Here is a 115,343-nt window from a genome sequence, read left to right on the forward strand (position 1 = left end):
ATGATCGTACTAAGGAAATGGTGTTAAGAGCACGCAAACGTTGCGATGTGACACACATGAAAGACCCGAAAATCACCCAAGAGTGGTATGAATCTTTATATCAGGAACAAGGTACTCACATCATGCAAGGGATCATCAGTAATATTCTCGGCAATCCTCTCGACTAAATATTTAAATGCTTTCCCCCTCTATAGGGGGATTTTTTTAACCCATAAAAAAAGTGCATATTTCGATTTAAATATGCACTCGATGCTATAAAACACACTTAAAACTTATAAGACAGTGCAAAACGGTTTTGTAAGAAATTTTTGTCATAGCGTGGTGATGTTTGGATACCTGCAAAATTGCTGACACTAAAACCTTTTAAAGCTCCCGTAAAATTATAAATACCAAACAACATATATTCAGATTGATTTCGACTCGCGACATTTTCCGACTCTTTTAAGTCCATAAATGAGTAACGAGCGCCTGCTATCAACTGATCTGTTAATTTACCTTCTAAAGACAACATCAATGCATTACCTGCACCTAAATCTTGAGTGCTGGTGAAAAATGGCTGAGCAAAAAGTTCACCTGAAGAGGTTTTAGCTGCATAGGGTGTTAATAATGCCCCATTCAAATAACTGCCCTGATCTGGTTTTATATAGTTATACGCGACTTTTAGACTGGCGCTAGGCATTACTTTAAACGCAGCCTGCACACCGAAAATTTGGCTATTAACCTCTCCTGCAAGTGCTTTTCCCTGATCTTTACCCGAAATATATTGGATTGAAAATTCAGGACTATAATTAAGTTTTGGAATTGCCAAATCAGCTTGGGTATAAATTAGACGAGTATAGTCGTCATAATTTTGATACCAAAATTGCGTTTTTAAACTTTTATCATTGGCTAAATTAAAGCGTTTACCTGCACCAACCGACCAAACCCCATTGGTTTCAACATTTGAATTTTGACGAGAAGTTTTGTTGAACTCATCCTCGCCATAACTTTTATATTTATTTACTTTAGTGAAACGTAAGAAATCATAATTATTGCCAATCTGTACATCAGCGGCCTGATATAAAAACATTAATACACGACGGTCAGCATAATCGCCCATAAAAGGTAAATTTAGCCGTTGGTTACCAATCGTCACTCTAGCCAAATCGTTTTTCCAGCTTACATAAGCTTCTGCTAGACCATCCCTATCTTCTTGTAATTCTGGCACTTCATCATTTTCATTTTTATCATCCAGTCGGCGCTGTATGTCATATCCCACAGCTGCCTGTATGCCATAAAAAGGAGCTGTTTCATATTTAATATACCCACCAATGACGGTCGTATCCTGATTTAAATTATTCACAAAATAGCCATTATTAAGTGAGTAATATGCAGATTTAACTACCCCATGAATACTGCCGCATGCAAATGCTGCACCTATACGGTCAATTGAATCATTACTCGTCTGACAATCCTGCTTTAGATTAAATAGGCCATTCAGACTGGTATCAGCAGCCCATACCGGCACAGTAGCAGCCATGCTCAGCATAAGTAATGCCGATTTTAATTTAAAATTTCTCATAGAATTCCCCTGTAAGATTTAGTTTAAAAGTCGCTTATGGTCTTTCAAAAGACCTGTTTTTAACCTTTTTAAAGTCAAAATCCCCCTAACCTATTCATCATTGAATAAGCGACCTTTGAATTTTTGCGAATGAAAATGCGGTTAAATTAGAATGTCTAATCCCTAACCGGTGTCGATCAATGCCCTGAATTTATGGGCGTAGTTGCAACATCAACAGACTTTTTGCTAAACGGTAAGTGGTTAAAAATAATATTGAGCAAAATGGCAGTGATACAGGCAGAACTAATACCTGAATGTAATAGGGTTTTTACCCATGTCGGAAATTGCGCATAAAACTCTTGGTTTACAATTGGAATCATGCCGATTGTGAGTGAAGTAGCCACAATAATCAGATTTTTATGATCGTTATAATCTACTTTGGCTAGAGTTCGTATTCCACTGGCAGCAACAGTACCGAATAATACAATGCCTGCGCCACCTAAAACCGGCATCGGAATTGATGCAACAAAGCGGCCAATAACAGGTAATAAGCCCAAGATAATTAAAATTCCACCAGCCGTTGCCACCACAAAACGGCTTTTAATGCCTGTAATTGCAACCAGACCTACATTTTGAGCAAAGGCGGTTTGCATGAATGAACCAAAGATTGGGGAAATTGCACTCGATAGCATATCTGCACGTAGACCATCACCTATGCGTTTTGAATCAACTTTAGTTCCAACGATTTCACCAATCGCAATAATATCAGCCGTGGTTTCAGTCATGATTACCAAAGTAACAATTACCATGGAAAGAATGGCAGAAAATTCAAATACAGGAGAACCAAAATGGAAGAAACTTGGAAAAGCAAAAATAGGACCCGTACTTACGCTTGAGAAGTCAGTAAAGCCTGCAATATAGGCAATTACTGTACCCAAAACGATTGCTGCAAGAATCGCAAGGCGGCGCAGAATCTGATTTTGCAACATACTAAAAATAATCACAATCGCTAGCGTAATTACCGCCAAACCAGTATTAGTCGGATCTCCCCAGTTTTCAGCTTTCGGGTTTCCCCCCATAATCCAGCGGATCGCAACAGGTGTGAGCGAAATACCAATCATGGTAATGACGCATCCTGTAACCACAGGTGGAAAGAAGCGGATAATTTTTGCAAAGAATGGTGTAATCAACAAACCAATTAGAGATGCGACAATCACCGCACCAAACGCAGATGGCAAACCACCACCGGTACTCACAATTGCTAAAATAGTGGCAACCCCAGCAAAAGACACCCCTTGCACAATCGGTAGTTTTGCACCGAAATATTTAAAACCAATGGTTTGTATAACTGTAGCGAGGCCTCCCACAAATAAGGCAGCAGCCACTAACAAGCCAATCTCTGAAGCATCTAGACCAGCAGCTGCACCAATAATCAATGGCGGTGCAATAATTCCACCGTACATGGTCAACACATGCTGCAAACCATATAAGATGTTTTTATTCATCCCTAAATATTGATGTTCTGCTGAGATATGTGGATCTCGTTCTGGATTTATATTGTCTTGATGCATGGGTTAGTTCCTCAAATTAAATTCATGATGTCCATATTGCTTGGGTTGATTTAGCTGCCACGATATGTTGAATATGAAAAAGGACTGATCAATAGAGGCACGTGATAGTGCTGGTGAATATCATTGACTTTAAAATCAATACAGACTCTCGGGTAAAAGCTATTGGTATTTAGGGCCTTAAAATAATCCGCCACTTCAAAAACCAATTGATAATGACCACGAATAAATGAGTCGAGATTGAATGCTTGAATACGTCCATCTGCATCAGTGAACTGTTCATCGATTAAAATATATCCATGGCTCGTTTCCTCAAATAACTTCACCAATACTTGAGTTGCTGGCTGGCCGAGTGATGCATTTAAAATATGTGTGCTGATACCCGCCATTATTGAATCTCCTGATTTAAGCGAAGAAGTGCAATTTCACTTAGTTGCTGCCTCACTTCGGTTTGCTCTTGCTCCACTGTGTTTACTAAACGACGTTGTAACTCAGACAAAATCTGTTGGCCGGAACGTCCTGCGGCACGAATCAGAAAAATATGTCCAAATTTGTACTCGTAATCTAAATTGCCCTGATATAGAGCTAGTTGTAATACAGCATCTGTTTCTATTTGTGCTTGTTCACGTTGGGAGAATTGCTGTTCTTTTCCGGACAAAACTGCCGCTGCTTTTTTCTCCCCAATACGTGGATGCTTAGCCAACGCTTCAGAAATTTCCGACCATTGCCAAGTAGCAGCTTGCTCATCTGCTGCCTGATAAAGCTGTTCTTTAGAGGAATAAGGACGTTTCTGGATCAATTCAGAAACCCAAGTTGGGATATGCGCACAGGCTTGTAAGACCAGCCGAGCCTGGCTAGAAGCTAATTGATTAAAAGTTTCGAGTTGCATATCCGCTCCAATTTAATGCATTGTCTGACTGGTCTGACCAGATACATTGAATTAAGCAACAAATATGCCAGTTTAAATGAGATAGGCTTTCTAATAGTTCCACATTCAATCGGTTTAAAACTACTTCAGGCTTATTTAAATGCAAATAAAAGAAATAAAATTCTTTCAAAATAACTTTATGTAGACTTTTGAACAGTATCCTTAGAGATAGAAAACAAAAAATAAAAAAGAGACCAGTTTGTGGTCTCTTTTTTAATTGATTAGATAGCTGCTTTAGTCATTTCACCATTCACCAATCTTAAAATCTGCAATGGATTGCTGTCTTTTAAAGCTTCTGGCAATAAGCTTTGTGGATAGTTTTGGTAACACACAGGTCTCAAGTAACGGTCAATTGCCAAAGTTCCAACCGATGTTCCTCGGGCATCTGAAGTGGCTGGGTATGGCCCACCGTGTACCATGGCATCACAAACTTCAACACCGGTTGGGTAGCCATTTATGAGTAATCGTCCAGCTTTCTCTTCTAACACCGGAACCACATCTGCAAACTCTGTTAAATCTGTTTCATCAGCAATTAACGTCGCAGTCAGCTGACCATTCATGCTTTGTAATGCCCGAATGAGTTGGGCTTTATCTGCCACTTCAATGATGACTGTGGTTGGCCCAAAGATTTCTTCTTGCAGAAGTTGGTCGCCGGCCAGTAACAACTCAACATCCGCTTTAAAAAGTTGAGGTTGTGCCTGATTGCCTTGCTGGGTTTGGCCTGCCAAATGTTCAATGCCTTGATGCTGGGTTAAGTGCTCAAGACCAGCGGTATAGCTTTTTAATGTTCCGGCATTCAGCATAGTTTCTGCAGGTTTGCCACCCATAATTTCGGTTAGGTTGCTAATAAGCTGAGTAAACTCGGCTGATTTAATACCTAAAATTAAACCCGGATTGGTACAGAACTGACCACAGCCTAAAACAACTGAATCTGCCAAATCCTGTGCAATCTTTTCACAACGGTTTTTTAAGGCTTCTGGCAACATCAGCATCGGGTTAATGCTGCTCATTTCAGCAAACACCGGAATCGGTTGTGGACGGGCTGCCGCCATATCACATAAAGCGCGACCACCACGAAGTGATCCCGTAAAACCTACAGCTTGTATTAAAGGATGTTTCACTAAAGGTTCACCTACGCCATTACCATAGATCATGTTAAATACGCCTTTAGGCATATTTGATTTTTCTACGGCACGCTCAATAGCCTGAGCTACAAAGTCTGCTGCGGCCATATGTCCGCTATGCGCTTTCACAACTACAGAGCAACCTGCTGCCAGTGCCGAAGCAGTGTCACCACCTGCAGTTGAGAATGCTAAAGGAAAGTTACTTGCCCCAAAGACTGCCACAGGACCAACACCGATTTTAATCTGGCGCAAATCTGGGCGAGGTAAAGGCTGACGCTCAGGTAAAGCGGTATCAATACGGGCACCTAAAAAATCACCACGGCGTAACACTTTGGCAAACAGGCGCATTTGTCCACTGGTACGGCCACGTTCACCTTGTAAACGTGCCAGCGGTAAAGCCGTTTCCTGTGATACGATTTCAAGAAAATCTGTACCTAGAGCATCGAGCTCATCGGCAATATTTTCTAAAAAGGTAGCACGCTGTTCAGGTGAAGTATGGCGGTAAGTCTTAAAAGCTTGGCTTGCTGCATCACAAGCCTGATTGATTTCCTGTTCGGTTGCATGGTGAAACTCATAAGGCAGATTTTCGCCAGTTGTTGCATTGACACTTTTTAGTAAAGTGGAACTTTGTGCGCTGCGTAAACCGACAATAAAGTTGTGTCCGATAACCATTTTATATTCCTTAGAGTGTGATAACTGAACCGATCGGTAGCTCTGGTTGTGTATGGGCAAGCTTATTTTTGAGTGGAAGTCCAAATTCTTTCATCTCTATTTCAAACTCATCGTTGACTTGTGCCTGAATACCATCAGCAAAAGACAAAGTGGCTGTACCGAAATAGTGAATATGAACATCCCCTGCTTTTAAGAATTGTTGATACTTAAAGTGGTGATATTCCAGATTTGCTAAGCTATGGCACATATTGTCTTCACCCGACAAAAACTCTTTTTCCCAAATGATTTGTCCATCACGGCGCAAGCGGCTGGTTCCCACTAAATGTTTCGGTAATTCGCCTGTCCGTAAAGCTGGACCAAAACTACAAAAACGTAATTTTGAATGCGCAAGATATAAATAATTACGACGTTCCATCACGTGATCAGAATATTCATTGCCCAGCGCAAACCCGATTCGATAAGGCTTTAAGTCTTCTCCAATCACATAGAGGCCTGCAATTTCAGGTTCTTCGCCGCCGTCTTCGGCAAATGGTGGTAAAGGTAATTCAGCTCCCGGCCTTACCACAATTGAACCGTCGCCTTTATAAAACCATTCCGGTTGTGCACCGATCTGACCTTGTGCTGGACGGCCCTTTTGAAGGCCCCATTGAAATATCCGCATGGTGTCGGTCACCGAGCTGTCATCGCTTAAATTTTGTTGATGCATTTTGTCGCGTGCAGATGCAGAACCTAAATGGGTTAAGCCTGTACCCGAAACTAGACAGTGTGTTGGGTCTGGATGGTCTAAAGGCGGCAGTACCTTTAAGTCAGCTAATAAAGATGAATAATCATAGGTCTCCGCTTCAAACCCTAACGCCTCAACTTGTTGCTCCAATGAAACTTTATTGCAGATTGCTAAAAGTGCTAAATCACGAACCGATTGAATATCTTTAACCGGATATGCCATGTTGCCTTCTACTTTGGCAACAGCACGTTGATTTGCACGATTTTCAAATTGAATAATTTGCATGTTTTATTCCTTACAAAGGCTTTTGAATATTCACTGTTTGTGTTTTTTGACGTTCTAGCTTGGTATAGACGATGTAAGTCAAAATCAGACCAAAAAGCATGACGATAGATAAGAAATACAAACCAGCAGCCATATTTCCTGTGTATTCTTTTAAAAGTCCGATGCCAAATGGCCCGACATAGCCACCTAAATTTCCAACAGAGTTAATTAAGGCGATACCAGCCGCTGCACTTGCACCCGTTAAGAAACGACCCGGTAATGTCCAAAACACGGCAGTCGATGAAAATAGACAGAACGCAACTACAGCCAAAGCTGCCAACTGCATGACTGGAGAATTTAGCCAAGCACTTAAAAACATTGCACAAGCACCTAGTGCATACAGAAAACTTAAGTGTCCGTAACGATCGTTCAGGCGGTCAGTACTACGCGGAATAATGAGGAGTCCAATAATTCCAAAAACGTAGGGAATGCTAGATAAGAAGCCAATTTGAAGATCAGTACCACCTCCAAATTGCTTAATAATAGAAGGCAACCAGAGATTTAAACCATAAATACTTAAAGTTACTGGTAAATAGTAGAGTGCTAATAAAAGTACGCGTTTGTCTTTTAAGGCATGCAGTGGATTGGCATGTCGAGTTTGATCGTATTCGGCTTCATCTTTAACAAGTTCATTTTTAAGCCATTGTTTTTGTTCAATGCTTAACCATTTCACTTTATCAATGTTATCGGGCAGCCACAGGAATGTCGGTAGAGCTAATAAAACTGCAGGTAAGCCGACTGCAATGAATAACCATTGCCAACCATGTAAGTTTGCGATGCCATCCATTCCAAGTAATAGACCAGCTAAAGGCCCAGCAATCATCATGGCAATTGGTTGTGAAAGTACAAACATTCCCATAATTTTTCCGCGATGCCGCACGGGATACCACTGCGTAATTAGGTATAAAACACCCGGGAAAAAACCCGCTTCTGCTACACCAAGCAAAAACCGTAACAGATAAAAACTTTTAGGGCCTTGAATAAGCGCCATGGCCATGGTGATTAAACCCCATGTTAATAAAATGCGGGTAAACCATTTACGAGCACCAAATTTGTCTAAAAGCAAATTACTTGGAACTTCAAAAAGAAAATATCCAATAAAAAATAAGCCAGCTCCTAGACCATAGGCTGCATCACCAATTCCTACATCTGCACCCATATGCAAATGAGCAAACCCAACAGCGGCTCGATCAATGTATGCCACCAGATATAGTATGACTAATGCAGGTATCAGCTTAAACGTGACCGTCCGTATTACATCCTTTTCGAAATCCATGTTCGACTCCATTTCCTATTATTTACTTATAGAGCATCTTGCTCGTAAATTATCCTTTCAATTTAAAATATAGTAATACTATTTAAATTTCAAACCTTTTAAAAATAAAATTTATGGTGTATTTTTAAATTAATTAATTCTAATAGTAATACTATATAGGGAAATTTGTATGAATAACAAACAAGTTCTTCGTTCGGCTGCCTGGTTTGGTACAACGGATAAAAATGGCTTTATGTATCGCAGCTGGATGAAGAACCAAGGAATTCCAGATCATGAGTTTCAAGGCAAGCCCATTATTGGAATTTGTAATACGTGGTCTGAACTCACCCCATGTAATGCGCATTTTCGAAAAATTGCCGAGCATGTAAAAAAAGGGATTTTAGAAGCGGGCGGCTACCCTGTTGAATTTCCTGTGTTTTCAAATGGTGAGTCTAATTTACGTCCTACCGCCATGTTTACACGCAACTTGGCCAGTATGGATGTTGAAGAAGCTATTCGTGGTAACCCTATTGACGGTGTGGTGTTACTGACAGGTTGTGACAAAACCACCCCTGCATTATTAATGGGTGCTGCAAGTTGTGATATTCCTGCCATTGTAGTGACTGGCGGACCAATGCTGAATGGTAAGCACAAAGGTAAAGACATTGGTGCAGGTACCATCGTTTGGCAAATGCATGAAGAACTCAAAGCAGGCAAAATTGATTTAAATGAATTTTTATCTGCCGAGTCTGGTATGTCACGCTCGGCTGGTACGTGTAATACCATGGGCACAGCTTCTACAATGGCGTGTATGGCTGAAGCCTTAGGCACTTCTTTACCACACAATGCGGCGATTCCAGCGGTAGATTCTCGCCGTTATGTGTTGGCTCATCTTTCTGGTATGCGTATTGTTGATATGGTTCATGAAGATTTACGCCTTTCTAAAATCTTAACCAAAGAAGCTTTCGAAAATGCCATTAAAATCAATGCAGCTATTGGTGGTTCAACCAATGCCGTAATTCATTTAAAAGCAATTGCCGGACGTATTGGGGTTGATTTACAACTCGATGACTGGAACCGTGTCGGCCGTGGCATGCCAACCATTGTCGACTTACAGCCTTCGGGTCGTTTTTTAATGGAAGAATTTTATTATAGCGGCGGCTTACCAGCCGTAATCCGTCGAATGGGCGAAGCTAATCTCTTACCACATCCACATGCTTTAACCGTAAATGGTCAAGCCATTTGGGAAAATTGCCAGCAATCACCTATTTATAACGATGAAGTGATTCGGGAAATAGACAATCCAATTCGACAAGATGGCGGCATGTGTATTTTACGCGGTAATTTAGCCCCTAAAGGTGCGGTGCTTAAACCGTCTGCCGCAACACCAGAACTGATGGAACACCGTGGTCGTGCAGTCGTATTTGAAAACTTTGATGATTATAAAGCCCGCATTAATGACCCAGACCTTGATGTCGATGAAACTTGTATTCTTGTGATGAAAAATGCTGGGCCTAAAGGCTACCCGGGCATGGCTGAGGTTGGCAATATGGGATTGCCTCCAAAGGTTTTAGCTAAAGGCATTACTGACATGGTTCGTATTTCCGACGCACGTATGAGTGGAACTGCGTATGGCACGGTCGTTTTACATGTTGCCCCTGAAGCTATGGCGGGTGGGCCTTTGGCCGTAGTTCAAAATGGTGACTTTATCGAACTTGATGCCTATGCTGGGAAACTTCACCTAGAAGTGAGTGATGAAGAACTTAAGCAACGTCTTGAGAATTTAGCACCTCCAGCTCCGCCAAGTTTTATTGGTGGCTACCGCAAACTCTATGTAGAACATGTTTTACAAGCAGACGAAGGTTGTGATTTTGATTTCTTAGTCGGTTGCCGAGGCTCGGAAGTTCCACGTCATTCTCATTAATATTTATTCTTGAAAAAGATGATCTTGTTAAAACACAAGGTCATCTATACCATAGGATATTCAACATGTCGTAATAGTGAAATATGAGTAAAGCTGACTATAAAAATCCTATTCCAAGCAAAAGCCAACATGCATTAATTGTTCAACAATTGGGATTAAAAATTGTTTCTGGAGAAATTTCAGAAAATGAAAAACTCCCAAGTGAAGTTGATTTATGTGAGGAATATAAAGTCAGCCGCCCTGTCTTTCGCGAAGCAATCCGTGTTTTAAACGCGAAAGGCTTAACTTACTCAAGACCAAAAATCGGAACTGTGGTGAGACCTAAAGAAGAATGGCATTTGCTCGATCCTGATGTATTGTTTTGGTTGATTCAAACCACGCCTGAACATGAGTTTTTTAAAACCCTTTCTACCGTACGACGCGTTTTGGAACCTGAGCTTGCTTATATTGCGGCAAGTACGGCAACTGATGAAGATATTGAACGTATTAAACATGCCTATGATGGGATGGAAAAAGCGACAACAGTTGAAGAATTTATCGAGCCAGATATTCAATTTCACTTGGCAATTGCCAAAGCAACGCATAACGACTTATTGGCTTATATGTCGAAAATGCTGGTTTTACCTTTACAACAATCAATTCAAGTCACCAGTCTACGTCCAAATTTACAAGGCCATTCACTACCTAGACATAAAGCAATTTTAACTGCGATTGAAAATAAAGATCCGCTTTCTGCTCGCCATGCTTCACTGGTTCAGTTAGATGATACTAAAATGGCATATGATTTAATTAAAAAATAATTTTTATATATTAAATATTTAGCCTGATCACTCAAAACAGAGTAATCAGGCTTTTTTATTTATAAATTAGAACACCTTTTTAACTGAGACAGTAAATGTCGAGTCAATCGGATTTGAAACAGGTGCGTCTGCCTCACCATTGCTATACTTTTTATAATAAGCATTTTTATCCCATGCCTTGGTATAGGCTAATCCTGTACTCCAACCATCACCTAAATCTTTAATGAGTTCGGCTTTAACATCCTGAAAGTTCGACTCTGAAAAGTTTTTGATTCTTTCATAGCCATAGTGAGCACCAAGAGTCCAAGTGTCACTGATAGGCTGGGTAAAGTTAAGATCTAAATAACTTGATCCTCTCGACCTTTTACCAGCAGGTCCCCCCATGGTTTTAGAGTTATAACCAGCATAATCTGGTGTGTAAGTCACAAAGTATTTAAGGCTTAAAGGACCATAGCCAATTTGAGGTACGATCTCACCATAGTTATAACTGCTACTCCCCGTTTCTGGTGTACTTTTCGCACCTGGGTAGTAGTAGTAAAAAACCGACATCCCAATTGAAAATTTATCGATTGTTTTTAAATAACCTGTATAAAAATCCCATTCAACCGAGGCATCTCGCAGATAGTTAGAGCTGACACTTGATGCCCAAGTCCCTACAAAAAAACCATTAGGATTGGCATAATCCAATCCACCTTGTAAGGCTGGTTTACCCCATGTTTGTTGGAAACCACGTGAAATATATTGACTAGCAAAAGTAACATTTGCGCTATATGGAGAGGTTTTTTCTTGTTCTTTTAATTGTTCTGCATGTACAACGTTAGTAGACATAATAAGTGAAACTAAACCTAAAATTTTTCTCATTCAATAATTCCTTTTACATATTACCTATAGGTTTAAAGTTTTAAAATAACATGATAATTCAATTTAAAACGTATTAAAAAGTTATAAATTTAGATTTCTCGACACTTCTTCTTGGCTATAGATCTCTTCAATACAATCTAAAATTTTAGGAATATAAGAACTTTGGTCCATGTTACGCATGGATAGAGAAATGGGACTATAAGCCTCTAAATCTAAGATATTTAAATAAGTTAGATTCTTCATTCCAATATCACAGGCACTTTCTGGAATAATACATATACCCTCGCCCGATGCCACCAAACCAAGCGCCATGTGAATTTCTCGTACTTCAGTCAGCTTCGCTGGTATTAAACCTAACTTGGTAAATAAAGCTTGAATAGTGGTCGAAAAATTAGGCTTAGGTGTCGTTGGGTAAGAAAAAATCGTCTCATTGATAATTTGAGATAAGTAAATTCCTGAATCTTGAAATTCACTTAAGGGATGTTTTTTATGAATCGCGAGTTTTAATTTTTCTTTTCTGAGTAAAAGTCTCTTAATGGCTGGATCACTAATGGGTAAGCGACCAAAACCTAAATCGATTTTACCTAACTTTAAAGCCTCAACCTGATCTCTTGTGCCACATTCAATAAGCTCGACATGAATGTCAGGATTCTTTTGTCTAAATAGATAAATGACCTGTGGTAAACGCCCATACAGAAGTGAACTGACATAGCCAACTTTCACAATGTTCTCTACCAACTTCATTTTTTTAGCCATCGAAGCAGCTTGAGCGGTATGCGTTAAAATTTGAACGGCATGTTGGTAAAAAAACAGCCCTGCTTCTGTCACTTTTAATGGACGTGACCCTTTCACAAACAAATCAATGCCTAATTCTTCTTCTAGTTTTTTGATTTGACGCGTGAGTGGTGGCTGGGCAATAAAAAGCTTTTCAGCCGCTTTAGTCAGACTTTGTTCTTCCACAACGGTAACAAAATAACGTAGATGTCTTAATTCCATTAATATACCTTTTTAGTATCTTAAAATACCGTTCTATATCTATTTTAGGCTATTACATTCTTCTATGGTATGTAAACAAGTTCGTAATAGTTGAAACTTCATGTATAGAACCATAGAAACCATACTTGTGGATATTCCAACTATCCGTCCTCACCAGTTGTCTGTGACTACCATGCGTACTCAGACTTTGGTGCTCGTTAAAATTACGACCACGGATGGTATTGTCGGTTGGGGTGAAGCGACCACCATTGGTGGACTGAACTATGGTGAAGAAAGTCCTGAAAGTGTCAAAGCCAATATTGATACTTACTTTGCACCATTACTCGCATCAGTTAAAGATTTAAATGTGGCTCAAACACTAAAACTGATTCGTAAGAATATTAATGGTAACCGTTTCGCGAAATGTGCCATTCAGACCGCTCTACTTGATATTCAGGCAAAACGTTTAGGCGTGCCGTTAAGTGAAGTTTTAGGTGGCCGTCTGCGTAATAGTTTACCTGTACTTTGGACGCTCGCGTCTGGTGACACAGAAAAAGATATTGCTGAAGCTCGAAAAATGATTGAGTTGAAACGTCATAACACGTTCAAACTCAAAATCGGTGCACGCCATTTGCAACACGATGTTGATCATGTGATTGCAATTAAAAAAGCACTAGGTGCAGATATTAGTGTACGTGTTGACGTAAATCGTGCATGGTCAGAGCTGGAATGTATTCAAGGTATTCAACAACTGCAAGATGGCGGGATTGATTTAATTGAACAGCCATGCGCGATTCAAAATACTGAAGCACTTGCTCGCTTAACACGTCGTTTTGATGTCGCAATCATGGCAGATGAAGCGTTAACGGGTCCTGACAGTGCATACCGGATTGCAAAAAGTCATGGTGCAGATGTATTTGCCGTGAAAATTGAACAATCAGGCGGTCTGATCGAGGCATGTGAAGTTGCCAAGATTGCAGGTTTGGCTGGAATCGATCTTTATGGCGGCACTATGCTTGAAGGCCCTGTAGGTAGCATTGCTTCTGCTCATGCATTTGCAACCTTTGAAACATTAGCGTTTGGTACTGAATTATTTGGTCCGTTATTGCTTACCGAAGAAATTTTGAAAGAACCGCTACGTTACGAAAACTTTGAATTGCACTTGCCAACGGCTCCAGGCTTAGGCATTGAAATTGATGAAGAGAAAGTCGAGAAGTTACGTCGTTAAGGCAATAGGATAAGGAGTTTCCCATGTTATTTCATGTACGTATGGATGTGCATATCCCACTTGATATGCCAGCCGACAAAGCAAATGAAATTAAGGCCATTGAAAAGGCTTATTCGCAAGATTTACAACGCCAAGGTAAATGGCGTCACATCTGGCGAGTTACAGGCCAGTATTCAAACATCAGTATTTTTGATGTTGAGAGCAATGAAGAGTTGCACAATATTTTACAGGGATTACCTCTTTATCCTTACATGAACATCGAAGTGATGGCACTTAATCGTCACCCTTCATCTGTTCGTGATGATGATTCGTAATCTAAGAAAATAGTTTGAGTGTGTGGTCTGAAGCACATTCAAAAAGTGAATATATTTATTCAGAAGGTAACAAGGAACGTGGCGGCACTTATTCGCTAGCAAAACAACATGCCCGCAGCGCTGCCACCCAAAACCGTATTGCATACTTAAGGAGTTTTAGTATGAACCGTCAACAAATTGATGCGCTTGTAAAACAAATGAATGTCGACACAGCTAAAGGCGAAGTCGATGCACGTGTTCAGCAGATTGTAGTGCGCCTTCTCGGGGATTTATTTCAAGCGATCGAAGACTTAGACATCCAACCTTCAGAAGTATGGAAAGGTTTGGAATATTTCACAGACGCAGGTCAAGCAAACGAACTTGGTCTTTTGGCAGCTGGCTTAGGTTTAGAGCACTATCTTGATTTACGTGCAGATGAAGCCGATGCAAAAGCTGGCGTTACGGGTGGCACACCTCGTACCATTGAAGGCCCACTTTATGTAGCGGGCGCGCCTGAAACCGTTGGTTTTGCTCGTATGGATGATGGCACTGAGTCTGGCAAAATTGATACCTTAATTATTGAAGGTACCGTAACTGATACTGATGGCAATATCATTGAAAATGCTAAAGTTGAAGTATGGCATGCCAACAGTTTGGGTAACTATTCATTCTTTGATAAGTCTCAATCTGACTTTAACTTACGCCGTAGTATTTTGACTGATGCTAATGGTAAATATGTTGCATTAACGACGATGCCTGTTGGGTATGGTTGCCCTCCTGAAGGTACAACTCAGGCCCTTCTAAACAAGTTAGGCCGTCATGGTAACCGTCCATCTCACGTTCACTACTTCGTTTCAGCACCAGGTTTCCGCAAGCTTACAACTCAATTCAACATTGAGGGTGATGAGTACTTATGGGACGACTTTGCCTTCGCAACTCGTGATGGCTTAGTGGCAACAGCAGTTGATGTATCTGATCCAGCTGAAATCCAACGCCGTGGTTTAGATCACGCTTTCAAACACATCACATTTAACATCGAACTTGTTAAAGATGCCGCTGCTGCTCCGTCAACTGAAGTTGAACGTCGTCGTGCTAGTGCTTAATTGAAAGTGTATGTGAGTTAAAAGTTCGCTTTTGACTCACAAAATTTATTCCATTTATTACTACCATTAAGAATTTAAATAAATTTTTAGCGGTAGTAATAACATCACGTTACCTCATGCTCTAAGGTTTCTCACATGATTGACAAAAGTAAGTCCTCTCTTAGCGAGGTACTATCGCAGATTAAAGATGGTGCAACCATTCTGATTGGTGGTTTTGGTACCGCAGGACAACCCGCTGAACTCATTGACGGACTAATTGAACTGGGTATTAAAGACCTGACTATTGTGAGTAATAACGCCGGTAATGGCGATTATGGCCTGGCTAAACTGCTTAAAGCTGGTTCGGTTAAAAAAGTAATCTGTTCTTTCCCACGTCAGTCAGACTCTTATGTTTTTGATGAACTTTACCGTGCTGGAAAGGTTGAGCTTGAAGTGGTACCGCAAGGTAATCTGGCTTGTCGTATTCAAGCTGCTGGTATGGGCCTAGGCGCTGTATTTACTCCAACAGGCTTTGGAACACTTTTAGCTGAAGGCAAAGAAACCCGTCAGATCGATGGTAAAGATTACGTACTTGAATATCCGATTAAAGCTGACTTTGCCTTGATTAAAGCCTACAAGGGCGACCGTTGGGGCAATCTGGTTTACCGTAAATCTGCACGTAACTTTGGCCCAATTATGGCCATGGCTGCGGATGTCACCATTGTTCAGGTGTCTGAAGTGGTTGAGCTAGGTGGCTTAGATCCAGAGCACATCATCACCCCAGGTATTTTTGTACAGCACGTTGTACAAGTACAGCCCGCGCAGTAAGCAATAAGGAGAAATAACATGAGCTACCAGAAACTCAGCCGTGACCAGATTGCAAAACGTGTGGCACAAGATATTCCAGATGGCGCCTATGTGAACTTGGGTATTGGTTTACCAACCAAGATTGCAAGCTACTTACCTGACGACAAAGATATTTTCCTTCATTCTGAAAATGGCCTATTGGCTTTTGGTCCACCGCCAGCAGCAGGTGAAGAAGACCCGGAACTGATTAATGCGGGTAAAGAGTTTGTAACCATGCTTGAAGGCGGCAGCTTTTTCCACCATGGCGACTCATTTGCGATGATGCGTGGTGGTCACCTTGATATTGCCGTACTCGGTGCATTTCAGGTTGCTGCGAATGGTGATTTGGCGAACTGGCACACGGGTGCACCAGATGCGATTCCAGCGGTAGGTGGTGCGATGGATTTAGCTGTAGGTGCTAAAAAAGTATTTATCACCACAGACCATGTGACCAAGCAAGGTGAGCCGAAGATTGTGGCTGAGCTGAGCTATCCGGTTACGGGTAAACACTGTGTTGACCGTATTTACACCGATCTTTGTGTGATTGACGTGACTAAAGATGGTTTAAAGGTGATTGAGAAAGTGGAAGGTCTTAGCTTTGATGAGTTACAGGCTTTAACGGGTGCAACTTTGATTGATGCGACTCAAGGGTAAGATTTAAACAGCCCCAAATTACGAGTTAAAGCAAAAGTTTTTTGTATAAGTAATGCCTTACTTTTTAAAGATAAAAAGTAACAAAAATCTTTTGTTACTCAGACACAACATCCCTGTTGTGCTGAGCAACGAGGCGGCATCCATGTCGCCACCGCGAAACACAGAATGGAACTCCTTGAATACTGTTCTTGCTTATTAATTTGGTTTTTACCGTAATTCGCTATTGTGACAGGCGACATGGATGTCGCCCGTTGGACAGGGAGGCATGGAAGCCTCCTCTGTTCAACAAAGGTTTTTGGTTACTTTTTTAAAAAAGTGACAAGAATTAGCTACTGGCATTTGACTCAACACGATAAGACTCTGTCATGACTACTTTTAACTTAGTAACCATGATGATCGCCAGCAAACTCTGGAAAAGTCTAACGATGTGGCAATGACAGCAATAGATTTCAAAATGGAAATGTAAGAATGAAAAACGCTTATATCATCGATGCCATCCGTACTCCATTCGGCCGTTATGCTGGTGGTCTTGCTCCTGTTCGTGCCGATGACCTTGGCGCTGTGCCGATTAAAGCCCTCATGCAACGCAACCCCAATGTAGATTGGGAACAGGTCGATGATGTGATCTATGGTTGTGCGAACCAAGCCGGTGAAGATAACCGTAACGTGGGCCGTATGTCAGCTTTACTTGCAGGTTTACCGTATCAGGTGCCAGCAACCACCATTAACCGTTTGTGTGGTTCATCACTCGATGCCATTGCCATTGCTGCCCGTGCCATTAAAGCAGGTGAAGCAAACTTGGTGATTGCAGGTGGTGTAGAAAGCATGAGCCGTGCACCTTATGTGATGGGTAAGTCTGACAGTGCTTTTGGCCGTAGCCAGAAGATTGAAGACACCACCATGGGATGGCGTTTCATTAACCCTAAACTTAAAGAATTGTATGGTGTAGACACCATGCCCCAGACTGCCGAAAACGTCGCTGAACAGTTTAACGTGAATCGTGCAGATCAGGACCAGTTTGCCTTGGTGAGCCAACAACGCACCGCAAGCGCGCAAGCCAAAGGCTTTTTTTCTAAAGAAATCGTGGCAGTTGAAATCCCTCAGCGTAAGGGTGATGCTGTTGTGATTGATACTGATGAACATCCTCGTGCATCAACCACCCTTGAAGCTTTAAGCAAACTTAAACCTGTTGTTAAAGCAGATGGTTCTGTGACTGCAGGTAATGCTTCAGGCATTAACGATGGTGCTGCGGCTCTACTGATTGCTTCTGATGAGGCAGTTCAAGCTTACAACCTCAAACCGCGTGCCAAGATCATTGCTTCAACAGCAGTCGGTGTAGAACCACGCATTATGGGTTTTGCTCCGGCACCAGCCATTAAAAAACTACTGAAACAAGCCAACCTGACTTTAGAGCAGATGGATGTGATTGAGCTTAACGAAGCTTTTGCTGCTCAGGCTTTGGCCGTGACCCGTGATTTAGGTTTAGCAGATGATTCTGACAAGGTAAATCCAAACGGTGGTGCAATTGCATTAGGCCATCCACTTGGTGCATCAGGTGCACGCTTAGTGACTACAGCCCTAAACCAGCTTGAGCAAACAGGTGGTCGTTACGCTATGTGTTCAATGTGTATTGGTGTAGGCCAAGGCATTGCTTTGATTATTGAACGTGTTGAAGCACTTTAAGGAGAAACAAATGCCATCTTTTCAAGCTGCCGATGCACAAATTAACTATCAAACTTTTGGCGAGCCGTCGTCCCCTGCTCTGGTGTTTTCCAATTCTTTGGGCACCAATTATGGTATGTGGCAAAAACAGTTTAATGAGTTAAAAGATCAATTTTTTGTGATCTGTTATGACACACGTGGTCACGGTTCATCATCTACGCCTGACGGTCCATATACTGTAGAGCAATTAGGTGAAGATGTTGTCCGTTTACTGGATCATCTAAATATTAGCAAAGCTGCTTTTTGTGGAATTTCTATGGGTGGTTTAACAGGTCAATGGCTTGCGATTCACTACCCTGACCGTTTTAGTCATGTAGTTGTGGCAAATACTGCCGCTAAAATTGGACAAGAACAGGCATGGCTTGACCGTGCAAAATTAGTACGTGAGCAAGGTTTACAACCGATCGCAGCTACAGCAGCTTCGCGATGGTTTACAGATCCCTTTATCCAAAGTCATGCTTCAATCGTCAACAACCTGTGTAACGACTTAAGTGCTGGCAGCGCAATGGGTTATGCCAATTGTTGTGAGGCTTTGGCTAAAGCGGATGTCCGTGAGCAGTTAAAAGACATCAAAATTCCTGTATTAGTCGTTGCTGGAACTCAAGACCCTGTAACAACCGTTGCAGATGGTGAATTTATGCAGCAACGCATTCCACAATCAAAACTTGCAGAAATAGATGCTTCTCATATTTCCAATGTAGAACAATCAGAAGCTTTTAATAAAATCCTAAAAGATTTTTTAGTGAGCTAATTTTAAGTTTAAGAATTAAAAAAATGGCCTTTATAGGCCATTTTTTATATCTCGCAGAATCTTAAAACTTAGTACCGAATCATGACCGATTTTAATTCGGTGTAATCTTCAATAAATGCATCTGAAAACTCTCTGCCAATTCCTGAAGCTTTTACCCCGCCAAATGGAACTGATGGATCTAAGAACGTATGCATATTGACCCACAAGGTGCCTACTTCAATCTTAGGAATTAAACGTAAAGCTTTAGATAAGTCATTTGTCCAGATACTTGCGGTTAAACCAAAGCGCGACTGATTCATCAGTTGAACGAGTTCTTCATCAGTTTCGAATGGCATTACCCCAACCACTGGACCAAAAGTTTCCTCTGAAAATAAAGGATCATCCGTATTTTTAAAGGAAATTAAAGTCGGTTGTACAAAATATCCTGTCTGATCTAGAGCCTCCCCCCCTGCAATAATCTGGTTGTTAGCTTTAGCCATATCTAAATAATGTTTCACTTTATGAAAGTGTGGCTGATTAGAGAGTGGACCAAACATACTTCCCTCGTCCATAGCCGATCCAATTTTAAAACTAGAGAGTGCTTTAGAGAGTTTCTCGACAAGTTCATCATATTTTGTATGGTGTACAAAAAACCGCTCTGGCGATGCGCAAACTTGGCCTTGATGTACAAAAGTTGCTTGCAACAAAGTTGGTAAAATCTCATCAATATTTGCATCGGCCAAAACGGCTATTGCATTTTTACCGCCCAGCTCTAGACTTACCCGAGTTAAATCACTGCTCATCGCAAGTTTACCAATCGCAATACCTGTGGGCACTGAACCTGTAAAAGAGACTTTCTTAACGAGTGGTGATTCAATTAAATATTGTCCTGTATCGCCTTTACCTGTAACCACATTAATCACACCAGCTGGAATACCGGCCTCAATGGCAAGTTCGGCTAACCGTAATAAAGACAAACTGGCAAACTCACTTGGCTTAAGCACAATGGTACAGCCAGTTGTTAAAGCTGAGCCAATTTTCCAAACACCAATCATTAGTGAAAAATTCCAAGGCACAATCCCTGCAACCACACCAATCGGTTGTCTTAAAGTAAAGGCCGTATATTTTTCACCTTGCATAGACGGAATAGAGGGCTGCATGGTTTGACCATTAATTTTGGTTGCCCAACCAGCAAAATATCTCAAGAAAATAACGGATTGTACGACCTCAAGATGACGGGAAATATTGATAAGTTTTCCAGTAGACAACGATTCGAGCTGTGCAAGTTCTTCACTATGTTGCTCAATTAAATCTGCTAGCTTGTTCAGTTTAATGCCACGCTCATACGGCGTAGTTTCAGCCCAAGCATTTTGAAAAGCATGTTCAGCACTTTTCACCGCACTATCTACATCTTGTTGACTACCAATACTAATTTGAGCAACAACTTGTTCAGTCGATGGATTCACAATATCCACTTTATCCAAAAGCTCAGCAGCAACTAACTTTCCATCAATAAAATGTCCATGTTGACGTGCCATAAATTGCTGCACGTTTTGTAAAATCTGAACTTCACTCATTTTTATTTCTCTCAATTCATTTAAAAGGATCTATTAATAGATGTATTGCAAAATTAACTGCGCATAGACATTGGTTTTGTCATCGTAGTTTTGTGTACCACCACTATGGATATCGTGTTTCGGTTTATAGAGTCCCACTAAAGGAATAACATTGAGTTTTTTATTGACTGACCAGACTGAAAAGACATCCAGCTCATGTCCATCCACATTGCTTAAAGACTTATTTACTGTTTTAAACTTATAGGCCAAAGCACCCAACATAAAATTTTCTTGCAAGTTCATCATGTAAGAAACTTGATGAATATCTGCATTTTTATTGAATGGCCCAGCATAATTTCCGGCAACTTCACCTTGAAACCATGTGCCAAAGCCGACCGTATTTCCATAAAACATAGGGTCGTATTGGTCTGAAAAATGGCTAAAACGATAGCCTAATGAGGGCGTATATTTTGAAGATAAAAAGTTATAGTTCAGCGCTAAATAGCCAGCATTTTCTTTGCCATCTTTTTTATCTTGCACCACAAACTCAGTTTTGAGCTGTAATTCTGGTAAAGGTTGATAATTCAAACGTAAAGCATAGTTTTTAAGATCTTTGCGCCCTGAAACGTGTTCAGCATCATCAAGGTCTAATACATTTAAATAGGTGAACCCAACGCCCTTATCTTTAAGCTGATACATCAGATCAGTCACAAAGAGTTCAGGTGAAAATTGTGCTTTATTGTCGGACTTTAAATAAGCCAGTTTTAAGGTTGTGTTCTCTTGCGGTTTGTATTGAAGCAAACTTGTAAAATCAAAGCTTCGACGAGCTGCCAGATAATATGCCCCGCCACGGTCTAATGTACCATCCGCAGGCGCTTTACCGAGATTTAATGCATCACCTGCAATGAAGAACCCGTCACCAATCATGATATTTTGCCGACCAATACTTAAATCATAGGTGGTCAACTCATCTTTATTGGTACCGTCTTTAAAACCAATGATCCATTCATTCACATCCGTTTTACGTTCTTTGCCATTACTATTTTGGCCAGCGTCGCCATCACCAAATGTTGCCGAGCTAATACCGCTCAAGCTTGCATAGAGCTGATTGTTTTTAAAGGTATATTGCCCTTTAGCACCATATTTAAGATGACCTTCTTGCCAATTGACTCTTTCATCATCTAGGTTTTCGCCGTTATAGCTTTTACCGCTACTAAAAGCCCCAAAAGTTGCTTCAAAAGTTGGCTTAATTTCAAGCTCACCAGCATGCACAGTTGAAAAAAATGAGACAAAGAGAGTCCCTCTCACAACCTGAGAAAATAAATTTTTCATTGAGAAATTCCTTTTTTGCGAACTGCCTAACCGTGCTCAAGTGTGGGTAACCGATTCGTTACCCACTCTAGATCATGCACCCATTTAGTGATGGTCGTGCTGTGTGTTTTGCTCTTCTTCACCCAAGTTTAAAGTCGGGGTACTGTCAAAGAAGTTCCAAGGTTTGATGAGTGTATTCACCCATTCTGTTGGCATGATTGGCCACTCTTCAGCACGTGCCACATGGGTTGTTCCTGTTGTCATCCACACTACAAGGTCTTTATTTTCAATATTTTCATTGTTGCCAATGAATTGTCCTAACCCTGTGTCATGAGTTGAACGGTTTGAATATTTCCCTTCTGGATAGCGTTCGTCTGGGTTGTACTGAGTCACCCAAATTTGCTTATCCATAAAGTTCAAACGTTTAAATAACCATTCATCTTTAGAGAAATTGGCTCCTTTTGCCACAGGGTGTGTTCCACCTGCAAACGGAATGAGTTGGTAAGAAACCGGATTACCTAATTTATTTTCCTTATTGAAATTCGTGAGTAAACGAATGGTGGATGGATCAAATTTTTCAGCTGCATTTTGCTCATTCGTAATGACTTTACTGTCAATTTGCATTGAACTTGTACGAACACCGCCTTTGTCGTTGGCTTTCACTACAGGGTCCATATGCATAAAGCTGTTGTTTTCACCATCGACATCCATGTCTAAGCGGAAATTATAGATGTGCTGATGCGTTGTACCCACAATATTATGATCAATTAAAGTTCCATATTTGGTGTCTTCTTTGGCAGTACTGTCATGCATGGTGCGTGATTTAACGCCTTTAACAGCTTCAATACCTGTTGCACCCGCATTAATCCCAATTACACCATTTTGGGCAAATACCCAGTCAAACATGTAATCGTAGTTTCCAACCGTACTAATCCAGCGAATGACAAGTTCACGGCGGGCTTCACTCGCATCTTGGTTACCAAAAATTTCGTGATGTTTATATTCAGGCCCAGCATAACGTTCAAATACAGCAATGGCATTTGGAATCACTTGTGGCTGGCCTTTATAGTCTGCAATCACGGCATCAAGTAAAACAGCGTTGTCAGGTGCATCTGTTCCAGGAAGAATAGATGAGGTAAGTGTTCCCATACCATATTCGCCAGAGTCTAAATAGGATTTGAAGTACCATCCAATATCAGGGTCACCATATGGAACTACCATTCCACCCAAGTTCCCTTCATACATAACTTTACGCTTAACGCCTTTATCTTTATAGGTCACCGTTGAAAGCTGTAAGCCAACACGAGAATCTAAGGCCACATGCAAACACCAATTCCCCCAATGTATGGTTTGGCCAGTAATGCTAAAGTTCTTACCCTCAGGTTCAGTAATATTGAGTGGTTTTAGCTTACTTGCTACGGGCTTATTCGACATATAAGGTCGATTTGCCATCGGTACAGGAATGATTGTGCCTTCTTCAATCTTGATAATTTTTTCTTTATCTAAATCCACTACAGCAACTAAATTTTCAATTGGATGCGCCCAATAATTACCATCGCCTACATCGAGGTAAGCGACGACTTTTAATATATTGAGTTGTTTGTCCAGACCATCTTTACCGCCAAAATATCCAACCGTCAGCGGTGTAGCAATCACTTTCTTCACATCGGTAATGCCGCGTTTCCGTAAAGCTTCCTGATATTCTTTACTCGTTTCAATTACACGCTGTACGGCTTCAAAATTATCGAGCAACACCATTCCATGAGTGTCTTTAAGTACATTCCATTTGGTGACTTGTTGAGTGTTAAGGTTAACTTCACCTTCAATCGCTTGACTCCCCTTTAATAAAATAAATGAGGCAATACGATCTTCTTTAAATTCTTTGTGATTAATAAAGTAATCCCAGACTTTGGCTTTTTCAGGTTCTTTAAGCTTTAACTCGGCAAAACGCATATTTTTATAGGCGTATTTCGAGCGATTAATCACATCAAAGGTCTTTTTAATTTCGTCAGAGTTTAGGCTATTGAGCGGGTGAAACGTATTTTCAATTTTAAAAGTTTGATCTAAACCAGACTGGAATACTTCATTAAAAAAGTCTTTTCCAATAACAGGCTTACCATCTTTGATTAGTAAAGGCACGCTGAGCTTGAAAGGTTTGCCGTTCACCAAAACCTGATCTGAATTGGGTTTAGCTCGAACCACCATAGAACCTTTGGTGATCATATAAGTATTGGTAAAATCATCTTTGACAACTTTAGCGCCTTGCTCACTCATGTTTTGATAAAGTGAGACCATTTCGGCCTTGCCACCATGCGCAAACGCTTGAGTATTGAGTCCCCAAAAGCTTGCAGCGATTGATAAGTTAAGTGCCAGTATTTTTTGTATGTCATTCAATAATCGTTGTTTACGCATTGGTTTCATCCTTTTGGTCTATCCCTGAACTATCTGAATCAGACAGTTAAAATGCACTTTCCTGTGAGTGAAATTAATTAGATTAACTTAATAGTTTTATGATTATTAAGCTTATCTAGCCTGCTCTAATGAATTTAATTTCAACACAGTTACATAGGGCTAGCTTGTTCAAGAATGACGTCGAACTTGTCTAAAAATGACATTGAGAGATGAAAGTTTTAAACCGAGATACCCTCTCTAAATTCTTTAGGAGAAATACCATAAGTCTTTTTAAAGATCTTTGAGAAATGCGCCCCATCCCAAAAACCCCATTTCAAGGCAATTTGGGTAATTGAGCTTTGTTTATTTCTTTTATCAAGCAAATCTGCTTTGACTTTTTCTAGGCGTTTGAGCTGTATATATTTGTTAATCGATAATTTTTCTTGAAGAAATAGACGGTAAAGATGACGTAGAGATACCCCAATATGCTCTGCAATTAATTTAGGTGTTAAATCGGGTTTTGCTAAGTTTTCTATAATATAACGCTCAGCTTTTTCCATGAGGTTATTTGAGCTATTAATATTTTTATAATTAATTGTCGGTTTGATTAAGGCAATCAATGCATCTTCAAAAGCATTACCATCTTCAGTTGCGTACCAAAGTTTGATGTTTTCAGCAGACATATTTTTCAAAATATTCTTGAGTAAAAAACCACTCATATTTTGCGTAATCAGTTTTCCAAAATATTCGGTACTAATATTTTCTTTCAGTAATTTTTCACGCGACAGATGGACTGAAATCTGACTTACTAAACCTTGCGGATACATTGAAATGGTTTCGACTGGGTCGACCAACACAATATCTCCTTCATTTAGGCTAAGAGTTTCATTTTTATACTCGAGCAGCATTTTTCCCGAATACTGCAAAATCAAAAAACAAAAGCGATTATTCACTCGATCAATTTCATCGGCTTTCCGGACAATCTTATTGGCATTGTTTTTGATAAAAGCTATTTCGGTATCACCCAATAAAAAGCACTGAACTTCACCAATGAATAAATTACGGGTTCCGTCAAAATCGGTTTCAAAATTGCCGCACACACTTTTAATATGGTGCGTCCATGTGAGTAATGCATCGCTTACATATTGGTTCATCCCTTACCTCTCTATACATGTGCCACCGTTCAAGATTTTGCGTTTGTGGTGGTGCACTGTCTTGGCTTATTTGCAATCTTGTTTTATTAATAAACAAATTGTGTGCCAAAAATTCCTTATCCTTGGAATTGTTTTGATGATAGTCAGCTAGATGTAAAGAAGCTGATAAATCAATTCAATTTATCAGCTTAATGGGACTTATGCTACTCCTGCAAAATCTCGCAGCATGGTAATAAAAATATTCTTTTGTTCCTCAGAATACTTTTTAAACACCTCATTTTGGTGGCTATCAGCAATATCAAACAAATACTGTGCCGTTTGTTTACCCTTTTCCGTTAGTGCATATAAATTATCATGATCAACCAATAATCCTTCAAATTTTAGAATTTCAGCCGACCGTTCAACTTCTTGCATTGGCATAGCAATATCACGCGGTAAATCTTCCTTACTTGAAGCAGTACCACTGGCTAAAACGAGCAAAAGACGTGATTCACTGGTACGGAACCCTGAAGCCATTTGCTTAGGAATATAGTCGGTTTGATAAGCTTTAAAAGCACGACTCATCAAATAGCAAACATTATTATATAAGTGCCCATAATGTGTTTGGTCTACGCCGTTCTGTCCAGTTTGCTTAACTTGAAGACTTGGATGCGGCATGACACAAGAATATGCGCCTTGATGGTAAACCAGCGGGCTTCGACCTTGGTCATGGAAACGAACCACTTTACCAACAATAATCCAGTGGTCACCACCCTCAATCACTTGATAGCGTTCGCACTCAAACACCGCAGAACAATTTTCTAAAATAGGTGCGCGTCCTGCACCAAGTTGAAAATTGGTGTCGGCAAATTTATCAATATTGCGTCTCGAAAACTTATTAGATAGCTCAATTTGCGTACCCGATAAAATATTGACTGCAAAATGTGTCGCGTCTTCAAATACTGAAAAACTTGAAGACTTTTTATCAATGCTCCACAAAATAAGTGGTGGGTCGAGTGACACCGAGTTAAAACTATTTGCGGTTACACCGACTTTCTCACCTTGTGCATTTTGTGCAGTAACAATGGTAACGCCTGTTGCAAAATTTCCTAATGCTCGTCGGAACTGTAGTGGATCGACCGTAAACTCATCTATTTGTTGTAATACATTCATCATCTTTCTCCTAAACCTTCTCTTACATCCATATAAATCGCGAGAGCATTAGATATCTAAAACTAGTCTCGGTGTTTTAGAGCGTGAACAGCACACCAATATTTGCTCATTGCTGGCCTTTTCTTCATCAGTAAAATAAACATCTCGATGGTCAGGTTCACCTTCAATTACATCGCACATGCAGGTTCCGCATACGCCTTGCTCGCAAGACATTTCAATGTCGATGCCTTCTTTAGCCAAAGCCTGCAAAATAGTTTCGCCAGCTTCAACCATAATGATTTTTCCGCTACGTTCAGCCACCACCTCAAATGAATCTCCCGAGGTGTCAGTTTCGACTTGGAAATACTCTTTGTGGATTTGCTGCTCAGGAAAATCGTGAGTCGTGGCAAGGTTAATCACCCAATCCATGAAACCAACTGGACCACAGGTGTAAATATGGCTTTCCGAGTCAATATTTTTAATGGCAGACTCAAAAAATGCTCGGTGGCTTGCACCTTCAGATTTAAAATGGAAGGTTGTGTATTTTACTAACTCACCATTTTTAATTTCATCAACAAAAGCACAATGTTCAGGACTAGCCCCACAGTAGTGAAGCTCAAATGATTCACCTTCATGTGCAAGTTGATACGCCATCGTGATTAACGGCGTAATTCCAATTCCACCGCCAATTAATACACTGTGTTTGGCTTTTAAAAGTGGAAATAAATTTTTTGGTTCACTGACCTGAATTTGCATGCCATCTTTAATTTCATCAAAAGCCGAGACTGAGCCACCACGAGATTCTGGGTCACGTAAAATCCCAAGGCGAAACTTACCTTCGTCATTTGGATTTTGGCAAAGTGAATACTGGCGTACCATGCCATTTGGTAAGTGCACATCAATATGCGCACCCGCTTCAACTTTTGGCAATGTTGTAGAAGTTGCAGATTCAAATTCCATGACTGCAATATTTCCACCTTCCACATGGCGATTTTTAACGACAACATCATAAAGTGTAGTCATGATTTAACTCCCTTTTCATGGTTAAGCAATTGGCTTAACGCATGAATAAACCACCGTTAATATCCCATGTTGCACCAGTCACAAACCCCGCATTTGGACTCGCGAGCAACCCACAAGTTTCAGCAATAAAATGCATACTTCCTAAGGATTTAACCGGAATATTCTGGATGAACTGTTCCATTTTCTCGTCAGACACCACACTATGAACGATTGGAGATTCCATCGGACCCGGTGCAACCGCATTAACCGTCACCCCTTTTGCCGCAAATTCTTTGGCAAAAATTTTGGTTAACGTCACAATCGCACCTTTGGTTGCCGCATAGTGTGCACCCGTTGCAGTACCGCCATTTTGTCCTGCTAACGAAGCCATATTAATGATGCGTCCATAGCCTTTTTTAGCCATATATTGACCAATAATTTGACAAGCTTGAAAGGTGCCGCGTTGGTTAACTTGGGTCACCCAATCAAAATCGGCTGCAGTAATTTCTAATACGGGCGTTGCTTTTGTAACGGTGGCATTGTTAATCAACACATCAAGTTTAGAAAATTTCTCTTCAATCCATTGCACAGCAGCATGAAAATCTGCTTCGACAGAAATATCTAATTTCAAGGGAAACATATTTTGTGCATATTGACTTTGTACCTTGGCATTTTCGGCTTTTTCAAGCGTACTTGCTGACAAAATCACTTGATGGCCTTGGCTCGCAAAATATTCAGCCATCACATTACCAAGTCCAGAAGCAGCACCTGTCACTAGAACAACCTGTTTCATGTTACTGCTCCTAAAGAATGTAGCTAATACCGGCTAAGGTATCGGTTGAGTTAACCAAGTTAATGATTTTACGGTTAATCTTAAAGCCTGTAGCCGCATCACGCGTCAAATGGTACGTAATATCTGCGGTGTAATGCTTGAGGTTTTCTTTACGGAATTCACGTAAGTTTTGAGCACAACGCAAAACGATTTCATTATCTTGGTCTTGAATAACTCGTACACGAGAAACACTACGTACAGTATTGGCTTTAGGTGCTGTAGAAATCGCTTCTCCATTTTCAAGACGCTCTACACGTAAAGTACGCATGTGATTATCGTCATAGGCATAATTTAAGTTGTTTTCGTAGTCAGTGAGATTTGGGTCAATTGGAATGATATAGACACCTTTTTCATTCCATAAATTAAGCCATTCACGGTACTCGCTGTGGTCTAACATATCTGCTTCAGCCCAGATGAAAGCAGTGACTTCATTTAATAATTGCAGATTCATATTCATTGCTCTCTCCTTAAGCCTTCATCATCTTTTTCCACTGCTGATATGCTGCACGCATACCTGTTTCAGCACTGACATCACTTTTTAGGCCATCTTCAGTTTTGACTTCGCCCGGTAAACCACGGTTGAGCATGATCCATAAATCATTACCAGCATTGGCACCGTGTTGCACGCGTTCCCAAGCTTCAGAGTCATCTGGTGTACCAAAACCAAATGGACCTTGGAAATGTTCATGCAAACGTAAGCGATATTGGTTGGCAATTTGTGGACCACCGTCCATCGTAATTACCGAGTGATGAATTTCTGTTTCAGCTACTGAAATTGGCTGTAACACACGGAAGAACGCCATCGAACATGCGATATTCGGGAATAAATTTAAGTTAAAGCCAGAACCACCAACTGCTCGAACAATACGGCGTACTTCTAATTCTTCATGACCTTCGTCGCGCAAAGCTTGAGCCAAGTCTTCAAAACGTTCTTGTATTGGACGCTCCATGAGCTCTTCGTCTAAATCAACCAGTTCAGGAATCATCACCATGACACTGTGACCATTCCCTAAGTCTTCAACAAACCCCGGCTGATTTTCGAAGTTAAAGAGTTCTTCGGTTTTTTCATCTACAGAACTCAAGAATGACTTGTGTACCAATGGGAAGTGATAGGCATCGGTGGTATTTTCAAGCTGGATTTTCCAGTTACCCGGGAAACGGAAGCGGTGTTCACCTAGCACTTTAATTGGATAACCCGCGCCTTGTTTCATAAACAGGTCAATCCATTTTTTTGCAGGTCCAAGGAACTCTTCAAGCGGTTGAATATCTTCTTTAAATGAAGCGAAGATCATGCCGTTATATTCTTCTACACGTAGACTCACCAGTGGTAATTCAGACTTATCTAAACAATCGCCGTAACTTTCCGGAGATGGCACACCACGTAAACTGCCATCAAGTGCATAACTCCAACCGTGGTACGGACATACAAAACTGTTAGTTTTTCCTTTTTTATGTTCACATACGGTTGCGGCACGGTGACGGCAACGGTTTAAAAGTACATGGACTTTCTTTTTACGGTCACGCACCACAACCACAGGCTGTTTACCAATGTTTATCGTTTTATAGCTTCCGCCTTCCGGAATTTCGCTGGCATGTGCGACCCACACCCAAGTGCTATAAAAGATTTTTTCCATTTCTTCGTCAAAAATGCGTTCATCTTTATAAAGAGAAGTATGGGCACGGTCACTTTGAACCAAAGCATCGTAATCAGTGCCAATGTTATGCGTCGGGATAATACTGTTCATATCAATAGTCCTTTTAAATATGTCCTGGGTCATTCCTGGGAAGGTACTGGCAATTCGGCTTCACTGTGCCAATGCGATACGGGACGACTGAAAATATTCTGTGTTTGGAAGTGTTTAATTTTCCATGTTCCATCTGCTTGCTTTTGAAACTTCACGTTGAGCTTTGCTGTATTCAGATGACTACGGCCATCTTTAAACGTTGAAGTCTGCAACATCAGCCATGAAGCATTTGCATCATTTTGATTTACATAGATTTGTTCTGAATTTACAAAGTGTGCATTCATAACAAAGTGAGATTCTTTTTGGGTATAGCTTTTAAACATGTCGTAAATCGACTGCCAAGAATCATAACGGCCAAAGGATTTGGCATATTTCTCACCAACACCTTCCCAAATACAGTCTTGATCAAAAAGATTCATCAGCTCGTCAAGGTCTGTATTTGCATTAAGCTCGTCACAGATTTCCATATAGCGGTTCAGGCAGTTACGAATTGCGTTGTGCGCTTCCAACTGTTCTAACCGCTCTAAGATTTCTGCAAAATTCACTTTGTCAGTCATTGCCATCGCCTTAACGTTGAATAATCAATTCACGCCCAACACGAGCTTCAACTTTGCAATATTTCCAAAGTTTGTATGGCCCTTCGCCCACTACCGTCGTTCTAAATAAGTTACAAGCGGCATGTACGGTTTCAATAGCCGGAACATCAGCAAGCAAATAAGTCGTCCAAGGCCAGCCCGTACTTGGGCCAACCATGCTTTGGTCATCATCAAGATTTCCAAAAACATGTACGCCCGGTAAGTCATGAATGCCATTCCACATTTCACCAAACGCTGCCCAAACGGCTTTTGCTTCAGCAGGTTCTGCATCAAAAAAGTTTTGGTTAATACCCATGCAGAACAAAACGCGTAATGATTTTTTAGCTTCCATCTCAATATTCCTTTTTTAAAAATTAAAACTTATAGATAACCTGGGGTTGGCTTTAACCCGAAACTGATTGAGCCTGCATTTTGTAAAGTAGCATCACCCATAAAGGCATGCTGAGTCACCACGTTGGTGTCATTCACAAAACGGCTAAATGGATTGTTTGTATAGATCGCTGTCATGCCCGCGAGCATTTGCATTTTTCGGGTGACTTTGGCGCAAACTCGCGCTGCATGGGTACATGCCAGACGCATATCGCTAATTTGTTCAGCAGTTGCTTCACGTCCAGCAATAATTTCATGCCAAACAATATCCATGGTTTGATAAAACCAAGATTTTGCCGCTTGAAACTCTGCATCTGCTTGAGCAAACTCATATTGAGTCACTGGGCGGTTGGCAATTTCTGAACCGCCTGTAATGGACGCTTTACCCGGCGCCAATTTTTCAAATTCTTCTAATGCGGCAGCTGCAACACCGATACCCACCACGGTTAAGACTTGAGTCGCTAAAGACAGTGACGGATATTTAAAAAATGGCTCGCTGAGTTTTGAAGGTTCACCACGGACAAAGGTCCATTTCTTTTCAACCAATACATCTTCAACGACTAAGTCATGGCTTCCTGTACCTTTTAGGCCAACGGTGTCCCAAGTCATTTCGATTTTGGCTTTTTTTGCAGGCATCACTGCCATACGTGGTAAGCCTTGCATTTCATTATTTTTAAGCGGTGAAATCCCCACGCCGACAATGTCAGCTCCCATACAGCCGCTGGAAAATTTCCAACGTCCACGAACTACGACACCTTCATCGGTAATTTCGGCAGGTTGTGGTGGGAAAATACCTCCAGCAAACACCACATCTGGCCCGTTTTGGTACAATTCTTTCAGTGTATCTTCAGGCAAACTTCCTAAATACGCAGGGCTCATACCGAAACTTGCCACCCAACCGACTGAACCATCAGCTTTAGATAACGTTTCGATCAATTCACAAAACTGTCTCGGTGACCATTCTTCACCACCAAAACGTTTCGGAACCAATGCACGATAAACACCAATTTTTTTAAGTTTTTCGATAACGTCTTGGCTCACATAGGCCTGATTATCAAACTCACCTGCACAGGCACGCTCACGAATTTCTTGGCACAAAGCATCTAAGTCAACTGCTTTGTCTTGAGAAGCAAACTCCATTTTAGACAACTTATTCATCATCTAACTCCTTGTAATTTATTGCATTGCATCAACACAAAATTTAGCTATAGCGCATAATTGCTCATCTTTTTGATGCTTCGATACGATCTGTAAGCCCACTGGTAAACCTTCACTGGTTTCAAGTGGCACTGAAATAACGGGATGACCTGATAAATTAAATGGTCGAACTAAACCGGTAAGATTCAAAAAAGCGACTGTGTTCTCAGCTTCAGAAACTTTTGGTGGAATTTGCGGAAGTGTCGGTAGAACCAATGCATCATATTTTTCTAATAAAGCATCGAGTTCTTGGGTGAGCTGCTCTTTTACAGCTTCCGCTTGTTTTACTTGCTCTAAAGTCGTGTGTGCCGCTTTTAATAAACGACCATTTACATCAGAACCAATTAAGCCAGTTTGGGTTAATTCACCAAAAGCTTGCCAATTTTCATAATTAATAATCTGCATGCCTGCATCATAAGCCGCTTCAAAATGTTCAACTTTTTCTGAAGTGGTCTGTAAATTAGCTTTTTGAAGTGCTTGATGAATACAGCTCCAAACAACCTCATCTGCTTTGACATCTAAAACAGCAATTTTTGGTGCACTAATAAATTCAGTAGGCTTAAAAGTTGGATCAATAATTTGCATGGCCTTTTCAATCATCTCGACTGAATTTGCAAAAGGGCCAACACAATCTAAAGAACTTGACGGCGGATATACGCCTTTTCTGCTCACACGACCAAAAGTTGGTTTTAAACCAAAAACTCCGCAGCACGCAGCGGGCATACGGATAGAACCGCCCGTGTCTGTACCTAAAGTAAAGTCAGCTTGTTTTGCTGCAACTGCCGCAGCCGAACCACTCGAAGAACCGCCTGGAATAAGTTCAGGATATTTAGGGTTGATGGGTGTACCAAAAGCATGGTTAATGCCTGTAATACCGAAAGCCAATTCGTGCAAATTTGTTTTCGCAAGAATTTCACAGTCTGCTTTTAAAATGTTTTTAACCACCTCAGCATCATCTTGAGCAGGTTCAACATTTAATAAAGCTCGACTACCAGCTATGGTTTTCAGACCTTGAATATCAATTGTGTCCTTGACCATCACCTTGAGCTTGCCACTTCCTTTGTGCACGCTTTGGCTAACAATATTCATTCACTTTTCCATGTATTTTTATTCATTAATTAAAATATCGGAAAATTTAATGGAATTGTCAAGTATTTTTTATAATTTGTTCTCAAGGAAATATCCAAAATTTTGTTTATAATAGAATTACCCTTTTTTCACTAAGTTATTGCTTAGCTATGCTTGATCATTTAGAACAATTTCTTCCTAATAAAGAACCGTCGAGTATTCAAAATTTCCCTTTTTTTTGGGTTTCTCAAGTTAACGGAAAATATTCACAACTCATTGAAAAATCAATAAAAAAACTAGGTATTGATAATACACGCCGTAAAATCATTTTAAGTACTAATGCTTTGGGTGAAGCCAGTATTACCGATATCGCTAATCTTTCTACCTTAAAGTTAACTACGGCCACAAAAGCTGTATATCGCTTAGTAGAAGATGGAATTGTCGAGGTCTACTCTTCTACCACCGATGAACGCATCTCGATGGTGAAATTAACACCCAAAGGTGTCGAGCTGGTTGAACAGATTAATCAAATTAGTGTGGTCACCTTAGCGGGCATCCTAAATGCCTTTTCAGAAGATGAGCTTCACAATTTAAATCACCAGTTAAAAAAATTATTTGACCTCATGCCATCAAGTTGATTATTTGACTTGATATCGGGTTCAATACGCTCAAGAGCAGTATGAAACAGTTCCTCTTTTCTCGCTGCTCTTTATAAAACAAGTTTTAATACTAAAAAACAAATAAAAATCAGGTCTTTAATTCTATAAATTATTACTATTTGTTTACTTAATATACTTTTTAGGTATTCTAACATACTCAATAAGTAATGGAATTTTACATATAAAAAGAAAATAATAATTCCATGATCTTTAAAAACCCATTAACTCCTAATTGGGTTTAGACACACTCTTCCGGTCTGTACGAGACCAAATTACTCATTTCTAGCCTATTTATTATTCTTATCTAAAAGGGGGAAATATCGAAAACTTCAGAGGAATAATAAAAGTTAGATATCAATTTCTTTAAGCGTTTTATACATAAGGATTAAGTGTATGAACCAAAGTAATATCGCTGTTGAAAGGACACAAAAGAAAAGCAATGCTTATGCATGGTATGTCGTCACACTTTGTATGTTGGCATATATATTTTCATTTATTGACCGCCAAATTCTGGCGCTGATGATTGAACCCATCAAAGCAGATCTCCAACTTTCAGATACACAATTTAGCCTGTTACATGGCCTTGCCTTCTCACTGTTTTATGCGGTTATGGGTTTACCCTTAGCCTATATTGCTGATCGTTTTTCACGACCAAAATTGATTTCAATCGGGATTATTGTTTGGAGTTTAGCAACGGCCACTTGTGGTTTAAGTAAAAACTTTATCCAACTGTTTTTAAGCCGTATGGCGGTCGGTGTAGGTGAAGCGGCTTTATCTCCAGCCGCTTATTCAATGTTCAGCGACATGTTTAGTAAGGACAAACTAGGACGTGCTGTCGGGATCTATTCAATTGGCGCTTTTTTAGGTGGTGGTATCGCCTTTTTAGTTGGCGGTTATGTCATTAACTTGCTTAAAGGCGTGACACTCATTGAAGTTCCACTATTAGGCGCACTTAAAGCATGGCAAATTGCCTTTTTTGTAGTAGGTTTACCCGGCATCATTATTGGTATGCTATTTATTCTGACCGTTAAAGACCCTGCACGTAAAGGCCAACAGCTCAATCAAAATGGACAAGTTGACCAAGTCAAATTCTCACAATGTCTTCAGTTTATTAAAAAACATTCGAAAACATTTGCATGTCATTATTTAGGTTTTACCTTTTATGCAATGGCACTCTACAGCCTAACTAGCTGGACACCTGCATTTTATATTCGAAAGTTTCAACTCGCACCGACTGAAACAGGTTACATGCTCGGCACAATTCTGTTAGTCGCAAATACCTTAGGTGTGTTTTGTGCAGGTTGGTTAAATGATTGGTTTATTAAAAAAGGACGCCAAGATGCACCGATGTTCACTGGTGTGATTGGGATTGTTGGCCTGATTATTCCAATTGCATTTTTTACCCAAACAGATCAGCTATGGCTTTCAGTAAGCTTACTGATTCCTGCAATGTTCTTTGCATCTTTCCCTCTAGTAATTTCAGCAACTGCTCTGCAAATGTTAGCCCCAAACCAATTTAGAGCACGTCTTTCTGCCCTATTCCTTTTAGTGAGCAACTTAATTGGACTCGGTATTGGTACAACATTGGTGGCCATTATCACAGATAAAGTTTTTGGTAGTCCGTTAATGGTGGGTTCTTCTTTATCTATTGTAGGTGGTCTGTCGTGTGTACTGGCTCTAATTCTGCTTTTTAAAGGCTGCAAATTCTTTAGTGAAAGTATGAAGCTTGAAAAATTAAATTAATAGATCTTACCAATTGCCAAAATATACTCTCTAACCAAACGCTTAGAGAGTACCGAAATATTCAAAATTACGTAGTGCCGAGGACTGGCATACATCTGGGAAATGGATTATGGAATTATTTCACCGTTTTAAACCACACACTTTAGCCGTTACCACTTTATTACTGATGTGCAGCAACTCATGGGCCGCAAATCCGAATCAGCAAACTGAAGATGAATGGAAATTCACTTTAAAGAATGCCTATATCAACCGGGATTTTGATAATGATGCACTTAAAGATACTGGCAGTTGGTCTCAGGCAGCGTCATTATTTTATAAATCGAAAATGCATGACACCCCACTAGTTATAGCAGACAAACCCATCACGATTGGGGCCGATGCATCGGTTCAATACGCCGTGCGCTTGAGTTCAGACAAACATGTCGCTGACACAGTTTTGCCTTTTAATAAAGAAACGCAATCTCAGGCGTCCGACTATTTAAAATACGGCGCGACTTTAAAGCTAGGTTATGACAAAACACTTTTAAGTGTCGGTGAACTTTGGCTAGATTTACCTGTAACTGCCGTAGATGCTAGTCGTCAGTTACTCACTTCGTATTGGGGAACCAACTTAAAGTCACAACTTTCAGATCAGCTTTATGCTGAAATTGGCCGAGTGGAAAAAGTGTCTCCACGAAATGAAGAAGACTTTAAAAAGTTTTCTTTCACATCAAATGGGGTTACTAAAGAATCTGATGGGTTAAATTATATTGACCTGCGCTATCAATTTACGCCGTCTTTAAAGGGTGAATATTATTTTGGTAATTTAGAAGATCTCTACAACAAACACTATGTTGGCCTTGAGCATAATTGGAAGCAGCCAACTTTTGCTCTTACCTCTAAGTTTAAGTACTTTAATGCAAAAGATGACGGCCATACTTTTGATATTGATGCGCAGAACATTGGATTACTTGAAACCGTTAAAGTAAAAAACCACACATTTGGCTTGGGTTACCAACAGATTATTGGTGAATCAGCTTACCCATTACCAGATGGTTTCTTACCAGAAACTTATTTTATTAACTGGAATGCTACGGGCTTCTTTAAAGAAGATGAAAAGTCTTACCATGTCATGTATGGCTACGACTTTAAAGATTATGTGCCAGGCCTAAATGCGATGGTGAAATATGTTTACGGAAATGATTTCAAGGCAGCCAATGGTGAAAAAAACCATGAAACTGAGTCTAATGTGATTTTAAACTACGCATTTCAGCAGCCTTTCTTAAAAGGCGTTGCCCTGCAATATATTCGGATTGATTACAACGTAAAACACGGCAATGACTTTGGTGAAGACCGTTTATTTGTCAATTACACCAAAAAGTTCTAATTAAAAAATACCCCCTAAATCTTAGGGGGTAATTTTTTATCCTAATTTATTGACCAACTTTAATGGTAAAACCTTCATGGCAATACTCATTGGTAACCATGGCCACTGCGGCACATAAGCTTTTACAGGTTGTTTTTCAATAGCTTTGACCAAAGCTTTACATCCTGTTTTGGCATCTACCTCAAAAGGTAGATGTTTAGCACCTTCATTCATTTCGGTACGGATGTAACCTGGGAAAATGGTTGAGACTTTAATTGGTGTATCCAGTAATTCAGCACGAATACCTTCAGCCAAGTGAGCGACCGCAGCTTTACTCGCTGCATAGGTCGATAAATGTTTTGGCAATCCGCGCATAGCACTCATGGATGACATCACCACCAAATGACCTGCGTTTTGCTCTCTAAAAATTTCAACTGCTGCTTCACACTGTGCTAAAGCAGAAATAAAGTTTGTTTCAGCGGTGGCTCTGTTAATTTCAAAATTACCTTTACCAATACGACGGCCATTTCCGACTCCCGCATTTACAATAATTCGGTCTAAATAGCCAAACTCTTGTTTAAAGGCTCGAAATACTTCAAAAACCTGATCGTAATTGGTGACGTCCAGACTTTTTGCAATTACTTTAATACCATACTGATTTTCCAGTTCAGTTTTTAAAGTTTCTAATCTGTCTAAACGGCGTGCACAAATCGCTAAGTTATAGCCTTTGGCTGCAAATTCATGCGCCATACCCGCGCCCAATCCAGAACTTGCACCTGTAATTAAAATCGTCTTTGCCATGCTTTTATCCTTATTTTAAATCCATGTCAGTAAATCTGGACGCTCAGCTTTTATAAAATGATGTTCATTTAAACTTAAAACCTGAGCTTCATTTCCAACCAACCGTAAAGTCGTGAGGCTTGTATTAGCAATTGCCCAATTCAACGCAAAAGTTCGATTAGGACTGAGTTCAAGCAGTTTTCCAATGGCTACAGAAATCACTCCACCAGAGGTAAAAACGACCGCATAGCGAGGTTTAGTTTTTGCTAACTCATCACAAAGTTGCTGTAATGCCATTTCGACTCTATTTTTAAAATGCGGCCAAGACTCATCATACTCATGATGAAAATCGCCATCGGTCCATCGCCCAATGGCACCTTCAAATATTTTGGCAAGATACGCGCGTGGGTTTTGTTCTTTTGCTACGTCAGCTTTTAGCAGTTCAGGCTGTTCAAAACGCGGCTCATAGCGTGCAAAAACCTGTTGATGGTTAAACTCATTCCATAAATTATTATGATGAATCAGCGCATCTGGAAAGCATTCATTAAGTGCAAGCTTTGCAGTCTGCTCATGGCGCTGCATAGTTCCAGCAACCACATACGGTTGTTCTTTCAATATTTGCTTAAAATAACGACCTAACAAAGTCGCCTGAGCCTCACCATTTTCAGACAGCTCATCATAGTTACTTTTACCAAACGATGCCTGTCCGTGTCTTACCAGATAAATTGTGGTCATTTTCTTAAAATACCCTGTATTTTCTGTAGAGATTGCTGAGCAAATTCAGATTCTTGCAATTTTTGCTGTGCGATAAGTTTTAAAGCTCGGATATGTAGCGCATGAATCACGATCCAGAAATCTTTAAATGCAGAATTTCGGGTTTGTTTATGGTAATAGCGGTAATAGATTTGCTGGGCAATCACTGCTAAACGGAATACACCAAACACTTCATAAAAAGCCCAGTTTTGAGGCTCCAATCCTGTTTTTTGCAAATAATACTCAACGACTTCCTTACGAGAGAACATTCCCTTTAAGTGAGTAGGCTGACGGCGTGTTGATCTAAAAATCATATTATCCGTAGGCTCAACCCAATAGGCCAAAGCGCTACCTAAATCCATTAATGGATCACCCAAAGTCGCCATTTCCCAATCCAATACACCAATCACTTCAGTTGGATGTTCTGGATCTAAAATCACATTATCAAAACGCCAATCATTGTGAATAATGCAAGTCGTAGAGTCTTGAGGAATATTATCGTTTAGCCATTTTCGAACATATTTAAATGATGGTACGTTGATTGTGCGGACTTTTTCATAGCGCTTATCCCAACCTTCAACTTGTCTACGGCAATACCCCGTACCTTTTCCTAGTTCAGCTAAAGGCGTGTTCTCATAAGGAACTTGATGTAGCTCAATCAACTTATCAATAACATTCACACAAAGTTGATGAACATTTTCTTCATTAAAGCCAAGCTCAGGCGGTAATTTTGCACGAGGAATAATGCCTTCAATGCGTTCCATGACATAAAAATCACAGCCAATGACCGATTCATCCTGACAAAGTGCCACCATTTTAGGAAGTACTGGATAATAAGGCGCAAGATTTTTTTGCACCATATATTCACGGGCCATATCGTGGGCTGACTTCGCTTTTGTTCCTTTTGGAGGACGGCGCAAAATTAAATCGGTATTTTCATATTTTAAACGATAAGTCCAATTCGACGCCCCGCCCGTATATTGAGTAACGACTGCTGGGCCAACCAACTCAACACCTTGGCTTTTTAACCAGTTTTCAACTGCCCCAATATCAAGTTCTTCACCTTCACGTACTTCACCGCCTACATCAATTACCGACATATTCACTTCCTTTAAACTTATACTTTCTTATGACGACCGAAATAACCACGTTTGGCCAACTCTAATTTGGCAATCATGCCTTTATGTACTTCATCTGGACCATCAGCTAAACGTAGACTGCGTGCTTGAGCAAAGAAACCCGTTAATGGTGTATCTCTTGAAAGGCCCGCACCGCCATGTAGCTGAATTGCCATGTCGACTACTTTTTCTAAAACACTTGGAGCCACTACTTTAATTGCAGATATTTCTGTTAAAGCAGCCATATTTCCTAAAGTATCCATTTTATAAGCAGCATACAAGGTTAAAAGTCTAGCTTGATCTATGGCGACTCGCGCATCGGCTACACGTTCGAGGTTTCCACCAAGTTTTAAAATTTCTTTGCCAAACGCCGTTCTAGACATACCTCTATCAATCATGAGTTCTAGTGCTTTTTCAGCAGCTCCGATACAGCGCATGCAATGGTGAATACGCCCCGGCCCTAAACGCCCTTGTGCAATTTCAAAACCTTGACCCGCTCCACCAATAAAGTTTTCAAGAGGCACTCGAACATTATTAAAGTGAACCTCACCGTGTCCATGTGGCGCATCGTAGTCACCAAACACAGGTAACATACGTTGAATTTCGACACCCGCCGTGTCAATCGGTACTAAAACCATGGAGTGTTGATGATGGCGGTCTTTGGTTTCATCTGGAGTATGCGCCATAAAAATAATGACTTTAGCATTTGGGTCACCTAAGCCAGACGACCACCACTTTTTGCCATTTAAAACAATTTCATTACCATCAATGAGTGCAGTCGCTTGCATATTGGTTGCATCACTTGAAGCAACATCGGGTTCAGTCATACAAAAAACCGAACGAATTTTTCCGTCCAATAAAGGCTGTAACCATTGTTGTTTTTGCTGTTCACTGCCATAGCGCCATAATAATTCCATATTTCCTGTATCTGGTGCATTACAGTTAAAAACGGTTGGTGCCAATAAGCTACGACCAGTTAATTCAGCTATATGCGCATATTCTTGAACAGTTAACCCTGCACCTAGCTTTTCATCTGGTAAAAACATATTCCAAAGGCCAGCTTGCTTTGCTTTAGATTTTAGAGTTTCTAAAAGCTCAGGCCACTGCCATTTTTTCCAGTTTCCATCTGGATTTAATTCGTGAACTTCTTCCCAAAATTTTGCTTCTACAGGTTCTATTTCTTCTAAAATAAATTTTCTTGTTCGCTCGGCAAAATCCTGAGCTTTCTTGGAGAGTTCAAACATTCTTTTTCCTTTACATCTTTATCTGGTCTTTACATCAACATAACTTGAAACTTAATATGAATGAAATGATTTTATTAAATAACACATCATGAATAATATTCATAATCTGCATGGCCTAGACTTAAGTTTTTTTCACCGAATTGATATCAATTTATATCCGCTATTTATCGCAATTTATGAGCAAAAAAGTATTTCAAATGCGGCAAGTAGTCTCAATATTACGCAGTCGGCAGCAAGTCATGCTTTACAACGATTACGCCAGCAACTTGAAGATGATGTGTTTATACGAGTAGGCAATAAAATGTCTGCCACTCCTTTTGCCGAGCAGATTTACCCAACTGTGAAGCAAGCACTTTTAACCATTCAAAACATTAGCCAACAGAAACATGTGTTCGACCCGACAAGTTTAAAAAGCTTAAAAATCGCCGTGCATGACGAAATTGAGCCAATTATTCTTCCAAGATTGGCTCAACATTTTCAAAATCTTAATTTAGATTTGCAGTTTGTGAGTATGAAGCTAGATCGAAAACATATTATGGCGGACTTAGCTACACAGCAGCTCGATTTCGTAATTGACCTAGAACAATACTTGTCTCCTAAAATTACCTTTGATCATTTGGTCACAGACGAGTTCGTCATTTGTAGTCAATTTAAAGAAGTCGATTTATCTCTTTATATTAATGGACGACACATTGGTGTTTCATCACGCCGTACAGGTGCTTTACTTGAAGATATTTATTTAAACCAACACCAAAAAATCTCTAGAAATGTATTTATGCGCTGTCAAAACTACTCAACGGCGTTACAAGTTCTGGCGGCTCAAGCCGACGCAATATTGACCATGCCTCGTATGATTTTGCAGCATTTATCTTATAGTCCTAAAATTTGCTTACATTCTCTACCTTTTGAGATAACCAATATTAAAATGGGTATGTTTTGGCATGAAGATTTAAGGGATAATTTAAGACATCAATTTTTGCGACATGAAATTATTAAACTTTTTCAGTAAAGCAAATTGATCTACTAAGCTTCTATCGTACAAGGACCAGTAATGAGTAAAGATGAACGGATAATCCAGAATCAGGACAACAAAAAAACGATTCGTCATGAAGATTACATTGCTGGCATCGGTAAAGGCATGGCGATTTTAGATAGCTTTAGCAGCAATCAACATCGTTTAAACATTTCTATGGCGGCTGAAAAAACTGGACTCACCCGAGCGGCAGCAAGACGTCATTTATTAACTTTAGAATATTTAGGTTATCTTGAGTCAGATGGCCACTATTACTATTTAACTCCGAAAGTTCTTAAATTTTCAGGAGCTTATTTAGGTGCAGCTCAACTTCCAAAAGTATCTCAGCCTTTATTAAATCTGTTAACTAACCAAACTTCTCTCATTTATTCAGTGATGGTGCTTGATGGTTATGAGGCCATTACCATTGCCCGTAGTGCCGCCCACCAACAAACTGACCGTGTAAATCCATATGGTTTGCACTTGGGTAATCGCTTACCTGCTCATGCGACATCTGCGGGTAAAATTTTACTGGCACATTTAAGCCAGCAAGAACAATTAGACTGGCTTCAAAAATATCCTCTTCAGCGTCTAACCAAATATACGCATGTCGAAAATGATAAATTTTTAGAGTTACTAAAAGAAATTCGAGAGCAAGATTGGTGTTATTCACGTGAAGAACACGAATTAGGTGTTCATGCGCTCGCCGTACCCATTTATGGACAAGACTTTAAAGTGGTTGCAGCTTTAAATATTGTTTCTCCAACTATGAAAACAACTGAAGAATATTTAATCCAACACATTTTGCCTTTATTGCAAGAGACTTCGCGGGACTTAAGACAAGTTCTTTAAATCTTGCTTAGGCTATTTAGAACATAAAAAAGATCCAAAATAAATGCTTAGGCTATTTTTAGAAGTAGTTGAAAGGAATTTTTAAATAGCGGATGCCATTCGATTCAGGCTCCGGAAAGTTTCCACCGTTCATATTAATTTGAATTGAAGGCAGAATTAATTTTGGCATTGCCAAAGTTGCATCTCGTTCTTGGCGCATTTTTATGAATGACTCTTTGGAAACGCGTCGATTTAAATGAATATTGCTTTGCTTTTGAGTTTTTATATCTGTTTGACAGACATATTTATCACGGCCTTCGGGTTTATAGTCATGGCATAAAAACATGCGCATGTTGTCAGGAAGTGTATAAAGCTTTTGTACCGAATCATAAAGTGCAGCTGCACTTCCTTTAGGAAAATCGCATCTCGCTGAGCCATAATCGGGCATAAATAGAGTATCTCCCACAAAAACAGCATCGGCAATCACATAACTCAAGCAAGCGGGTGTATGCCCTGGTGTAGGGATGTTATAGGCTTCTATATCGCCTATTTTGAAATGTTCATGATCTTCAAACAAATAATCAAAAGGCTGATTTTCATTAAATTTCTTAAAATCAAAATTATAAATAGCGGAAAATGTTTCTTGGACGATTGAAATCTTTTGACTAATTGCAATATCACCGCCCAATTTAGATTTTAGATATTGGGCAGCAGTCATATGGTCGGCGTGGACATGGGTTTCTAAAATCCATTGCACTTTAAAGTTTTGCGCCAAGACATAATCGATAATTAAATCAGCATTGGTTGTTTTTGTAGTTGCTGAAGCTGCGTCGTAGTCAAGCACACTATCAATAATCGCGCATTGACGAGTCGCTAAATCTGCAACAACATAGCTAAAAGTATTGGTGTTTTCATCAAAAAAATCTTTTACTAGAGGTTGTTGCATAGGTTTAATTTCCTTTATTTAAGACTCGGTAAATAAACATTCCTAATAACATTGCCACAATAAAATAAAGCGCTTCAAAATGTCCTAATCCAATAAGTGTTAAAGCGGGCGCTGGACATATCCCTGCTATTCCCCAGCCTATACCGAAAATAAAAGCACCTACAATTAACCTTTGGTCAATCTGTGTATTCATTGGTAATTGAATTTTCTCATTAAAAAGCGTTTTAGGACTTCTTATAGCCTTTTGAAATGGAATAAATGCCACAGCAATCGCACCTAACATCACAAACATTAAGCTGATATCCCACTGCCCAAAGATATCTAAAAAACCTAATACCTTTTCTGGATTCGACATGCCCGAAATCATTAAGCCTAATGAAAACAAACCACCAAATATAAAAGCAAAAATGTTTTTCATAGGATTACCCCAATACATGACGAATGATATAAACGGTTAACATACCAGCAAACATAAAAACTACTGTTGCTATCATCGAGCGTTTTGATAGCCTGCTCATACCACAAATGCCATGGCCGCTTGTACATCCAGAGCCTAGTCGTGTTCCAAAACCAACAAGTACACCTGCTAAAATAAGTGCAAATGTATTGGCTTTAATTTCAATTTCAGGCTGATAAAAATAGCCATATATGAAAGGTGTAATCACAAGTCCTGCAATGAACCAGAATGCAGAACTTTTAAAAGTATCTTTAGTAGGATTAATGACTTGAGCAAGCAATCCACTAATTCCTGCTATACGACCATTTATATATAAATATCCAACTGTTGCGATGCCGAGTAATAAACCACCAAAAAAGGCATAGACAATATTTGACATATAACCACTCTTAACAATATATGTTTTTATAATCTGTATTATACGCTGATTTTTTTAGAAATACTTAATATAAAACTTTTGAGTTTATAATTCTTCTTAACAAGAAAAAGCCCCAAAATTTTGGGGCTTTTGTCATTAAATTAGATCTTTAATGCCTAATTGTTCAGGCAGTTTTTCCATGACCTTATTCAATCTAGTATTTGCCGGGGAGATACAACCTGTGTAATGGCTTAATTTTGTTTCCGTGCCATTTGGTTGAATCCATGAAATGTAATAGCTAGACATGTCGGTTGCCGTTTGCTGACAACCAGCAGTTTTAGATTGTGTACCTGTTTCAGGACGATAAGCTTTTAGATCATCTGCAAGTTTTTTATAGTCTTTTACGCTACCTTGAATTTCTTTAACACCGATAGCTTTAGTGTATTGCTTGCCTTCAAAACGAATTAAACCTGTAGGCGTTACTTCTACAGAATAGATTGGACATGCGCCAAAGCATGGACTAGAAGCATAACGAATTGTCTCTTGTGTATTCGGTGCTTGCTGAACAGAAGCACAACCCATCAAAGCTAAACCAGATAAAGTTGCAAGAACCAAAAATCTCATCGTATCACCTATTATTATCAAGTGGCTTTAATTTATCAAATCATACACTTCTTGTCATTAAAGACTATTTTTTGTGATTGTTTTCATCAACTCATACAGCTTATTGCTTAGGCTATTTTTATAATAATTAGATGTTATGATCGAAAGAGCATAAAAAAAGGCCCATCTTGCGATGAGCCTTAAGCCAATAAAAGCTTAAATTCCTGAAATACAAATTATTACTGGGTAGTAATAACCTGCGATGACCATTCTAACGTAATGCTATAAATTATATAAATATAATATAAATATATATTTACGCTGGTTTTTCCAGCAAAAAAATCCGACTTTTAAGGACTAAAAAGACAATAATGTTTATTTCTAATTAAAATTCACAACCTTAAGTTAAACAAAACTTAATAAACAAATCAGTTTTATTTATAGGTAAAACATTGTGAAAAATATCTAATCATTCGGCCACATCTATGGTTCAAGTATTCTCAATCTTAAGAATATTTTAGGTTTTGCAATGAGTTAAAGCACTTTTTTACTATTTGGTAAATCTATCTAATTAAAACAATAGAATTTACCACAGTACTTTAATATAAAAAACATATTAAAATTAAAGGCAAAAGAGAATTGCTCTCTTTTGCCTTATTTAATTATTGTTCTAAGCTATAAGCGATTACATAATCACCATGATCAGGAGACTGACGAGCTCCGCCTGCCGTAACAACCACAAATTGTTTACCTGTTTTCGGTGAAACATAGCTTATTGGAGTTCCTTGGCTACCCACTGGCATGCGTGATTTCCACAGTTCCTTACCTGTAGATGAATCAAATGCACGTAAATAGTAGTCCTGTGTTGCTGCAAAGAAAACCAAGCCACCTTGAGTTGCCATCGGCCCGCCAATTGTTGGCATACCGATCGGTGCTTTTAAGCCCATTTTGATGCCCATAGGTCCAGTGTCTTCAACCGTACCCAGTGGTACTTGCCATGCGACTTGACGAGTTTTCATGTCAATTGCAGTCATAGTACCAAATGGTGGTTTCTGACAAGGAATACTTAAGGCAGACATAAAGCGGTTTTTATTCACTTTATATGGTGTACCTTTCATTGGTACAGCACCCATACCTGTATTTACTTTTTCACCGCCACTCGCCTGAATCTTAATATCTTCAGGTGTTTGTTCCATTAATTGAACCCATAAGCCAAGGCGCATATCGTTGACGAACATATAACGATGAGTCGGATCAAAAGCAATGCTACCCCAGTTCATGCCACCCAAAGAACCTGGGAAGCTTAATGAAACGTCAGTACCCGGTGCAGTAAATAGACCTTCGTAACGCATTGACTTGAAGTTAATACGGCACATGAGCTGATCAAACGGTGTTGCACCCCACATATCTGATTCAGTTAAAGTCTGATTACCAATTTGAGGCATTTCAACTGAACGTGGTTGAGTTGCACTATATTGCTCACCCGGAATATTGGCAGGCTTAACTGGCTGTTCAATTACTTTAGTCAGTGGTTTACCAGTTACACGGTCAAGCACAAAGAATTGACCTGATTTGGTTCCAATCACAACAGCAGGTTTAGTCGTACCATCTTTCAATGGGAAATCAACTAGACTTGGTTGCATTGGTAAATCGAAGTCCCATAAATCGTTATGAACAGTTTGATATACCCACTTTTCTTTACCTGTTGTCGCATCAAGCGCCAAAACAGAAGTATTGTATTTATGATCTAACGGATTACGGTTACCCCCCCAAATGTCGACAGATGAGCTACCCATAGGTAAGAACACCGTATTCATTTGCGGGTCATATGACATTGCAGCCCATGAGTTTGCCGAACTACGTTTATAAGTTTCACCTGGTTTAAGAACATAGTTAGGATCTGGATTACGTGCGTCAAATGCCCAACGAAGTTTGCCAGTAATGACGTCATAACCGCGGATAACACCACCCGGCATATCTGCTGCTACGTTATCGGCAATACGGCTACCCACTACAATGGTTGTACCCGCAATAGTCGGAGCAGAAGTCACTTCAAAACGTGGAGCTTTAGTTCCAGCTCCCAGACCTTCTAACAGATCAACTGTTCCATTTACACCAAAATCAGCACAGCGCTGACCGTTATCTGCATTCACTGCAATTAAACGACCATCTGGTGTATTGGTATATAAACGGCGTGGGCATTCTGTATTGGTTGCAACTGTGGTTACTGCATTTGCACCAGCCAAAGTTGGTTGTACAAGTGGCTTGGTCGAATCAAAGTATGCAACCCCACGGCAACGTTCCCAAGCATCAGCTTTAGAGTTCACTTCAGCTTTCCAGAGTTGTTTACCCGAGTCAACATCTATCGCAAAAATGTTGTTATGTGGCGTACATAAAAAAACTTTATTTCCAACTTGTAGCGGGGTCATTTGGTCTTCAGCACCATTACCACTACCTGTTGTAAAATCACCTGTTCTAAAACGCCAAGCTTCTTTTAGTTTATGAACGTTATCTCGGTTAATTTGATCGAGAGCAACAAAGCGACTACCACCTCCATCATTTCCATAATTTTCCCAATTCACCTGTTTTTTAGCAGGGTCAACTGGTACTAAAGGTAGCTTTTCACCTGAACTTGCTACTGTTGGATGTGGTTGGAACATTTGATAGAACGCAATCAACATACCAACAACAACTAACCCACCCACTGCATAAGATGAAGATGCCAAGCTAGTTTGAAATTGGTAACGTCGAATTGAAGGCAAGGTAAATAACAATGCGGCAAAAAGACCAGCAGGAAACATTAACCGCGAGAATAACGGCCAAAATTCCCATCCTGCATCAACAAATGACCAAATGACTGTGCCAACAAAAACAGCCGCAAAAATCCAGACACCAAGTGCCTTTTTACGAAAAATACTAAATGCAGAAATGGTAATTAACAGTCCTGCGACTAGGAAATACCAAGACCCACCTAGTGAAACTAGCTTGCCACCGCCTACGATGTAAAAAACACCAGTAGCCAATAAAACTAGGCCTAATAGAAAACACCATATTTTGAATAAGATATGAAACTTAGAATCTGACTCAGACATAGATCCTACTCCACATATACTGAACACAATAGTTCAAGCATTTGGGCCAGTTAAACTATGTCTAACCAGCCATCAACATTGTTAAAAATTGACTTTAACGCTTAAGCCCGCCACCCAAGCATCATCGACCGCTTTTACACCAGCAGGTTGATGGATATATTGAATGTTTGGACGTAACATAACGGCCGGAGACCATTGATAGGTATAGTTCAATTCGACATTTAGCTCGTCGTCTTGAATTGGAATATAGTCAGATGCAATCGCATCATAGCTATAATATCCACGGCTTTCGTTTGTTGCGATTTGCTTATCTTTAGCACGATCATTGACCAAATAATTGGCAATACCAAAACCAATCGAATCATTTGGACGGCTATCAAATGGCCCTTTATACCAAAGAGCAAGTTGTTGGGTGCTTTGAACAAAGGTCGTTGCCTTATCATTTACAACGCCATTAAAACTTACATATAAACCGCGTTTCGGATCTTGGCCGTTATTCGTCAGTTGTTGTTGTGCATTAATCCAGAAACTTTGTTTTCCATCATGAACTTTACCCGCGGTTTTAATATCATTCGCTTCTGCGGTTGAGTACAGCGCACCTACTTTATATTCACCCGGTAAACCATTAAAAGCAGCAAGTTTTGGTTTCCATGCGAGCTCAACTGGTATGGTTGCACCCTTCACGTTGTTCATATCCAGATTAAAACCATCACTATTTGATTCGGTTTTAATGTTGTCTGGATTTACTTCATAAACACCGACACCTAAAGTCCACTCAGGCGCAAACTGATATTTAACGTTTGCAGCCCAAACACCAACTGGTGAGTTGTACCAAATTGAACCAATTGATTTTCCTAGCTGCCCACCGCAAAGCAATAAGTTCTGAAACTCACATTGAGAACTATTAAAGTCTTCTGACATGCCCATACGGCCAACTTTGGCCTGTATAGTATTATCAACAAAGCCTTTCTTTATCCATGCTTGAGACAGACGCCAGATTTTACCGCGACCATAAATCTCTTGAGCATTACCTAATTGGCTAGAACGCGGGTCTTTAATACGCTCCAAAGTAAGCGCATTCCCGTCACGTTTAGTCACGATCAGGCTCGCTGTTGTATCTTTCCACCCAGCAATCTTTTCTAAATCGAAGTTTGCACCTAAAGAAAGTTGCGCAGCATTTTCAAAAGTATTGCTGTCGTTGTAACCACCATCTAAATTTGTGGCACTTTGGCTCATGATAGAAGCTGTAAATTTATAGCCTTGTTGCTCTAGCTGTTGGCGCTCACCATTCCAGTCGCCTAGCAACCATTGACGATCTTGTGACCAAGGCTCATTAGCAAGCGCAAGTTGACTGCCTAATACAGCGATTGTTAACACACTCAGTTTCATTATATTTGGCATTTCAAGTCCCTTTTATCATTTCTATATTTCTATGCTGCGCCTCGGTTTGAGGCGCTTCCCTTATTGTTATTATTTAGTTTGTACGGCCGAACTAAGTTCAGACGTCGCGCCAAAACGATCAGTTACATTCGCTGTAATTGAAGCAACTTTGAGAGTTGGCTTCCAATTCGCTTTTGCATTGCCTTCGGCATCTGTGGCAACGGTAACCGCTCCTAAATATTGCTCAGCTTCTTTTGATGCCGCATTTTGATTTCCAAAGAACTCAACTTGATAGCGTTGGTTTGGTAATCCATTAATTTCTACAGCAACTGAACCTTTATTAACGGTTAACTTAGGTGCTTTAATGCCCTGATTCGGCTGAGCATTACAGTTTTGTTGATTTGGTTGAGTACATGTTTTTTGTTGCTTAGATGGATCAACCACTACGCCACCACCACGAGAACCAACAAAACCTTCGTGTTCAAGTGCAGGTACACCAAATACAATTGCACCTAAACGCTGATTTGGTACACATGAACCACCTGCTTCACAGCGTTTAATATCTTTACCATTGTCCCAAATCAGGTTTTTAGTCAATGTAATTTTTGCATTTGCATCTTTTTCCGAACGAATAGCAACACCAATACGGTTACCATGCACCCTATTGCTATCAAGAATGTTGCCATCGCCTGTCATGTTGAAGCCAATCGAGTTATTGGTCATTTCGTTGTAGGCAATATAGTTACGCTTGCCCCAGTTAATCTGTAAGCCATCCGAATAGTTTTCGAATTTATTACCGACTACGGCATTGTCATTACCCCATAAAATTTCAATACCTTGTGATGGCTCTGGGTTCGCTTTCGTTGAAACAAAATGGTTATTTGCAATTAAGTTAAACGCAGCACCACGTGTCAGTTCTAAACCATCACCATTGTCTTGGAAAATATTGTCTAAAACTTTGTTGTTATTGGTCGTGGTTGCCGTTGGGTTGCCTTGCCCGTCATCACCAGTAAGCATGACACCGGCACCACCATAGTTATTACTAATACGGTTATGTTGAATAAGGTTATTGCTTGAACGGTTAACCAAAACACCAATACAGAAACGATGAATGTCTAAACCTTTTAAAGTGACATTGTTGACGTCACGTAGTACCAATCCCGGTAAAGTCATAGTACGTACATTGGTGCCGTACTGCTCAGGGTTTGCACCGGGACAAGCTTTTGCACCTTCGCCTTTAATATAGTTTGAACCATCAATTGCGATGTATTCGCCAGTTTTATCCCACTGTGTACCAATAATTTTGATGGGTGCTTTAATTTCAGGAAGTGCACTATTTAATTTAATCGCATAAGGCGCTTTGCCTACCGCCTGAATCAAGATCTCGCTAGCTTCGCTTGGGTTTGCATTGGCTTGTTCAATTGCCCAGCGTAAAGAGCCTTTATTGCTATCGTCTTGATAACGATCAACAACATAAGTTTGTGCTGCAGTTATTCCTGAAACCATCAAACCTAATGCAAGAGTAGTTAAACGTAATGTATTCATTTCATCATATCCTTATGATTTATGGGTTTGTTGGTTGAACGGTTTTTAAAATCTGTTTGAGCTTAGTCACATCAATTTGTCCTGGTGCAGAAGCCTGCCCAATCATGCCAAAGCTATAACTTCCACCCATATTGGCAGTCGCAACACGAGAAATCGTACCAAGTTGTCCCATCGACATCGTTAACAATGGTTTAGTGGTTTGCTGACTTACTTTTAAAGTTGCGTTCATTAAAGTGAAAACGTCTTGTTTAGATTTTGGCATTACGGCAATTTTTAGAATATCTGCGCCCATTTGATCTTGTTTTAACAGGCGTTTTTCAATTTCATCTTGGCTTGGCGTTTTTTGGAAGTCATGATTAGACATCACAATCAGCACTTTCTTTTGATGTGCTTTTTGAACAATATCTGAAACTACTTTTTGATCACGGAACATTTCAACATCTAACCAGTCCATGAACGGATTTTTTAAATAAGCCTGATAAGTCTTACCATAATCAACATCGCTAATTTCAAGCTGACCACCTTCATTTTTAGTGCGAATTGTGGCGATTAGCGGCTTATTACCTAAAATCTTTTTTAATTCATGCCCCAATGCAATCACTTGTTTCGTATCACTCGCAAAACTGAGTAAGTCGATACGGAACTCTGCCAAATCAGCATCTGCTGTATTTGCAATCACTTGAGCTTGCGCTAAAGCTTGTTCTTTGGTCTTTGCTGTAATTGGAACAATTGTTTTAACTGCTGTAGTCGCAGGTTGTGTTTGAGTAGCTAAAGCAACAGGTTCAGCATTCACCTGTGCTGTAAAAAATGGGAGTGCAAGCAAACTTAAGCTTAATAATGTTTTCATTTTCATCTCTGTCATACCATCCTTTAAAAAGGCTACACGCATCCATGGACAATCATGTGTAGCCTTAGGTGTTTCTTAAATATCAAAAAATACTGTTTCGTTATCGCCTTGAATACGAATATCAAAGCGGTAAACAATTTCACCATTTTCTTCAAAACGTTTTGCAATAAGCGTTTGGCGACGCGGTGCCCACTCAATGCTATTTAAAATTGGGTCATTGCCATTTGCCTCGGCTTCATCTTCAAAATAAACACGTGTATGAAGACCTAAGTTAATACCGCGAGCGAAAATGACTAATGCAATATGCGGTGCTTGAGTTGAACCTTTACGACCGGCTGTAGCACCTGGCTTAATTGTATTAAAGCTCCAAACGCCTGTTTCAAAGTCAGCGCCAGTACGTCCCCAACCCTGAAATGCAGGATCAGCTTTTTGCTCACGCGTATCTGCCTGACTTGGGTAAATACCATTCGCATCAGCTTGCCAAATTTCGATCAGCACATCGCGCAGCGGTAAACCTAATCCGTCAAATACCTGACCTTCAAGACGAATACGCTCGCCTTTGGTTTGGTCTTGTACTAACTGGTTATTAAAGTTGTTTTCAAACACTTCAATATTTGCTTGTTGTGGCAATAAACCAATGTGGACGTAAGGACCACCTGTTTGAGATGGAGTTTCTTTTAATTCCTGAAAATTCCAGTTATTCATGCTCGTGCTCCTGATTAAGTCAAATCATTTTCGAAGTAAGTCGCTCGACGACCACGTAAAGTGATGTCAAAACGGTAACAACGGCTATCTGCTTCGATAAAGTTGTTTTTATCTTCTAGTGCAATCAATGCACGACGTTGATCTTCAGAAGGAATCGTTTTTAAAATCGGGCAAGTGTCAATGAGCGTATCGCCTTCAAAATAAAACTGCGAAATTAGGCGCTGAGCCCAACCATCAGCAATTAAAGAGAAGTGAATATGAGCTGGACGCCATTCATTGATACGGTTACGCCACGGATATGGACCTGGTTTAATGGTACGGAAAATATAAAAACCATTTTCGTCAGTTAATGTACGACCACAACCACCGAAGTTAGGGTCCATTGCACCAATAAATTTGTCGTTTGGATGGCGATAACGACCAGAAGCATTGGCTTGCCATACTTCTAAAAGTGCATTTTTTACAGGACGGCCAAACTGGTCACGGACATAACCATGAACGATGACACGCTCACCAATTGGTAAACCATCTTTGGCATAGTTCAAAATCAAATCGTTATCTTTTGGGCCAAACAAGTTTGAAGAAAAATGCGGCGCAGTAACTTCAGTTAAAGTCTCATTAATAGAAATCAATGCATTTTTTGGCGAACGTAAAACACTTGTCTTATAACCTTCTGCATATGCAGGTGGATGGTCTTCTGTATTACGTTGGGCGTAAGCACCCCAGCTATGTTGTGACATCTTTATCTCCTTAATCCTGTTCTTTTGCTGCAACTGAGTTGACTTCTATTCCCAACTCTTTAAAGACTTCTTCGGCCATATGCATTGCAGCATTTGCAGCAGGTAAACCTGCATAGAGCGAGCTATGTAAGATCAACTCTTTTAAATCTTCTTTAGTGACACCATTGTTGAAACAAGCACGTAAATGCATGCGTAGTTCATCTTCGCGGCCAAGCGCCAATAAAATTGCGATCGTCACTAAACTACGTGTATGACGCGGTAGGCCCGGACGAGACCACACCTCACCCCATGCGTAACGGCTAATAAAGTTTTGAAAATCTTGGTTAAAGTCATTTAAGTTTTGCAAAGACCGACCAACATGCTTTTCACCCAAAACTTCAGTCCGCACCTCAATGCCTTGTTTATAGCGTTGTTCATCATTCATTGTGATAGACCTCTATTAAGTTGCATCGGTATGCGCAACAAGTGATTTAACAAATACAGCAACAGCCGCAGCAGTCGCTGGAATTAGTAATAAACTGAGAATGGCAGTAAACGACCAATCATTACCAAGTAGTACGGCACCAATCCAAGCACCAAATACCGCACCGAAACGTCCAATACCTGTCATCCACGACACACCCGTTGCACGGCACTGCGTTGGATAAAAACGAGCACTTAAAGCTGGCATTGAAGATTGCGCACCATTAATCGCGATACCTGCGCAAAGAACCAATACAGCAAGTAATGTTGAGTTTCCTAAACTTTGACCAACAGCAATCGCAAATAGACCCGCAGCAAAGTAGAAAATGGCAATAACTCGGTTCGGGTTAAATTTATCCATCGCCCAACCAATGAATAATGCACTTACCACACCGCCAAACTGGAACAATCCACCAATAAATGCAGCACGCTCCATTGAAGCACCTGTTTCACGCATCAGTGTTGGTAACCAGCTTGTAAGCAAGTAAACAACCACTAAGCCCATGAAATAGGTCAACCAAAGTAAAAGTGTTCCTTTTGCATATGGTTTAGAAAACATAATTCCAAAGACATTTTTCTTTTGAGCTGTTTCAGTTTTCTCTTCAGGTACGTGGAATGCAGTCGCATTTTGAACTTGAGTTGGCGCGATATAATTTAAGATCTTACGTACTTTTTCTGGGTTCTTACCTTTAACAATTAAAAAGCGGTAAGACTCAGGTAAGACAAAAATCACTAAAACCATTAAGATCAAAGGTGACCAGCCGCCAAGTAAAAACAGACTGTGCCAACCGTAGGTCGGGATGAGCCAGCTACTAATAAAGCCTCCTGTTGCCATACCTAGGTTGTAGCCACAGAACATACATGTCACCAGCAGTGAACGAATGCGTGTTGGACAGTATTCAGAGAATAATGTGGTGGCATTTGGCATCGCCGCACCCAAACCAATACCTGTCAAAAAGCGTAAAACGACAAGGCTATCTAAGTTGGTTGCATACGCAGATGCTAAAGTAAAACCACCAAACACAAGCATCGAAAAAGCTAAAACGATTTTTCGACCAAAACGGTCAGCTGTTGGGCCAGAAACCAAAGCTCCAATAATCATTCCACCAAGTGCAGCACTCATCACTGGGCCTAACTGAGAGCGATCAACACCCCAGTCTTGAGCCAAAGCTGGAGCTATAAAACCCATTGCAGCAGTATCGATACCATCAGTAAAAATAATTAAGAAACAGATGATTGCAATCATCCATTGATACTTACTGAGTGGAGCATCATTAATTAATGCTTGAGCATCGATACTTTTATTTGGTGCAGCGTAATCCTGAGACGCCATGTTTGCCTCCTTAAGGCCAATTCCTTTTAAACTACTAAGCTATTAGATTTGCTGAATAAACCTAGTTAATTCCTGAGTAAATCTTTGTGGTTGCTCAATATTAGAAAGATGAGATGCTTCCAATTTAGCAATTTGACTGTTCTTAATAGCATTCTGCATAAACTCAGCATCTGCTACTGTTGTCACTGGATCTGCCGTTCCTGCAATGAGCAATACTGGAACTTGGATTTGCGTAATTTCATCTCTTAAATCAGCATGTGCTAAAGCACGACACGCATTGGCATAACCTTGTGCTGGTGTGTTTGCCAGACTTTGAATCGTCGTTTGTGCAACCACATTATGTTGATAGTCGAATTTTTCGCTAAACCAACGTGTGTGCGTGGTTTTAACCAATTCAGCCAGTCCATTTTGTTCTACTGATTCTGCGCGACTCAACCACGCTTCAGCCTGTCCAATTTTTGCCGCCGAATTTGCGACAGTAATGCTTAGAAAGCGCTCTGGGTAATGAATAGCTAACCAAAGCCCTGTAATTCCGCCCATTGAAATGCCACAAAAATGAGCTTTTTCAATATTTAAGGCATCTAAAATATCAGCAACATCTTCACCTAAATTTTGTAAAGATGTTTCAGCGATCACATCACTTTCGCCATGACCACGTGTGTCGTATGTAATGACATTAAAATGACTTTTAAGCTCATCTACTTGCGGCTGCCACATTCCATGATCTGTTCCTAACGAGTTAGATAACACAAGTGCTGGAGCATCTTTTAATCCATCCGTATATACAGCGAGCTGTTTACCTTGTCGATTGGTTATAAGCTGTTTCACTTTATGTCTCCTCCTTGTGCTTCTTGCAGAACAGCATCAATTTGAGCTTGAATGTTGCCCAAATAGTTTTCTGCTTTAAATATTTCCAAAATTTCTGTTTGACTAAAATGTTCTTTTACTTCATCTAACTGACTAACAACCTCAGATAAATGCTGCTTTTGAGCCACGGCTGTTTTACAAGCTGCTTCAACAACATGATGAGCATTTAAACGTCCAATTTTTGGAGCAAGTGCCATCATCACAGCTTCTGCCATAATCAACCCGTTGGTACAGTCAAGGTTCTGCTGCATATGCTCAGCATTAACTTCGAAACCTTGTAAAACTTCACCAGTACGAGTTAATGCTCCAGCACAAAGCTGAAAAATTTCAGGGATTGCTAACCATTCAGCATGCCATGCGCCTAAGCTACGCTCATGTTCCTGCACCATGCTTTGATAGATGCTAGACATAAGTGCTGGTACACGATTTGCTGCTGCAAGTACTGAAGCTGCTGCAACTGGATTCCGCTTATGAGGCATGGTTGATGAACCACCACGGCCCTTTGCAGTTGGTTCAAACAATTCGGCAATTTCAGTTTGCATCATGAGTGACCAATCACGTGCCATCTTGCCCGTATTCCCAACAATCATGCCAAGCACACTTGCGATTTCTACAATACGGTCGCGCTCACCATGCCATGTGCTTGTCGGTACAGTCAGATTCAGCTGCTGAGCAAATGCACTGACCACAAGTGAACCTTGATCTTGCAAAGAAGCTAATGAACCTACAGCACCGCCTAACTGAGCAGTGAGTACACGTGATTTCATAGCTTGTATACGATCTAAATCACGCTTAAATGCAGAAGCCCAACGAGCGAGTTTATGCCCTAAAGTGATTGGCAAAGCTTGCTGTAACCATGTACGTCCAATCATGACTTGATGACGATATTGCTTAGCTTGTTGTAATGCAGTGCTGTAGCAGTGTTGAAGTTGTGCTTCCACAATATTTAACGCATCGCGACATTGCAAAATACAAGCTGTGTCTAAAATATCCTGACTTGTTGCGCCCCAATGCACATAACGTGAAGCATCTTCATCCACATCTTTCACAATTGCCGTAAGTTGTTTTACAAATGGAATTGCGATATTTCCAGCCAAACCAGTTGCTACAGCCAAAGCGGAAAAGTCAAACTTTTCTATTGCCTGCTCAGCTACTTGGGCAATGGTATTAGCCGCGTTTTGAGGAATCACGCCAACTTTTGCCTGTGCTTGAGCTAATGCAACTTCAACCTGAATCATATATGTGATTAAAGATGAGTCACTAAAGATGTCCGTGACGTCTTTTTGATAAAACAAGCTGGCATATAACTGGCTCATGATTAGACTCTCTCAATAATCAATGCGATGCCTTGACCTACACCAATACACATTGAACACATAGCGTAACGACCACCTGTTTGCTCAAGCTGGTTTAGGGCTGTGGTCACTAAGCGTGCACCTGACGCACCAAGTGGATGGCCCAAAGCAATCGCACCACCGTTTGGATTTACCTTGTCAGAATTGTCTGGCAAACCTAAATCACGGGTGACTGCCAAAGCTTGTGCAGCAAAGGCTTCGTTCAGCTCAATCACATCCATCTGATCTAAAGTTAGGTTGGCTTGTTTAAGAAGCTTTTTGATTGCAGGTGCCGGAGCGAAACCCATAATACGCGGTTCTACACCCACTGCTGTTGAAGCAATGATCTTGGCACGTGGTTTTAAATTGTAAGCTTGAACCGCCTCATCAGAAGCAATCAGTAGAGCTGCTGCACCATCGTTAATCCCTGAAGCATTGCCTGCAGTGACTGTACCCTCTGCTTTAACCACAGGTTTAAGTTTGCTTAAACCTTCAAGCGTGGTCGATGCACGTGGATGTTCATCGGTATCAATCACAACAGCATCACCCTTACGCTGAGGGATTTCAACTGCCACGATTTCTTTAGAAAAAAAGCCTTTGGCTTGCGCGCTTGCGGTGCGTTGTTGGCTCACCAAGGCAAACTGGTCCTGATCTGCACGATTAACGTTGAACTGTTCAGCGACGTTTTCGGCAGTCTGGGGCATGGTGTCTACACCATACAATTCTTTAAGTTTTGGGTTAATGAAGCGCCAACCCATAGTGGTGTCTTCAATCTTCTGGCTACGGCCAAAAGCACTGTCAGACTTACCCATCACATAGGGCGCACGGCTCATGCTTTCTACACCACCAGCAATTACTAAATTTGCTTCACCTGCTTTAATAGCACGGGCAGCAATGGCAATGGCATCGAGTGAAGAACCACACAAACGGTTAATAGTCGTCGCTGGTACTTGATACGGTAAACCTGCAAGCAGTGCTGACATACGGCCGACGTTACGGTTGTCTTCACCGGCTTGGTTGGCACAACCATAGATCACATCATCGACCTGTTCCCAATCTACATTCGGGTTACGCTGAATTAAGGCTTTGATCGGCACAGCACCAAGGTCATCAGCACGGACAGGTGCAAGACCACCGGCATAACGGCCAAATGGTGTACGGATGGCATCGATGATATAAGCGTTTTTTAATGTCATTTCCCTACTTCCTTACCCTTGAGTCGCATCAATCAAAGTTGCACCTGTTAAAGCCTGCAACTCATCAAAGCTAAGACCTTCCACTTTCTCAATCACCTTTAAACCATCTTTAGTCACATCAATCACACAAAGGTCTGTGTAAATACGGTCAACACAGTGTTTACCCGTAACCGGATAGCTCAGCTCAGCCACAATTTTCGGCTCGCCTTGCTTGGTTACATGGTCTGTGGTGATAAATACTTTCTTGGCACCTACAGCCAAATCCATCGCACCACCTACCGCAGGAATCGCATCAGGTGCACCCGTGTGCCAGTTGGCCAAATCACCATTCGCTGCAACCTGAAAGGCTCCAAGCACTGCAATATCAAGGTGACCACCACGCATCATCGCAAATGAGTCGCCATGATGGAAAAAGCTGCCGCCTTCAAGCATGGTCACAAATTCTTTACCTGCATTAATCAGTTCAGGGTCTTCTTCACCTGCCGCTGGCGGTGGGCCAAAGGCCAACAGGCCATTTTCAGAATGAAGGAAAATATCTTTATCGTTAGGTAGGTAGCTTGCGATCTTGGTTGGTAAGCCAATGCCCAAATTCACATAGGCACCATCTGGAATATCTTGTGCCACACGTTTTGCAATCTGGTCACGGCTGAGTTTCTGGTAGCTCATGTTATTTCTCCTTATTGCTTACTGTGCGGGCTGTACTTGTACAACGTGCTGTACAAAGATACCTGGGGTGATGATGTGCTCTGGATCTAATCCACCTAGCTCAACCACTTCAGACACCTGAACAATGGTGACATCAGCAGCCATGGCCATAATCGGACCAAAGTTGCGTGCAGATTTACGGTAAACCAGATTGCCCCAGCGATCGCACTTGTAAGCTTTAATCAAGGCAAAGTCAGCCTTGATTGGATATTCGAGTACGTAGTCTTTACCATCAATTTGGCGAGTTTCTTTGCCTTCAGCTAAAAGTGTTCCAAAGCCTGTTGGGGTAAATACAGCGCCTAATCCCATACCAGCAGCTTGAATACGGCAAGCCAGATTACCTTGCGGTACCACTTCAAGCTCAACCTTTCCTGCACGGTATAACTCATCAAACACATAAGAGTCTGACTGACGTGGAAAAGAACAGATTACTTTTTTAACCGAACCAGCCTTAAGCAGTTTAGCCAAGCCATAATCGCCATTACCGGCGTTATTACTCACAATAGTCAGGTCTTTAATACCGAGTTCAATTAGTCCATCAATGAGTTCAGCGGGTTGTCCTGCGGTACCAAAACCACCAATCAGGATGGTCGCGCCATCTTTAATCTGCGATAGTACCTCGCTAAGAGAGGACTTACTTTTGTCAATCATTAGACAACTCCATTGTGCTCATTCAGGAAGGAATAGATAAGAGATTTAGGCACACAGAGGCAGAATGAACAGATAGATATTTCACTCAATCCCGAGTGTTTCCCTTAGATTTCCTTTTAAACATTCTTGATAATTTTTGTAATTTGATCTAGTTATCAAATCATGGTTTTGTTCGGTATAAATATTTTTTGTTCGATGATCGAACATTATCTGGTATAGTTGTACGATCTTGATAAATCCTAAAACTTATCAATGTAAAAGAATATGAGTGATTATAAATAGATATGTAGAAAACTTACTTAGATGGGCAAATTATCCAAGCAAGTTAAAAATAATAGAATTAAGACTGAGATTGCAGAATCAAACGTGCAAGTTCTAAATCATCGGGATAGGTAATTTTTATATTATCCGAACGACCCATTACGACCTGTACAGTTTCACCCATATACTCGAGTGCACTTGCCTCATCGGTAATAGTGACATCATTTTCTAAAGCATGTTCAATTGCTTTTTTTAGTTTACCGATTTTAGTAATTTGAGGCGTTTGAGCTTGCCATAATAAATCTCGGCTGACTGTTTTATCAATGTGATTGCCTGACTTAACCTGCTTTAAAGTATCACGAACAGGAATTGCTAAAATAGCACTCTCATTTGATTCAATTGCATTTGCCACAAGTGCATTTAAACAATCAATGGTTACACAAGGGCGAGCCGCATCATGCACAAGTACCCAATCATTTTCATCGGCAAAATTTAAAAGATGATTTAACGCATTTAAAACTGAATGAACTCGCTCAGCTCCACCTATGCAAAAATGCGCCTTATCTATATTTTGAAATGCTAGAGTCTGGGCAAAGGTATCTTGTGTACCAATTGCCAAAACATAACCATTTAATGGAAGTTGGCTTATACGGCCAATCGTATGTTCTAAAACAGTCCTATTCTGAATATATTGATACTGCTTCAATTCAGTTTTAGAAAAACGACTTCCTGATCCTGCAGCTGGAATCACTGCCCACAATTTAGTCTGGGATATCTGGGGATGCAGGTGTCTCATTCGTTTCCAAATCAACTTTAGCGTTCGGGTCAATATAAATAGGTTTGTAATGGGTACTAATCGTACTCATTTGAACAAATGTCTCGTGAGGTTTAACCAAACCAAGATCAAGGCGGGCATGTTCTTCTATTGCTTCTGTACCATTTTTCAGGTCAAAAACCTCTGCTGCCAAAATACGGTTTCGTTCTTTAAGCTCTTCATTTACCTCAGCTTGTTGCTGAATTTGTTGCATGAGAGCTTGATGAGGGATATAGCCACCCTCACCTAACCAAAATTGATATTGCAGGATAGCTACTAATACAATAACAAGTAGCAATATCAGTTTGCTTGAAGTGGATCGAAATACTTCTAACATATCATTAAGATTTTTAATTAAAAACTTTCGTTAAGAGTTTGTATTGTATAGTAATTAACAAGTAGCATGCGCAATTCCTGCAAAAATTTAAGCAAAATTATTAATGGGCATATTACTTTAATTGACCATTGTGACATGTTTCATTTTGTCAAAAATGAATAGAATTTGAAAGGGAAATAATATTTATAAGTACAACTGTTTATAAATCACTCTACACACAAAAAATCATTCTAAGTATGAGAAATTTATGTCGAGAAAAGCTTATGGTTAATTTCCATTATTTACCCGTGTAAATTGTTGCTCTAACATGGTGTTGCCCCATTGGTCTCCCTCCCATTCATTCGCGAGTTTAAAACCAAAATTTTCATAAAGTTTTCTTGCGGCACTAAGGCCACTAAATGTCCATAATTGAACAGCAGAGAATTGCTTTTGATCACAAAAGTTTATTGCTTCTTTTAATAGCTTTTTTGCCGATGCCCTGTCCTCGACAATCGTCACTTAAAATAAACCACCGAAGATGAGCCTCGTTATTTCCTAAATCTTCACCATCAATCGCAACAGAACCCACAATTTTATTATTTTTTATTGCCAACCAAATATTATTAGAGTCTTTATAAAGACGGTTAGAGAACTCAGCTAAATTGGTAGCCACTTTTCCTTCAAAAAAAGGTCCAAAATTATAATTTTCATAATAATAAGTACCATGCATTTCTGCGATTCTGCCAATCATACCTGCGCGGTAGCCACTCACAATTTCAATAGTATTGTTATCTATAAGATCTTTATTATCTCGACAGTTTACTAAAGATTCAGCGTAGGTTGTCAGACCTTGAGCAATAATAAGTTGGTCAGAAGAGTTTAATTTTTCAATGGCTTGAATAACTCGTATTTCTCCATAATTATTAATTTTTCTTACAGTATCCACTCCTTTCGGTGTGAGTTTAATCACTTTTATTCTGGCATCATTCTTATCTTGCTCCTCTTTAATCTCACCCGCCTTAATGAGTTTAAGCAACATTCTACTCACACTCGATTTCTCTAGACCTAAAAGCTGTCCTAATTGTACAGCGGTTAGAGAACCTCTATTTTCAAGCTCAAGTAAAGAGTGAACAGCTGACGGAGAATAATCAGTAGCAGCAAGAGTTGAACTCATAAAACCTAATTCACGAACCATGATTCGAGATGAACTACGGATTTCATCAATAATTTTTTGGTCAATCATCACTGCACACTCAAAATATAGTTGCATAATACAACCATATCTATAAAAAAGAAGTCAAGATTTTCTTCTCTTTTAAAACAAGCTTAAAAAGAATAAAAGCCCTCTTTCGAGGACTTTTATAAATCGTTTTCTTATGTGAGTTTAAATCAGAAATTATAACGAACACTCAACGTTGCATTTCGTGGTGTGCCCCAATTCATCGAGTTAGCACCAATACCTTCATAATATTTTTCATCAAAAATATTATCGATATTAAATTGAAGTTTGATATTTTTATCTACTTGATAGCCAAGCATCGCACTTGCTAAAACATAGGCATCTTGCTCAATGCGAGAGCTTCCACTACCCGTATAGTATTTACTCTTATAATTTAAACCAAGCCCTGCACTCCATTGATCAAGTTTGTACTTAACAAATAGATTCGAGGTTGTTCGAGAGTTTGTCGTATTAACTTTTGTGCCTTGTGCATCTTTTGCTTCAAAATTAGCAACACCAAAGTTAATACCCCAATTGTCATTAATCTCGCCATCAGCTTCAAACTCAAAACCTTTACTTTCAACCCCATCTACAGCACGATAGGCCTGCTCTGTGGTTTTTATACCATTGCGAATAATAAACGTGTCAGGTATCAATTCAGCAAAATTAGATTGTTCTATTCGGAATATTGACAATGCTGTATTTAAACGCCCTCCAAACCATTCACTCTTTAAGCCAGCCTCATAACTCTTACCTGTAATCGGATCTATATATTGATCATTTATATCTTTACGTTCTTGAGGTTTAAAAATTTCTGTATAACTCGCATATATAGAATGATCTTGGGCAAAATCATAAATAGCGCCAACATATGGTGCTAATTCATTGTTAAATTCACGGTTACCTTTATCATTTTCAGATTTATATTCCCAGTTAAATAAACGAGCCCCAGCAATAATTTTCAAAGGATCCAGAATCTGAAATTTTCCGGCAACATAAGCAGCAGTTTGTGTAGTTTCATTTAGTGCATTTTTACCATTTAATACTACTGGTTGAAGCAACTCTTGAGCCATATCATTATAGTTAAGTGGTCCACCTAAATATTTTTCAATGTCTTGGTTTGTGTTAGATCCACCAAAAATATCTTTTGTCTTTTCATTCTTATTCCACGATCCACCAATAATAATTTCTTGTGGACGATTAAAAATCGTAAATGGAGCATTGATAAAAACATCAATATTGTTTTCTTCATTTGCAGCTTTTGCACCATATACTGAGACATTATCCTTGCCCTCTTCATTTTTTAATGGACTTGTATTGGTTGCCTTGTCTACTTTTCCAGCTGTATATAGCAACATAGAAGCTGTATCTTCTTTACGGAAGGTATAAGCAATATTTAAATTAACGTCATTAAATAAATTCTGTTTTAAATTTGCAAATACTGCCGTTGTATTCACATCCCAATAGGTCCAAGGTGCACTTACTGTTAAGCTTCTGGAAAAATTGGTACGAGTCCCATCAGTATAAAAAGCAGGTGTACCGCCCCAACGAATACCATCACGATGTAACTCTTGATAAGTTGCACCAAGCGACATGCTTGTTTTATCACTCAAATCATAATCAACCGCACCATAAAATACATTCCTTTCTTTCTCATAGAAATCCATAAATGATTTTTCATCAGAATGTTTTACAAACATGCGGCCACGCAATGATCCATCTGCATTAAGTGGCGTGGAAACATCTGCTGAGCTATTCCAAGAGTTCCACGAGCCTAAAGATGTGCTGACATTACCAGTGAGTTCTTTTGAGTTTGCATGTTTCCGAATCATGTTCAGCGCCATTGCTGGGTTTCCCGCACCTGTGGTTAGTCCATTGGCACCCTTTACGACTTCGACACGATCATAAATATCTAAATCTAAATCTCCAGTGCCTAAGTTTGTAGTACTAGGTATTCCATCAATTAAGTAATAATCCACCTCAAAACCACGTGCATACACTCTTTGGCGCTCATCGGTACGTGAGGTTGAAACACCCGTAATATTATTCATTAAATCTTGAAAGGAATCGATTTTTCGATCATCTAAATATTCACGGGTTAAAACTTTGACTGATTGAGGAGTTTCACGAAGAGATAAATTTAATTTTGTAGAAGTATTTGTGCTTTTTGCTGTATAGCTCTCTGAACCTTCAGTAACGGCCGGATTTTCTTGTTCTGCTTGTACTTTTATCGTTGCTAAAGTGGTTGTTTCGGTTTGTTCTGCATAAACAAATGAAGGTACCGCTAAAGCCATAGAAAGTGCTAAAGGGTGAACTCTAAATGCTTTTCTAAAGGGCGGATTGTACATAAGAAAATTCCATAATAACCAATGTGCTGAACCATATTTTTAGCCTTCCACTACCTTGTTCCTTGTTACACAGTAGTAAAAGTTCGGCACAAAAATTAACACGAATGATAATTGTTATCAACTTGTAGTTAATAATTATTCTTATTTGTTTAATTTAAATTGTTAATGCATCATTGCCTTAAAAAATCACTATCCACGCATCAAAATTTGGATTTCTAATAGATTGAATGTTGATCTTGTTCAATCATGGTACTGAAACAATGGGCTTTATATTATTGATTCAAAAATATATAAACCAATTTTCAAATTCAAATTGACTGTTGAACTGCTCAAGAACATGAGAAATAAAAAACTACACAGTATTTTCTTTTATATTTTATTATTCTTCATAAATCTCATGAAAGAGAATAAAGGTATAAACTGTAGTGCACAAAATTTTAGCGTTTTCTTTAGTAAGCTTAGGTTTAAGCGCTTGTGATCACCCTACTGATGATAGCCCTTCAAAAATAATTAATATGGAGAGCAATCATAAACAATATACACCTGCTAACCCTTATATATTTGAATATAATGATATTGTTTACAGTCTAAAAGCTGAGCAGCCACAAGATACTTCCCATAGAAAATTTAAAAACTTATTAAAAAAAATTCCCTCTAATAATAATAATTTAGATATTTTAAAAACCAAACGCAAGGTACTTATTCACTTAGGTTGCCTTAAAGAAGCATATATAGTTACCGAAAAAATTTTAAATAAAACAGATAGTTCACAACTACAAGAGATGCAATGTATTTTCTTAAGAAAAATGAAAAAAGATGCTCATGAAATAAAAGCATGTTATGAAAAAACGGCTCATAGCTATTTAAACGAAATAAATTTAATTCCAAAGGCAGCCATACGATATCAATATGCACTGTGGGGCCATTATGCAGCGATGTTTCATGCGGGACATATAGAATATAAAGATAAACTCCAAGAAATCGTTGATTATCATAACATTGAAGATCATAAACAAACATATCAACAAATGTATGAAAATATACTGAATCCAAATGTTTTTCAAAAACGTTTAGACGCTATTCCCTACAGTCCTGATTGCCACTGAATCATATTCGCAATTATTTATAATTAATCATCGTAGCTCAGTTCATCCTCCTCAACATTGATATAATCTGGTTGAGGGTCTTTATCAAATTGTACAGCATGTATTTTAAACTTACCTAAAATTTTCGCCTTTCCTACTCTATGCATACCATCCATTATCCTGCCCTGTGAGCATATTATTATTGGATAAGACAAATCTGCTTCTTGAATTAATATCATATGATCAATGATATCTTGAGTAGTGGGATGAGAATCTGGATACCAATATGGTTCATTTAATTCTTTTATTTCTGATAGCAAAATTTCTTTTACTTTAAAATTTCTAGTTAATGCTACTAAATTATCTACATCCCAAATATAAGTATCATTTTCAACTTTTTTAAAATGATATTGCTTTCTCATCATATGAAATTCGCTTAAAACACAATAAATTAAAATATATCATATACATATTAATACCAAACATTATAAAAATTGAGAGACTAAATTTAGGTAATACAGATCAAAATTTTATTTTATTTGATAACCTTAACAATCATTTTTTCTTACTTTTATTTCTACGATTGAAGTTTCAACTATATGTTTATTTTATTAAATATTTTAAATAGTGGAATTTATACAAAATCACATAAAGTTCGAATTTTTAACCAACAACTACTTAAAAAGTATATTTTTTCTATTTTTAATTTGTTAAGAATTTTATAAATACTTCATGCACCTATTAAAAAGGGAGAAAAAAATGGATTTTTTTAATATTTTCATAGGTGACACGACTTGGCCCTTTATTTTGGAAATTTTGGTTCGATGTTTCGTCATGTTTATCATTATTATTAGTTTTTTAAGACTATCAGGTAAACGGGGTATTCGCCAACTTTCCCTTTTTGAACTCGCAATTATTTTATGCTTAGGTTCCGCGACTGGTGAAAACTCTTTAAAAATCATTCACTTCAAAAAAATTCTAAATACATTAAATAAACATATATTTCAATTAGAAATATTAAATCCTTATATAATTTGAGTGGTCTTAACTTATGCTTAAAATTTAAATAATTAAGTTTACAAATAATTCATAAAAAAATCATTTTTTACAGTTACAATAACTAAATCAAAAAATTTTTTAAACTTATGAACTTAAGAAAATATTGTTCTATTATTTTTCCAGTATTATTCTACAGTAATACTACTTTTGCACAGTTCCAAGAAGGAGCAGATATTACTGATGAATTAAATCAATTGATAGCTACTCAAAGAAATAATATTTATATACCATCAGGAAATTACAGAATTGATGCAACTAAGTCAGTTAATTTAAGAAGTAATACGACTCTCATTCTTGATCCAAAAACTACTTTAAAGGTGATACCCAACAATCAGGGAAGCTATCAACTCTTTAAAATCAATAATGTGAAAAATGTTAGCATATCTGGAGGTACACTTATCGGTGATAAATACACCCACATTGGAGATAAAGGCGAATGGGGTATGGGGATAGAAATTAAAGATTCTCAAAATATTTCCATCTCTGACATCCGAATAGATAAAATGTGGGGTGATGCAATTTATCTTGGAACAAATGGTCAAGATTCAAATAGCAATATTACCTTAAACAACATCATAATGAATGACAATCGTAGACAAGGCATATCCATTATATCAGTAAAAAAACTAAGAGGTTATAATCTATACGCCAACAATACATCAGGCACAGCTCCCGCTAGTGGGATAGATATTGAACCAAATAATAACAAAGCTATATTACAGGACATATATTTAAAAAATATATACACAATAAGTAACCAAGGTTCTGGACTTCATTCATATTTTGGATTTTATAAAGGTTCTCCAAAAGCTATCGATATTAAAGTTGAAAATCATATGGATAATGGATCTAAATATGGATTTTATATGCTAGGTCTAGACAACAGTGCTATAGGTAAATTTGAAATCAAAAATGCCGACTATAAAAAGAGTAAGACATCAAACTTATGTCTTTCCGAATGGAACAATCCAAATTTTGCTTTAAATTTAGCATCTTATAAATCTGATCAAATAGTTTCCATAAATAATGACTGCAAATTTTTTAAAAAAAATAAAAAAATAAAAATTTATTGATAAAGTATTACTATAAAAATGAATAACTTTCCCTTTTATGGGGTTAATTTTTTAAATTATTTAAATACTAGGTTGATTTCAACTATATTTAATTGCAATCAATATTTATAAAAACTCACCTTTTTTAACCAACAACTACTTAAAAAGTATATTTTTTCTATTTTTAATTTGTTAAGAATTTTATAAATACTTCATGCACCTATTAAAAAGGGAGAAAAATGGATTTTTTTAATATTTTCATAGGTGACACGACTTGGCCATTTATTTTGGAAATCTTGGTTCGATGCTTTCTTATGTTTATCATTATTATTAGTTTTTTAAGACTATCAGGTAAACGTGGTGTTCGCCAACTCTCCCTTTTTGAACTCGCAATTATTTTATGTTTAGGCTCGGCTGCTGGTGATCCAATGTTTACCAAGGACTTACCTATTTCTCATGCTTTTGTCGTATTTATCGTTATTCTTTTTCTCTATCGTCTTGTAACTTGGGCGATGGTGAAACATAAAAAAATTGAAGACTTATTGGAAGGAAGAGCTCTCTGTGTAGTCAAAGATGGACTTTTGGTTTACAAAGATTTCCAGAAACAATCATATTCACATGATGAGTTTTTTTCAGAAATGCGCCAACAAAATGTTGAACATTTAGGTCAAGTAAGAACAGCTTTATTGGAGTCTGACGGTATCCTGAGTTTACTTTACTATGAAGATGAAGAAGTAAAATGGGGACTCCCCCTATTCCCAGATGCTTATTGCAAAGCTGACGTACTTAAAATCAATACTTTTTATTCATGCATGAAATGTGGTGAAACTAAAATTCTAAGTACACTCGATCAAGAATGTTCTCGTTGTAAACACCATAGTTGGGCTAAGTCGTTAAAAACCCGTCATCTAGGATAATAAAAAAGGTGCTATTTTTATTAAAAATAGCACCTTAAAATGTTAAAAAACTAATTTTAACTTTTTATTTAAAGATTAGTTTAAACCTTTAAACTCAGCTTTACCGCGGTAAGCAGCTTTAGTCAATTCTTCAATACGAAGTAATTGGTTGTACTTAGAAACACGGTCAGAACGGCAAAGTGAACCAGTCTTAATTTGACCAGCCGCTGTACCTACTGCTAAATCAGCAATAGTTGAATCTTCAGTTTCACCAGAACGGTGAGAAATTACAGTTGTATAACCATTTTCTTTAGCAAGGTAAATTGCATCAAGAGTTTCAGTCAAAGTACCAATTTGGTTGTATTTGATTAAGATAGAGTTACCTACTTTCTCATTAATACCACGTTGTAAAATCTTAGGGTTAGTAACGAACAAGTCATCACCAACCAATTGGATTTTGTCACCAAGGATAGATGTCAAGTAAGACCAACCTTCCCAATCTGATTCATCTAAACCATCTTCAATTGAGATAATTGGATATTGGTTTACAAGACCTGCTAAATAGTCAGAGAACTGGTTGCTTGTGAATGCTTTATTGCCTTCACCTGCAAGAACATATTGACCATTTTTGTAGAATTCTGAAGATGCACAGTCAAGCGCCAACATAATATCAGAACCAGCTTTGTAACCAGTTTGACTGATAGCTTCAAGAATAACAGTGATTGCTTCTTCGTTTGAACGCAAGTTTGGTGCAAAACCACCTTCATCACCTACAGCAGTGTTTAAACCTTTTTTGTTTAAAACTGATTTTAGTGAATGGAAGATTTCAGCACCAGCACGTAATGCTTCAGCAAATGAAGTGAAGCCTACTGGCTCAATCATAAACTCTTGAATATCAACGTTGTTGTCTGCATGTGAACCACCATTGATGATATTCATCATTGGTACAGGCATAGTCAAAATCTTTTGACCACGTAAGTCAGCGATGTATTGGAAAAGAGGAATTTTCTTTTCATCAGCAGCAGCGCGCGCAACAGCTAATGACACAGCCAAAGTTGCATTTGCACCCAATTTTTCTTTGTTTTCAGTACCATCAAGTTCGATCATCGTATTGTCGATGTCTTTTTGTTCAAATACTGATTTGCCCACTAAAGCGTCACGGATAATCGTGTTTACGTTGTTAACCGCAGTTTTAACGCCTTTACCTAAGTAACGTGATTTATCACCGTCACGTAGTTCTAAAGCTTCACGAGAACCAGTTGAAGCACCAGATGGTGCACATGCACGACCAACAACCCCAGATTCTAAAATTACGTCTGCTTCGATGGTTGGGTTACCACGAGAGTCCAAAATTTCACGTGCACGGATGTCAACGATTTGGCTCATGAACAATTCCTCTGTTGAATGAATATGAGCTGCGATTAAAGCAGCGTAAATGAGTAAAAACTCAATGGGTGTCTAACTTTTTGAATCCTTTAACCAAAGTATCCAATTCTTTTATTTGTGCCAAGAATGGCTCAAGCTGCGACATGCGTAATGCACAAGGTCCATCGCATTTTGCATGTTCTGGGTCTGGATGACCTTCCAAGAACAATCCAGCCAAGCCTGTTGCCATTCCAGCGCGTGCTAAAGTTGTAATTTGAGCACGACGACCACCTGCCGAGTCAGCACGACCACCAGGAGTTTGCAACGCATGTGTTACATCGAAGAAAACAGGAACATTCATTTCTTTCATGATGTCAAAGCCAAGCATATCTACAACAAGGTTGTTATAGCCAAATGCTGAACCGCGCTCACAAAGAATTAGTTTATCGTTTCCTGCTTCTAAACATTTATTCAGGATATGACGCATTTCATGAGGTGCCAAAAACTGAGCTTTCTTAATGTTAATAATAGCCTGTGTTTTTGCCATCGCTTCAACAAGATCAGTTTGGCGACTTAAGAAAGCTGGCAACTGAATAATATCAGCTACTTCTGCAACTGCTTCAGCTTGGTGTGGCTCATGAACATCGGTAATGATAGGAACATTAAAATGTTTTTTAATATCGCCTAACCATTCAATACCTTTTTCAAGTCCAGGACCACGGAACGAATGCAGACTAGAACGATTTGCTTTATCGAAACTCGCTTTAAATACATACGGAATATCTAAGCGTTTGCAGATATCAACATAAGTTTCTGCAATTTCGAAAGCTAAATCTTTTGATTCAAGTACGTTCATTCCGCCAAATAATACAAATGGCAAATGATTTGCCATTTGTATATCGCCTAAACGTACAACTTCTTGTGGTTTTAATTGTGACATTTAAACTTTCCCAGTTTATTTAAAATCGCATTACTTACTTTTTTGATGCTGTGTTTTCGCAGCGTCAATAAAACTAGCAAATAATGGATGTCCATCACGTGGTGAACTTGTAAATTCCGGGTGGAATTGTACAGCAATAAACCAAGGATGTTCAGGAATTTCTACAGTTTCAACCAAATGTTGTGCCGAAGAGTAACCAGAAATCTTCATACCAGCTTGTTCAATCGCTTCAATGAAACGGTTATTCATTTCATAACGGTGACGATGACGCTCAGTAATTTCTGCTTTACCATATACTTCACGTGTTTTAGTGCCTTCAACCAATTCAGATTTTTGTGCACCCAAACGCATAGTTCCGCCTAAATCAGACTCTACGCTACGTTGTTGTAACTCACCACGCTCATCTAACCATTCAGTAATTAAACCAATCAATGGATACTTGGTAGAACGGTTAAACTCTGTAGAAGATGCTTCTGGCATTGCAGCAACATGACGTGCATATTCGATTACAGCCAATTGCATGCCTAAACAAATACCCAAGAATGGAACTTTGTTTTCACGTGCATATTGAATAGCTTTCATTTTGCCTTCAGTACCACGCTCACCAAAGCCACCTGGGACTAAGATTGCGTCAGCTGTTTGCAAAATAGAAACGTCTTGGCTTTCAAGCTCTTCAGCATTGACATAGTCAATCTGTACTTTCACACGGTTTTTGATGCCTGCATGCAATAATGCTTCATTAACAGATTTATAAGCATCTGGTAATTCAACATATTTACCAACCATAGCTACACGCAAAGTGTATTCAGGATTGAGTAATGCTTCAACTACATTGTCCCAATCTTCTAGGTTTGCTTCTGGAAGATCATTAAATCCAAAACGTTCACAGATCAAGTCATCAACGTTTTGTTCATAGAAAGTACGTGGAATTTGATAAATCGTTTTCGCATCTTTACATACCACAACGGCACGCGCTTCCACGTTAGTGAACAATGCAATTTTGCGTTTAGTATCAACATCTACATCATATTCAGTACGGCAGATTAAGATATCTGGTTGAATACCAATTGAAAGTAATTCTTTTACAGAATGCTGAGTTGGTTTCGTCTTAAGCTCTGCTGCCGATTTAATATATGGCAACAAAGTTAAATGCATAAGCATGGTACGTTTATGACCAAGCTCAACCATTAACTGACGAACTGACTCCATAAATGGAAGTGATTCGATATCACCAACCGTACCACCAATCTCAACGATTGCAACGTCGTAACCTTCACCAGCACGAAGTACGCGTTCTTTAATATTGTCAGTAATATGTGGAATAACTTGAACCGTACCACCTAAGTAGTCACCACGACGTTCTTTATTTAAAACATCTTGATAAACACGGCCACTAGTAAAGTTATTCAGTTTGGTCATTTTCGCACGACGTAAGAAACGTTCGTAATAACCCAAGTCTAGATCAGTTTCGGCACCATCCTCTGTGACAAAAACTTCACCATGTTGGAAAGGACTCATTGTCCCCGGATCGACATTAATGTAAGGATCCATTTTAACCATTGTGACTTTTAAGCCACGGGCTTCCAAAAGTGCAGCAACTGAAGCAGCAGAAATACCTTTACCTAGCGATGAAACCACACCACCAGTAACAAAAATAAAATGGGTCATTAAGTTTCTCGTACAATCAAGCCGAAATCGGCCTACAATGTTGGGCAATTTTACTGTACTCTGCCCCTATAAAGCAAAGTCAAACCGCACCAATTCAAAGATCATTAAACAACTGGCTATTCTATCAGCATTTTTAATAAAAAATTAGGTCAATCTCACATGATTTTTTCATTCTCTTTTGCTGTTATAATGCGAGCTCCTCAATTAAATGTTGTTTAGGACAATGGCAAATAAAAAACTTTTAATCTGTGCTGCTATTGCGGCTGGACTATTGTTAACCGCATGCGTTAAAAAAGAAACACCAGAAGAAGAGCAAGAAAAGGTTGGAACTGCTGTTTCAGAACCTAAACCTGCTGAACCTGCGAAATTTGAATCTTTAGAAAGTGTTAAAACTGAAGAAGCTCAAACTCAGGAACCAACGCAAGTTGAAGTTCATCACGAAGAAACAGCGAATACTACAACTGAAATTCGCCGTGAAACTCGTCCTGCCCATTCTGAGCAAAATTCACAAACAACTGTTTCTGAACAACCTAAAGCAGAGCCGAAGCCTAAGCCAGAACCTAAACCTGAGCCAAAAGCAGAGCCAAAGCCTGAGAAAGCTCAGTCTAAACCTGCTAAGCCAGCAGAACCATCTCAAACTGAAGATGATGCTGTTGCCGCTGCAATTGCTGCTGCTACACCAGCGCTTAAAAACTAAGTTCTCGTATGAATATGCCCAAATTAAACACTTGATTTGGGCTTTTTAAATATTATTAAAATTATCAATTCACTCATTAGTTTCACTTTTTTATTCCAATTTGTCTTTAAAGTTTCTCTAGATATCAATTCAGGACAACCTACTTCTTTTACTTCAAAAAGCATTGACGCTCCCTATTCCGAGATGTAATTTTTAATCAAATTCCTTTTTGGAACTTTAATTAAAAGAAGATTGGAGCTTAAAATGAATACCGTATCAAATCGCGTGCCTGCCTCATTTCCAGTCCGTCGTATGGACTATAATTTTGAAAATGTACCTCGCTATTGGTGTAATAACGAACCCACTTTTACACATTATTTTACGGGTTTATCTACATTGTTCCCCGAGGGTGAATCATATTTTGTTCGTTCAGTTCGGGCATTACGCGCAAAAGCAAAGTCGAATGAACTTCTAGATCGTGAAATTAGTGCTTTTATTGGTCAAGAAGCAATGCATTCTAAAGAACATCATGCTTTTCATGTGAGTGCACAACAACATGGTTTAGATCCAGAATCTTTAGAAAAAGTAACGGGTATTGTTTTAAAGAGCATTGAAAAAGTTTTTAGTAAAAAATGGAACCTACTTGTAACGGTAGGCCTTGAACACTACACCGCTGTACTTGTAGTAAGCATGATGCAGTCTGTTAATGAACTGATGACAGACTCAACTATTCGTAACTTATGGTTATGGCATAGTATTGAAGAAACTGAGCATAAAGCTGTGGCCTTTGATCTTTATGAACACTTGTATGGAAGTGGGCTAAGCGCATATCTCCCACGTATCACCGTCTTTACTTTAAGTTTATTTTTAATTACTAGCTTCTCAACAATCTATCAATTCGTTCTTATGAAACGGGATCGTCAACTTCTTAATTTTAAATCTTGGCGTAAGTTTCTTGGTTTTATGGCAACACAATATAAAGTTTTAACTCCGAAATTTTTTGACTATTATCGTTTTGACTTTCATCCTAACCAAACTGATGAAAAAGATCTGGTTGCCAGCACTAAAATCAAAATTGGACTAAAAAATTCAAAATTACTTTTATCCTGACCTAATGAAGTCATAAAGCCCATCTATTGAATGGGCTTTATTGAAACAATTACGGCAACACAATCATTGTTTATGATCAACCATAAAATAATTCGATATTAATTTGGCTGCCCATGAAGTACTTTTCCAACCTTCATAAAAACCACAATGACTTCCCTTTTTAGTGGTTACCACTGCAATATTACTCATTTGCTGAATAGTTTCTTTATACGGCTCTAAATTTTTAATAGAACATACTGGATCATCTTCAGCATTAAGAATCATTAATGGAATTTTGACATTTTCAAATACATAAATTGGATTAATCGCCTGACAATAACTTTGATAGTCCTGAAAACCGGCCATTTCAAAGTATTCTTTTTCAAACTCTTCGAGACTCGTCGTTGCAAGAACTTTTTCTAAAGAAGCAATCTGATTCCAAGTACTTTGATAAGGATGAATAAAATATTTAAATAACTTTTTGGTCATCATTTTGCTATAAAACGGGTGAACATTTTTAAAGCCAATCTCAGTGTTGTAGCCTGGGCACATTGCAAAAGCAGCTTTAAATGGTGTGTCAGAGCCTTGCTCACCCAAATAACGAACTAACAATCCTGTGCCAGCAGAAGACCCGACTGCGTACAAATCCGATTCAGGAAACAAACTTTGAATATGCGTAAGCTGCTCTTTAAGATCACTGGTTGATCCGAAAAGAGAAATCTGTGGTACAGGCATAGGTAAACCCGCATGCCCACGGCGTAAACATAGTGCTATTCTCCATCCCGTATATTGATGAATATCTCTCACCAATTCACGCATACTTTCAGGTGTTCCTGTAATGGTGTGCATGATAACAACTGTAGGAGTATCTTTCGGAAGATTATAGCCATACCATGCAATTGCAGTTACACCACCATCTTTCATGCTGAGTTGCTCAATACGGTCATATTCAAGCTTGATGGTTTTTTTTCTAATAATATCGAAATATAAAAGATGGACATGATTGTTAGTTAACCATGGCGTAGGACGATATTTCTGCTTAAGTTGGGGCAACTTATCCAAAACATCTTTAATTTTCCCTTGTGGGTCATAATAGATTTTTGGCTGTTCAGCACCGAGTACTGAGTCAAACAATTCTGAACCGAAAGCTTTAATTTTATTTAAAGTAGATATGCCCATATCCAATCACGACCTCTGATTATGAGTTAAATGATTGCCGCACTAATGCTGCAACCTGCTGTCCCCAAATTGCATAAATTTCTTTGCTCGGATGAAAGCCATCACTTGCCATAGGCAGATTCAAAGCTTGAAAACTTTCAATATCATATTGAATGAATCTAAATTGGTTTTGTGCTTCTACCCATTTATATAATACTTGATTCATTTGCTCCGCGTATTTTCCAAACAACCAAGCCAATGGATTGGGTAAAGCTGGAAAATGTTGCATGGGCGGAACGCCTGAAACAATAATGAGTTTAGGCTGAAAACGTACTTGTATATATTCAAATAATTGCTTTTGTTGTTTTATCCATGAGTTCGCCGACGTCAATTTTGTCACATCATTAACGCCAATAGATGTAACAACAACATCATAATTTTGCTGTTCTAAATGCTGTAAAGCTTGAAAAACCTGTTTAGTAGTATCACCTGTTTTTGCGTGAAGCTTCCAACTTATCAAATATTCATCTTGTAACTCAGAAATAATTGCACCTGATAAAGCGTCTTGTTGTGTCTCAACACCAACTCCCGCTGCGGCAGAGTCTCCTAAAATAAGCAGAGACAATGGTCTGCCCTTGCCAACCATGCCTTCTCTTTCACCACTGGCTTCTAGCAAGCGTGGTGTATTCTTACGAACTTTTGTTCCCTGCACAAAAAGTACAGGTAACAATGCTAAAGTTGAAAGTTTTAACCACATTCTATTAGTCTCTATCTTACTTAGGCTATTTACTAAAATTATTGCGGTTGAAACTTGGCAATTCTTATACCCATTTGTTCAGCCAATGCTGCTAAACCACTCATTGGACGAATCATTACTTCAAAATCAACAATTTTGCCTTGTTCATTAAAACGAATCATATCAATACCTTTTAATGACTTGCCACTGACATTAGCGCTGAACTCAAGCACTACATTCTCGCCATCTTCAGTATAAAACTCACGATGATAAGTAAAGTTTTCGAACACTTGGATGACATTGGTAAGAATGAAGAAAACGACCTGCTTTCCTTCATAAGGTTTATAGGCAACTGGTGAACGAAAAACTACGTCATCTGCCAGTAAATCATTTAGATCGGACAAGTTACCAACCTGAATCATGTGATGCCATTTTTCTAAAGACTGTTTTGTAGTTTCAAGTGTCATTGTTATTTTATCCTGTAATTTAACCAATAAAGTTAGGGGCATTTCCGTATAAAAAAAATGCCCCACAAAATTTATAACACCGCTGCTAGTTCAGCACCTTGACGTATTGCACGTTTTGCATCTAATTCTCCTGCCTCTTTAGCACCGCCAATTAAATGAACATTTTTTCCATCTGTTTTTAATTGGTCATACATTGCAGTGAAAGATTCTTGACCAGCACAAATCACAACATGATCGACTTCAAGCACACTTGGTTGCCCATCTATAGTGATATGTAAGCCCTGATCATCTACTTTGTCGTATTGAACCCCTGCAAGCATTTTAACTTGACGATTTTTAAGGCCTGCACGGTGAATCCATCCTGTAGTTTTACCTAAACCTGCACCGACAACAGCAGTCTTACGTTGCAGTAAATAGATTTCTCGTTCAGAAGTCTCAACTTTTGGCTGCTTTAAACCACCTACATGCTCATATTGAGTATCAATTCCCCATTCTTCATAAAACTTTTCTGGGTTTAAACTGCCACTTTCACCTTCGTGAGTGAGATATTCAGCCGTATCAAAACCAATACCACCTGCCCCAATAATGGCTACACGTTGTCCCACTGGCACACGTTCTTTTAAAACTTGTAAATAGCTGAGAACTTTAGGATGATCAATACCTTCAAATTGTAATTGACGAGGCGTTACACCAGTTGCAACCACAATTTCATCAAAATTTGCTTGGCTCAACTCTTCATAAGTTGCTTTATGGTTCAAAATCAACTCAATGTTTGGTCGTAACTCAATTTGGCGAGCAAAGTAGCGTAAGGTTTCATAGAACTCTTCTTTTCCAGGAACAGTCTTTGCAATATTAAATTGGCCACCAATTTGATGACTAGCCTCAAAAATTTTAACTTGATGTCCACGGTCAGCTGCATATACAGCAAAACTTAAACCCGCAGGTCCTGCACCAATAACAGCAATATTCTTTTGAACTTGTGCATCTTTAAAAATAAGTTCAGTTTCATAACATGCACGCGGGTTCACTAAACAAGTTGCAATTTTCATTGAGAAAATGTGATCTAAACAAGCTTGGTTACAGCCAATACATGTATTAATTTCATCACTACGGCCTTCGCTTGCCTTTAAGACAAATTCAGCATCAGCAAGCATTGGGCGTGCCATAGACACCATATCAGCATGACCGGATGCCAATACATGCTCAGCCATTTCTGGAGTATTAATTCGGTTAGAAGTAACTAAAGGGATAGAGACTTCACCTTTAAGTTTTTCAGTAACCCATGTAAACGCAGCACGAGGAACTTTGGTCGCAATTGTTGGGATCCGAGCTTCATGCCAGCCAATCCCCGTATTAATAATAGTTGCACCTGCTTTTTCAATTTCTTTTGCAAGCTGAATCACTTCTTCAATACTTGAGCCACCTTCAACTAAATCAAGCATCGATAGACGATAAATAATGATAAAGTTTTCACCCACTAAAGCACGTGTACGTTTTACGATTTCAATAGGAAAACGAATGCGGTTTTCGTAACTACCGCCCCATTCATCATCACGATGATTCGTACGTGCGGCAATGAACTCATTAATTAAATAACCTTCAGAACCCATGATTTCCACACCATCATAACCCGCATACTGAGCAAGTTTGGCGCAGTTTGCAAAATCATCAATGGTCTGCTGCACTTCGGCAGAACTTAAAGCTTTTGGCTTAATTGGGTTAATTGGTGCTTGAATTGCTGAAGGAGCAACGTTATTTGCCTGATAAGAATAACGCCCAGTATGTAAAATCTGCATAGCAATCTTACCGCCAGCTTCATGAACGGCTTGGGTAATCACTTTATGTTTTTCAGCTTCTTCAACTGTATCCAATTTCGTACCATGGCTAAATACAACACCATCATCATTCGGAGAAACACCGCCAGTTACAATCAACCCCACATCACCTTTTGCACGCTCAGCATAAAACGCAGCCATGCGTTCATATCCCTGCGGTGCTTCTTCTAAACCAATATGCATAGACCCCATAAGCACACGGTTTTTTAAAGTAGTAAAGCCTAAATCAAGTGGCTTCAATAAGTGCGGATAAGCTGACATATTTTCTCCTTTGGCTAGCAATAAGCTTGCTAATGCAACTTGTTGCATTAATTTATAATCAAATTTTGACTTTTATGCAACATGTTGCATAATCTCATCAGTCACACTTTACTTTTGCTTACAAACCGGATTGCTATGTCACTTCCTCATGTTTTATTAACCAGTTTGCTTGAACGACCAAGTACAGGGTTCGAACTTGCCCGCCGGTTTGATCGTTCAATCGGTTTTTTCTGGAATGCTACCCATCAGCAAATTTATCGTGAACTCAACCACATGCTGAAAAAAGGTTGGGTTTCAACGTTAGAAAATGAAATGGAAAATAGTCGAAAAAAAACCTATCAAGTTGAACAATTGGGGCGTATTGAACTAGCTTCATGGATGACACAACAAAGTGAACCCGCACAACTTCGTGATGATTTAATGGTTAGATTGCGTGCTGAAGCACAATTGAGCAATAATCAGATATTACCTGAGCTGTTAAGACATCTTGGTTTACATCAAGAGAAACTAAAACTTTATCAAAGTATTTATGATAAGGATTTTAAAGATAACGATGATCTAGATAACCGTGTGTTATACATTCACAAAATGATCTTAGAACTTGGGATTACGATGGAAAGTGAATGGATTAAATGGTTGGAACAAGTCATCCCTCAATTAAAACGCTTTGCTCAAGATAGCGTAGCTGGAGAATAGTCATGCCATATTACACCATGCCCGATCGGGAAAATTTATTTGTTCGTCGTGTTGGTCGTGGTGAACCAGTTTTGGTTTTATCTGGTCTTGGCATGCAAAGCTGGCAATGGCTTCCTTTTATTTATGCAAACCGTAAAGATTATGAGTTTATCATTCCAGATTGGCGTGGTTTTGGTGGTTCAAAGAACTGTGCAATCCCTGAACAAGATGCAATTTCTAGCCACTGGCAAGATGTCGCCCATTTAATAGAACAATTAAAACTGGATAACTTTATCTTGATGGGTTATTCAATGGGTGCTACAACGGCCATGCATGGTATGAAACATGCTCATCTCGCACAGCAACTAAAAGCTTATTTACATATCGACCAAACACCTAAAATATCTGTAGATTCAACATGGGAATATGGTTTATTCGGCCCTCTACATCCCCAATTCAAACAATTATTAAATGATATCTATCAATTATTATCAAAGCACAAAAATGCTAAATATCTTTATGAATTATCCCTTCCAGATCGACAAGAACTGGTTCGTCTTTGGGTAGATTTTATTGAGTTACAAAGCAGCAATCCTTTTAGCCCTTTAGTTTTTAAAACAGCGCTCAAACAGCCTTTTCTACAAAAATACTTATTACCAATTCAGCGTCTAGATTATTTATTTTGGTATGTCGAAAATTATCTTTATCACAATGAAGATTATCGTGAAGCCATTCAACAATTACAATGCCCAACAACCTTCTTTATTGGTCGCAACTCGACGCTTTATCCAGAAACTGGACAGACACTTATTGCACATAGTGTTGAACACGCAAAAGCAATATATTTTGAGCGCTCAGGCCATACACCGTTATTAACCGAGCCGAAAAAATTTGGACATGAAATCACTACATTCTTATCAGAACTAAAACATGCTTCTTAAAAAATAAAGGGATCTATTCGTAGATCCCTTTTTAAGTCGACAAATGATTAAGCAGAATGAGCTAACTCTTTCACTTTTAATTGCTCAGAAACACTTAACAAAAGTTGCTCGGTTTTTTCCCAACCTAAACAACCATCAGTTACTGACTGCCCATAAGTCATATCACAAGAAATCTTTTGGCTACCATCAACCAAATGACTTTCAATCATGACACCCTTTACTTGGGTTTTTAAACGTTCCGCAACGATTTGCTGTAAAACTTCTGGCTGACGCAACGGATCTTTACTGCTGTTGCCATGACTACAGTCAATAACTAATGCCGGAAGATTTTGTTTGTGTTTTTCTCGTATTGCCTGAATTGAAGCCAAATCGTAATTTGGCCCATGATTTGCTCCGCGCAAAATCAAGTGTGGTAATGGATTGCCAGCGCTCTGAATCACTGAAGGTAAGCCTTGTTGATTCATTCCTAAAAATTGATGCTCATTTTGTGCTGACTGAATTGCATCTAATGCAATCTGAATTGAACCATCTGTACCATTCTTGAAACCAATGCTGTATGGCATGTGGCTTGAGATTTCACGGTGAATCTGAGACTCGCTGGTACGAGCACCAATTGCGCCCCAAGCCAATAAATCATCAAAATAACCAGTTGCCATTGGACTTAAAATTTCACTCGCAATTGGCAAACCCTTTTCAATAATTTGCAGGTAAAGTTCGCGAGACTTTTCTAAACCAAGTTGTAAATTTGATGAGCCATCTAAATTTGGATCGTACATAAAACCTTTCCAACCCACAGTTGTACGAGGTTTTTCAATGTATGCACGCATCACGATAAAAATCTGATCTTTTACTTTTTCTTGTAATTTTTGCAATCTTTCAGCGTATTCAAGTACTGCAACCGGATCATGAATTGAACAAGGCCCTGTAATTACCATTAACCGAGGATCGTTGCCGTTAAGAATATTTTGAATAGTTTGGCGATGTTCGGCAATTTGACGCACGAAAGAGTGTGCAAGCGGATATTTTGCTTTTAACTGGACAGGTAAACTAACTGGTGTTTCTTTTGTATTGCTTTGTGTCAATAAAGTATTTAGGGCATTCATTGGTTTTTCCTTGGGACTGCAATCTATTCAGTCCGATCATTTATTTGAGCGTTTTGGATCTATTCGTTGGTAAAGGTAAGCAAAAGTAAAACCAATAAAAGTTGCTAAAGTACGAATAAGTCATATTGTTCATTTTAAATTCCTCAAATCAAAAAAGATAAAGCATAAAAAAACCTGATCGGGGTTGCCGATCAGGTATTAACTGTGATGGGCAACTTTCTCATGCCCGAATACGCTCAGGCAACTATCTAAATTGCCAAAAGTAATAGTAAGCGTTAGTGTTCACAGATAGATTTAACATCTTTATCTCAAATATTAAAAAATGTTCCTTAAATCTAAAATACGCATTGTTGAGAGCTTTGACAAGTCTTTTTTTAGAAAAAACTTCTTATTTTCACGCTTAAGATTTGATTCATTCATTGTGTTAACGAATCAGCCCTTGTGGTTGTAAAATAATTAAGCCAGCTCCACAAAGCACAATTAGACCACCCAATATATCCCATCTTGTTAATCCGACCTGATCCACAAAACGCAACCACATGAGAGCAGTAAAAATATAAATACCGCCATATGCAGCATAAATGCGCCCAGAAGCTGCTGGATGTAAAGTCAGCAGCCATACAAAGACAGCCAGACTTAAAGCTGTAGGTAGCCACAGCCAAGCAGACTTGCCTTCTCTTAAAATCAGATAAGGGAAATAACAACCAAGAATTTCAGCAATTGCTGTGATAATAAATAACCCGAATACACTTAGTATTCGGGTTATAGCAAGACTATCAATTAACATAACTTACGCTGGTTCTGCCGTATGATGATCTTCAAAAACTTCAAGTTTTAAGCCGACAGCTTTGCCATCTTCATTTTTCACTGATACAGCCACATTACCACCATGATCTGCAAGTTCGCCAAACAGAATCATTTCAGCTAGTGGTTTCTTCAAGTGTTCTTGAATGAGGCGTTGCATTGGACGTGCACCCATCAAGCGGTCATACCCATTTGTTGCCAACCAATCACGAGCACTTTGATCCACATCAAGTACAACTTGTTTGTCATCTAGTTGTGCTTGTAATTCTGTTAAGAATTTATCAACCACAGACTCAATCACAGTTGTTGGTAATGACTTGAATTGAATAACACTATCTAGACGGTTACGGAACTCTGGTGAGAAAGCACGTTTCATTGCTTCTTGGTTATCAGAACTATGATCTTGTTCAGTAAAACCAATACTCGCACGAGAAATACTTTCTGCTCCAATATTCGTAGTCAGGACAATAATCACATTTCTAAAGTCTGACTTACGTCCGTTATTATCCGTTAAAGCACCATGGTCCATGATTTGTAGCAACAGATTAAACACATCTGGATGCGCTTTCTCAATTTCATCTAGCAATAAAACACAGTGTGGATTCTTATGAATCGCATCAGTTAATAGCCCACCTTGGTCATAACCTACATAACCCGGAGGCGCACCAATCAAACGTGAAACTGCATGGCGTTCCATATATTCAGACATATCGAAACGCACAAGCTCAACACCTAACAGCTTCGCAAGTTGCTTAGTCACTTCGGTTTTACCGACACCTGTTGGGCCAGCAAAAACAAAACTACCTACTGGCTTATCTGGTGATTTCAACCCAGCACGAGATAACTTAATCGCTGAGCCTAAAGCAGTAATTGCCTCATCTTGACCAAACACAACGCGTTTTAAATCACGCTCAAGATTTTCAAGCACAGACTTATCGTCTTTAGAAACAGTTTTAGGCGGAATACGAGCAATCTTAGAAACGATATCTTCGATATTCTCTACCGTAATCAAACTATCATCGCTTTCAGCTTTCAAACGACGCTGAGCACCAGCTTCGTCAATCACATCAATTGCCTTATCTGGCAAGAAACGATCATTAATGAATTTAGCAGAAAGCTCTACAGCTGATACCAATGCCTTATCGTCATATTGTACGTGGTGGAAATCTTCAAATTTAGATTTTAAACCACGCAAAATATCAATTGTTTCAGCAATACTTGGCTCATTGACGTCAATTTTCTGGAAACGACGTGATAACGCATGATCTTTTTCAAAAACCTGACGATATTCTTGGAACGTCGTTGAACCGATACAACGTAAAGTACCATTAGCCAAAGCCGGTTTGATCAAATTCGAAGCATCCATTGTGCTGCCCATACTTGAGCCTGCGCCAATGATCATATGAATTTCATCAATGAATAAAATCGCATTTGGATTTTTCTTCAAAGCATTAAGCAATTGTTTTAAACGTTTTTCAAAGTCACCGCGATATTTGGTCCCAGCAACTAATGCACCAATATCTAAGCTATAGACTTCAGCCTGACTTAAAGGTTTAGGTGCCTTACCATTCACAATTAACCATGCTAAACCTTCAGCAATCGAGGTTTTACCAACGCCCGGATCACCAACAAGTAATGGGTTATTTTTGCGACGGCGGCACAGAATTTGTGCTGTACGCTCAATTTCTTTTTCACGACCAATAAGTGGATCAGTTTTGCCTTTTTGCGCTTCAACATTTAAGTTCAGCGTATAAAGCTCTAATGGTCCTGCATTGCCCGCGCTAGTTTCACCCTCAATATCTTCAACTTCTTCTTCAACTTGCACTTCATCTTTACGTGTCCCATGAGACAAGTATTGAGTCAATGTCAATCGATTGATTTGATGACGTTTAAGCAAATACACAGCAAAAGAATCACGCTCTGAATACATTGCGACCAAAACATCTGCGCCTTCAACAGTACGATCGCCGCCACTTGATTGCACGTGGAAAATAGCACGTTGCAAAATGCGGTCGAAACTTTCTGTTGGATGAGGCGCTTGCTCGCTATTTTCGCCAAGCTTAGGAGTATGCTGTTCTACATATTCTTCTAATTCTTTACGTAAAGAAACTATATCGGCCCCACATGCTTTTAAAGCATTCACGGCCGAATCGTTGTCGAGTAGTGCTAATAATAAATGTTCAACTGTAAGAAACTCATGTCTCTTTTGACGAGCCATGCTAACAGCCAAACGTAATGATACTTCTAATTGACGACTGAGCATGTAACCCCCTTATGCTTTAGGCTCAATCTGGCAAAGTAATGGATGACCTTGCGATCGAGCGTAATTATTAACAAGGTTTGCTTTGGTCTCCGCGATGTCTCTTGGATATACCCCAGCAATACCTTTACCTTCATAGTGTACTGTTAGCATTACTTGAGTTGCTTGGTCAAGATTCATTGCAAAGTATTGTTGTAAAATTTCAATTACAAAGTCCATCGGCGTGTAATCGTCATTCATTAATACGACTACATACAATGGCGGACGCTTGAGTTCAGGAGGTGCTGTTTGTACAACAACCTCTCCGTCATGATCTTCGTTTTGCGAATCACTTAAGCGTGGATGGAAGTGCCAATCGACATAACCAGACTGCTGAAAAGAAGCCTTAATATCTTTTAAGTTTGTTTGACGCTTATTTGTTCGCATAGGATGTTACTATTGTGAATTTGCTTCAGCTTGAGGAATTTCTGCCACGAAAGCAGAAGATGTTTCGACAGGTTTACCGCGCTGCCAACTAAAACGTTTAATAACTGGTGTATCAGAGCCGCCTGTTAAACGTACCTCAATAAATTGAGGTGTAAAACCTTTAGGCATCGTCCAACGACCTGTTAAGCGCTCGAAGTCAGTAAAGTTAAAGCTTTTAGCTTCAAGTGGTACAACTAAAACTTCTGTATCTTTAATGAGTCTTATCTCAATTGATCCTGAAGCACGGCGCTTACTTGGGCTTACCTGTACTAGATCCAACTGATATTCATAAGCATTTTCAGGCAAAGGTTTGATTGCCAAATTTTGAATGGTCAAACTTAAACCACCACGCTGCCTCAAGATATCTCGGTAGATATTACTCATACCTTCTTGCTGCGTTTTATCAGCGTTGGCCTGATTAAGAGCTTCAAACAGATCATTTGCATTTGTTACAGCAACATCACGCTCTTGTACCGCAGCGTTCAAGCTTTTATTAACCGCATCTAAAGCTGTTTTCTGCTTTTGCACCACTTCAACCAATTGCTCTGCATCTGCATCGTAACCTACAACAGTTAAACCTTGACGGTGCCCAATTGTATAGCCGAGCGCAAGACAACCACTCATTAAAATAGCCGCACCAATAAACAAAGGTTTATTAGTATTTAAAAAATTTTTCTTTTGCAACGAACTTTCTGCTGAAGTCGTCTGTCCAGAGTTTTGCATCGTCATCTCAGTGTTTAAGATCAGAGTCAAGACACACATTTAAATCGAAATTTAAATGTGTGTGAAGCAAAAAAGAGTTTTTTATGGTAATAAACCAATCCCTTGTAAGCCTTCATCTTCATCAAAGCCGAACATAAGGTTCATATTTTGTACAGCTTGACCAGATGCACCCTTCACAAGGTTATCTTGTACCGCAAGAATAATAAGTTTATTCGGCTGCGGCTTATATAAAGCAATACGAAGCTCATTCGCACCGCGCACACTACGTGTTTCAGGCGAACTGTTAGCAGGCATCACATCAACAAATTTTTCATTTGCGTAAAATTGCTCATACAATGCCTGAATATCAGTTTGTTTTCCAGTTTCTGTCAAATCGACATAAATTGTGCTGAGCATACCGCGAATCATTGGAACTAAATGAGGAACAAATAAGAGCCCTTCGAAGCCACCTTTTTGTCCAGAAATATTTTCTAATGCTTCAACAATTTCCGGATGGTGACGGTGACCCGCAACGCCATAAGCCTTGAAGTTATCAGCATTTTCACTATAGATCATGCCTAAGCTTGCTTTACGGCCAGCTCCTGAAACACCTGATTTCGCATCAATAATAATATTTTTTGTTTCAATCAATGCTTGCGCTGATTTCAAAAGTGGCGCCAAACCTAATTGGACTGTAGTCGGGTAGCAACCAGGGTTACCAATAACTTGCGCCTGTTTAATTTTTTCGCGGTTTAATTCAGCCAAACCATATACTGAGTTTTCTAGAACGTCTGGGCACGCATGCTCCATGCCATACCATTTCTCAAACTGCTCAAGATTTTGCAAACGAAAATCAGCTGCCAAATCAATCACTTTAGTGCCTGCCGCAATCAATTCTTTTGCATGCTGCATCGCAACACCATGCGGTGTAGCAAAAAATACAACATCACACTTTTTTAAATCATCAATATTTAAATCAGAAAATTGAAGATCAGTATGTCCACGTAAATTAGGGAACATATCTGCAACTGGTTTGCCCGCTTCTGTACGTGAAGTAAGAACTCGAACCTGCGCTTTAGGATGTCGTAATAAAATACGTAATAGTTCAACGCCTGTATAACCCGTTCCACCAACAATTCCGACAGAAATCACGTGCATTACCTCAATTTTTGAATCTATACTTGTGCTGTAGTATGACAGGATGTCCAAGCTTACAAAACCATTTCATGCTTGGTAATTTTAATTTTTTTAATTTTAGCGACAATTAGATAGCACTTATTCAACTGTCAGAACTAAACAAATATCAGCAAATAAATATCAGATTTAATTTTGGAGAGCTAGGATGCTTCATCAATCAAAAGAAACAAAATTACACACTTACCTTGGTTTAAGCACATTAATTTTAAGTGCTGCTCTTGTTGGTTGCGGAGGTGGAGGTAGTAGCAGTGGTAGTTCACCAAGCACTCCAACACCTGTTGATCCTACCCCAGAGGCAACAACTGATGTTACTGTTAAATCTCCCGTAGAAATTCGTAATATCCAATTCAAAGTATATGACAACAGCACGAACGCTGTTTTAGTAGATACCTCAATTGCAAGCTTAAACAGCTTTAATGTCAAAATTCCTACCGCTAAATTAAGTCGTTTATATCGCGTAGAAATTACGACTCAAAATTCATCTCAAGTATTTGATCCCATTACCTCAACCTATCAAAATTTCTCTGGTACTTATCATGCATTTATTACACCGAACAGTATAAGTGGGAGAACCCTATTCATCAGTCCAAGTAGTGAAGCGGTTTACCAACGAGCTGTGATACGCTCAGGACAACTTCCTCAAGAGACGATCGACCCAACTCGCATTGAACAATTACATGTAGATTTAGCTTCACAAGATGTTTATAGGTCTCTTCTTAATGCATTTAAAGATGCTGACATTCCAAGTTTAAGTCCAGCCAACTCCCTCATGCAGTACTCCTCTATAAAACCTAGTACATACGTGGATACCTATCTTAGCTTGGGCTACTTACAATATTGGTCAACTGTTCATGGTGGAACAACCACATTCCAAGAGCTCATTAAAAGTTTTGCAACTGATTTAAAAGATGGTTTTTTAGATGGAAAAAAACTTCAAGGTGATCAAACAAAATTTACCCCTATTTTCGCATCTGCTCCAGATAATATTGATCCAGTTAAAAATACACTGTTAGATATCGCAGCTAATCAAAAAGCTACACGCGATAATTTTGCATCCAATTTAAGGGCATCTACTTTAGAATTAGCCAAGGCTAATTCACAACAGCTTTTAGATCAGAATGGTTATGACCTTCTGCAAAAGAAACAATATTCAGGGATCGTACCTGTCGGAAATACGACTGACTTTTTCCGTATAGATGGTGCTGGTGATTATCGTCGCGCTGTAGGTTTTAGCGGTATTACAGCGACCTGTAATGGTTCTGCATATCCTTGCAAACAAGGTTTGACCAGCATTAATCTTTCCGACCCAAAACTACCTGCTACAGATTATTTAGTGGGTCATTACGAAGACACTGCAACAGGTTGCCAGCTTAATTTCCGTGCGAATGGTCAAATCGACCTTATTAAAGGATCACAGACTTATCGCTCTGCGTTAAGTGCGGACAGTACAGATAATTTATTGCAAATAGATGCTGCAAGCTCAAGTTATTTACTCAACTCAAGTTCCGCCGAACCCAACAACTCAACGCAGCAATACAACTTTATACAACTATCAATTAAAGCAAATAAAATCGTGAGTGCTAAAGCAGGTTTAGACAGCCGGAAAGCACCAGATAACTTACAAACACCACAACTAGAATGTAGTTTTAGTTAGTTCGAGACATACCACCATGCAGGCAACGGATTTGATTTAAGTTGTCTGCGGTGTTTTTGAAAATATGGATCGTATTTTTCAACTTCTGCCCAAAAAGCTGGGCTATGGTCAAAATGTTTAGTATGAGCTAATTCATGAATAGCCACATAACGAGCAATCTCGTGTGGCATCAATACTAATCCTGCATGTAGCATAATATTATGCTGACTACTACAACTTCCCCAACGAGTTTTCGGACGGCGAATTGTACATTCTCTATAAGCCAAATGAGTGTGTTCGCTTAACTCTTTTAAAAGCTCGGGTAACTCTTGTTTTGCAAAGGTAATCACTGCACTTTGTAATGCCAAATATGGCTGCGTGTCTTTAAGAAATAAACAACTGCTTTCCCAATCGAATTGAAAAACTCGATGCTGCTTTTGAACAATGACCTGAAACGGTTGGTCTTTATTAAAAAAATAAATCTCGGAAGGAATTTCAATCGATGCCGATTGAACATTTTGTTGCTTATTCCACGTCTCGGTCAACCATTGTTCAGATTGAGCCAAAAATTGCTGAATTTGTTTTTTACTACAAAACAAAGGAACCGTGAGACGGATTGAAGCAGGCTCAACACGTAAGCGCAATTTTCTTGCTCTTACGTGTCGAACGATTTTAATTTCTGGCATTTCCGCAGACATTACTGTGCAGTACGCTCTTCAATACCATTATTTGTTGCAACGATTGCAATTGTTGCAGGGTTTAACGCAAAAATACCGTTAGTCACAACACCTGGGATATTGTTGATGGTCTTTTCCAAATCAATTGCATTTAAAATATTAAGATTAAATACATCTAAAATCACATTACCGTTATCTGTTACTACACCTTCACGATAAACTGGGTCACCACCTAAACTTACCAACTTACGAGCTACAGCAGAACGAGCCATTGGAATAACTTCTACTGGAAGTGGAAAATCACGTCCGAGTTGATCAACCCATTTTGAATCATCAACAATACAAACAAATTTCTTAGCAATTGAAGCTACAATTTTTTCACGTGTTAATGCAGCACCACCACCTTTAATCATATGCATATGACGGTCAATTTCATCTGCACCATCAACATAGGCATCTAAACCACCTACATGGTTCATATCTACAACTTCAATGCCTAATTTTTTAAGACGATCAGCAGTTGCTTGAGAACTTGCCACAGCTGCTTCTAATTGTAATTCAGGCAATAAATCAATTAGAAAATTTACGGTACTTCCAGTCCCAACCCCCAAAATGCCACCTTTGGGCAAGTGTTTTAAAGCAGCTTTCGCAGCAGCTTGTTTCTTTTCATCTTGGGTTGCATATAGACTCATGACATCACTCAACTATTTTTTGACATTTATGCACCAATAATCGGCGCAAATGCACAAGGGTTTGCTACAATAATTTCCTATTTTAAACTGTTATAGGGAAGATGAACATGCTGTCTCGTGTGGTACGACAAATTTTACAAGCAACGGTTTATGATGTTGCAATTGAAACGCCTCTCGAAGCAGCTCCACGAATTAGTCAAAAATTAAATAATACAATTCGTTTTAAGCGCGAAGATTTACAACCTGTTTTTTCTTTTAAATTACGTGGTGCCTATAACCGTATTAGCCAGTTACCTAAAGAACAACTCGAACGTGGGGTAATTTGTGCCTCTGCTGGCAACCATGCTCAAGGTGTAGCATTATCAGGTCAACGCTTAGGAATTCCAGCAATTATTGTTATGCCAAGTACAACTCCTGACATTAAAGTTCAAGCAGTTAAACGCTTGGGTGGTCAAGTTGTATTACATGGTGATAGTTTTGATGTAGCAAATAAATATGCACAGCAACGTGCCGAAGTTGAAGGCCTTGTATTCATTCCACCCTACGACGATGAACTTGTTATTGCTGGTCAAGGCACAATTGCAAATGAAATCTTACGTCAATGGCGTGATGTAGAATATGTGTTTGTTGCTGTTGGTGGCGGTGGCCTAATTTCAGGCGTAGCAGCTTACCTTGGTGAAGTTGCACCCCATGTTAAAATTATTGGCGTTGAATATGAAGAGTCTGCATGTTTAAAAGCAGCCTTAGAGGCCAATGAGCGCGTAATCTTGCCACATGTAGGATTGTTTGCAGATGGTACGGCTGTTGCACAAATTGGTGCTTTACCATTTGATATTATTCGTCTGCGCAAGTCTGATAACTCAGGCCCAATTGTTGATCCAGATATTGTGACGGTAAATACAGATGAAATCTGTGCTGCCATTAAAGATACATTTGACGAAAACCGCAGCATTGTTGAACCATCTGGTGCAATGGCCCTTGCTGGTATCAAGAAATACATTACTGAACATAAAATCAGCAATAAAAATATGGTATCGATTGTATGCGGTGCCAATATGAACTTTGACCGCCTACGTTATATTGCTGAACGTACTGAGTTAGGTGAGCAACGTGAAGCGATCTATGCAGTTACCTTATCTGAAGAAAAAGGCGCATTCCTAGGCTTCTGCCGTGCTTTACAAGGTCGCAATATTACCGAGTTTAACTACCGAGCAAACAATACAGATGAAGCGCAAGTATTCGTCGGTATTAGCTTAAAAGGTGGTGATGCAGAGCGTCATGAAATTTTAGAACAATTAAAGCAACAAAATTATGTAGTAGATGACTTATCTGATGATGAGGTTGCCAAACTACATATTCGTTATTTAATTGGTGGTCATGCAAATATAGATGATGAAAGATTATTCCGTGTTGAGTTCCCAGAACGTCCAGGTGCCCTCTTAACCTTCTTAACTCGTTTAGGCCCAACCCACAATATTACGTTGTTCCATTACCGTAATCATGGCGCAGCTGAAGGACGTGTTTTAGTAGGTTTACAAGCAACTGATGCGAAACAGAACCCTGATGGTCTAATCGAAACTCTTGAGCAGATTAGTTATCCGTATGCAGAAATTACGAATAATGTTGGCTACAAACGTTTCTTGAAATAATTTTCAATTTTGATGAATAAGCCGACAAATTTGTCGGCTTATTCATATAATTCTTTTAATATTCCCCTCATATTTACATTGCCTCTCTTTATCTCCAAGAAAATATCCTTAAAAATAAACGTCTAATCAGGAAACAAGGATCAATATGGCACAGTTTGCGGTCATTGGCTTAGGAAGTTTCGGAGCAACAGTTGCTCAAGAGCTCACAAAATTAAATCATGATGTTATTGGCATTGATACGGTAAAAAAGAATGTTGAAAATCTTGCCGATGTTTTAACTCATGCCGTCATTGCCGATGCGACTGACGAACACGTACTTGATGAACTTAATATTCAAAACTGTGATGCAGTTGTGGTCGCAATTGGTGAGGATATTGAAGCAAGTATCTTATGTGTACTCAATTTAAAAAATTTAGGTATAGATAAGATTTGGGTAAAGGCAAAAACCAAAGCACATCACACCATTTTGTCGCACCTCAATATCAATAAAATTATTCATCCTGAAGAAGATATGGGGGTACGAGTTGCCCAAGCACTGAACTATCCAATGGTTAGTCGCTATATGTCTTTAGAAGACGATCACTACATTATAAAAATTGAAATTCCTGACAAGCTTAATGGCATTAACTTATATGGCATTATGCAGCAAGCGCCACAGGTTAAAACATTGCTCGTAAAAAGACAGCAGCAAATTTTGTTTGAGACCGAAGAAAATTTCACCTTGCAGACGCATGATATTCTTATTTTAGAAGGTCATTTACCGCAGTTAAAGAAACTTTCTCATTGCTTCACATAAGAGGCGAAATCTAGAATATGTCTATATATCCCAAGCCCAATAAAACATTAAATTTAAGCCCGCCTTCACTCTTGGCACTGGGTTTTTTGGGCTTTATTATTTTTGGCACTTTATTATTAAAACTGCCATTTGCCAATACAGGTCATGTGAGCTGGATGGATGCACTCTTTACAGCCACCTCAGCAGTCACAATTACTGGTTTATCTGTTTTAAATATTCATGAGTCTTTTACCCTGTTCGGACAAACCATTATTCTATTGCTGATTCAATCGGGTGGTTTGGGTTTCATGACTTTTGCCATATTGGCTGCGTTAAGTCTGTCACCCAAAGTTGGCCTTAAACAGCAAATGATGGCACAAGATAGTTTAGGTCAAACGAGCCTATCAAAAGTTACTTTTGTTGCTAAAGGAGTTGTTACTTACACTCTTATTTTTGAGCTTATTGGTACAATTATTCTCACTACTGCTTTTACACCGACTTATGGCTTTGCACGTGGATTGTACTATGCAGTTTTTTACAGCATTTCGTCATTTAATAATGCTGGTTTTTCATTATTTTCTAACAGCTTAATCAGTTTTCAAAGCAATTATATGATTTGTATAACTGTTAGCATACTTTACACCTTAGGTGGCCTTGGCTTTTTAGTTCTCATGGACATTAAGCAAAATAAAAAATGGAAAAAACTTACCCCAAATAGCAAGCTGATTCTTACAACCATTACAGTGATTAACCTAATTGCCTTTATTTTAATTTGGGCTTTAGAAGCTCAAAATCCTCATACCCTAGGAATGCTCAGTGTAGGTGATCAAGCGTTAAATGCTTGGTTTCAAGCCACTGTTCCACGCTCGTCAGGTTTTAATACCATTGATACAGGCGCAATGACCAACAGCAGCTCGTTACTTATGATGTTGCTTATGTTTATTGGTGGTGGCTCACTCAGTACGGCAGGTGGAATTAAAGTTGGGACCTTTGTCATTTTAGTACTCAGTGTAATTTCATTTTTACGTCGCACAGATGAAATCCGAATATTTAATCATTCAGTCGCACACGAAACGACGTATAAAGCATTAGCAGTGACTGCAATTACAAGCATACTCATTTTCATGGGATTCTTTATTATTTTGCTTTTAGAGCCTAAAGCAGACTTTATGAACTTGCTTTTTGAGGTTGTTTCCGCAGCTTGTACAGTGGGGCTTTCGCGTGGAATCACGCCAGAGCTGCATAATGGTAGTTTATTCATTTTAAGCCTGCTCATGTTTGCTGGGCGACTCGGTCCATTAACACTGGCTTATTTAATTGCCACACCGAAAAAAAGTCGGCTCAAACACCCCCAAGCCAATATTCAAATTGGATAATAAAAAAGCCGCTTTTAAAGCGGCTTTTTTACAAGTCAAAACTTAGTACCAGTTCATGAGTGAAACACCCAAGCCCGCGTAGGTTGCTCGGTGGTTATAGTCAATTAAGCTTTCACCGTAACCATTAAACAACTGGAAGTGTCCACGCAGTTTGCCACTAATTGGAAAAGCCCAATCAAATTGAACAGCGCCATGAGAATCATCACCGCCTTTCAACGAATGACGCAGCATTAAAGAGAAATCATTCTGCTTCCACTTATAAAATGCTGTTAAATCACCACGACCAACGTAATCTTCAATATCTGGGTTATTATCATCTTTGCTGTCTTCTTCCAGACGAATCCATGGACGAAGCATTACAGCAAAGTTACCGCGCTCTAACCCAACGTTAAAAATCACGCGGTTCCAGCTACGAGATAATGGATCTGACCGACCATTTGATTGGTGGTTTAAAGTAACCCCAAGCAAACGCCCATCTAAACCAAGCAATTCATAGTTTGTTCTAAACATTAAACTTGCTTCAGGCTCATAATTCGTTTCACGGAAAGGACGAGACTCTTCTGCATTAAATGTCTGCCAACGGGAAGATTGAGTATAACCTACCCACAAATCACCATTATTACCAAAAATATTTTCCCAAGCTTTGGTCTTTAAAGAAATCTGAAATTTACTTTCTGTTGATTTCAGGTTTTGATCTTCTGTTACCGTATTATTTGGGTTCGGACTATGTGGCAACTCATTTTTGTCACTGGTCCAGAATACAGGTAGTAAATAGACGGGCTGATAAGCACGAATATTCCAAACCCCTAGTTTACTTTTTTCGGACAACTCCCAACGTTGATCAAGCAAAGAAGTAGTAGGTTCAATTTTCGGTGCTTTACCAATTATTTTGATATTACTCACTGTATCTACCACCTTCTCTTTAAAGGTTTCAGGTGGAACAGCAGGTGCATCAATTTTTTTAACAGGCTCTGGTACAGCCGCAGCTTGAATAACTGGTAAAGCTGATGGCTTAAATACAGAGTCATAACAAGCCAGACGATCGGCATTCGAAGCAAGAGCAACACATGCATCTACTGTCGCGGGGGTTACAGGTGCCAAGGTGTCAGCATATGTCACAGACGCACACAAACAGCTAAGCACGATTCCCATGCTTAGCTGTAAAGATGTGCGTTCAAATTGTCTGAACGCCATGTTCATCTCCAATTTTTATTTTAATTAACTTGTTGAATGGTAAAACCTAATTGCTGCAATTCATCACGTTTGGCAAATGGTGCAACTACAGCTTTTACAGGAGTTTGCTCAACCAAATATTGACGAGCAACACGTTGTAAATCATCTAAAGTTACATGCAACAATCTCTCACGCAAGAGGCGGCGGAAAGCTGGTGTTCTTGCATGCAATAATGCATAACATGCAGTAATCGCTTCACCCGCTGGTGAACCTGGCTTATCCATACTTGCAACTAATCCAAGAATCGCTTCTTCAAGCTGATGAGGCTGTTGTTCTGTATTTAATAACCATTGCACACTTGCTTCAAAGTCTTTAAAAGTTTCTGCTAAACGCGGGTCACGGTAACTATAGAAACGGAATGAACACGCATTCCCATCATAACTTGCTCCACCACCGTACGCACCGCCTTTCTCACGAATGGCGCTGTGTAAGAAGCCATTACGTAAATAAGCTGCCAATACCATTAACGGCGCTGCATCTGGATGCGACACATCCACCGCCTGATAGGCTGAAGCACAGAACTGAACATTTGCCTGAATTAACCATGCTTCATGATTATTGTCATTTACCTGTTCTACGTGGGTTAACTCTGTTGCGGATGCATCAACATTTAGTTTATCCCAAACATTTTGGATTTCTTCAACCAAACGTTCAGAATGATGTTCTTCACATACAAGCAAGAACTGTTTAGGTGCTTGCAATAATTTACGATGAATACGTTTTAATTCTGCAATCAAATCGTCATATGCAGCAGAGTCTTGAGTAATCTTAGTAACAAGCTCACCTAACCAGTTTAATGCACCTAAACCAGTGTTTTGATAGTCGCGTTGAGCCAATGCACTCATATTACGTGATGCGATTTGCATGGCATAGCTATGGCCTGCTCCAGATAAGCGAGATTGCCAACGTGTTTTACGTTGTTGCAATAACTCAATAATTCGCTCTTTCTCATCAAATCGAAGCTGTTCAAATGCTAATTTTAATAAATGAATTGCATCAAACTTCTGAGTTAACGATTTAGTCGTTAAGGTTAACCAAGCACTAATTTTATCTTTGTCATCAACTTTACTACGTAATGAAGCGCCCATTCCTAAACCGCCACTTACAGCTGTTTGTAAGTTTTGTAGTTCAAGATAGTCATATTCACCTGCACCTACTTCACCCATTAAGATAGAAAGCAAATTGAAGTAAGGTGACTTCACAATATCATCAGGAATCTGAATGAGTACTTGTTGATAGTAAATACCATTCGTACCAGCATGGTACAAATTCAACGGCGTATCCATACGATTACAAAGAATTTCGCGTAACTGCCCCTGCACAATATGCAAGTCAGCAGGTACATCTTCCAAACCTACTTTTGGTAATAGTTCAAGGTTGTCTGGAGTATCCTGACGTTCCTCTAGCGCTTTAGTATTGGCTACAATTTCCGCTTTATCAGCATCTGTTAACTTTTCACCAATAGCAGCTAAACGTGCTTTTTCTGCTTCTTGCTCTTTTACAGACTTAGTTGGGTCTGGAACTAAAGTCATTTGCACACGATGTGGGTTGTCAAGCAAATGTGTTTGAATCAGATTTGATAACCACATTGGGTCTTTCAACTCTTCTTTAACTTGTGCAATTGCACTATCAACATCCCAAATTTGAATTGGGTCATTATGGTGAATCGCACCACTTAAGCCATTTAAAATTAAACTTAAGCCATAAGGTGTACCGTCACCATTAATTTCACGCTGATGCAACTCAATCTGATGCAAGATTGCATCGACTAAATTACTGTCAATTGGTTTTGCAGCAACATCACGCAGAATATTTAAAACACCCTCTCTAAAGCTTTGTGCATGTTCTGGGTTTGAACCTTGAACACCACAGTAGAAAGTCATTTCAAAATTGCTATCGTCTACGCCCATTAATGGACCTGTTGATTGAGCATAACCACAAGTTTCTAGGTAATGACGCAATGGTGAAGCTGAATTTTCTAACAAAATTCCTTCAACCAAACGCATTCCCAAACGCAATTTCACATCATTTGCTTCTGGTAATAACCAAGATAGAACATGATAAGTTTTATCTTTTAAATCATCACTATCAACGCCATAATTTTCTGTTACTTCAATTGGTGCTGCTAAACGTTTTTCGGGCTTAGAATAAAGAGTTGTTCCAGCAGAAAACTTATGTAGGGCTAGTTTTTCAAATTGCTCTTGTAGTTCATATGCTGTTTGATTACCAAAGGTCATGAATACAGCATTACTTGGATGGTAATGTACCTTGTAAAAATCGACTAACTGCTCATAAGTTAAATCAGGAATATCTTTCGGGTCGCCGCCTGAGTTGTAATGATAGGTCGTTTCAGGAAATAAATGATGAGCCAACTGATGATAAAGTTGGTCAGACGGTGCACTCATCGCACCTTTCATTTCATTAAAAACAACACCCTTATAAACAGGTTGCCCATTTTCTAGTTCAATACGAATACCTTCTTGAGCAAAATCAAGCGGATTCAAATTAGCAGCAAATGCCGCATCAAGATAAACAGAGAGTAAGTTTTGGAAATCTTTTTTGTTTTGAGTAGCAAATGGATACGCAGTCCAATCTGCTGCTGTAAACGCGTTCATGAACGTATTTAAAGAACGGCGAATCATCAAAAAGAACGGATCACGTACCGGAAACTTTTCAGATCCACATAAAGCGGTATGTTCTAAAATATGTGCCGTGCCTTTAGAATCCATAGGCTGTGTTCTAAAAGCAACAAGAAATACATTTTCATCATAGTCAGTTGCCAAGTGATAATGCACCGCACCTGTGACTTTATGCTTATATTCAGACACTAAAATATCTAATGCTTCTACATGGTGCTGACGTAGCAACTGAAACGCAGGGTGAACAGTTTGAGAAATGGTTTCAGTGACATCTACAGTCATGTGATCTCCTAACATATCGGATAAGTGAATAAGTCTCATTATAGCCTGAGTCAGCTTGAGATTGGCGAACAAAAGCCAAGTAAAATACTATGTTTTTGTTGGGTATTAGTTTTCATTGGCAAGGCTTTGATATCAAGCACATAGCCATGAACGTTTTATCCTACCAGAACAAAAGCTTTTAATTCTATTTATATATTAACCAATAAATAAAAAAGCCCATCAAGTCGATGAGCTTTTAGAAAAACTTTTACTTAAAAGCGATAACGAAGTGCAATTTGAGCATTCAGTGGATCGCCCATCATGTTTGAATCATTGGCCCCACTATGTCCTGAAACAAAGTAATCACGATCAAACAGGTTATTTAGATTGAGGTTCACATCGTAACGTTCACTTTGATAACCTAGCGCTGCATTTACAACAGCATAACCTGGTAAAACATTCTTGTTATCTGGCGCACTAAAACGTGATGATTCACCACGACCACCTACAGCCGCATACCAATGATCATTAATTTGATATTTTAACCATAGGTTAGCAGTATTGTTTGGCGTAAGCGCAGAACGATTGCCTGTCAGTCCAATAGCAGATTTTTCAATCTTACCATCCATATATGAATAGCCAGCTAATACTGTTAATTGATCAGTTAATTGACCTGTTAATGAAAGCTCAACACCCTTGGTTTTTTGCTCACCTGCTAATACTGCTAGTGTTGAATCTGTAGGGTCTTGATTTTGAATATTTGTTTGGCTCATTTCAAACAAAGCGAATGTCACATTCAACTGATCATTCACATCCCACTTCGCACCGACCTCAATATTTTCGGTTTTTGTTGGGCTCAAATCATCACTGTTTTTATATAAAACAAATGAATCAGCCAAAGGCTGGAAAGACCGATTATAAGAAGTATAGAGTGAAATATTGCTTACTGGCTGATAAACCACCCCGATTCTTGGAGAATAGGTGTTATCAGTTCTATTTAATATTTGAGACTTCACTTTATCATTGCGATCTTGTGACAAGTTATCATAGCGCAGACCAACTAAAACTTTCAGCTGATCTGTAACTGTCATTAAGTCTTGTAAATAGATACCGTAGTTTTCAAAGGTATTACTATTATTATTACTTGCAACTGTTGTCCCTGTATTAATAGGCGCCCAATATTCTAATTTAGGGTTATACAAATCAGTGATTGTTTTAGCACCTTGCCAAAGTATTTCATCTTTGTGCTGCTTACTATACTCCGCACCAATTAAGGTATTGTGCTTTAAGAAACCAGTATTAAATAAGCTACTTAATTCTTGCTGAACATATACGCCATCTTCATTACGCAAACGTTTATTTTGAGTTAATTGGATTTTATCAGCTGGTAATTTTTGATGTGAATCAACACTATATTGGCGGTCTAATGAATAGTTATAGTGACGAACTGCGCCATGATATTTTAGATTATCGTTAAACTCATGATCTAAGCTTATGGTTTGGCTTGAAATTTCAGTATCAACATCACCAACCTCTTTACCGTTTAATGCACCATAAAAAGTTTTAGGGTTGGTTTTAACTGGTTTACCTGTAATTGGATCTGTCGGAAAACCTTGATCTGCTAAACGGTCATCATGCAAATAGTCAGCCTGAATTAAAAGCTTCGTCTTGTCTGAAATATCCCATTGTAAAGATGGAGCAATGGCTTGGCGTTTTAAAAATGCCTGATCACGATAACCATCTGAATCTTCAACTGCTCCAGTTAAACGAACCTTAACATTCTCTGCTACTTTTTCATTCACATCGACTTCTGCACGGCGTTGCCCTGTTGTGCCGCCAATAAGACTGACTTCGCGCAAAGATTCATCCATTGGTTTTTTATTAATTTTATTGACTAATCCACCCGCAGAACCACGTCCATATAATACAGAAGCAGGCCCTTTTAATACTTCAATACGGTCAACATTCGACATGTCGCGAAAATACAATGCATCGTCACGAATACCATCTACATAGTTATCTGTGATTGCAGAGAAACCACGAATCATAACCTGATCACGTTGCCCATCACCCACACTAAAGCTCAGACCAGCAACGTTTTGTAAGGCGCCTTGCATCGAGGTTACAGTTTGTTCTCTTAAAACTTGTTTAGGCACCACATTTACGATTTGAGGAACATCTTTTAATTGCATAAGTCCTTTCGTTGCAGTTGATGCTTGTCCCACTTCTTGTTTTAAGCTTTGTTCCTTTTCAGCTTTTACTGAAATTGTTGGAAGATTGGTTACAGCCTGTTGCTCTGCCTCGACGGCATATACATGGCTCGTCATAACCCCAACTGATGAAATAAATAAAATTGAACGCTTCATGTAAGTTCGCTATGAAAAATTTCATGCGAAGTTTCAATGAAGTACACTGTATTTGTAAATATTAGCAAGAATCATTATTAATTGATAAAATTTATTAAAAGTAGCATTTCAATAGCTTAGTTAAACAATAATTTTCCATTAATCTCTGAATTAACTGAATTTTATTCAACAAACTACAGCAAATCCAAGCAATGGTGTAAACTTAGCAACCTGATTTTTTATTTGTGACAACACATATGGCAACTGTAGATCTTTTTGCAATTGGTAATGCATTAATCGACCAAGAATTTAAAGTGTCTGATGATTTTCTGAATCAACAAAGCTTGCAAAAAGGCACAATGCAGTTGTCCGATGGTGACACTCAATCTGCTCTTTATGCAGAGTTAAGACAGCACCAAGACTACAAAGGTCAAGCGAGTGGCGGTTCGGCAGCAAACACGACCGTGGCCTTTAGTGCATTAGGCGGAACTGCTTTTTATGGTTGCCGTGTTGGTAACGATGATTTAGGTTCAATCTATCTGCAAGGTCTAAATGAAGCTGGCATTAAGACTACTCCAAAATCGATCAGTGAAGGTGTGACAGGTACTTGTATGGTACTCATTAGCCCTGACTCTGAACGTACAATGCACACCTATTTAGGTATCACTGCTGAACTCTCTCAAGATCAAATCGATTTTGAACCATTAAAAACAGCAAAATGGCTTTATATTGAAGGCTATCTTTCTACAAGTGAAACAGCGCGTAAAGCTGTAAAACAAGCAAGAGAAATTGCAAAAGCAAATGGTGTTAAAATTGCCCTATCGCTTTCAGATCCTGCAATGGTGCAATACGCTCGCGAAGGCTTGGAAGAACTTATGGATGATGGCGTAGATTTACTATTTTGTAATGAACAAGAAGCCTTAATGTATACAAATACAACATCTGTAGAAGATGCTCTTGCTCAATTACGTTTTAAAAATCATACAGTAGTTATTACACAAAGTGCTAAAGGTGCTTTAGTTTCTAACCCTACCCAACATTTCCATGTGGCAGGCCGTCATGTAGAAGCCGTTGATACAAATGGCGCAGGCGATGCATTTGCAGGCGCATTCCTTTATGCCCTCAACCATCATCAAGATTTAAATGCTGCTGCACAGTTAGCTGTCTTAATTTCGAGTGAAGTTGTTTCTCAATTTGGCCCACGTTTAGCAATTAATGATTATGCTAAACTTCTTGAAAATTTTCAGAAGGAATGTGCTTGAAATGGAAAGGATCTGTATGACGGAAGAAGTTCCTGAGCGTGAAGCTAGAGCTTTTGACACTTTACAAGGAACGACTATTTTCGTTACGCAACGTGACGGCGCATTCTATGCCTATCAGAATTTATGCCCTCATTTGCAAACTGAGCTTGAGTATTTAGAAAATCAATTTCTTGACCAAGATCAAGAATACATCCAATGTTCTACTCATGGTGCTTTATTTACCGTGGAAACAGGTGAATGTATTTCTGGACCATGTTTAGGCGATTTTTTAAATAAAGTTGAGCTTAAAGTACATTCAGATGGCGGTATCTATATCGTAGACTGAAGCTATAAACATTAGAGTTTCTGCCATGGCTGATTTCTTTTTCAATTATTATCTTATGCCATTTCACTTAAGTGTAGTGGCTTTGATATTGCTCAGCGTGGTAGAAACCATTGGTATGTATATTGGACTCCGTCCAAGCCAATTACTCAAAAAAATTGCACCCGATTGGCTTTCTAATTCACCGCTACTTAATGTTAAATTTTCTAAAGCTCTAATTTTCGTTTTTTTACTTATCAATTTCAGTTATGCAGGTTACTTTTTACAACTCTCTTTCTTCGCAATACAACATTATTTTATTTCCCCATTTTATTTAATCGTCCCTGCACTTGTGATCGCAATCTTTTTTACTGTGTTCATGATTCACTGCCTTGACCAAGTGATTAAGCCCAAGCTCACTCATACCAACTATAACCTTTTAGGCCGATTAGCAACCATTTCTAGTGGTAATGCCAGACCTGGATTTTCTGCCCAAGCCCGCGTGCGTGATGAATTTGGTCAGCTACATTACGTTCAAGTAGAACCAGAGTACGGTGAACTCGAATTATACTCTCAAGTTATTCTTGTCAGAGTTCATAAAAGTCATTATGTAGCTAAGAAAATTTCTGTATCTAACGATCTTTTTGCACCCGATTAACTCTTAATTATTCTTGTAGTGTCTTATCACTTTTTGCAGGCTTCATTACGCCTGCATTTTGTTATTTTCTTTCTTAATTAATATTTATTATCCCGAGCACTTTAGTTGGAAATAAAGTTGACAAATATTATATACAACTATTTTAGTTGGTATTAAATAAAAACAAACCATTTTAATAAACTTTATATTTTTATTTACAAGTGTTTTAGTAGGAATTAATAATTAATTCAAACCATTTTAGTATGATATTTATTTTAAAATAACAAGGTGTTGTTTTATAAAGATTAATTATTTAAATATTCATTTTAAATATATTTAATGTTTATTTTTATTATATTTTGATTAATAATAAAATTATTATCAAATGAGGTTTAATATATGAGCCTTTATTTTAAAAATCTTAATAGTCGTTTAATTAAAGAAATCACTATTATTCTAATAATAAAAATAGTGCTTCTTTTAACGATTAAACATATTTGGTTTGATGCTCCCACCATCCCCAAAAATTTCGACAATCAGGTCGCTGAGCATATTGCTGGCGATAACATTTCCAACATTAAGGAGACACGTTGATGATTTCTGAAAGCGTGGTTGATCTTTCGCGGTTTCAATTTGCAATGACCGCAATGTATCACTTTCTTTTCGTCCCTTTAACTTTAGGTTTGGCATTTATCCTTGCCATCATGGAAACCACTTATGTCATTTCTGGTAAAGAAATTTACAAAGATATGACTAAATTTTGGGGAAAATTATTTGGTATTAACTTTGCTTTAGGGGTTACGACTGGCTTAACAATGGAGTTCCAGTTTGGAACAAACTGGGCTTATTACTCACACTATGTAGGTGATATTTTCGGTGCGCCATTAGCAATTGAAGGCCTTATGGCATTCTTCCTTGAATCGACATTTATTGGTCTATTTTTCTTTGGATGGGACCGCTTAACTAAGGTTCAGCATCTAGGTGTAACATGGTTAGTCGCTCTAGGTTCCAACATGTCAGCGCTCTGGATTTTAGTGGCGAATGGTTGGATGCAAAACCCAGTAGGTGCTGCATTTAACTTTGAAACGATGCGTATGGAATTAGTTGATTTTGGCGCGCTTATCTTTAACCCGGTAGCTCAGGTTAAATTCGTCCACACTGTATCTGCGGGTTATGTAACTGGTGCAATTTTTGTACTTGCTATCTCAAGCTACTACTTGCTTAAAAAACGTGATCTACCTTTCGCACGTCGTTCATTTGCAATTGCTGCAATTTTCGGTCTTGCATCTACACTTTCAGTGATTTTGTTAGGCGATGAATCTGGCTATGAGCTAGGTGATGTTCAAAAAACTAAACTCGCTGCGATTGAAGCCGAATGGGATACTCACCCTGCTCCTGCTCCGTTTACCTTGTTTGGCGTACCAAATCATGAAGAAATGCGGACAGATTATGCAGTTAAAATTCCATATGCATTAGGTTTAATTGCAACTCGCTCAACAACCAAAGAAGTTACTGGTCTTAAAGACCTCATGCAACAGCATGAAGTCCGTATTCGTAACGGTATGCTTGCCTATGCTGAACTTGAAAAATTACGTGCAGGCGATCGCTCACCAGAGTTATTGGCTTCTTTTGAAAAAAATCAAAAAGATCTAGGTTATGGTCTGCTTCTTAAGAAATATGCACCCAATGTAGTTGATGCAAGCGAGCAAAATATTAAAGCTGCTGTAAAAGATACTGTTCCAAATGTTACAGCGCTATTTTTCTCTTTCCGCGCAATGGTTGCCTCTGGCTTCTTAATGCTATTACTTTTCATTTTAGCGACTTGGGCTGTAGCAAAAAGAAATGCTGAAAACAAACCTTGGTTACTTAAATATGCATTGTTTGCACTGCCACTTCCTTGGATTGCTGCACAAACTGGTTGGTATGTAGCTGAAGGTGGACGTCAACCATGGTCAATTGGTGAAATCTTACCAACCCACCTCTCCACTTCTAGTTTAAGTACTGGTGATGTATGGGGTTCGATTCTTGCCTTAGCAGCGTTCTATACAGCTCTTTTAATTATTGAAATGTATTTAATGATCAAGTTTGCTCGTTTAGGGCCAAGCTCTCTGCACACTGGCAAATATCATTTTGAAAAGCAAGAACCGAAAACAGCTGTTAATGGGGAGGCCTTATCATGATTGAATATGAATTATTAAAAATCATTTGGTGGGTATTAGTTGGCGTACTTCTGATCGGCTTCGCTCTAACTGATGGCTTTGATATGGGTTCTATGGCTCTCATGCCTTTCGTTGGAAAAACCGATAGCGAACGCCGTGCTGCAATCAACACGATTGCACCACACTGGGATGGGAATCAGGTCTGGTTTATTACGGCGGGCGGTGCACTATTTGCTGCTTGGCCAATGGTCTATTCAGTTGCCTTCTCTGGCATGTACTGGGCACTGTTGTTAGTTTTATTCGCCCTCTTCTTAAGACCGGTTGGCTTCGATTATCGCTCTAAACTAGATAATACCAAGTGGCGTAATTCTTGGGATTGGGGCCTGTGCATTGGTGGCGCCGTTCCAGCCCTTGTATTTGGTGTAGCATTCGGCAACTTATTTCTAGGACTACCATTCGGGTTAGACGACACTTTACGCTCTGAATATACTGGTAGTTTTTTTGCTCTTCTTAACCCATTTGCCCTAGTTTGTGGTGTTGTGAGTTTATCTATGCTTTGTGCACATGGTGGTGCATGGCTCATGTTGCGCACAGATGAAACTTTAAAACAACGCTCTGCCAAAGCTACTCAAATTATGGCAATTATATTTTTAATTTGTTTCCTTGTGATTGGAGCATGGCTCTATTTCGGGCAAGTGCCAGGTTATAGCTATGCTGTTGCCATAGATCCAAATGCTGCACTCAACCCTTTAGCTAAAGAAGTGGTGACTAATAGCAATCCGGGTTGGATGAATAATTACAGCACCTATCCAGTGACTAAAGTTGCTCCAGTTCTTGCAATATTAGGCGCTATCATTGCAATTTTTGCATCTTCAAAAGCAAAAGCGGGCTTAAGTTTTACTGGCACAAGTTTAATGATTGTTGGAGCAATTTTAACTGCTGGCTTTGCCTTATTTCCGTTCCTGCTTCCATCGAGTATCAACCCTAATTCTAGCTTGACAATGTGGGATGCTGTCTCAAGTCACCTTACTTTAGGCGTTATGACGGTTGCTGCCTGCATTTTTGTTCCTCTTATTTTGATCTATACCAGTTGGTCTTATTACAAAATGTGGGGAGTCATTACCAACAAACACATCGAGTCAAACTCGCATAGCTTGTATTAAGGAGAACACAATGTGGTATTTCGCATGGATCCTAGGCATTTTGATGGCATGTTTTGCGGGTGTACTCAGTGCACTTTATATCGAACATCATCAAAATTTAGATGAGGAATAAATGATGGCAAAAGCAATGACAGCATCAAATCATCGAAAAGCTCAAGCATTTGCAATGGCCCTTTCTTTTCTGTTGGCATTGCCTCTTGCTGGAATTTTGTTGGTTTATCCTTCACTCATGCTAGATGCTAATGGACACTACAATCATAGCCAGCTTATGCTGGTGATGATTGGTATTTCTGGTGGCTTTATTTATGGAGTGGGTTTCGTACCCAACTTCTGGCTATGGAAATGGCTATTTAGCCCATGGGTGGCTTGGCCTCTCATGCTTTTAGGCTATTACATCTGGTTTCTAACCTAAATCAAAAAGACCTCAAATGAGGTCTTTTTTCATTTCAACTAACTTAATAGGCACCCTTGGCACGCCTACCTTTGCCTCAACTGGATATGGCTGTTCATTACCCGTTTTCACATATCCACGTCTTTCATAATAAGCTATCAATTCAGAACGGACATCTAGTACATACATTACAGCATTTGTCAGATGGGGATCTTTTTTCAATGCATATTGCTCTGCATATTCTAAAACAGACCGACCCACTCGCATATTTTGAACTTGAGGATCCGTACAAAATGTTCCAATCTCAACCTGACTATTTTCAAATGTGAGCCCAACACATGCAACAATTTTAGAAAATTTAGTTTCCGCTACCAATAATGTTGAATTCCTAAGTTGTAGTTGTTCTTCTAATTGATGCTCTGTAATACGTAGTCCTTTTACCCACTCGAGCTCTGTTGTCCAACTTCGACCCTGCTGTTCCCGATAAGACTTATTAATTAAATCTACAAGTTGTGGAATATCGGCCAATGAAGATAAACGGAAATTTAAATTATTCATAAAGTATACTTAGGCTATTTATAAAAATTCTAAAAATAAAGCCGATATTAAATCGGCTTTATTTTAAATAGCAATTAATTAATTTGATTGTTCAGCTAACCATGCCATGAATTTTTGACGCTCAGCTTTAGATGCTTTCTGCCAAGTTTCAACTAAACGTTGATCATTCGTTTGTGCTCCACCTGTTACTGCCATAGACGTTGCAGTTGGAACAACAACTTGAGCAGAAGCAGGTTTAGCCGATGCATACACTGCTTCAGGCTGTGGCTTAGATGATTTAGTTGTAAAGTCAGTTACTTTACCCAACAAGCCAGTTGCAAACCATGGCTTTGCTTCATTGTTTGCGCCCGTTTGTTTCACAATTAATTCATTATTTGCACTGTATAAAGCAACTGTTGGTTGTTCAGCATATTTTTTCGCATTTTCATAATCTTTAGGTACATCTACCATCGAAAGCTTATAAGTTTTCCCATCTTGCAATGCAGGCGTTTGAATTGTGACTACACCAGATTTAATAATGTCATGCTCACCATTTAAATGTTCAAAATATTCTTGATAGCGCACGCTTAAGCTAGTTTCACCCGCATCAACTTTATAATTATTTTTAGATGAACGAAATAACCCAGAATTGACTTCTTGACCATTCACAGCAAGGATTACAATTTCCTCTGGCGCTGTAATTGTAACTGCTGAAAATACCGAACTACTGAGTAATAAACTAATTGCAGCAACACCTAATCTTAAAGTCATCTGTCTCTTTCTCTATATTTGATAAGCTATTAAATCATGAGCAATATGCAATATGATTGTGACTATTTTATGACAGTGCAGTGACCCGCTAATTTTTAGAGTTACTATTATTAGATATACATTTGAATTTTATCAATTTGTGTTGATTTAACCTTTTTATTAATTCAAAAAGCACATAAAAAAAGAGTACCTATTTAGGTACTCTTTTTAACTTTCAATTAGTTGAAAGTTTTGAAACGATCAGCATCATTAATAAATGCTTTTTCGCCTGCTGGTGCTTCAACTGATCCAAATACTAATTGAGCACGTAGTTTCCAAGTTGCAGGAACATCAAAAGCTTCAGCAGCTTCTGCATCAACAATCGGGTTATAGTGCTGTAAAGATGCACCTAAACCAAGCTCTGAAAGCGCAGTCCAAGTTGCAAATTGAGCAATCGCACTTGAATGTTCAGACCATACTGGGAAGTTATCTGCATATAATTCGAATTGCTCTTGTAAGCTTTTAACAACGGCTTGGTCTTCATAAAATAAAACCGTACCAACGCCAGCTACAAAGCTATCAATTTTTGTGTTTGTACCAGCAAAAGCTTCAGCAGGAACAATTTTACGTAATGCTTCACCAACCAAATTCCAGAATTTAGCATGTGATTCACCGTATAGTGTCACCACACGTGAAGACTGCGAGTTAAAAGCTGAAGGACTATGTTTAACCGCTTCACGGATAGTTTCTTCGATTTTAGTGCGATCTAATGCAACATTTTTACCAATTGCATAAATAGTACGACGATTTTTAATTTTATCTAAGAAAGTAGACATTTTGTTATTTCCTACCTATTGATTGGCCAAGGGCCGTTGTTTGGGAATGAATACAGTGTATTAAAGTCATTTTTCATAATCAGCATTAAAAATATGACAGTTCGTTTTATTTTCGCAACAATAAAAAAAGATATACATATAAAAAAAGCTTCACGTTTTAGTGAAGCTTTTGAATGCTAACAACCGTTTTACTTATCAGTTTCAAACAGTGCAGCAACAAATGATTTCGCCGAGAATGGTCTTAAATCATCAATTTTTTCACCAACACCAATAAAACGAATTGGCACATGGGTGCGACTTGCAATATTAAAGAGCACACCGCCTTTCGCAGTCCCATCCAGTTTGGTAATGGTGATACCAGTTAAACCTACAGCTTGGTCAAACTCTTGCACTTGGTTAATCGCATTTTGCCCTGTACCCGCATCTACTACCAACATAATTTCATGAGGTGCAGTCGCATCAATTTTTTGCATCACACGTTTAACTTTTTTGAGTTCTTCCATCAAGTTACTCTTATTATGTAAACGACCTGCCGTATCTGCGATTAATACGTCAATTCCTTTAGCACGAGCACTTTCAAAAGCATCAAAAATCACAGAAGCACTATCAGCTCCGTGACCTTGAGCTACCACAGAGATATCATTACGTTCACCCCAGATCTGTAATTGTTCTGTCGCTGCAGCACGGAACGTATCCCCAGCAGCCAACATCACTTTTTTACCTTCGCCTTGCAAACGTTTCGCTAATTTACCAATCGTTGTAGTTTTACCAACACCATTTACCCCAACCATTAAAATCACATAAGGTGATTTGTTAGGATCAATATGCAAAGGTTTAACACGTGGGGCCAACAAAGCAACCAACTCTTCTTGCAACGCTTTATATAGAGAGTGGGAATAGATCAAATCACCACGAGCTGTACGCTCTGTTAAATTGGTAATAATCGTTTTAGTAGCTTCAACACCGATATCTGCAACTAATAATTGCTCTTCGACTTCTTCGAGTAACTCATCGTCAATTTCTTTTCCGCCAATCAAGATATTGACCATACCATCAGCGAAATTACGACGAGTTTTGGTTAAACCCTCTTTCATCCGGCCAAAAAAACCAGTTTTTGGTTGTTCAACCGCAGTTTCTGTAGAAGTTAATTCAACTTTGGCTGCTTCAATATTTTCTTGCGATTTAACAGGAGATTCAACGATGGGAACATCGATAGCAGGTAAATTAGGTAATGTGACATCGTCATCACCGATCTCAGCATCTATCAAGAATTTATTTTGCATATTCGATTGTTGCTCCATGCGGATTCCTTGAAAAGCAGCGCGTTTAAAAAGATAAAGTTTAGCATAAATTCAAAATTTTGCCTGCCACAATAGTGCTCAAAAAGCTTTGGAAACCAAGATTTAGCCTGATTAACCCATTTACTGAGTATCTTCCTGAGCGAGTGCTGGATATTGCTTAATATGAGCACCCTCAAATTGGTAAGCATGCATTAACTTTAAATAATCTGCCCGATGAATTTCTGACTGAGCTATAAGCAACTCAGCCATGTCTTGAGTTCTTGGATAAGTAGCCTGATGAGAAAGTTGTATAATTCGTTGATATTGATCCGGACTAATAGGCCGAAGTAATGCTAAATATGACAGCACAAAAATACAGCCAATGACAATAACCACAAACAGGTTAAAACATTGATCAACTTTTAACTCAGACTTTAATTTAAGAAAATTTTGTTTGAATATGAGCATGACCTACCTCGAATTAGTGTAGTGTAGGGTTCAATACTCATAAGTACAAGATCAAACATCCAGTAAGGTTAATAATCATACCTTACTGGATAGTATGAATATGCTTAACTTATTAGTGAACGAATGACGGAAAAGTATAAAATTGCCGCAATAATCACCAAAACTAAAAACATAGCAAAAATACTTAACCCTTCTTCTGCATCTGCTGGATGCAATTCGTCTTCATCAGCAATTTTTCGAAGTTCCCCATCATAAACTTGATAAAACCAGTTTTTTTGGGCGGGTTCCAAATGACCAGCAAAATCAAACACCCTTTTACGCTGTGCTAGACAGTAATCCCCTAAATGGATTTCCTCATGAAAAATAGCTTCATCTAATAATTTACGGTGATAATGGGCCAGTTCTATGATTTGTTCCTCTTTAGGAGGCGTGTCAAAAACAAAGCCGTCGATTGTATTTGTCATATTTTATTCTCCTTGTCTTTTATTCTCATATTGATTTTAATCAAAATTATTTGTGAATAATGTTTAATCATGTATCCTAATAGTGAACTAAACGAAATGACAAATAGTTGACAAATCCATCAATTTGTAATATTAGTTTAATAATTCTAAGTTAAATTAATTTAAAGGCACTAGCCTTTAGAAAAAAGTAATCATAATTACAATAAGGAGTTTTCTATGATTCAACGTATCTCTCATCATGATTTAGAACATGTATATGCAACTGCAGTAAACACAATTCACTCTCAAATGAATTTCCAAGATGCGGTTGCACAGTTAGAAGAAGTTGCTCGCGCTGGGCATGGTAAAGCCGCTCTATTCTTAGCAGAATTATATTATCAAGGTTTCCGTGTTGAACGTGACTCACTTAAAGCACAATACTGGCAAAAGTTAGCCACAATGCAAGCATAAAGAGACGTCACCTAGGTGGCGTTTTTTTATGTCTGTAAAATTTGATATAAACCAATTCATCCCTTATCTCTTCTTGCGCTTCACCAAAGCTTTAATCGCTTTGTTTTGCTCAGGTGGCGTTTTTTGTACCCGTAAAAACCCAAAGTTATCAATTTATATAAAGCCTTACTTCGCCACTTCAGTCTTAGCGCAAGTGGCGTTTTTTTATGTCTGTAAAAATATTCTATAAATATAATTTGCTATGCACTTCATTTGTCTTACGCTAATGTCAACGCTTTAATCATATTGACGTTCTCAAGTGACATTTTTTATAGCTGGGAATATTTGTTTACGATTTGATACCTGTTTAAACTGAAATGTCATCTGATTTTTCTATAATAAGCAAGATAAGTTAAGAACCATTAAATTGACAATGAATAGTTTAAGCAATCTGCAACCGGTTTCAAAAGACTTGATGATTAAAATTTATATTTTAAGAACCATGATGTATTGCGGAGTTCTCTGGGGATTATTTCATCAGGGCTGGGCAATTAAATCAGATCAAGAAGACTTTATTTTTCCTTTTTGGCTCAATGGATTGCAAGCTCACCGCTACGCTAAAGAACATTGGCCACATTACAAACCTAGAAGAATTACTCCTAAAGATTTTCACGAGTCTTTATTACCAACTTTAACTCGACTCAACGTTACACCAGCTTTGTTTAATTCTTCTCATCGCAAGTTGAAATTATCTACACAACAAATGCAACATTTCTTTTTTAAACAGCCGCACTGGCAAGGAGCCTAAAGTTTTCTTTAGGTTCTTAATCTCTATTAGAATGCTTTTTGAACGCTTGAGTGTAAAACTTGTATTTGAATGACTATCAAGTCTTTGCATTTTTATAAAATCAAGCTAATTTAAAACAAAATGATAAAACATAGGACAGAAGAAATGACAATCGTTGCACAAGTAATCAAAAACAAATCAGAGCAAGATATTTTTACAATTTCTCCTGAAGCCACTGTCCTTGAAGCGATTAAGATCATGGCTGATAAAGGAATTGGTGCGTTAGTGGTAGCCGAAGGTGAAAAAGTTGTCGGAATTTTATCTGAACGTGACTACACGCGAAAAGTAACACTGATGGAACGTTCTTCATATAGCACTACAGTTGCTGAAATTATGACATCTAAGGTGCTTACTGTAAGTCTAAACAACACAGTTGAAGAGTGTTTACAGCTTATGACAGATCGCCACTTACGTCACTTACCTGTATTAGACAATGAAAAATTAGTTGGTTTTATCTCTATTGGTGACTTGGTAAAAGCAGCAATGGAAGACCAGAAAAATTTAATTGAACAGTTAAAGCAGTATATCTCTGGTTAATTATTCGAAATAAAAAATGGGCATATAGATGCCCATTTTTAATACTGAAACTTAAAGATAATTGTTAATCAAAGCAACTAAACGTTCTAATAAGTCATCAGCTTGTGCTTGAGTCATATTAATTGGCGGTAAAAGACGAACCACAGAACCTGCTGTAACGTTGATAATAAGCTTGTGCTGATCACGAGCAATCGCAACGAGTTCAGCACAGTCTTTAGGTAATTGAATACCAATCATCATACCAAAACCACGCACCTGAACATTCTTGTCAGCTAACTGTGTGCGAAGTTGATCCACAATATAGCGTCCTACTACTGCCGCATTTTCTACAGCATTTTCTTTTTGAATTGTATCGATTACCGTATAAACCACACGAGAACCTAATACAGTACCGCCATAGGTAGAACCATGACTACCAGGTCCTAATAAACCAACAGCTTTACCTTGTGTCATTACAGCACCTACTGGAAAACCATTTCCAAGTCCTTTCGCAGTCGTCAAGACATCAGGCACAATGTTGGTATGCTGATATGCAAAATATTTACCAGTACGCCCATTACCTGTTTGAATTTCATCTAGCATCATAAGCCAGTTATGCTGATTACAAATATTGCGAACTTCTTCAAGATAGCTAAAGCCTTGAGGAGCAGTATTAATACCACCCTCACCTTGAATTGGTTCAATCAAAATTGCAACGATATCTGGATGCTGCAATGCAGCTTCTTGAATTGCTTCTACATCACCAAATGGCACACGAATAAAATCATTGGTTAAAGGAGCAAAACCATCTTGTACTTTCTTATTACCAGTTGCTGAAAGTGTTGCTAAAGTACGACCATGAAAAGATTGTTCTGCCACAATAATCTTTGGTAAACGTACACCTTGTTGAGTACCAAATTTACGAGCAATCTTAATCGCACCTTCATTTGACTCAGCACCACTATTTGAAAAGAAGATTTCTTCCATACCAGAAACCTCTGCAAGCTTCTGGGCAGCAGCAGTTTGCCAAGGAATTTCAAATAGATTACTTGTATGCACAAGGGTTGCAGCTTGTTCAGCAATTGCTTCTGCAATAACTGGGTGAGCATGACCTAAACCACATACAGCAATACCCGTTAAAGCATCTAGATATTCTGTACCATCTTCAGTATATAGATATGCCCCTCGGCCTCGTACAAAACTGATCGCTTGGCGACCATAAGTAGCCATTAAGTGTGATGGTTGATCAGGTTGTATTGGAGCTAGGGTAATATCAGTCATAACGAACTCTGTCTGTATGAGGTTTTTAGAAGGGTTTATATAAACAAAAACTGGCTCTGATGAAAAGTCTCATCAATCATTTATCTAAAATTTCGTCTGCTTTTCGCTATCACTTCGGTTTATACAATAAAATATTGAATATTCAATGCAACTTTAAGCATTAAGGTGGTTTGCAAAGCAACATAAACACCCCCTATAATGCTGCTAGATTAGTTGAGGATCTATTTATGACTGAACAAGCACGTGATACTGAAGCGTTAATCCGCGATCAAATTGCGAAGCATCCCGTTTTACTTTACATGAAAGGCACTCCACAGTTTCCACAATGTGGTTTCTCTGCACGTGCTGTAGAGGCGCTCAGTCAAATTGGTCGTCCATTTGCATATGTAAATATTCTGGAAAATCCTGATATTCGTGCAACCTTACCAGCAATTGCGAATTGGCCTACATTCCCGCAACTTTGGGTAAATGGCGAACTTATTGGCGGTAGCGATATTATGCTAGAAATGTTCCAAAATGGTGAATTAAAACCATTAGTTGAACAATATAGCGCTGCACCAGAAGCGTAAATAATAAAAAAGCCAATCAATAGATTGGCTTTTTTATGCTCTTAATTTTAAAGATCGCTTACCCCAACATAGCGAAACAAACCTTCAACACCTAAATCAGATTTTAAAACAATCAAATTTTCATAAGCTGTTGTCGTTAGAGCTTCAAAAATATTCATGTTTGGATCTTCGTGTAACTCATCCACGCTCTGGTTCATGCACTCTTCAAATCGATCTGCAACAAATTCAAAGCCCAAGTCCATCGCAATAAATAAAGTATGTTCGCATGGCTGAACATACTGTTCTTGTGCCCAGTCAATTATCGCTTGTTTGCAAAATGGACACTCAATATTTGCAGAGACATGGTTAAGTTCTATCAGTTGATAAGACATTAGATTTGAAAAGTAGAGAAAAATATAGTGTAGAAGAGATTGAGAAATAGTTCTATAGATAGACTATAAAATCCTTTTTATATACATACATTAAAAATACAA

112 protein-coding genes and 1 pseudogene (1 of these 113 only partly in view) are annotated in these 115,343 nt (G+C 38.9%); 39 read left to right on the top strand and 74 right to left on the bottom strand.

What is annotated here, in order from left to right; genetic code table 11:
- On the top strand, window positions 1–167 hold the 3' portion of the coding sequence (gene hpxO / locus F886_RS12690) for an FAD-dependent urate hydroxylase HpxO (RefSeq protein WP_005305905.1). It extends 991 nt beyond the left edge of the window; the window shows 167 of its 1,158 coding nt (coding positions 992–1,158); the start codon falls outside the window, past its left edge; it ends in the stop codon at window positions 165–167.
- 98 nt (window positions 168–265) lie between these two features.
- On the opposite strand, the gene F886_RS12695 is transcribed toward hpxO, so the two are convergent.
- From F886_RS12695 to abaQ, 7 genes are all read right to left on the bottom strand, one after another.
- Entirely contained in the window at window positions 266–1,561 is a 1,296-nt protein-coding gene (locus F886_RS12695; protein WP_005305909.1) for a hypothetical protein, read from the bottom strand.
- Between the two features lie 176 nt (window positions 1,562–1,737).
- Window positions 1,738–3,111, bottom strand: a complete 1,374-nt coding sequence (locus F886_RS12700) for a nucleobase:cation symporter-2 family protein (protein WP_005305912.1) — start codon at window positions 3,109–3,111, stop codon at window positions 1,738–1,740.
- A gap of 50 nt (window positions 3,112–3,161) precedes the next feature.
- Window positions 3,162–3,497, bottom strand: coding sequence for a hydroxyisourate hydrolase (gene uraH / locus F886_RS12705; protein ID WP_005305915.1), 336 nt, complete (start codon window positions 3,495–3,497; stop codon window positions 3,162–3,164).
- A complete protein-coding gene (gene uraD, locus F886_RS12710) occupies window positions 3,497–3,997 on the bottom strand; it encodes a 2-oxo-4-hydroxy-4-carboxy-5-ureidoimidazoline decarboxylase (RefSeq protein ID WP_005305918.1) in 501 nt (166 codons plus the stop codon). Before uraD ends, uraH begins: the two co-directional genes overlap by 1 nt.
- 260 nt (window positions 3,998–4,257) lie before the next feature.
- Window positions 4,258–5,832: an aldehyde dehydrogenase (NADP(+)) gene (locus F886_RS12715; RefSeq protein WP_005305921.1), complete on the bottom strand. Its 1,575-nt coding sequence runs from the start codon at window positions 5,830–5,832 to the stop codon at window positions 4,258–4,260.
- 10 nt (window positions 5,833–5,842) lie between these two features.
- On the bottom strand, window positions 5,843–6,841 hold the full coding sequence (gene araD1, locus F886_RS12720) for an AraD1 family protein (RefSeq protein ID WP_005305924.1): 999 nt from the start codon (window positions 6,839–6,841) through the stop codon (window positions 5,843–5,845).
- A gap of 10 nt (window positions 6,842–6,851) precedes the next feature.
- The gene (gene abaQ, locus F886_RS12725) at window positions 6,852–8,156 is read right to left on the bottom strand and encodes a multidrug efflux MFS transporter AbaQ (RefSeq protein ID WP_005305927.1); all 1,305 of its coding nucleotides are present in this window, start codon (window positions 8,154–8,156) and stop codon (window positions 6,852–6,854) included.
- 169 nt (window positions 8,157–8,325) lie between these two features.
- Between abaQ and F886_RS12730 the strand changes: the two genes are divergently transcribed.
- Window positions 8,326–10,059 carry an IlvD/Edd family dehydratase gene (locus tag F886_RS12730; RefSeq protein WP_005305930.1) on the top strand — a complete coding sequence of 578 codons (1,734 nt, stop codon included), beginning with the start codon at window positions 8,326–8,328 and terminating at the stop codon, window positions 10,057–10,059.
- Window positions 10,060–10,142: 83 nt separating this feature from the next.
- The gene (locus F886_RS12735; protein ID WP_005305933.1) at window positions 10,143–10,859 is read left to right on the top strand and encodes a FadR/GntR family transcriptional regulator; all 717 of its coding nucleotides are present in this window, start codon (window positions 10,143–10,145) and stop codon (window positions 10,857–10,859) included.
- Between the two features lie 66 nt (window positions 10,860–10,925).
- Here the strand turns inward: F886_RS12735 and F886_RS12740 are convergent, their stop codons facing one another.
- Window positions 10,926–11,720 (bottom strand): TorF family putative porin, encoded by a 795-nt coding sequence (locus F886_RS12740; RefSeq protein WP_005305936.1) that lies wholly within the window; start codon window positions 11,718–11,720, stop codon window positions 10,926–10,928.
- Between the two features lie 81 nt (window positions 11,721–11,801).
- Entirely contained in the window at window positions 11,802–12,716 is a 915-nt protein-coding gene (locus F886_RS12745) for a LysR family transcriptional regulator (protein WP_005305939.1), read from the bottom strand.
- A 100-nt stretch (window positions 12,717–12,816) separates the two neighbouring features.
- Between F886_RS12745 and F886_RS12750 the strand changes: the two genes are divergently transcribed.
- The 7 genes from F886_RS12750 (at window position 12,817) to pcaD (F886_RS12780) (ending at window position 19,271) form a co-directional block, all read left to right on the top strand.
- On the top strand, window positions 12,817–13,923 hold the full coding sequence (locus tag F886_RS12750; protein WP_005305941.1) for a muconate/chloromuconate family cycloisomerase: 1,107 nt from the start codon (window positions 12,817–12,819) through the stop codon (window positions 13,921–13,923).
- Between the two features lie 23 nt (window positions 13,924–13,946).
- Window positions 13,947–14,237 carry a muconolactone Delta-isomerase gene (gene catC, locus F886_RS12755; protein WP_005305945.1) on the top strand — a complete coding sequence of 97 codons (291 nt, stop codon included), beginning with the start codon at window positions 13,947–13,949 and terminating at the stop codon, window positions 14,235–14,237.
- Window positions 14,238–14,398: 161 nt separating this feature from the next.
- Entirely contained in the window at window positions 14,399–15,319 is a 921-nt protein-coding gene (catA, locus tag F886_RS12760) for a catechol 1,2-dioxygenase (RefSeq protein WP_034591335.1), read from the top strand.
- A gap of 135 nt (window positions 15,320–15,454) precedes the next feature.
- Entirely contained in the window at window positions 15,455–16,126 is a 672-nt protein-coding gene (locus tag F886_RS12765) for a 3-oxoacid CoA-transferase subunit A (RefSeq protein WP_005305950.1), read from the top strand.
- 18 nt (window positions 16,127–16,144) lie between these two features.
- Window positions 16,145–16,798, top strand: coding sequence for a 3-oxoacid CoA-transferase subunit B (locus F886_RS12770; protein ID WP_005305953.1), 654 nt, complete (start codon window positions 16,145–16,147; stop codon window positions 16,796–16,798).
- A gap of 468 nt (window positions 16,799–17,266) precedes the next feature.
- Window positions 17,267–18,481 (top strand): 3-oxoadipyl-CoA thiolase, encoded by a 1,215-nt coding sequence (pcaF, locus tag F886_RS12775; RefSeq protein ID WP_005305956.1) that lies wholly within the window; start codon window positions 17,267–17,269, stop codon window positions 18,479–18,481.
- Between the two features lie 10 nt (window positions 18,482–18,491).
- Window positions 18,492–19,271: a 3-oxoadipate enol-lactonase gene (gene pcaD, locus F886_RS12780; RefSeq protein ID WP_005305959.1), complete on the top strand. Its 780-nt coding sequence runs from the start codon at window positions 18,492–18,494 to the stop codon at window positions 19,269–19,271.
- A 68-nt stretch (window positions 19,272–19,339) separates the two neighbouring features.
- On the opposite strand, the gene F886_RS12785 is transcribed toward pcaD (F886_RS12780), so the two are convergent.
- The 13 genes from F886_RS12785 to F886_RS12845 all read right to left on the bottom strand — a co-directional run bounded on the left by F886_RS12785 (window position 19,340) and on the right by F886_RS12845 (window position 33,623).
- Window positions 19,340–20,827 carry an NAD-dependent phenylacetaldehyde dehydrogenase gene (locus tag F886_RS12785; RefSeq protein WP_005305962.1) on the bottom strand — a complete coding sequence of 496 codons (1,488 nt, stop codon included), beginning with the start codon at window positions 20,825–20,827 and terminating at the stop codon, window positions 19,340–19,342.
- A gap of 33 nt (window positions 20,828–20,860) precedes the next feature.
- A complete protein-coding gene (locus F886_RS12790) occupies window positions 20,861–22,078 on the bottom strand; it encodes a hypothetical protein (protein WP_081402264.1) in 1,218 nt (405 codons plus the stop codon).
- 144 nt (window positions 22,079–22,222) lie between these two features.
- The gene (gene tynA / locus F886_RS12795) at window positions 22,223–24,538 is read right to left on the bottom strand and encodes a primary-amine oxidase (protein ID WP_081402174.1); all 2,316 of its coding nucleotides are present in this window, start codon (window positions 24,536–24,538) and stop codon (window positions 22,223–22,225) included.
- 209 nt (window positions 24,539–24,747) lie between these two features.
- Entirely contained in the window at window positions 24,748–25,662 is a 915-nt protein-coding gene (feaR, locus tag F886_RS12800; protein ID WP_005305971.1) for a transcriptional regulator FeaR, read from the bottom strand.
- A 198-nt stretch (window positions 25,663–25,860) separates the two neighbouring features.
- Complete coding sequence (locus tag F886_RS12805; RefSeq protein WP_081402175.1) at window positions 25,861–26,817, bottom strand: p-hydroxyphenylacetate 3-hydroxylase reductase component; 957 nt, start codon at window positions 26,815–26,817, stop codon at window positions 25,861–25,863.
- 45 nt (window positions 26,818–26,862) lie between these two features.
- Window positions 26,863–27,816, bottom strand: coding sequence for a PDR/VanB family oxidoreductase (locus F886_RS12810; RefSeq protein WP_005305977.1), 954 nt, complete (start codon window positions 27,814–27,816; stop codon window positions 26,863–26,865).
- Window positions 27,817–27,850: 34 nt separating this feature from the next.
- Complete coding sequence (locus tag F886_RS12815) at window positions 27,851–28,588, bottom strand: SDR family NAD(P)-dependent oxidoreductase (RefSeq protein ID WP_005305980.1); 738 nt, start codon at window positions 28,586–28,588, stop codon at window positions 27,851–27,853.
- 10 nt (window positions 28,589–28,598) lie between these two features.
- A complete protein-coding gene (locus tag F886_RS12820) occupies window positions 28,599–29,084 on the bottom strand; it encodes an aromatic-ring-hydroxylating dioxygenase subunit beta (RefSeq protein ID WP_004792056.1) in 486 nt (161 codons plus the stop codon).
- A gap of 10 nt (window positions 29,085–29,094) precedes the next feature.
- Window positions 29,095–30,372: an aromatic ring-hydroxylating oxygenase subunit alpha gene (locus tag F886_RS12825; RefSeq protein WP_005305983.1), complete on the bottom strand. Its 1,278-nt coding sequence runs from the start codon at window positions 30,370–30,372 to the stop codon at window positions 29,095–29,097.
- Between the two features lie 29 nt (window positions 30,373–30,401).
- Window positions 30,402–30,935 carry a nuclear transport factor 2 family protein gene (locus tag F886_RS12830; RefSeq protein ID WP_081402176.1) on the bottom strand — a complete coding sequence of 178 codons (534 nt, stop codon included), beginning with the start codon at window positions 30,933–30,935 and terminating at the stop codon, window positions 30,402–30,404.
- A gap of 4 nt (window positions 30,936–30,939) precedes the next feature.
- Window positions 30,940–31,299, bottom strand: a complete 360-nt coding sequence (locus F886_RS12835) for a hypothetical protein (protein ID WP_005305989.1) — start codon at window positions 31,297–31,299, stop codon at window positions 30,940–30,942.
- 29 nt (window positions 31,300–31,328) lie between these two features.
- Window positions 31,329–32,477 (bottom strand): acyl-CoA dehydrogenase family protein, encoded by a 1,149-nt coding sequence (locus F886_RS12840; protein WP_081402265.1) that lies wholly within the window; start codon window positions 32,475–32,477, stop codon window positions 31,329–31,331.
- 36 nt (window positions 32,478–32,513) lie between these two features.
- The gene (locus F886_RS12845) at window positions 32,514–33,623 is read right to left on the bottom strand and encodes an amidase (RefSeq protein ID WP_005305994.1); all 1,110 of its coding nucleotides are present in this window, start codon (window positions 33,621–33,623) and stop codon (window positions 32,514–32,516) included.
- A gap of 149 nt (window positions 33,624–33,772) precedes the next feature.
- Between F886_RS12845 and F886_RS12850 the strand changes: the two genes are divergently transcribed.
- From F886_RS12850 to F886_RS12860, 3 genes are all read left to right on the top strand, one after another.
- A complete protein-coding gene (locus F886_RS12850) occupies window positions 33,773–34,240 on the top strand; it encodes a MarR family winged helix-turn-helix transcriptional regulator (protein WP_004701395.1) in 468 nt (155 codons plus the stop codon).
- Between the two features lie 414 nt (window positions 34,241–34,654).
- Entirely contained in the window at window positions 34,655–36,004 is a 1,350-nt protein-coding gene (locus tag F886_RS12855) for a spinster family MFS transporter (protein ID WP_005305999.1), read from the top strand.
- A 109-nt stretch (window positions 36,005–36,113) separates the two neighbouring features.
- Window positions 36,114–37,370, top strand: coding sequence for an OprD family outer membrane porin (locus F886_RS12860; RefSeq protein WP_005306002.1), 1,257 nt, complete (start codon window positions 36,114–36,116; stop codon window positions 37,368–37,370).
- A gap of 36 nt (window positions 37,371–37,406) precedes the next feature.
- On the opposite strand, the gene F886_RS12865 is transcribed toward F886_RS12860, so the two are convergent.
- The 4 genes from F886_RS12865 to F886_RS12880 are packed head-to-tail and all read right to left on the bottom strand — an operon-like array spanning window position 37,407 to window position 41,244.
- The gene (locus F886_RS12865) at window positions 37,407–38,150 is read right to left on the bottom strand and encodes an SDR family oxidoreductase (protein ID WP_005306006.1); all 744 of its coding nucleotides are present in this window, start codon (window positions 38,148–38,150) and stop codon (window positions 37,407–37,409) included.
- Window positions 38,151–38,165: 15 nt separating this feature from the next.
- Window positions 38,166–38,864 (bottom strand): histidine phosphatase family protein, encoded by a 699-nt coding sequence (locus F886_RS12870; protein WP_005306009.1) that lies wholly within the window; start codon window positions 38,862–38,864, stop codon window positions 38,166–38,168.
- Window positions 38,861–39,982: a phosphotransferase family protein gene (locus F886_RS12875; protein ID WP_005306012.1), complete on the bottom strand. Its 1,122-nt coding sequence runs from the start codon at window positions 39,980–39,982 to the stop codon at window positions 38,861–38,863. The genes F886_RS12870 and F886_RS12875 overlap by 4 nt, the downstream gene beginning before the upstream one ends.
- Before the next feature lie 17 nt (window positions 39,983–39,999).
- Window positions 40,000–41,244, bottom strand: coding sequence for an acyl-CoA dehydrogenase family protein (locus F886_RS12880; RefSeq protein WP_005306015.1), 1,245 nt, complete (start codon window positions 41,242–41,244; stop codon window positions 40,000–40,002).
- An 88-nt stretch (window positions 41,245–41,332) separates the two neighbouring features.
- On the opposite strand from F886_RS12880, the gene F886_RS12885 reads away from it, so the two are divergent.
- Window positions 41,333–42,253, top strand: coding sequence for a LysR family transcriptional regulator (locus F886_RS12885; protein WP_005306018.1), 921 nt, complete (start codon window positions 41,333–41,335; stop codon window positions 42,251–42,253).
- 42 nt (window positions 42,254–42,295) lie between these two features.
- A complete protein-coding gene (gene pcaU, locus F886_RS12890; RefSeq protein ID WP_004701378.1) occupies window positions 42,296–43,108 on the top strand; it encodes an IclR family transcriptional regulator PcaU in 813 nt (270 codons plus the stop codon).
- A gap of 58 nt (window positions 43,109–43,166) precedes the next feature.
- Here the strand turns inward: pcaU and F886_RS12895 are convergent, their stop codons facing one another.
- From F886_RS12895 to F886_RS12995, 21 genes are all read right to left on the bottom strand, one after another.
- On the bottom strand, window positions 43,167–44,033 hold the full coding sequence (locus F886_RS12895) for an MBL fold metallo-hydrolase (RefSeq protein ID WP_005306023.1): 867 nt from the start codon (window positions 44,031–44,033) through the stop codon (window positions 43,167–43,169).
- 4 nt (window positions 44,034–44,037) lie between these two features.
- Window positions 44,038–44,451, bottom strand: coding sequence for a DUF6691 family protein (locus tag F886_RS12900; protein ID WP_034591164.1), 414 nt, complete (start codon window positions 44,449–44,451; stop codon window positions 44,038–44,040).
- Window positions 44,452–44,455: 4 nt separating this feature from the next.
- The gene (locus tag F886_RS12905; protein WP_005306027.1) at window positions 44,456–44,869 is read right to left on the bottom strand and encodes a YeeE/YedE family protein; all 414 of its coding nucleotides are present in this window, start codon (window positions 44,867–44,869) and stop codon (window positions 44,456–44,458) included.
- A 135-nt stretch (window positions 44,870–45,004) separates the two neighbouring features.
- Window positions 45,005–45,463 (bottom strand): DUF6438 domain-containing protein, encoded by a 459-nt coding sequence (locus tag F886_RS12910; RefSeq protein ID WP_081399304.1) that lies wholly within the window; start codon window positions 45,461–45,463, stop codon window positions 45,005–45,007.
- A 650-nt stretch (window positions 45,464–46,113) separates the two neighbouring features.
- Complete coding sequence (locus F886_RS12915; protein ID WP_005306032.1) at window positions 46,114–48,543, bottom strand: glucose/quinate/shikimate family membrane-bound PQQ-dependent dehydrogenase; 2,430 nt, start codon at window positions 48,541–48,543, stop codon at window positions 46,114–46,116.
- 81 nt (window positions 48,544–48,624) lie between these two features.
- Entirely contained in the window at window positions 48,625–49,944 is a 1,320-nt protein-coding gene (locus F886_RS12920) for a carbohydrate porin (RefSeq protein WP_005306033.1), read from the bottom strand.
- Between the two features lie 69 nt (window positions 49,945–50,013).
- Window positions 50,014–51,468, bottom strand: a complete 1,455-nt coding sequence (locus F886_RS12925) for a right-handed parallel beta-helix repeat-containing protein (protein ID WP_005306035.1) — start codon at window positions 51,466–51,468, stop codon at window positions 50,014–50,016.
- A 19-nt stretch (window positions 51,469–51,487) separates the two neighbouring features.
- Complete coding sequence (aroD, locus tag F886_RS12930) at window positions 51,488–52,315, bottom strand: type I 3-dehydroquinate dehydratase (protein WP_081402266.1); 828 nt, start codon at window positions 52,313–52,315, stop codon at window positions 51,488–51,490.
- 75 nt (window positions 52,316–52,390) lie between these two features.
- Window positions 52,391–53,020 (bottom strand): protocatechuate 3,4-dioxygenase subunit alpha, encoded by a 630-nt coding sequence (pcaG, locus tag F886_RS12935; RefSeq protein ID WP_005306041.1) that lies wholly within the window; start codon window positions 53,018–53,020, stop codon window positions 52,391–52,393.
- A 14-nt stretch (window positions 53,021–53,034) separates the two neighbouring features.
- Entirely contained in the window at window positions 53,035–53,760 is a 726-nt protein-coding gene (gene pcaH / locus F886_RS12940; RefSeq protein ID WP_004792028.1) for a protocatechuate 3,4-dioxygenase subunit beta, read from the bottom strand.
- A gap of 10 nt (window positions 53,761–53,770) precedes the next feature.
- Entirely contained in the window at window positions 53,771–54,184 is a 414-nt protein-coding gene (gene pcaC / locus F886_RS12945; RefSeq protein ID WP_005306044.1) for a 4-carboxymuconolactone decarboxylase, read from the bottom strand.
- A gap of 15 nt (window positions 54,185–54,199) precedes the next feature.
- Window positions 54,200–55,555: a 4-hydroxybenzoate transporter PcaK gene (locus tag F886_RS12950; protein ID WP_005306047.1), complete on the bottom strand. Its 1,356-nt coding sequence runs from the start codon at window positions 55,553–55,555 to the stop codon at window positions 54,200–54,202.
- A gap of 42 nt (window positions 55,556–55,597) precedes the next feature.
- Window positions 55,598–56,383, bottom strand: a complete 786-nt coding sequence (gene pcaD, locus F886_RS12955) for a 3-oxoadipate enol-lactonase (RefSeq protein ID WP_005306050.1) — start codon at window positions 56,381–56,383, stop codon at window positions 55,598–55,600.
- Window positions 56,380–57,738 carry a 3-carboxy-cis,cis-muconate cycloisomerase gene (pcaB, locus tag F886_RS12960; protein WP_005306053.1) on the bottom strand — a complete coding sequence of 453 codons (1,359 nt, stop codon included), beginning with the start codon at window positions 57,736–57,738 and terminating at the stop codon, window positions 56,380–56,382. Before pcaB ends, pcaD (F886_RS12955) begins: the two co-directional genes overlap by 4 nt.
- 2 nt (window positions 57,739–57,740) lie before the next feature.
- On the bottom strand, window positions 57,741–58,952 hold the full coding sequence (gene pcaF, locus F886_RS12965) for a 3-oxoadipyl-CoA thiolase (RefSeq protein WP_005306055.1): 1,212 nt from the start codon (window positions 58,950–58,952) through the stop codon (window positions 57,741–57,743).
- A 12-nt stretch (window positions 58,953–58,964) separates the two neighbouring features.
- Window positions 58,965–59,618, bottom strand: coding sequence for a 3-oxoacid CoA-transferase subunit B (locus F886_RS12970; protein WP_004792017.1), 654 nt, complete (start codon window positions 59,616–59,618; stop codon window positions 58,965–58,967).
- Between the two features lie 18 nt (window positions 59,619–59,636).
- Window positions 59,637–60,308 carry a 3-oxoacid CoA-transferase subunit A gene (locus F886_RS12975; protein WP_005306059.1) on the bottom strand — a complete coding sequence of 224 codons (672 nt, stop codon included), beginning with the start codon at window positions 60,306–60,308 and terminating at the stop codon, window positions 59,637–59,639.
- Between the two features lie 340 nt (window positions 60,309–60,648).
- The gene (gene ispD / locus F886_RS12980) at window positions 60,649–61,365 is read right to left on the bottom strand and encodes a 2-C-methyl-D-erythritol 4-phosphate cytidylyltransferase (RefSeq protein WP_005306062.1); all 717 of its coding nucleotides are present in this window, start codon (window positions 61,363–61,365) and stop codon (window positions 60,649–60,651) included.
- The gene (gene ftsB / locus F886_RS12985; protein WP_004643028.1) at window positions 61,331–61,720 is read right to left on the bottom strand and encodes a cell division protein FtsB; all 390 of its coding nucleotides are present in this window, start codon (window positions 61,718–61,720) and stop codon (window positions 61,331–61,333) included. The genes ispD and ftsB overlap by 35 nt, the downstream gene beginning before the upstream one ends.
- A gap of 433 nt (window positions 61,721–62,153) precedes the next feature.
- On the bottom strand, window positions 62,154–62,969 hold the full coding sequence (locus F886_RS12990) for a bifunctional helix-turn-helix transcriptional regulator/GNAT family N-acetyltransferase (RefSeq protein ID WP_228129971.1): 816 nt from the start codon (window positions 62,967–62,969) through the stop codon (window positions 62,154–62,156).
- A 119-nt stretch (window positions 62,970–63,088) separates the two neighbouring features.
- Window positions 63,089–65,266 (bottom strand): TonB-dependent siderophore receptor, encoded by a 2,178-nt coding sequence (locus F886_RS12995; RefSeq protein WP_005306068.1) that lies wholly within the window; start codon window positions 65,264–65,266, stop codon window positions 63,089–63,091.
- Between the two features lie 425 nt (window positions 65,267–65,691).
- Between F886_RS12995 and F886_RS13000 the strand changes: the two genes are divergently transcribed.
- Window positions 65,692–66,372 carry a hypothetical protein gene (locus F886_RS13000; RefSeq protein ID WP_005306070.1) on the top strand — a complete coding sequence of 227 codons (681 nt, stop codon included), beginning with the start codon at window positions 65,692–65,694 and terminating at the stop codon, window positions 66,370–66,372.
- A 23-nt stretch (window positions 66,373–66,395) separates the two neighbouring features.
- Here the strand turns inward: F886_RS13000 and F886_RS13005 are convergent, their stop codons facing one another.
- Window positions 66,396–66,773 carry a ParB N-terminal domain-containing protein gene (locus F886_RS13005; RefSeq protein WP_034591340.1) on the bottom strand — a complete coding sequence of 126 codons (378 nt, stop codon included), beginning with the start codon at window positions 66,771–66,773 and terminating at the stop codon, window positions 66,396–66,398.
- A gap of 337 nt (window positions 66,774–67,110) precedes the next feature.
- Between F886_RS13005 and F886_RS13010 the strand changes: the two are divergent.
- From F886_RS13010 to F886_RS13020, 3 genes and pseudogenes are all read left to right on the top strand, one after another.
- Window positions 67,111–67,296 (top strand): annotated as a pseudogene (locus F886_RS13010) (DUF421 domain-containing protein); the annotation flags it as partial.
- Between the two features lie 200 nt (window positions 67,297–67,496).
- Entirely contained in the window at window positions 67,497–68,483 is a 987-nt protein-coding gene (locus F886_RS13015) for a hypothetical protein (RefSeq protein WP_005306077.1), read from the top strand.
- Between the two features lie 218 nt (window positions 68,484–68,701).
- Window positions 68,702–69,379: a DUF421 domain-containing protein gene (locus F886_RS13020; RefSeq protein WP_005306080.1), complete on the top strand. Its 678-nt coding sequence runs from the start codon at window positions 68,702–68,704 to the stop codon at window positions 69,377–69,379.
- 75 nt (window positions 69,380–69,454) lie between these two features.
- Here F886_RS13020 and eno read toward each other — a convergent pair whose 3' ends face one another.
- From eno to F886_RS13035, 3 genes are all read right to left on the bottom strand, one after another.
- Entirely contained in the window at window positions 69,455–70,744 is a 1,290-nt protein-coding gene (gene eno / locus F886_RS13025) for a phosphopyruvate hydratase (RefSeq protein ID WP_005306083.1), read from the bottom strand.
- A 61-nt stretch (window positions 70,745–70,805) separates the two neighbouring features.
- Window positions 70,806–71,663, bottom strand: coding sequence for a 3-deoxy-8-phosphooctulonate synthase (gene kdsA / locus F886_RS13030; RefSeq protein WP_003652054.1), 858 nt, complete (start codon window positions 71,661–71,663; stop codon window positions 70,806–70,808).
- Between the two features lie 30 nt (window positions 71,664–71,693).
- Window positions 71,694–73,331, bottom strand: coding sequence for a CTP synthase (locus F886_RS13035; protein ID WP_004792002.1), 1,638 nt, complete (start codon window positions 73,329–73,331; stop codon window positions 71,694–71,696).
- A gap of 223 nt (window positions 73,332–73,554) precedes the next feature.
- Between F886_RS13035 and F886_RS13040 the strand changes: the two genes are divergently transcribed.
- Entirely contained in the window at window positions 73,555–74,028 is a 474-nt protein-coding gene (locus F886_RS13040) for an internalin (protein WP_034591170.1), read from the top strand.
- A 243-nt stretch (window positions 74,029–74,271) separates the two neighbouring features.
- Window positions 74,272–75,117, top strand: coding sequence for a metal-dependent hydrolase (locus tag F886_RS13045; protein ID WP_005306089.1), 846 nt, complete (start codon window positions 74,272–74,274; stop codon window positions 75,115–75,117).
- A 63-nt stretch (window positions 75,118–75,180) separates the two neighbouring features.
- On the opposite strand, the gene F886_RS13050 is transcribed toward F886_RS13045, so the two are convergent.
- From F886_RS13050 to F886_RS13065, 4 genes are all read right to left on the bottom strand, one after another.
- Window positions 75,181–76,275 carry a YheT family hydrolase gene (locus F886_RS13050; RefSeq protein ID WP_005306092.1) on the bottom strand — a complete coding sequence of 365 codons (1,095 nt, stop codon included), beginning with the start codon at window positions 76,273–76,275 and terminating at the stop codon, window positions 75,181–75,183.
- 19 nt (window positions 76,276–76,294) lie between these two features.
- Window positions 76,295–77,011: an SGNH/GDSL hydrolase family protein gene (locus F886_RS13055; RefSeq protein ID WP_005306094.1), complete on the bottom strand. Its 717-nt coding sequence runs from the start codon at window positions 77,009–77,011 to the stop codon at window positions 76,295–76,297.
- Between the two features lie 38 nt (window positions 77,012–77,049).
- On the bottom strand, window positions 77,050–77,457 hold the full coding sequence (locus F886_RS13060; protein ID WP_005306097.1) for a nuclear transport factor 2 family protein: 408 nt from the start codon (window positions 77,455–77,457) through the stop codon (window positions 77,050–77,052).
- A 71-nt stretch (window positions 77,458–77,528) separates the two neighbouring features.
- Window positions 77,529–79,553 (bottom strand): NADPH-dependent 2,4-dienoyl-CoA reductase, encoded by a 2,025-nt coding sequence (locus tag F886_RS13065; RefSeq protein ID WP_005306100.1) that lies wholly within the window; start codon window positions 79,551–79,553, stop codon window positions 77,529–77,531.
- A gap of 135 nt (window positions 79,554–79,688) precedes the next feature.
- On the opposite strand from F886_RS13065, the gene F886_RS13070 reads away from it, so the two are divergent.
- Together F886_RS13070 and F886_RS13075 are read left to right on the top strand one after the other, a co-directional pair.
- Window positions 79,689–80,249: a PadR family transcriptional regulator gene (locus F886_RS13070; protein ID WP_005306103.1), complete on the top strand. Its 561-nt coding sequence runs from the start codon at window positions 79,689–79,691 to the stop codon at window positions 80,247–80,249.
- 2 nt (window positions 80,250–80,251) lie between these two features.
- Entirely contained in the window at window positions 80,252–81,169 is a 918-nt protein-coding gene (locus tag F886_RS13075; protein WP_005306106.1) for an alpha/beta fold hydrolase, read from the top strand.
- Between the two features lie 47 nt (window positions 81,170–81,216).
- Here F886_RS13075 and F886_RS13080 read toward each other — a convergent pair whose 3' ends face one another.
- The 6 genes from F886_RS13080 to argC all read right to left on the bottom strand — a co-directional run bounded on the left by F886_RS13080 (window position 81,217) and on the right by argC (window position 87,661).
- Window positions 81,217–82,272: a 3-deoxy-7-phosphoheptulonate synthase gene (locus tag F886_RS13080; RefSeq protein WP_005306109.1), complete on the bottom strand. Its 1,056-nt coding sequence runs from the start codon at window positions 82,270–82,272 to the stop codon at window positions 81,217–81,219.
- 424 nt (window positions 82,273–82,696) lie between these two features.
- Window positions 82,697–83,059: a YnfA family protein gene (locus tag F886_RS13085; RefSeq protein ID WP_005306112.1), complete on the bottom strand. Its 363-nt coding sequence runs from the start codon at window positions 83,057–83,059 to the stop codon at window positions 82,697–82,699.
- Between the two features lie 3 nt (window positions 83,060–83,062).
- Window positions 83,063–85,339 carry an ATP-dependent Clp protease ATP-binding subunit ClpA gene (clpA, locus tag F886_RS13090; RefSeq protein WP_005306114.1) on the bottom strand — a complete coding sequence of 759 codons (2,277 nt, stop codon included), beginning with the start codon at window positions 85,337–85,339 and terminating at the stop codon, window positions 83,063–83,065.
- 9 nt (window positions 85,340–85,348) lie between these two features.
- Window positions 85,349–85,762, bottom strand: coding sequence for an ATP-dependent Clp protease adapter ClpS (gene clpS / locus F886_RS13095; RefSeq protein ID WP_005306116.1), 414 nt, complete (start codon window positions 85,760–85,762; stop codon window positions 85,349–85,351).
- A 9-nt stretch (window positions 85,763–85,771) separates the two neighbouring features.
- Window positions 85,772–86,530 carry a DUF6776 family protein gene (locus F886_RS13100; RefSeq protein WP_080645537.1) on the bottom strand — a complete coding sequence of 253 codons (759 nt, stop codon included), beginning with the start codon at window positions 86,528–86,530 and terminating at the stop codon, window positions 85,772–85,774.
- A gap of 75 nt (window positions 86,531–86,605) precedes the next feature.
- Window positions 86,606–87,661, bottom strand: a complete 1,056-nt coding sequence (gene argC, locus F886_RS13105; RefSeq protein ID WP_081402179.1) for an N-acetyl-gamma-glutamyl-phosphate reductase — start codon at window positions 87,659–87,661, stop codon at window positions 86,606–86,608.
- Window positions 87,662–87,845: 184 nt separating this feature from the next.
- Between argC and F886_RS13110 the strand changes: the two genes are divergently transcribed.
- Window positions 87,846–89,354, top strand: a complete 1,509-nt coding sequence (locus F886_RS13110) for a hypothetical protein (RefSeq protein ID WP_005306126.1) — start codon at window positions 87,846–87,848, stop codon at window positions 89,352–89,354.
- On the opposite strand, the gene F886_RS13115 is transcribed toward F886_RS13110, so the two are convergent.
- Both F886_RS13115 and rpiA read right to left on the bottom strand, forming a co-directional pair.
- Window positions 89,351–90,031, bottom strand: coding sequence for a YgjP family zinc-dependent metalloprotease (locus F886_RS13115; RefSeq protein WP_005306129.1), 681 nt, complete (start codon window positions 90,029–90,031; stop codon window positions 89,351–89,353). The two genes, F886_RS13110 and F886_RS13115, sit on opposite strands and share 4 nt — an antisense overlap.
- Window positions 90,031–90,702, bottom strand: a complete 672-nt coding sequence (gene rpiA / locus F886_RS13120; RefSeq protein ID WP_004791976.1) for a ribose-5-phosphate isomerase RpiA — start codon at window positions 90,700–90,702, stop codon at window positions 90,031–90,033. The genes F886_RS13115 and rpiA overlap by 1 nt, the downstream gene beginning before the upstream one ends.
- 101 nt (window positions 90,703–90,803) lie before the next feature.
- On the opposite strand from rpiA, the gene ilvA reads away from it, so the two are divergent.
- From ilvA to F886_RS13135, 3 genes are all read left to right on the top strand, one after another.
- On the top strand, window positions 90,804–92,351 hold the full coding sequence (ilvA, locus tag F886_RS13125; protein ID WP_171056849.1) for a threonine ammonia-lyase, biosynthetic: 1,548 nt from the start codon (window positions 90,804–90,806) through the stop codon (window positions 92,349–92,351).
- A 145-nt stretch (window positions 92,352–92,496) separates the two neighbouring features.
- Window positions 92,497–93,147, top strand: coding sequence for a potassium channel family protein (locus tag F886_RS13130; protein WP_005306134.1), 651 nt, complete (start codon window positions 92,497–92,499; stop codon window positions 93,145–93,147).
- Between the two features lie 17 nt (window positions 93,148–93,164).
- A complete protein-coding gene (locus tag F886_RS13135) occupies window positions 93,165–94,502 on the top strand; it encodes a TrkH family potassium uptake protein (protein ID WP_005306138.1) in 1,338 nt (445 codons plus the stop codon).
- Window positions 94,503–94,544: 42 nt separating this feature from the next.
- On the opposite strand, the gene F886_RS13140 is transcribed toward F886_RS13135, so the two are convergent.
- From F886_RS13140 to F886_RS13150, 3 genes are all read right to left on the bottom strand, one after another.
- A complete protein-coding gene (locus F886_RS13140; RefSeq protein ID WP_005306142.1) occupies window positions 94,545–95,696 on the bottom strand; it encodes a phospholipase A in 1,152 nt (383 codons plus the stop codon).
- 20 nt (window positions 95,697–95,716) lie between these two features.
- Window positions 95,717–98,656: an insulinase family protein gene (locus tag F886_RS13145; protein WP_005306144.1), complete on the bottom strand. Its 2,940-nt coding sequence runs from the start codon at window positions 98,654–98,656 to the stop codon at window positions 95,717–95,719.
- 251 nt (window positions 98,657–98,907) lie between these two features.
- Window positions 98,908–101,001 (bottom strand): TonB-dependent receptor, encoded by a 2,094-nt coding sequence (locus F886_RS13150; protein WP_005306147.1) that lies wholly within the window; start codon window positions 100,999–101,001, stop codon window positions 98,908–98,910.
- A 236-nt stretch (window positions 101,002–101,237) separates the two neighbouring features.
- Here F886_RS13150 and F886_RS13155 point away from each other — a divergent pair, with 236 nt between their 5' ends.
- From F886_RS13155 to F886_RS13190, 8 genes are all read left to right on the top strand, one after another.
- Window positions 101,238–102,242: an adenosine kinase gene (locus F886_RS13155; protein WP_005306150.1), complete on the top strand. Its 1,005-nt coding sequence runs from the start codon at window positions 101,238–101,240 to the stop codon at window positions 102,240–102,242.
- Between the two features lie 16 nt (window positions 102,243–102,258).
- Complete coding sequence (locus F886_RS13160) at window positions 102,259–102,567, top strand: Rieske (2Fe-2S) protein (RefSeq protein ID WP_003652095.1); 309 nt, start codon at window positions 102,259–102,261, stop codon at window positions 102,565–102,567.
- 25 nt (window positions 102,568–102,592) lie between these two features.
- Window positions 102,593–103,201 carry an OB-fold-containig protein gene (locus tag F886_RS13165; RefSeq protein ID WP_005306154.1) on the top strand — a complete coding sequence of 203 codons (609 nt, stop codon included), beginning with the start codon at window positions 102,593–102,595 and terminating at the stop codon, window positions 103,199–103,201.
- 378 nt (window positions 103,202–103,579) lie between these two features.
- Window positions 103,580–103,774 (top strand): cytochrome oxidase putative small subunit CydP, encoded by a 195-nt coding sequence (gene cydP, locus F886_RS13170; RefSeq protein ID WP_005306157.1) that lies wholly within the window; start codon window positions 103,580–103,582, stop codon window positions 103,772–103,774.
- Window positions 103,774–105,360, top strand: coding sequence for a cytochrome ubiquinol oxidase subunit I (locus F886_RS13175; protein WP_005306160.1), 1,587 nt, complete (start codon window positions 103,774–103,776; stop codon window positions 105,358–105,360). The genes cydP and F886_RS13175 overlap by 1 nt, the downstream gene beginning before the upstream one ends.
- A complete protein-coding gene (gene cydB, locus F886_RS13180) occupies window positions 105,357–106,502 on the top strand; it encodes a cytochrome d ubiquinol oxidase subunit II (protein WP_005306163.1) in 1,146 nt (381 codons plus the stop codon). The genes F886_RS13175 and cydB overlap by 4 nt, the downstream gene beginning before the upstream one ends.
- A gap of 10 nt (window positions 106,503–106,512) precedes the next feature.
- The gene (cydX, locus tag F886_RS19930) at window positions 106,513–106,614 is read left to right on the top strand and encodes a cytochrome bd-I oxidase subunit CydX (RefSeq protein WP_000270276.1); all 102 of its coding nucleotides are present in this window, start codon (window positions 106,513–106,515) and stop codon (window positions 106,612–106,614) included.
- Window positions 106,615–106,914: a cyd operon YbgE family protein gene (locus F886_RS13190; protein WP_005306166.1), complete on the top strand. Its 300-nt coding sequence runs from the start codon at window positions 106,615–106,617 to the stop codon at window positions 106,912–106,914.
- Window positions 106,915–106,926: 12 nt separating this feature from the next.
- On the opposite strand, the gene F886_RS13195 is transcribed toward F886_RS13190, so the two are convergent.
- From F886_RS13195 to F886_RS13220, 6 genes are all read right to left on the bottom strand, one after another.
- On the bottom strand, window positions 106,927–107,451 hold the full coding sequence (locus F886_RS13195) for a GNAT family N-acetyltransferase (protein ID WP_005306169.1): 525 nt from the start codon (window positions 107,449–107,451) through the stop codon (window positions 106,927–106,929).
- Window positions 107,452–107,529: 78 nt separating this feature from the next.
- On the bottom strand, window positions 107,530–108,201 hold the full coding sequence (locus F886_RS13200; RefSeq protein ID WP_005306172.1) for a YccT family protein: 672 nt from the start codon (window positions 108,199–108,201) through the stop codon (window positions 107,530–107,532).
- Window positions 108,202–108,419: 218 nt separating this feature from the next.
- Window positions 108,420–109,016, bottom strand: a complete 597-nt coding sequence (locus tag F886_RS13205) for a nitroreductase family protein (RefSeq protein ID WP_005306175.1) — start codon at window positions 109,014–109,016, stop codon at window positions 108,420–108,422.
- Window positions 109,017–109,204: 188 nt separating this feature from the next.
- Window positions 109,205–110,317, bottom strand: a complete 1,113-nt coding sequence (gene ftsY, locus F886_RS13210) for a signal recognition particle-docking protein FtsY (RefSeq protein WP_005306178.1) — start codon at window positions 110,315–110,317, stop codon at window positions 109,205–109,207.
- 120 nt (window positions 110,318–110,437) lie between these two features.
- Window positions 110,438–110,764: a hypothetical protein gene (locus tag F886_RS13215; RefSeq protein ID WP_005306180.1), complete on the bottom strand. Its 327-nt coding sequence runs from the start codon at window positions 110,762–110,764 to the stop codon at window positions 110,438–110,440.
- Window positions 110,765–110,868: 104 nt separating this feature from the next.
- Entirely contained in the window at window positions 110,869–111,228 is a 360-nt protein-coding gene (locus tag F886_RS13220; RefSeq protein ID WP_004791942.1) for a hypothetical protein, read from the bottom strand.
- 216 nt (window positions 111,229–111,444) lie between these two features.
- Between F886_RS13220 and F886_RS13225 the strand changes: the two genes are divergently transcribed.
- The 3 genes from F886_RS13225 to F886_RS13235 all read left to right on the top strand — a co-directional run bounded on the left by F886_RS13225 (window position 111,445) and on the right by F886_RS13235 (window position 113,041).
- Window positions 111,445–111,678, top strand: coding sequence for an SEL1-like repeat protein (locus tag F886_RS13225; RefSeq protein WP_002121063.1), 234 nt, complete (start codon window positions 111,445–111,447; stop codon window positions 111,676–111,678).
- Window positions 111,679–112,090: 412 nt separating this feature from the next.
- On the top strand, window positions 112,091–112,465 hold the full coding sequence (locus F886_RS13230; RefSeq protein ID WP_005306184.1) for a DUF2750 domain-containing protein: 375 nt from the start codon (window positions 112,091–112,093) through the stop codon (window positions 112,463–112,465).
- A gap of 144 nt (window positions 112,466–112,609) precedes the next feature.
- Window positions 112,610–113,041 (top strand): CBS domain-containing protein, encoded by a 432-nt coding sequence (locus tag F886_RS13235; RefSeq protein WP_004791938.1) that lies wholly within the window; start codon window positions 112,610–112,612, stop codon window positions 113,039–113,041.
- A 51-nt stretch (window positions 113,042–113,092) separates the two neighbouring features.
- On the opposite strand, the gene F886_RS13240 is transcribed toward F886_RS13235, so the two are convergent.
- Window positions 113,093–114,301, bottom strand: a complete 1,209-nt coding sequence (locus tag F886_RS13240) for an aspartate aminotransferase family protein (RefSeq protein ID WP_004791935.1) — start codon at window positions 114,299–114,301, stop codon at window positions 113,093–113,095.
- A 227-nt stretch (window positions 114,302–114,528) separates the two neighbouring features.
- Here F886_RS13240 and grxD point away from each other — a divergent pair, with 227 nt between their 5' ends.
- Complete coding sequence (gene grxD, locus F886_RS13245) at window positions 114,529–114,870, top strand: Grx4 family monothiol glutaredoxin (protein WP_005306190.1); 342 nt, start codon at window positions 114,529–114,531, stop codon at window positions 114,868–114,870.
- A 47-nt stretch (window positions 114,871–114,917) separates the two neighbouring features.
- On the opposite strand, the gene F886_RS13250 is transcribed toward grxD, so the two are convergent.
- Window positions 114,918–115,241, bottom strand: coding sequence for a hypothetical protein (locus tag F886_RS13250; protein ID WP_005306193.1), 324 nt, complete (start codon window positions 115,239–115,241; stop codon window positions 114,918–114,920).
- Window positions 115,242–115,343 lie beyond the last annotated feature (102 nt).

The sequence above is a fragment of the Acinetobacter sp. NIPH 542 genome (assembly GCF_000369825.1).
Lineage (GTDB): Bacteria > Pseudomonadota > Gammaproteobacteria > Pseudomonadales > Moraxellaceae > Acinetobacter > Acinetobacter oleivorans.

Coding starts and splice junctions, on each gene's coding strand:
- F886_RS13135 (WP_005306138.1), top strand. CDS start 93,165: ATGTCTATATATCCCAAGCCCAATAAAACATTAAATTTAAGCCCGCCT.
- abaQ (WP_005305927.1), bottom strand. CDS start 8,156: ATGGATTTCGAAAAGGATGTAATACGGACGGTCACGTTTAAGCTGATA.
- tynA (WP_081402174.1), bottom strand. CDS start 24,538: ATGAAACCAATGCGTAAACAACGATTATTGAATGACATACAAAAAATA.
- clpS (WP_005306116.1), bottom strand. CDS start 85,762: ATGCGAACAAATAAGCGTCAAACAAACTTAAAAGATATTAAGGCTTCT.
- F886_RS12815 (WP_005305980.1), bottom strand. CDS start 28,588: ATGAAACAGGTTGTTCTAGTGACAGGTGCTGCTTCTGGACTTGGTAAT.
- catA (WP_034591335.1), top strand. CDS start 14,399: ATGAACCGTCAACAAATTGATGCGCTTGTAAAACAAATGAATGTCGAC.
- ispD (WP_005306062.1), bottom strand. CDS start 61,365: ATGAGACACCTGCATCCCCAGATATCCCAGACTAAATTGTGGGCAGTG.
- uraH (WP_005305915.1), bottom strand. CDS start 3,497: ATGGCGGGTATCAGCACACATATTTTAAATGCATCACTCGGCCAGCCA.
- cydB (WP_005306163.1), top strand. CDS start 105,357: ATGATTGAATATGAATTATTAAAAATCATTTGGTGGGTATTAGTTGGC.
- F886_RS12810 (WP_005305977.1), bottom strand. CDS start 27,816: ATGACTACACTTTATGATGTTGTCGTTAAAAATCGCCATGTGGAAGGT.
- F886_RS13200 (WP_005306172.1), bottom strand. CDS start 108,201: ATGACTTTAAGATTAGGTGTTGCTGCAATTAGTTTATTACTCAGTAGT.
- pcaC (WP_005306044.1), bottom strand. CDS start 54,184: ATGAATGATGAACAACGCTATAAACAAGGCATTGAGGTGCGGACTGAA.
- F886_RS13115 (WP_005306129.1), bottom strand. CDS start 90,031: ATGTCTGCGGAAATGCCAGAAATTAAAATCGTTCGACACGTAAGAGCA.
- ftsB (WP_004643028.1), bottom strand. CDS start 61,720: ATGTTAGAAGTATTTCGATCCACTTCAAGCAAACTGATATTGCTACTT.
- catC (WP_005305945.1), top strand. CDS start 13,947: ATGTTATTTCATGTACGTATGGATGTGCATATCCCACTTGATATGCCA.
- F886_RS13250 (WP_005306193.1), bottom strand. CDS start 115,241: ATGTCTTATCAACTGATAGAACTTAACCATGTCTCTGCAAATATTGAG.
- eno (WP_005306083.1), bottom strand. CDS start 70,744: ATGAGCCAAATCGTTGACATCCGTGCACGTGAAATTTTGGACTCTCGT.
- F886_RS12820 (WP_004792056.1), bottom strand. CDS start 29,084: ATGAATATGAATCTGCAATTATTAAATGAAGTCACTGCTTTCATCTGG.
- pcaD (WP_005305959.1), top strand. CDS start 18,492: ATGCCATCTTTTCAAGCTGCCGATGCACAAATTAACTATCAAACTTTT.
- F886_RS13050 (WP_005306092.1), bottom strand. CDS start 76,275: ATGGGCATATCTACTTTAAATAAAATTAAAGCTTTCGGTTCAGAATTG.
- F886_RS12905 (WP_005306027.1), bottom strand. CDS start 44,869: ATGTCAAATATTGTCTATGCCTTTTTTGGTGGTTTATTACTCGGCATC.
- pcaF (WP_005306055.1), bottom strand. CDS start 58,952: ATGACATTAAAAAACGCTTATATCATCGATGCCATCCGTACACCATTT.
- F886_RS12915 (WP_005306032.1), bottom strand. CDS start 48,543: ATGTCTGAGTCAGATTCTAAGTTTCATATCTTATTCAAAATATGGTGT.
- F886_RS12730 (WP_005305930.1), top strand. CDS start 8,326: ATGAATAACAAACAAGTTCTTCGTTCGGCTGCCTGGTTTGGTACAACG.
- F886_RS12830 (WP_081402176.1), bottom strand. CDS start 30,935: ATGGCAATGACTGACAAAGTGAATTTTGCAGAAATCTTAGAGCGGTTA.
- pcaF (WP_005305956.1), top strand. CDS start 17,267: ATGAAAAACGCTTATATCATCGATGCCATCCGTACTCCATTCGGCCGT.
- F886_RS12880 (WP_005306015.1), bottom strand. CDS start 41,244: ATGTTTGAACTCTCCAAGAAAGCTCAGGATTTTGCCGAGCGAACAAGA.
- F886_RS13100 (WP_080645537.1), bottom strand. CDS start 86,530: ATGACGATGCAAAACTCTGGACAGACGACTTCAGCAGAAAGTTCGTTG.
- F886_RS12845 (WP_005305994.1), bottom strand. CDS start 33,623: ATGAATATTGTTAGCCAAAGCGTGCACAAAGGAAGTGGCAAGCTCAAG.
- F886_RS12825 (WP_005305983.1), bottom strand. CDS start 30,372: ATGAACAGTATTATCCCGACGCATAACATTGGCACTGATTACGATGCT.
- F886_RS13060 (WP_005306097.1), bottom strand. CDS start 77,457: ATGACACTTGAAACTACAAAACAGTCTTTAGAAAAATGGCATCACATG.
- F886_RS13155 (WP_005306150.1), top strand. CDS start 101,238: ATGGCAACTGTAGATCTTTTTGCAATTGGTAATGCATTAATCGACCAA.
- F886_RS13080 (WP_005306109.1), bottom strand. CDS start 82,272: ATGAATGCCCTAAATACTTTATTGACACAAAGCAATACAAAAGAAACA.
- clpA (WP_005306114.1), bottom strand. CDS start 85,339: ATGCTCAGTCGTCAATTAGAAGTATCATTACGTTTGGCTGTTAGCATG.
- F886_RS12895 (WP_005306023.1), bottom strand. CDS start 44,033: ATGCAACAACCTCTAGTAAAAGATTTTTTTGATGAAAACACCAATACT.
- F886_RS12840 (WP_081402265.1), bottom strand. CDS start 32,477: ATGGAGTTTGCTTCTCAAGACAAAGCAGTTGACTTAGATGCTTTGTGC.
- F886_RS13035 (WP_004792002.1), bottom strand. CDS start 73,331: ATGACCCATTTTATTTTTGTTACTGGTGGTGTGGTTTCATCGCTAGGT.
- F886_RS13205 (WP_005306175.1), bottom strand. CDS start 109,016: ATGTCTACTTTCTTAGATAAAATTAAAAATCGTCGTACTATTTATGCA.
- F886_RS12735 (WP_005305933.1), top strand. CDS start 10,143: ATGAGTAAAGCTGACTATAAAAATCCTATTCCAAGCAAAAGCCAACAT.
- F886_RS13190 (WP_005306166.1), top strand. CDS start 106,615: ATGATGGCAAAAGCAATGACAGCATCAAATCATCGAAAAGCTCAAGCA.
- F886_RS12920 (WP_005306033.1), bottom strand. CDS start 49,944: ATGCCAAATATAATGAAACTGAGTGTGTTAACAATCGCTGTATTAGGC.
- F886_RS13240 (WP_004791935.1), bottom strand. CDS start 114,301: ATGACTGATATTACCCTAGCTCCAATACAACCTGATCAACCATCACAC.
- F886_RS12870 (WP_005306009.1), bottom strand. CDS start 38,864: ATGACCACAATTTATCTGGTAAGACACGGACAGGCATCGTTTGGTAAA.
- F886_RS12925 (WP_005306035.1), bottom strand. CDS start 51,468: ATGAATACATTACGTTTAACTACTCTTGCATTAGGTTTGATGGTTTCA.
- F886_RS13110 (WP_005306126.1), top strand. CDS start 87,846: ATGCTTCATCAATCAAAAGAAACAAAATTACACACTTACCTTGGTTTA.
- F886_RS12885 (WP_005306018.1), top strand. CDS start 41,333: ATGAATAATATTCATAATCTGCATGGCCTAGACTTAAGTTTTTTTCAC.
- F886_RS12860 (WP_005306002.1), top strand. CDS start 36,114: ATGGAATTATTTCACCGTTTTAAACCACACACTTTAGCCGTTACCACT.
- F886_RS12975 (WP_005306059.1), bottom strand. CDS start 60,308: ATGATTGACAAAAGTAAGTCCTCTCTTAGCGAGGTACTATCGCAGATT.
- F886_RS12865 (WP_005306006.1), bottom strand. CDS start 38,150: ATGGCAAAGACGATTTTAATTACAGGTGCAAGTTCTGGATTGGGCGCG.
- F886_RS12770 (WP_005305953.1), top strand. CDS start 16,145: ATGAGCTACCAGAAACTCAGCCGTGACCAGATTGCAAAACGTGTGGCA.
- F886_RS13055 (WP_005306094.1), bottom strand. CDS start 77,011: ATGTGGTTAAAACTTTCAACTTTAGCATTGTTACCTGTACTTTTTGTG.
- araD1 (WP_005305924.1), bottom strand. CDS start 6,841: ATGCAAATTATTCAATTTGAAAATCGTGCAAATCAACGTGCTGTTGCC.
- F886_RS12875 (WP_005306012.1), bottom strand. CDS start 39,982: ATGTCGGTAATTGATGTAGGCGGTGAAGTACGTGAAGGTGAAGAACTT.
- F886_RS12750 (WP_005305941.1), top strand. CDS start 12,817: ATGTATAGAACCATAGAAACCATACTTGTGGATATTCCAACTATCCGT.
- F886_RS12700 (WP_005305912.1), bottom strand. CDS start 3,111: ATGCATCAAGACAATATAAATCCAGAACGAGATCCACATATCTCAGCA.
- cydX (WP_000270276.1), top strand. CDS start 106,513: ATGTGGTATTTCGCATGGATCCTAGGCATTTTGATGGCATGTTTTGCG.
- F886_RS12785 (WP_005305962.1), bottom strand. CDS start 20,827: ATGAGTGAAGTTCAGATTTTACAAAACGTGCAGCAATTTATGGCACGT.
- ftsY (WP_005306178.1), bottom strand. CDS start 110,317: ATGGAGCAACAATCGAATATGCAAAATAAATTCTTGATAGATGCTGAG.
- F886_RS13085 (WP_005306112.1), bottom strand. CDS start 83,059: ATGTTAATTGATAGTCTTGCTATAACCCGAATACTAAGTGTATTCGGG.
- F886_RS12900 (WP_034591164.1), bottom strand. CDS start 44,451: ATGAAAAACATTTTTGCTTTTATATTTGGTGGTTTGTTTTCATTAGGC.
- F886_RS13005 (WP_034591340.1), bottom strand. CDS start 66,773: ATGAGAAAGCAATATCATTTTAAAAAAGTTGAAAATGATACTTATATT.
- F886_RS13150 (WP_005306147.1), bottom strand. CDS start 101,001: ATGAAGCGTTCAATTTTATTTATTTCATCAGTTGGGGTTATGACGAGC.
- F886_RS12835 (WP_005305989.1), bottom strand. CDS start 31,299: ATGGAAGCTAAAAAATCATTACGCGTTTTGTTCTGCATGGGTATTAAC.
- F886_RS13140 (WP_005306142.1), bottom strand. CDS start 95,696: ATGGCGTTCAGACAATTTGAACGCACATCTTTACAGCTAAGCATGGGA.
- rpiA (WP_004791976.1), bottom strand. CDS start 90,702: ATGAGTCTATATGCAACCCAAGATGAAAAGAAACAAGCTGCTGCGAAA.
- F886_RS12715 (WP_005305921.1), bottom strand. CDS start 5,832: ATGGTTATCGGACACAACTTTATTGTCGGTTTACGCAGCGCACAAAGT.
- F886_RS12850 (WP_004701395.1), top strand. CDS start 33,773: ATGCTTGATCATTTAGAACAATTTCTTCCTAATAAAGAACCGTCGAGT.
- grxD (WP_005306190.1), top strand. CDS start 114,529: ATGACTGAACAAGCACGTGATACTGAAGCGTTAATCCGCGATCAAATT.
- pcaH (WP_004792028.1), bottom strand. CDS start 53,760: ATGTCACAACATAGCTGGGGTGCTTACGCCCAACGTAATACAGAAGAC.
- F886_RS13175 (WP_005306160.1), top strand. CDS start 103,774: ATGATTTCTGAAAGCGTGGTTGATCTTTCGCGGTTTCAATTTGCAATG.
- pcaG (WP_005306041.1), bottom strand. CDS start 53,020: ATGAATAACTGGAATTTTCAGGAATTAAAAGAAACTCCATCTCAAACA.
- F886_RS13040 (WP_034591170.1), top strand. CDS start 73,555: ATGGCAAATAAAAAACTTTTAATCTGTGCTGCTATTGCGGCTGGACTA.
- cydP (WP_005306157.1), top strand. CDS start 103,580: ATGAGCCTTTATTTTAAAAATCTTAATAGTCGTTTAATTAAAGAAATC.
- F886_RS13225 (WP_002121063.1), top strand. CDS start 111,445: ATGATTCAACGTATCTCTCATCATGATTTAGAACATGTATATGCAACT.
- F886_RS13145 (WP_005306144.1), bottom strand. CDS start 98,656: ATGACTGTAGATGTCACTGAAACCATTTCTCAAACTGTTCACCCTGCG.
- F886_RS13065 (WP_005306100.1), bottom strand. CDS start 79,553: ATGTCAGCTTATCCGCACTTATTGAAGCCACTTGATTTAGGCTTTACT.
- F886_RS12995 (WP_005306068.1), bottom strand. CDS start 65,266: ATGTACAATCCGCCCTTTAGAAAAGCATTTAGAGTTCACCCTTTAGCA.
- F886_RS13045 (WP_005306089.1), top strand. CDS start 74,272: ATGAATACCGTATCAAATCGCGTGCCTGCCTCATTTCCAGTCCGTCGT.
- feaR (WP_005305971.1), bottom strand. CDS start 25,662: ATGAACCAATATGTAAGCGATGCATTACTCACATGGACGCACCATATT.
- F886_RS13215 (WP_005306180.1), bottom strand. CDS start 110,764: ATGCTCATATTCAAACAAAATTTTCTTAAATTAAAGTCTGAGTTAAAA.
- F886_RS13220 (WP_004791942.1), bottom strand. CDS start 111,228: ATGACAAATACAATCGACGGCTTTGTTTTTGACACGCCTCCTAAAGAG.
- F886_RS13130 (WP_005306134.1), top strand. CDS start 92,497: ATGGCACAGTTTGCGGTCATTGGCTTAGGAAGTTTCGGAGCAACAGTT.
- F886_RS13165 (WP_005306154.1), top strand. CDS start 102,593: ATGGCTGATTTCTTTTTCAATTATTATCTTATGCCATTTCACTTAAGT.
- F886_RS13230 (WP_005306184.1), top strand. CDS start 112,091: ATGAATAGTTTAAGCAATCTGCAACCGGTTTCAAAAGACTTGATGATT.
- F886_RS12805 (WP_081402175.1), bottom strand. CDS start 26,817: ATGATGAATGTATTACAACAAATAGATGAGTTTACGGTCGATCCACTA.
- F886_RS13020 (WP_005306080.1), top strand. CDS start 68,702: ATGGATTTTTTTAATATTTTCATAGGTGACACGACTTGGCCATTTATT.
- F886_RS12990 (WP_228129971.1), bottom strand. CDS start 62,969: ATGCAACTATATTTTGAGTGTGCAGTGATGATTGACCAAAAAATTATT.
- F886_RS13075 (WP_005306106.1), top strand. CDS start 80,252: ATGCCATATTACACCATGCCCGATCGGGAAAATTTATTTGTTCGTCGT.
- argC (WP_081402179.1), bottom strand. CDS start 87,661: ATGCACGTGATTTCTGTCGGAATTGTTGGTGGAACGGGTTATACAGGC.
- F886_RS13070 (WP_005306103.1), top strand. CDS start 79,689: ATGTCACTTCCTCATGTTTTATTAACCAGTTTGCTTGAACGACCAAGT.
- F886_RS12740 (WP_005305936.1), bottom strand. CDS start 11,720: ATGAGAAAAATTTTAGGTTTAGTTTCACTTATTATGTCTACTAACGTT.
- F886_RS12855 (WP_005305999.1), top strand. CDS start 34,655: ATGAACCAAAGTAATATCGCTGTTGAAAGGACACAAAAGAAAAGCAAT.
- pcaU (WP_004701378.1), top strand. CDS start 42,296: ATGAGTAAAGATGAACGGATAATCCAGAATCAGGACAACAAAAAAACG.
- F886_RS12970 (WP_004792017.1), bottom strand. CDS start 59,618: ATGAGCTACCAGAAACTCAGCCGTGACCAGATTGCAAAACGTGTGGCA.
- ilvA (WP_171056849.1), top strand. CDS start 90,804: ATGAACATGCTGTCTCGTGTGGTACGACAAATTTTACAAGCAACGGTT.
- F886_RS13160 (WP_003652095.1), top strand. CDS start 102,259: ATGACGGAAGAAGTTCCTGAGCGTGAAGCTAGAGCTTTTGACACTTTA.
- F886_RS12745 (WP_005305939.1), bottom strand. CDS start 12,716: ATGGAATTAAGACATCTACGTTATTTTGTTACCGTTGTGGAAGAACAA.
- kdsA (WP_003652054.1), bottom strand. CDS start 71,663: ATGTCACAATTAAAACCACAAGAAGTTGTACGTTTAGGCGATATACAA.
- F886_RS13235 (WP_004791938.1), top strand. CDS start 112,610: ATGACAATCGTTGCACAAGTAATCAAAAACAAATCAGAGCAAGATATT.
- pcaB (WP_005306053.1), bottom strand. CDS start 57,738: ATGAGCCAGTTATATGCCAGCTTGTTTTATCAAAAAGACGTCACGGAC.
- F886_RS12695 (WP_005305909.1), bottom strand. CDS start 1,561: ATGAGAAATTTTAAATTAAAATCGGCATTACTTATGCTGAGCATGGCT.
- F886_RS12950 (WP_005306047.1), bottom strand. CDS start 55,555: ATGGCGTCTCAGGATTACGCTGCACCAAATAAAAGTATCGATGCTCAA.
- uraD (WP_005305918.1), bottom strand. CDS start 3,997: ATGCAACTCGAAACTTTTAATCAATTAGCTTCTAGCCAGGCTCGGCTG.
- F886_RS12765 (WP_005305950.1), top strand. CDS start 15,455: ATGATTGACAAAAGTAAGTCCTCTCTTAGCGAGGTACTATCGCAGATT.
- F886_RS13195 (WP_005306169.1), bottom strand. CDS start 107,451: ATGAATAATTTAAATTTCCGTTTATCTTCATTGGCCGATATTCCACAA.
- aroD (WP_081402266.1), bottom strand. CDS start 52,315: ATGAAAACATTATTAAGCTTAAGTTTGCTTGCACTCCCATTTTTTACA.
- F886_RS13015 (WP_005306077.1), top strand. CDS start 67,497: ATGAACTTAAGAAAATATTGTTCTATTATTTTTCCAGTATTATTCTAC.